Source organism: Caulobacter sp. GW821-FHT11A05 (assembly GCF_058809015.1).
Window position 1 is genome coordinate 53,382 of the sequence record NZ_JBXASF010000004.1, and the last position, 111,243, is coordinate 164,624.

The 111,243-nt window shown below is 68.9% G+C and carries 102 protein-coding genes, 1 pseudogene and 1 riboswitch (2 of these 104 running past the window's edge); of the genes and pseudogenes, 48 read left to right on the forward strand and 55 right to left on the reverse strand.

The window, feature by feature from the left end; genetic code table 11:
* The 3 genes from AC1RSK_RS07835 to AC1RSK_RS07845 all read right to left on the reverse strand — a co-directional run.
* Positions 1-366: the 5' portion of a DUF1036 domain-containing protein gene (locus tag AC1RSK_RS07835; RefSeq protein ID WP_492906936.1), read on the reverse strand. It extends 75 nt beyond the left edge of the window; the window shows 366 of its 441 coding nt (coding positions 1-366); its start codon is at positions 364-366; its stop codon lies beyond the left edge, outside the window.
* Positions 367-432: 66 nt separating this feature from the next.
* On the reverse strand, positions 433-1,161 hold the full coding sequence (locus AC1RSK_RS07840) for a pseudouridine synthase (protein WP_492906937.1): 729 nt from the start codon (positions 1,159-1,161) through the stop codon (positions 433-435).
* Entirely contained in the window at positions 1,158-2,063 is a 906-nt protein-coding gene (locus AC1RSK_RS07845) for a class I SAM-dependent methyltransferase (RefSeq protein WP_492906938.1), read from the reverse strand. The genes AC1RSK_RS07840 and AC1RSK_RS07845 overlap by 4 nt, the downstream gene beginning before the upstream one ends.
* A 42-nt stretch (positions 2,064-2,105) precedes the next feature.
* On the opposite strand from AC1RSK_RS07845, the gene AC1RSK_RS07850 reads away from it, so the two are divergent.
* On the forward strand, positions 2,106-2,408 hold the full coding sequence (locus tag AC1RSK_RS07850; protein ID WP_492906939.1) for a DUF6665 family protein: 303 nt from the start codon (positions 2,106-2,108) through the stop codon (positions 2,406-2,408).
* Between the two features lie 146 nt (positions 2,409-2,554).
* On the opposite strand, the gene AC1RSK_RS07855 is transcribed toward AC1RSK_RS07850, so the two are convergent.
* Complete coding sequence (locus AC1RSK_RS07855) at positions 2,555-3,286, reverse strand: glutathione S-transferase family protein (protein ID WP_492906940.1); 732 nt, start codon at positions 3,284-3,286, stop codon at positions 2,555-2,557.
* 86 nt (positions 3,287-3,372) lie between these two features.
* On the opposite strand from AC1RSK_RS07855, the gene AC1RSK_RS07860 reads away from it, so the two are divergent.
* From AC1RSK_RS07860 to AC1RSK_RS07875, 4 genes are all read left to right on the forward strand, one after another.
* Positions 3,373-4,095 (forward strand): helix-turn-helix transcriptional regulator, encoded by a 723-nt coding sequence (locus AC1RSK_RS07860; protein WP_492906941.1) that lies wholly within the window; start codon positions 3,373-3,375, stop codon positions 4,093-4,095.
* A 61-nt stretch (positions 4,096-4,156) separates the two neighbouring features.
* Positions 4,157-4,900 carry an SDR family NAD(P)-dependent oxidoreductase gene (locus AC1RSK_RS07865; protein ID WP_492907135.1) on the forward strand — a complete coding sequence of 248 codons (744 nt, stop codon included), beginning with the start codon at positions 4,157-4,159 and terminating at the stop codon, positions 4,898-4,900.
* Positions 4,900-5,502: a 2-hydroxychromene-2-carboxylate isomerase gene (locus AC1RSK_RS07870; RefSeq protein ID WP_492906942.1), complete on the forward strand. Its 603-nt coding sequence runs from the start codon at positions 4,900-4,902 to the stop codon at positions 5,500-5,502. The genes AC1RSK_RS07865 and AC1RSK_RS07870 overlap by 1 nt, the downstream gene beginning before the upstream one ends.
* 276 nt (positions 5,503-5,778) lie before the next feature.
* Complete coding sequence (locus AC1RSK_RS07875; RefSeq protein ID WP_492906943.1) at positions 5,779-6,408, forward strand: VOC family protein; 630 nt, start codon at positions 5,779-5,781, stop codon at positions 6,406-6,408.
* A gap of 63 nt (positions 6,409-6,471) precedes the next feature.
* On the opposite strand, the gene AC1RSK_RS07880 is transcribed toward AC1RSK_RS07875, so the two are convergent.
* The 3 genes from AC1RSK_RS07880 to AC1RSK_RS07890 are packed head-to-tail and all read right to left on the reverse strand — an operon-like array spanning position 6,472 to position 9,067.
* A complete protein-coding gene (locus AC1RSK_RS07880) occupies positions 6,472-7,632 on the reverse strand; it encodes a glutathionylspermidine synthase family protein (RefSeq protein ID WP_492906944.1) in 1,161 nt (386 codons plus the stop codon).
* 1 nt (position 7,633) lies between these two features.
* Complete coding sequence (locus tag AC1RSK_RS07885; protein WP_492906945.1) at positions 7,634-8,398, reverse strand: PspA/IM30 family protein; 765 nt, start codon at positions 8,396-8,398, stop codon at positions 7,634-7,636.
* Between the two features lie 12 nt (positions 8,399-8,410).
* Positions 8,411-9,067 carry a YjfI family protein gene (locus tag AC1RSK_RS07890; protein ID WP_492906946.1) on the reverse strand — a complete coding sequence of 219 codons (657 nt, stop codon included), beginning with the start codon at positions 9,065-9,067 and terminating at the stop codon, positions 8,411-8,413.
* Positions 9,068-9,332: 265 nt separating this feature from the next.
* Here AC1RSK_RS07890 and AC1RSK_RS07895 point away from each other — a divergent pair, with 265 nt between their 5' ends.
* From AC1RSK_RS07895 to AC1RSK_RS07915, 5 genes are all read left to right on the forward strand, one after another.
* Positions 9,333-9,980 (forward strand): DUF2491 family protein, encoded by a 648-nt coding sequence (locus tag AC1RSK_RS07895; RefSeq protein ID WP_492906947.1) that lies wholly within the window; start codon positions 9,333-9,335, stop codon positions 9,978-9,980.
* Between the two features lie 34 nt (positions 9,981-10,014).
* Complete coding sequence (locus tag AC1RSK_RS07900; protein WP_492906948.1) at positions 10,015-10,431, forward strand: DUF350 domain-containing protein; 417 nt, start codon at positions 10,015-10,017, stop codon at positions 10,429-10,431.
* A gap of 13 nt (positions 10,432-10,444) precedes the next feature.
* On the forward strand, positions 10,445-11,044 hold the full coding sequence (locus tag AC1RSK_RS07905; protein WP_492906949.1) for a DUF1190 domain-containing protein: 600 nt from the start codon (positions 10,445-10,447) through the stop codon (positions 11,042-11,044).
* Between the two features lie 85 nt (positions 11,045-11,129).
* Positions 11,130-12,038 carry an SDR family oxidoreductase gene (locus tag AC1RSK_RS07910; protein WP_492906950.1) on the forward strand — a complete coding sequence of 303 codons (909 nt, stop codon included), beginning with the start codon at positions 11,130-11,132 and terminating at the stop codon, positions 12,036-12,038.
* On the forward strand, positions 12,035-12,505 hold the full coding sequence (locus tag AC1RSK_RS07915; protein WP_492906951.1) for an NUDIX hydrolase: 471 nt from the start codon (positions 12,035-12,037) through the stop codon (positions 12,503-12,505). The genes AC1RSK_RS07910 and AC1RSK_RS07915 overlap by 4 nt, the downstream gene beginning before the upstream one ends.
* A gap of 169 nt (positions 12,506-12,674) precedes the next feature.
* On the opposite strand, the gene AC1RSK_RS07920 is transcribed toward AC1RSK_RS07915, so the two are convergent.
* Positions 12,675-14,315, reverse strand: a complete 1,641-nt coding sequence (locus AC1RSK_RS07920) for an AMP-binding protein (RefSeq protein ID WP_492906952.1) — start codon at positions 14,313-14,315, stop codon at positions 12,675-12,677.
* A gap of 127 nt (positions 14,316-14,442) precedes the next feature.
* Between AC1RSK_RS07920 and AC1RSK_RS07925 the strand changes: the two genes are divergently transcribed.
* Positions 14,443-14,823, forward strand: coding sequence for a RidA family protein (locus AC1RSK_RS07925; RefSeq protein WP_492906953.1), 381 nt, complete (start codon positions 14,443-14,445; stop codon positions 14,821-14,823).
* 1 nt (position 14,824) lies between these two features.
* Here the strand turns inward: AC1RSK_RS07925 and AC1RSK_RS07930 are convergent, their stop codons facing one another.
* The 5 genes from AC1RSK_RS07930 to AC1RSK_RS07950 all read right to left on the reverse strand — a co-directional run bounded on the left by AC1RSK_RS07930 (position 14,825) and on the right by AC1RSK_RS07950 (position 21,090).
* Positions 14,825-16,849: an amidohydrolase family protein gene (locus AC1RSK_RS07930; RefSeq protein ID WP_492906954.1), complete on the reverse strand. Its 2,025-nt coding sequence runs from the start codon at positions 16,847-16,849 to the stop codon at positions 14,825-14,827.
* Position 16,850: 1 nt separating this feature from the next.
* A complete protein-coding gene (locus tag AC1RSK_RS07935; protein WP_492906955.1) occupies positions 16,851-17,957 on the reverse strand; it encodes a dipeptidase in 1,107 nt (368 codons plus the stop codon).
* A gap of 101 nt (positions 17,958-18,058) precedes the next feature.
* Positions 18,059-18,529, reverse strand: coding sequence for a copper chaperone PCu(A)C (locus AC1RSK_RS07940; RefSeq protein WP_492906956.1), 471 nt, complete (start codon positions 18,527-18,529; stop codon positions 18,059-18,061).
* Positions 18,530-18,567: 38 nt separating this feature from the next.
* Complete coding sequence (locus AC1RSK_RS07945) at positions 18,568-20,616, reverse strand: TonB-dependent receptor family protein (RefSeq protein WP_492906957.1); 2,049 nt, start codon at positions 20,614-20,616, stop codon at positions 18,568-18,570.
* Between the two features lie 60 nt (positions 20,617-20,676).
* Positions 20,677-21,090, reverse strand: a complete 414-nt coding sequence (locus tag AC1RSK_RS07950; protein ID WP_492906958.1) for a DUF2946 family protein — start codon at positions 21,088-21,090, stop codon at positions 20,677-20,679.
* A gap of 83 nt (positions 21,091-21,173) precedes the next feature.
* On the opposite strand from AC1RSK_RS07950, the gene AC1RSK_RS07955 reads away from it, so the two are divergent.
* Both AC1RSK_RS07955 and AC1RSK_RS07960 read left to right on the forward strand, forming a co-directional pair.
* Positions 21,174-22,949 carry a cation:proton antiporter domain-containing protein gene (locus tag AC1RSK_RS07955; RefSeq protein WP_492906959.1) on the forward strand — a complete coding sequence of 592 codons (1,776 nt, stop codon included), beginning with the start codon at positions 21,174-21,176 and terminating at the stop codon, positions 22,947-22,949.
* 164 nt (positions 22,950-23,113) lie between these two features.
* Complete coding sequence (locus AC1RSK_RS07960) at positions 23,114-24,178, forward strand: OmpA family protein (protein WP_492906960.1); 1,065 nt, start codon at positions 23,114-23,116, stop codon at positions 24,176-24,178.
* A 288-nt stretch (positions 24,179-24,466) separates the two neighbouring features.
* Here the strand turns inward: AC1RSK_RS07960 and AC1RSK_RS07965 are convergent, their stop codons facing one another.
* Both AC1RSK_RS07965 and htpX read right to left on the reverse strand, forming a co-directional pair.
* A complete protein-coding gene (locus AC1RSK_RS07965; RefSeq protein WP_492906961.1) occupies positions 24,467-25,030 on the reverse strand; it encodes a TMEM165/GDT1 family protein in 564 nt (187 codons plus the stop codon).
* 6 nt (positions 25,031-25,036) lie between these two features.
* A riboswitch (yybP-ykoY riboswitch) is annotated at positions 25,037-25,220 on the reverse strand.
* A gap of 25 nt (positions 25,221-25,245) precedes the next feature.
* On the reverse strand, positions 25,246-26,187 hold the full coding sequence (htpX, locus tag AC1RSK_RS07970) for a zinc metalloprotease HtpX (protein WP_492906962.1): 942 nt from the start codon (positions 26,185-26,187) through the stop codon (positions 25,246-25,248).
* A gap of 172 nt (positions 26,188-26,359) precedes the next feature.
* Here htpX and AC1RSK_RS07975 point away from each other — a divergent pair, with 172 nt between their 5' ends.
* On the forward strand, positions 26,360-27,805 hold the full coding sequence (locus AC1RSK_RS07975) for an AMP nucleosidase (RefSeq protein WP_492906963.1): 1,446 nt from the start codon (positions 26,360-26,362) through the stop codon (positions 27,803-27,805).
* A gap of 33 nt (positions 27,806-27,838) precedes the next feature.
* Here the strand turns inward: AC1RSK_RS07975 and AC1RSK_RS07980 are convergent, their stop codons facing one another.
* On the reverse strand, positions 27,839-28,600 hold the full coding sequence (locus AC1RSK_RS07980) for an alpha/beta fold hydrolase (protein ID WP_492906964.1): 762 nt from the start codon (positions 28,598-28,600) through the stop codon (positions 27,839-27,841).
* A 246-nt stretch (positions 28,601-28,846) separates the two neighbouring features.
* On the opposite strand from AC1RSK_RS07980, the gene AC1RSK_RS07985 reads away from it, so the two are divergent.
* Entirely contained in the window at positions 28,847-30,118 is a 1,272-nt protein-coding gene (locus AC1RSK_RS07985; RefSeq protein WP_492906965.1) for a Xaa-Pro dipeptidase, read from the forward strand.
* 165 nt (positions 30,119-30,283) lie between these two features.
* Here AC1RSK_RS07985 and yihA read toward each other — a convergent pair whose 3' ends face one another.
* The 7 genes from yihA to AC1RSK_RS08020 all read right to left on the reverse strand — a co-directional run bounded on the left by yihA (position 30,284) and on the right by AC1RSK_RS08020 (position 36,228).
* Complete coding sequence (gene yihA, locus AC1RSK_RS07990; RefSeq protein WP_492906966.1) at positions 30,284-30,928, reverse strand: ribosome biogenesis GTP-binding protein YihA/YsxC; 645 nt, start codon at positions 30,926-30,928, stop codon at positions 30,284-30,286.
* A complete protein-coding gene (gene yidC, locus AC1RSK_RS07995; RefSeq protein WP_492906967.1) occupies positions 30,928-32,769 on the reverse strand; it encodes a membrane protein insertase YidC in 1,842 nt (613 codons plus the stop codon). Before yidC ends, yihA begins: the two co-directional genes overlap by 1 nt.
* A gap of 9 nt (positions 32,770-32,778) precedes the next feature.
* Positions 32,779-33,162: a ribonuclease P protein component gene (gene rnpA, locus AC1RSK_RS08000; RefSeq protein ID WP_492907136.1), complete on the reverse strand. Its 384-nt coding sequence runs from the start codon at positions 33,160-33,162 to the stop codon at positions 32,779-32,781.
* Positions 33,163-33,224: 62 nt separating this feature from the next.
* Positions 33,225-33,359, reverse strand: coding sequence for a 50S ribosomal protein L34 (rpmH, locus tag AC1RSK_RS08005; RefSeq protein ID WP_271067590.1), 135 nt, complete (start codon positions 33,357-33,359; stop codon positions 33,225-33,227).
* 156 nt (positions 33,360-33,515) lie between these two features.
* Positions 33,516-34,496, reverse strand: a complete 981-nt coding sequence (locus AC1RSK_RS08010; RefSeq protein ID WP_492906968.1) for an NADPH:quinone oxidoreductase family protein — start codon at positions 34,494-34,496, stop codon at positions 33,516-33,518.
* A 45-nt stretch (positions 34,497-34,541) separates the two neighbouring features.
* A complete protein-coding gene (locus AC1RSK_RS08015; RefSeq protein WP_492906969.1) occupies positions 34,542-35,588 on the reverse strand; it encodes an alpha/beta hydrolase in 1,047 nt (348 codons plus the stop codon).
* Positions 35,589-35,601: 13 nt separating this feature from the next.
* Positions 35,602-36,228: a TetR/AcrR family transcriptional regulator gene (locus tag AC1RSK_RS08020; protein WP_492906970.1), complete on the reverse strand. Its 627-nt coding sequence runs from the start codon at positions 36,226-36,228 to the stop codon at positions 35,602-35,604.
* A 135-nt stretch (positions 36,229-36,363) separates the two neighbouring features.
* On the opposite strand from AC1RSK_RS08020, the gene AC1RSK_RS08025 reads away from it, so the two are divergent.
* On the forward strand, positions 36,364-37,005 hold the full coding sequence (locus AC1RSK_RS08025; RefSeq protein WP_492906971.1) for a TetR/AcrR family transcriptional regulator: 642 nt from the start codon (positions 36,364-36,366) through the stop codon (positions 37,003-37,005).
* Positions 37,006-37,053: 48 nt separating this feature from the next.
* On the opposite strand, the gene AC1RSK_RS08030 is transcribed toward AC1RSK_RS08025, so the two are convergent.
* On the reverse strand, positions 37,054-38,430 hold the full coding sequence (locus AC1RSK_RS08030) for a flavin-containing monooxygenase (protein ID WP_492906972.1): 1,377 nt from the start codon (positions 38,428-38,430) through the stop codon (positions 37,054-37,056).
* Between the two features lie 74 nt (positions 38,431-38,504).
* On the reverse strand, positions 38,505-38,876 hold the full coding sequence (locus AC1RSK_RS08035) for a hypothetical protein (RefSeq protein ID WP_492906973.1): 372 nt from the start codon (positions 38,874-38,876) through the stop codon (positions 38,505-38,507).
* A gap of 171 nt (positions 38,877-39,047) precedes the next feature.
* Here AC1RSK_RS08035 and AC1RSK_RS08040 point away from each other — a divergent pair, with 171 nt between their 5' ends.
* The 3 genes from AC1RSK_RS08040 to AC1RSK_RS08050 all read left to right on the forward strand — a co-directional run bounded on the left by AC1RSK_RS08040 (position 39,048) and on the right by AC1RSK_RS08050 (position 43,993).
* Positions 39,048-41,117, forward strand: a complete 2,070-nt coding sequence (locus AC1RSK_RS08040; protein ID WP_492906974.1) for a M13 family metallopeptidase — start codon at positions 39,048-39,050, stop codon at positions 41,115-41,117.
* 159 nt (positions 41,118-41,276) lie between these two features.
* On the forward strand, positions 41,277-43,400 hold the full coding sequence (locus tag AC1RSK_RS08045; RefSeq protein WP_492906975.1) for a M13 family metallopeptidase: 2,124 nt from the start codon (positions 41,277-41,279) through the stop codon (positions 43,398-43,400).
* 266 nt (positions 43,401-43,666) lie between these two features.
* Positions 43,667-43,993 carry a GIY-YIG nuclease family protein gene (locus AC1RSK_RS08050; RefSeq protein WP_492906976.1) on the forward strand — a complete coding sequence of 109 codons (327 nt, stop codon included), beginning with the start codon at positions 43,667-43,669 and terminating at the stop codon, positions 43,991-43,993.
* 179 nt (positions 43,994-44,172) lie between these two features.
* On the opposite strand, the gene AC1RSK_RS08055 is transcribed toward AC1RSK_RS08050, so the two are convergent.
* From AC1RSK_RS08055 to pgi, 5 genes are all read right to left on the reverse strand, one after another.
* Positions 44,173-44,553, reverse strand: coding sequence for a hypothetical protein (locus AC1RSK_RS08055; RefSeq protein WP_492906977.1), 381 nt, complete (start codon positions 44,551-44,553; stop codon positions 44,173-44,175).
* A gap of 328 nt (positions 44,554-44,881) precedes the next feature.
* Positions 44,882-45,850, reverse strand: coding sequence for an ATP phosphoribosyltransferase (hisG, locus tag AC1RSK_RS08060; RefSeq protein ID WP_492906978.1), 969 nt, complete (start codon positions 45,848-45,850; stop codon positions 44,882-44,884).
* Positions 45,847-46,974, reverse strand: coding sequence for an ATP phosphoribosyltransferase regulatory subunit (locus AC1RSK_RS08065; protein WP_492906979.1), 1,128 nt, complete (start codon positions 46,972-46,974; stop codon positions 45,847-45,849). Before AC1RSK_RS08065 ends, hisG begins: the two co-directional genes overlap by 4 nt.
* Complete coding sequence (gene hisS, locus AC1RSK_RS08070; protein WP_492906980.1) at positions 46,971-48,470, reverse strand: histidine--tRNA ligase; 1,500 nt, start codon at positions 48,468-48,470, stop codon at positions 46,971-46,973. Before hisS ends, AC1RSK_RS08065 begins: the two co-directional genes overlap by 4 nt.
* Before the next feature lie 664 nt (positions 48,471-49,134).
* Positions 49,135-50,697, reverse strand: a complete 1,563-nt coding sequence (gene pgi, locus AC1RSK_RS08075) for a glucose-6-phosphate isomerase (RefSeq protein ID WP_492906981.1) — start codon at positions 50,695-50,697, stop codon at positions 49,135-49,137.
* Positions 50,698-50,786: 89 nt separating this feature from the next.
* On the opposite strand from pgi, the gene AC1RSK_RS08080 reads away from it, so the two are divergent.
* On the forward strand, positions 50,787-51,263 hold the full coding sequence (locus tag AC1RSK_RS08080; RefSeq protein WP_492906982.1) for a hypothetical protein: 477 nt from the start codon (positions 50,787-50,789) through the stop codon (positions 51,261-51,263).
* Positions 51,264-51,448: 185 nt separating this feature from the next.
* Here the strand turns inward: AC1RSK_RS08080 and AC1RSK_RS08085 are convergent, their stop codons facing one another.
* From AC1RSK_RS08085 to AC1RSK_RS08095, 3 genes are read right to left on the reverse strand one after another with little or no spacing between them, the layout of a single operon-like run.
* Positions 51,449-52,057: a redoxin domain-containing protein gene (locus AC1RSK_RS08085; RefSeq protein ID WP_492906983.1), complete on the reverse strand. Its 609-nt coding sequence runs from the start codon at positions 52,055-52,057 to the stop codon at positions 51,449-51,451.
* Positions 52,054-52,659 carry a thioredoxin family protein gene (locus AC1RSK_RS08090; protein ID WP_492906984.1) on the reverse strand — a complete coding sequence of 202 codons (606 nt, stop codon included), beginning with the start codon at positions 52,657-52,659 and terminating at the stop codon, positions 52,054-52,056. Before AC1RSK_RS08090 ends, AC1RSK_RS08085 begins: the two co-directional genes overlap by 4 nt.
* Complete coding sequence (locus AC1RSK_RS08095) at positions 52,604-54,751, reverse strand: protein-disulfide reductase DsbD family protein (protein ID WP_492906985.1); 2,148 nt, start codon at positions 54,749-54,751, stop codon at positions 52,604-52,606. Before AC1RSK_RS08095 ends, AC1RSK_RS08090 begins: the two co-directional genes overlap by 56 nt.
* Before the next feature lie 93 nt (positions 54,752-54,844).
* On the opposite strand from AC1RSK_RS08095, the gene AC1RSK_RS08100 reads away from it, so the two are divergent.
* The 3 genes from AC1RSK_RS08100 to AC1RSK_RS08110 are packed head-to-tail and all read left to right on the forward strand — an operon-like array spanning position 54,845 to position 56,473.
* Positions 54,845-55,858 carry an NADP-dependent oxidoreductase gene (locus AC1RSK_RS08100; protein WP_492906986.1) on the forward strand — a complete coding sequence of 338 codons (1,014 nt, stop codon included), beginning with the start codon at positions 54,845-54,847 and terminating at the stop codon, positions 55,856-55,858.
* Entirely contained in the window at positions 55,858-56,250 is a 393-nt protein-coding gene (locus AC1RSK_RS08105; RefSeq protein WP_492906987.1) for a hotdog family protein, read from the forward strand. Before AC1RSK_RS08100 ends, AC1RSK_RS08105 begins: the two co-directional genes overlap by 1 nt.
* A gap of 10 nt (positions 56,251-56,260) precedes the next feature.
* Positions 56,261-56,473, forward strand: coding sequence for a DUF4287 domain-containing protein (locus tag AC1RSK_RS08110; RefSeq protein WP_492906988.1), 213 nt, complete (start codon positions 56,261-56,263; stop codon positions 56,471-56,473).
* Positions 56,474-56,555: 82 nt separating this feature from the next.
* Here the strand turns inward: AC1RSK_RS08110 and AC1RSK_RS08115 are convergent, their stop codons facing one another.
* Complete coding sequence (locus AC1RSK_RS08115; RefSeq protein WP_492906989.1) at positions 56,556-57,353, reverse strand: SapC family protein; 798 nt, start codon at positions 57,351-57,353, stop codon at positions 56,556-56,558.
* Positions 57,354-57,527: 174 nt separating this feature from the next.
* On the opposite strand from AC1RSK_RS08115, the gene AC1RSK_RS08120 reads away from it, so the two are divergent.
* Positions 57,528-58,376 carry a MaoC/PaaZ C-terminal domain-containing protein gene (locus AC1RSK_RS08120; RefSeq protein ID WP_492906990.1) on the forward strand — a complete coding sequence of 283 codons (849 nt, stop codon included), beginning with the start codon at positions 57,528-57,530 and terminating at the stop codon, positions 58,374-58,376.
* 9 nt (positions 58,377-58,385) lie between these two features.
* On the opposite strand, the gene AC1RSK_RS08125 is transcribed toward AC1RSK_RS08120, so the two are convergent.
* On the reverse strand, positions 58,386-60,491 hold the full coding sequence (locus AC1RSK_RS08125; RefSeq protein WP_492906991.1) for a TonB-dependent receptor: 2,106 nt from the start codon (positions 60,489-60,491) through the stop codon (positions 58,386-58,388).
* A gap of 118 nt (positions 60,492-60,609) precedes the next feature.
* Between AC1RSK_RS08125 and AC1RSK_RS08130 the strand changes: the two genes are divergently transcribed.
* The gene (locus AC1RSK_RS08130; RefSeq protein WP_492906992.1) at positions 60,610-61,386 is read left to right on the forward strand and encodes an acid phosphatase; all 777 of its coding nucleotides are present in this window, start codon (positions 60,610-60,612) and stop codon (positions 61,384-61,386) included.
* On the opposite strand, the gene AC1RSK_RS08135 is transcribed toward AC1RSK_RS08130, so the two are convergent.
* Positions 61,383-61,910, reverse strand: a complete 528-nt coding sequence (locus AC1RSK_RS08135) for a GNAT family N-acetyltransferase (protein ID WP_492906993.1) — start codon at positions 61,908-61,910, stop codon at positions 61,383-61,385. The two genes, AC1RSK_RS08130 and AC1RSK_RS08135, sit on opposite strands and share 4 nt — an antisense overlap.
* Before the next feature lie 66 nt (positions 61,911-61,976).
* Here AC1RSK_RS08135 and AC1RSK_RS08140 point away from each other — a divergent pair, with 66 nt between their 5' ends.
* Entirely contained in the window at positions 61,977-62,606 is a 630-nt protein-coding gene (locus tag AC1RSK_RS08140) for a hypothetical protein (protein WP_492906994.1), read from the forward strand.
* Here the strand turns inward: AC1RSK_RS08140 and aguB are convergent.
* The 3 genes from aguB to AC1RSK_RS08155 form a co-directional block, all read right to left on the reverse strand.
* Entirely contained in the window at positions 62,603-63,493 is an 891-nt protein-coding gene (gene aguB, locus AC1RSK_RS08145) for an N-carbamoylputrescine amidase (RefSeq protein WP_492906995.1), read from the reverse strand. The two genes, AC1RSK_RS08140 and aguB, sit on opposite strands and share 4 nt — an antisense overlap.
* Entirely contained in the window at positions 63,493-64,491 is a 999-nt protein-coding gene (locus AC1RSK_RS08150) for an agmatine deiminase family protein (RefSeq protein ID WP_492906996.1), read from the reverse strand. The genes aguB and AC1RSK_RS08150 overlap by 1 nt, the downstream gene beginning before the upstream one ends.
* A gap of 120 nt (positions 64,492-64,611) precedes the next feature.
* Entirely contained in the window at positions 64,612-67,041 is a 2,430-nt protein-coding gene (locus AC1RSK_RS08155) for a TonB-dependent receptor (RefSeq protein WP_492906997.1), read from the reverse strand.
* Between the two features lie 298 nt (positions 67,042-67,339).
* On the opposite strand from AC1RSK_RS08155, the gene AC1RSK_RS08160 reads away from it, so the two are divergent.
* The gene (locus AC1RSK_RS08160; RefSeq protein ID WP_492906998.1) at positions 67,340-68,902 is read left to right on the forward strand and encodes an ArnT family glycosyltransferase; all 1,563 of its coding nucleotides are present in this window, start codon (positions 67,340-67,342) and stop codon (positions 68,900-68,902) included.
* Here AC1RSK_RS08160 and AC1RSK_RS08165 read toward each other — a convergent pair.
* The 6 genes and pseudogenes from AC1RSK_RS08165 to AC1RSK_RS08190 form a co-directional block, all read right to left on the reverse strand.
* On the reverse strand, positions 68,899-70,446 hold the full coding sequence (locus AC1RSK_RS08165; RefSeq protein WP_492906999.1) for an alpha-amylase family glycosyl hydrolase: 1,548 nt from the start codon (positions 70,444-70,446) through the stop codon (positions 68,899-68,901). The two genes, AC1RSK_RS08160 and AC1RSK_RS08165, sit on opposite strands and share 4 nt — an antisense overlap.
* Positions 70,447-70,651: 205 nt before the next feature.
* A complete protein-coding gene (locus AC1RSK_RS08170) occupies positions 70,652-71,185 on the reverse strand; it encodes a GNAT family N-acetyltransferase (RefSeq protein WP_492907000.1) in 534 nt (177 codons plus the stop codon).
* Positions 71,186-71,317: 132 nt separating this feature from the next.
* Positions 71,318-71,590, reverse strand: a complete 273-nt coding sequence (gene rpmA / locus AC1RSK_RS08175) for a 50S ribosomal protein L27 (RefSeq protein WP_487296537.1) — start codon at positions 71,588-71,590, stop codon at positions 71,318-71,320.
* Between the two features lie 233 nt (positions 71,591-71,823).
* Positions 71,824-72,276 (reverse strand): annotated as a pseudogene (rplU, locus tag AC1RSK_RS08180) (50S ribosomal protein L21); the annotation flags it as partial.
* A gap of 74 nt (positions 72,277-72,350) precedes the next feature.
* Positions 72,351-73,205, reverse strand: coding sequence for a transglutaminase-like domain-containing protein (locus AC1RSK_RS08185; protein WP_492907001.1), 855 nt, complete (start codon positions 73,203-73,205; stop codon positions 72,351-72,353).
* A 37-nt stretch (positions 73,206-73,242) separates the two neighbouring features.
* Positions 73,243-74,163, reverse strand: coding sequence for a transglutaminase family protein (locus tag AC1RSK_RS08190; RefSeq protein WP_492907002.1), 921 nt, complete (start codon positions 74,161-74,163; stop codon positions 73,243-73,245).
* Between the two features lie 68 nt (positions 74,164-74,231).
* On the opposite strand from AC1RSK_RS08190, the gene AC1RSK_RS08195 reads away from it, so the two are divergent.
* The 3 genes from AC1RSK_RS08195 (at position 74,232) to AC1RSK_RS08205 (ending at position 77,105) form a co-directional block, all read left to right on the forward strand.
* Complete coding sequence (locus AC1RSK_RS08195) at positions 74,232-74,957, forward strand: N-formylglutamate amidohydrolase (protein WP_492907003.1); 726 nt, start codon at positions 74,232-74,234, stop codon at positions 74,955-74,957.
* Between the two features lie 388 nt (positions 74,958-75,345).
* The gene (locus AC1RSK_RS08200) at positions 75,346-75,966 is read left to right on the forward strand and encodes a hypothetical protein (protein WP_492907004.1); all 621 of its coding nucleotides are present in this window, start codon (positions 75,346-75,348) and stop codon (positions 75,964-75,966) included.
* Positions 75,967-76,040: 74 nt separating this feature from the next.
* Complete coding sequence (locus AC1RSK_RS08205; RefSeq protein ID WP_492907005.1) at positions 76,041-77,105, forward strand: CobW family GTP-binding protein; 1,065 nt, start codon at positions 76,041-76,043, stop codon at positions 77,103-77,105.
* 288 nt (positions 77,106-77,393) lie between these two features.
* Here AC1RSK_RS08205 and AC1RSK_RS08210 read toward each other — a convergent pair whose 3' ends face one another.
* A complete protein-coding gene (locus AC1RSK_RS08210; protein WP_492907006.1) occupies positions 77,394-77,846 on the reverse strand; it encodes a biopolymer transporter ExbD in 453 nt (150 codons plus the stop codon).
* A gap of 156 nt (positions 77,847-78,002) precedes the next feature.
* Between AC1RSK_RS08210 and AC1RSK_RS08215 the strand changes: the two genes are divergently transcribed.
* Positions 78,003-78,995 carry a WD40 repeat domain-containing protein gene (locus AC1RSK_RS08215; protein WP_492907007.1) on the forward strand — a complete coding sequence of 331 codons (993 nt, stop codon included), beginning with the start codon at positions 78,003-78,005 and terminating at the stop codon, positions 78,993-78,995.
* A 172-nt stretch (positions 78,996-79,167) separates the two neighbouring features.
* On the opposite strand, the gene AC1RSK_RS08220 is transcribed toward AC1RSK_RS08215, so the two are convergent.
* Together AC1RSK_RS08220 and AC1RSK_RS08225 are read right to left on the reverse strand one after the other, a co-directional pair.
* On the reverse strand, positions 79,168-79,671 hold the full coding sequence (locus tag AC1RSK_RS08220; RefSeq protein WP_492907008.1) for a hypothetical protein: 504 nt from the start codon (positions 79,669-79,671) through the stop codon (positions 79,168-79,170).
* Between the two features lie 70 nt (positions 79,672-79,741).
* Complete coding sequence (locus AC1RSK_RS08225) at positions 79,742-80,404, reverse strand: nitroreductase (protein WP_492907009.1); 663 nt, start codon at positions 80,402-80,404, stop codon at positions 79,742-79,744.
* A 451-nt stretch (positions 80,405-80,855) separates the two neighbouring features.
* Between AC1RSK_RS08225 and mtgA the strand changes: the two genes are divergently transcribed.
* From mtgA to AC1RSK_RS08250, 5 genes are all read left to right on the forward strand, one after another.
* Positions 80,856-81,527: a monofunctional biosynthetic peptidoglycan transglycosylase gene (gene mtgA / locus AC1RSK_RS08230; protein ID WP_492907137.1), complete on the forward strand. Its 672-nt coding sequence runs from the start codon at positions 80,856-80,858 to the stop codon at positions 81,525-81,527.
* Between the two features lie 216 nt (positions 81,528-81,743).
* Entirely contained in the window at positions 81,744-83,585 is a 1,842-nt protein-coding gene (locus tag AC1RSK_RS08235; protein ID WP_492907010.1) for a M2 family metallopeptidase, read from the forward strand.
* 274 nt (positions 83,586-83,859) lie between these two features.
* Positions 83,860-85,371 carry a TadE/TadG family type IV pilus assembly protein gene (locus AC1RSK_RS08240; protein ID WP_492907011.1) on the forward strand — a complete coding sequence of 504 codons (1,512 nt, stop codon included), beginning with the start codon at positions 83,860-83,862 and terminating at the stop codon, positions 85,369-85,371.
* An 81-nt stretch (positions 85,372-85,452) separates the two neighbouring features.
* A complete protein-coding gene (locus AC1RSK_RS08245) occupies positions 85,453-87,318 on the forward strand; it encodes a ubiquitin-activating E1 FCCH domain-containing protein (protein ID WP_492907012.1) in 1,866 nt (621 codons plus the stop codon).
* A 65-nt stretch (positions 87,319-87,383) separates the two neighbouring features.
* Positions 87,384-88,940, forward strand: coding sequence for a TadE/TadG family type IV pilus assembly protein (locus AC1RSK_RS08250; RefSeq protein WP_492907013.1), 1,557 nt, complete (start codon positions 87,384-87,386; stop codon positions 88,938-88,940).
* Between the two features lie 227 nt (positions 88,941-89,167).
* Here the strand turns inward: AC1RSK_RS08250 and AC1RSK_RS08255 are convergent, their stop codons facing one another.
* Both AC1RSK_RS08255 and AC1RSK_RS08260 read right to left on the reverse strand, forming a co-directional pair.
* Positions 89,168-91,573, reverse strand: a complete 2,406-nt coding sequence (locus tag AC1RSK_RS08255; RefSeq protein ID WP_492907014.1) for an ATP-binding protein — start codon at positions 91,571-91,573, stop codon at positions 89,168-89,170.
* Positions 91,574-91,646: 73 nt separating this feature from the next.
* Positions 91,647-92,600 carry an isopenicillin N synthase family dioxygenase gene (locus AC1RSK_RS08260; RefSeq protein WP_492907015.1) on the reverse strand — a complete coding sequence of 318 codons (954 nt, stop codon included), beginning with the start codon at positions 92,598-92,600 and terminating at the stop codon, positions 91,647-91,649.
* A gap of 142 nt (positions 92,601-92,742) precedes the next feature.
* Between AC1RSK_RS08260 and AC1RSK_RS08265 the strand changes: the two genes are divergently transcribed.
* From AC1RSK_RS08265 to AC1RSK_RS08280, 4 genes are all read left to right on the forward strand, one after another.
* Positions 92,743-93,420: a YiaD family glycine zipper/OmpA-like lipoprotein gene (locus AC1RSK_RS08265; protein WP_492907016.1), complete on the forward strand. Its 678-nt coding sequence runs from the start codon at positions 92,743-92,745 to the stop codon at positions 93,418-93,420.
* Between the two features lie 68 nt (positions 93,421-93,488).
* Positions 93,489-94,040, forward strand: coding sequence for a DUF1003 domain-containing protein (locus AC1RSK_RS08270; RefSeq protein WP_492907017.1), 552 nt, complete (start codon positions 93,489-93,491; stop codon positions 94,038-94,040).
* 87 nt (positions 94,041-94,127) lie between these two features.
* On the forward strand, positions 94,128-95,219 hold the full coding sequence (locus tag AC1RSK_RS08275) for an NADH:flavin oxidoreductase (protein WP_492907018.1): 1,092 nt from the start codon (positions 94,128-94,130) through the stop codon (positions 95,217-95,219).
* A gap of 48 nt (positions 95,220-95,267) precedes the next feature.
* Positions 95,268-96,080 (forward strand): thioesterase family protein, encoded by an 813-nt coding sequence (locus AC1RSK_RS08280; protein WP_492907019.1) that lies wholly within the window; start codon positions 95,268-95,270, stop codon positions 96,078-96,080.
* 150 nt (positions 96,081-96,230) lie between these two features.
* Here the strand turns inward: AC1RSK_RS08280 and AC1RSK_RS08285 are convergent, their stop codons facing one another.
* Entirely contained in the window at positions 96,231-96,842 is a 612-nt protein-coding gene (locus tag AC1RSK_RS08285) for a DUF2306 domain-containing protein (protein WP_492907020.1), read from the reverse strand.
* Positions 96,843-96,944: 102 nt separating this feature from the next.
* On the opposite strand from AC1RSK_RS08285, the gene AC1RSK_RS08290 reads away from it, so the two are divergent.
* The 8 genes from AC1RSK_RS08290 (at position 96,945) to AC1RSK_RS08325 (ending at position 106,271) form a co-directional block, all read left to right on the forward strand.
* Positions 96,945-97,712: a LytTR family DNA-binding domain-containing protein gene (locus AC1RSK_RS08290; RefSeq protein WP_492907021.1), complete on the forward strand. Its 768-nt coding sequence runs from the start codon at positions 96,945-96,947 to the stop codon at positions 97,710-97,712.
* A gap of 195 nt (positions 97,713-97,907) precedes the next feature.
* Complete coding sequence (kdpF, locus tag AC1RSK_RS08295) at positions 97,908-97,994, forward strand: K(+)-transporting ATPase subunit F (protein WP_492907138.1); 87 nt, start codon at positions 97,908-97,910, stop codon at positions 97,992-97,994.
* Positions 97,995-98,007: 13 nt separating this feature from the next.
* On the forward strand, positions 98,008-99,714 hold the full coding sequence (gene kdpA / locus AC1RSK_RS08300; protein ID WP_492907022.1) for a potassium-transporting ATPase subunit KdpA: 1,707 nt from the start codon (positions 98,008-98,010) through the stop codon (positions 99,712-99,714).
* Between the two features lie 24 nt (positions 99,715-99,738).
* A complete protein-coding gene (gene kdpB, locus AC1RSK_RS08305; protein WP_492907023.1) occupies positions 99,739-101,802 on the forward strand; it encodes a potassium-transporting ATPase subunit KdpB in 2,064 nt (687 codons plus the stop codon).
* A 27-nt stretch (positions 101,803-101,829) separates the two neighbouring features.
* The gene (kdpC, locus tag AC1RSK_RS08310; RefSeq protein ID WP_492907024.1) at positions 101,830-102,414 is read left to right on the forward strand and encodes a potassium-transporting ATPase subunit KdpC; all 585 of its coding nucleotides are present in this window, start codon (positions 101,830-101,832) and stop codon (positions 102,412-102,414) included.
* Entirely contained in the window at positions 102,411-105,092 is a 2,682-nt protein-coding gene (locus AC1RSK_RS08315) for a DUF4118 domain-containing protein (RefSeq protein ID WP_492907025.1), read from the forward strand. Before kdpC ends, AC1RSK_RS08315 begins: the two co-directional genes overlap by 4 nt.
* The gene (locus tag AC1RSK_RS08320) at positions 105,089-105,775 is read left to right on the forward strand and encodes a response regulator (RefSeq protein ID WP_492907026.1); all 687 of its coding nucleotides are present in this window, start codon (positions 105,089-105,091) and stop codon (positions 105,773-105,775) included. The genes AC1RSK_RS08315 and AC1RSK_RS08320 overlap by 4 nt, the downstream gene beginning before the upstream one ends.
* 10 nt (positions 105,776-105,785) lie before the next feature.
* On the forward strand, positions 105,786-106,271 hold the full coding sequence (locus AC1RSK_RS08325; RefSeq protein ID WP_492907027.1) for a GFA family protein: 486 nt from the start codon (positions 105,786-105,788) through the stop codon (positions 106,269-106,271).
* On the opposite strand, the gene AC1RSK_RS08330 is transcribed toward AC1RSK_RS08325, so the two are convergent.
* The 4 genes from AC1RSK_RS08330 to AC1RSK_RS08345 form a co-directional block, all read right to left on the reverse strand.
* Positions 106,223-106,855 carry an HNH endonuclease family protein gene (locus AC1RSK_RS08330; RefSeq protein ID WP_492907028.1) on the reverse strand — a complete coding sequence of 211 codons (633 nt, stop codon included), beginning with the start codon at positions 106,853-106,855 and terminating at the stop codon, positions 106,223-106,225. The two genes, AC1RSK_RS08325 and AC1RSK_RS08330, sit on opposite strands and share 49 nt — an antisense overlap.
* Complete coding sequence (locus AC1RSK_RS08335) at positions 106,852-108,078, reverse strand: AAA family ATPase (RefSeq protein WP_492907029.1); 1,227 nt, start codon at positions 108,076-108,078, stop codon at positions 106,852-106,854. Before AC1RSK_RS08335 ends, AC1RSK_RS08330 begins: the two co-directional genes overlap by 4 nt.
* Positions 108,079-108,194: 116 nt before the next feature.
* Positions 108,195-108,977 carry an ion transporter gene (locus AC1RSK_RS08340; RefSeq protein WP_492907030.1) on the reverse strand — a complete coding sequence of 261 codons (783 nt, stop codon included), beginning with the start codon at positions 108,975-108,977 and terminating at the stop codon, positions 108,195-108,197.
* 46 nt (positions 108,978-109,023) lie between these two features.
* Positions 109,024-111,243, reverse strand: the 3' portion of a protein-coding gene (locus tag AC1RSK_RS08345) for an EAL domain-containing protein (protein ID WP_492907031.1). The gene runs 1,233 nt beyond the window's last position; only the last 2,220 of its 3,453 coding nucleotides appear in the window; its start codon lies beyond the right edge, outside the window — the gene reads right to left on this strand; it ends in the stop codon at positions 109,024-109,026.

Genomic DNA, 111,243 nt, shown 5'->3' on the forward strand with positions numbered 1-111,243 from the left:
GTCGTTGCAGGTCCGTCCGTTGCCCGACTCATAGACGGTGTAGGGCCCCGGATACTGGACACAGAGGTTGTGGCCGCCGCCCCAGGTCAGGTCGCCGCTGTTGAGGGTCTCGGCGTACATGTAGAAGTTGGCGTTGTCGGTGCCGCCGACGGTGATGCAGGCGCCGGCGTTGACCGCGAACCAGCCGCGGGTCACCCACTGCTCCGAGCCCGATTCCATGAAGGAGGCCGACACCGTGGCGTTGCGGCCGCTCTTGTTGCAGACCTCCAGGCTGAGCAGGGCGGCGGCCCGGGCCGGCGTCGGCGGCGCCATCACCACGGTCCCGGCAACGAGCGCCGCCGCGAGCATCGAAATTCTGGTCATCATGCTGAAATGCCCCCGCATATCCGTGTTTTTTGTAACACGAGGGGACCAGACGGCCAACCGTCACCCCTATCCGGCGAACACCGCGGCGACGTCTTCGTCGCCCATCAGCCGCCAGCGGCCGGGCTCCAGATCGGCCGGCAGGGCCAGGCCGCCGACCCGGTCGCGATGCAGGGCCTCGACGTGGTTGCCGACGGCGGCGAACATCCGGCGCACCTGGTGATAGCGGCCCTCATGGATGGTCAGGTGGGCCTGCGTCGGCGAATGGACCTCCAGCTCGGCCGGCAGCAGCGGCTTGTCCTCGCCCTCCAGCAGCAGGGTCCCGGCCGCGAACGCCGCCGCTTCCGAGCCCTCCATCGGCCGCGCCAGGGTGACGAGGTAGCGCTTGGGGACATTGGAGCGCGGCGAGATGATCCGGTGCAGCAGCTCGCCGTCGTCGGTCAGCAGCAACAAACCGCTAGTTTGCTTGTCGAGCCGTCCGACCGTCGAGATGGCCGGCTCCCGCGCCTTCCAGCGCTGCGGCAGCAGGTCATAGACCAGGGCCCCGACCTCCTTGTGCGAACAGGTCACCCCCAGCGGCTTGTGCAGCATCAGCGCCAGGCCCGGCGGTGGGTCGAGCGGGGCGCCACGCACGGTCATCCGGGCGGGCAGGTCGCGGGCCACCAGCACCTTGGTATCGCCCTTGCGGATCGCCTGGCCGTCCAGCACCACCTGGCCGGCGGCGGCCAGGGCGGCGATCTCCTTGCGGCTGCCGTAGCCCATGTTGGCCAGCAGGCGGTCCAGCCGCACGGAGATCACTTGCGGGCCTCATAGACCTTGTAGCCGCCGGCCTCGCCCTGCGGCGTGACGGCCTTGAAGTGCTCAGCCAGGACGGCCTCGTAGGGCAGGTGGCGGTTGGCCACCAGCCAGCAGGTCCCGCCCTTCTTCAGCGCCCCGGCGGCGCGCCGGATGAAGACCTGGCCGAGCGCCCGGTCCTCGGCTCCGGCGTCGTGGAATGGCGGGTTCATGACCACGAACTCCAGGTCGGCCAGCGCCGGCTCGGTCCCGCGCAGGTCGGCCCAGTGGAAGCTGGCGCGCGGATCGACGACGTTGACCTGCGCCGCCTCGATGGCCCGGCGGTCGATGTCGACCAGGGCCAGCTTGGTGACGGCGGCGCTCTCCAGCACCTTGTTCGCCAACAGGCCGATGCCGCAGCCGAAGTCGGCCCCCGGCCCCTTGAAGGCCGGCAGGGCCTTGAGCAGCAGCGCCGTGCCGGCGTCGATCCGATCCCAGCTGAACACCCCCGGCTGGGTGCGGCCCAGGCCCTCGAGGGTGCGCGGCGCGGCCTCGGCGATGGCCGCGTCGACGGCGGCCAGGTCGGCGGGACGGCGCACGTGGCAGAGGCGATGGTGACGCTTGGCGCTCTCGTTGAACTCGGCGCCGAGCAGCGCCAGGTCGCCGGCCAGCCGCGAGCCGCCCTTGTCCTTGGGGGCCATGGCGATCAGCCGGCCGTCGGGGCTGAGCGCCTTCAGCGCCGCCGCCAGGGCGCCGCGCCGCTCAACCGTCGCCGGCGGGGCCAGCATGACGATCTCGGCGAGGCTGGCTTGGGCGAGGGCCTCCAGGGCCTGGGATCCCGGAACAAGCGGCGAGGTCTGGACGGCGCCGGCCGGAACATCGGCGAGGGCGAGCGGGGGATGGCCAAAGACGGCGGTGGTCGACATGCCGGGGCTGTAGCGCGGACCGTCGCCGAGTTACAATGGCATGTGTCCCTTCGCCTGCCCCAGAGCCTGACCGGCCCCAGCGGCGCCGACCGCGCCCACACCGCCCTGGAGGCCGAACTGGCCGGCGAGGGCGCCAGCGCCCTGGGCCGCCTGGGCCGGGCCGTCGAGCAGTCGCTGGCCGCCCTGAACGCGGCGCCGGACGACGAGGGCTGCCTGAAGGCGGCGGCCGACGCCGTCTGGCGCTACTTCGTGCAGCGCGAGGTGATGGGGCTGCGCGACCACCGCCCCGCCATCCGCGACTACGGCATTCCCAAGCGGGTGCTTCTGCGCCTCGGGGCCAGGTAGAGCCCCCCAACGCTGTCATCCTCCGGCCGGCGAAGCCGGACCGGGGGACCCAACTGTCCGCGTGAAGACTCCAGGGCGTTTTTCCAGGTCCGCCTTGGGTCCCCCGGTTCCCGCTGCGCGGGCCCGGAGGATGACAGCAGCGGGGATCAGGCCGCCATCCGGGCGTGCTCGGGATAGAACCGCGCGGTCATCCGCTCGACATAGGCGACTAGGTTGGGCCGGGCCGCGAAACGCGTATGCAGCGGGCTGTCGAAGTAGGGGTTCATCGTCGTCGCCAGGATGGAATAGACCACCGCCTCGGAGCCGACCGGCCGGTCGCCGAACAGGAAGGGCTTGTCGCCCAGCGCCACGTCGATGGCGGTCAGCGACCGCTCGGCCAGCCAGGTGATCTCCTCGTCGTTGTGACGCCCGACCCCGACGGCCAGGATGTTGGCCGCCACCGCCTCCAGGAGCCCCGCCTTCAGGGTTTCACGCATGGCTTCCGGCGCCTGGTCGAACCAGTGGGCCGGACCCTTGGCGAAGTTGTCGGGGTTGAGGAAGCGGAAGTGGGCGCCGGCCCAGCCCAGCTGGTTCTCGACCATCCGTTCGAAGGCCCAGGCCTGGGCCCGCTGCTCCATGGACAGGCCGGCATCGAGATCGACCCCGTACTTGCCCTCGATATGGGCCCGGATGAAGGTCGAGTCGGCGATGGTTTCGCCCTCGTCGACGATCCAGGGCACCTGGCCCTTGGGGGAATCCTCACGGCGGCCCGGACGCTTGTCGTAGGGCAGGTCGGCGAGCTGCAGCTGGATCTCGGTCTTCATGGCGTAGGGGCTGACTTCGGGGAGGCCGAAGCCCTGGCCGGCGCCATACAAAGTGATGGGTGGCAGGGTGACCATGGCGTTTGCTCCTGGGGGGTCGTTCGATGCCGATACTGATAGCCGCCCCCTGCTGACAGCCTGCTGTCAGCATGCGAAGGTGAGGCATGCGCCGCGCCGACCGCCTGTTCCAGATCATCCAGATTCTCCGCCGCGCCTCCGGGCCGGTCACCGCCCAGGCCATGGCCGCCGAGCTGGAGACCTCCAAGCGCAGCGTCTATCGCGACATCGCCGCCCTGATGAGCCAGCGGGCTCCGATCCGCGGCGAGGCGGGGGTCGGCTATGTGCTCGACGCCGGCTTCGACATGCCGCCGCTGATGCTGACCGCCGAGGAGGTCGAGGCGGCCGTGCTGGGGGCCCAGTGGGTGGCCAGCCGCGGCGATCCGGCCCTGGCCCGGGCCGCCCAGGACCTGATGGCCAAGGTCGCCGCCACCGTGCCCGAACACCTGCGGCCGATGATCCTCGATCCCGTAAGCCGCACCCCGCCCAACTTCGCCAATACGCCGGACAACCTCGACATGGTCCTGCTACGGGCCGCCATCCACGGCGGGCGCAAGGTTGAGCTGACCTACGCCGACGAGCAGGGGCGGCAGAGCCAGCGCGTCGTCTGGCCGATCGCCATCGGCTATCGCGACACCACCCGAAACCTGATCGCCTGGTGCGAGATGCGCACCGACTTCCGCAACTTCCGCACCGATCGGGTGGTCGAGGCCGCCTTCCTCGAGGATCGCTACCCCGAACGGCCGCCGATCCTGCGGGCCCGCTGGCGCCGGGCGATGGACGAGATGCGGGCCAAATGGCGGCTGCATGGGGGTCACGCTGACGGGTAGTTGACAGTGTAAGTTTTTAAACAGAACTTGCCGGCCGTTTCATCGGGAGCCTCACATGTCCATGCCCAAAAGCGAGGGGCGCAAGGTCTGCCTCGTCGTCGGCGCCGGCATCGGCGTCGGCGGCTCGATTGCCAAGGCCTTCGCCAAGGAGGGCATGGCGGTGGTGATGACCCGCCGGCCGCGCAACCTCGACCAGCTGGAAGCGCTGGCCGCCCAGATCCGGGCCGAGGGCGGCGAGGCCCACGCCATGGGGGTCGATGCCCGTTCCGAGGAGGAGATGACCGCCCTCTTCGACCGCATCGAGGCGGAGATCGGACCGCTGGAGGTGGTGGTCTTCAACATCGGGGCCAACGTCAACTTCGGCGTCCGTGAGACGACGACCCGGGTCTACACCAAGGTCTGGGAGATGGCCGGCCTGGCCGGCTTCCTGACCGGGCGCGAGGCGGCCCGGGTCATGGTCCCGCGCGGCCGGGGCACGGTGCTGTTCACCGGCGCGACCGCCAGCGTCCGGGGCGGCAAGGGCTTTTCCGCCTTCGCCGGGGCCAAGCACGCCCTGCGCGCCCTGGCCCAGAGCATGGCCCGCGAGCTGGGACCGCAGGGCATCCATGTGGCCCACATCATCTGCGACGGCAGCATCGACGGCGTCTTCACCCGCGAGCGCATGCCCGACGCCGACCAGCGGCTGGCGCGGGGCGAGATCCTCGACCCCGACGAGATCGCCCGCAACTATGTCTGGCTGCACAACCAGGGCCGCTCGGCCTGGACCTTCGAGATCGACCTGCGCCCCTGGACGGAGACCTGGTGATGCCCAAAACCCTCGACTTCATCTTCGATTTCGCCAGCCCCAACGCCTACATGGCGTCGCATGTCATCCCCGGCATCCTGGAGCGGACGGGCGCGACCTTGAATGTCATCCCCTGCCTGCTGGGCGGCATCTTCAAGGCCACCGGCAACCAGGCCCCCTTCACCGCCTTCGGGGCCATCAAGGGCAAGCTCGACTATGACATGCTGGAGACCCGGCGGTTCCTGGCCAAGCACGGCCTGACGAAGTTCCGGATGAACCCGCACTTTCCGATCAACACCCTGCTGATCATGCGCGCCTTCACCGCCGCCGGCCTGGAAGGCGTCGGCGAACGCTACATGGAGGTGGTGCAGAAAGCCATGTGGGAGGACGGCCAGAACATGGGCGATCCCGAGGTGGTGGCGAAAGTGCTGACCGAGGGCGGGCTGGACGCGGCGGCCATCCTGGCGCGGGCGCAGACGGACGAGGCGAAGGGCATCCTGCTGAGCAACACCACGGCGGCGGCTGAGCGCGGCGCGTTCGGCATCCCGACCTTCTTCGTCGGCGAGGAGATGTTCTTCGGCAAGGAACGGCTGGGGCAGGTCGAGGAAGAGTTGGCGGGTTAGCACCGAGCCAGGTTCCCTCCAAAATCCGATCACCCCGGCGAAAGCCGGGGCCCAGAGGCCGCACGGCATGAAGCGCAGGCTCTGATCAGAGCGGAACCCTTCCGCGCCTTGCCAGCTGGGCCCCGGCTTTCGCCGGGGTGATCGGAAAGGGGTAGGGCCGCGTTGACGCCCGGCCGGGGCCAGCCTAGCGTAGCCTCGCTGCTGTAGGGCGCATCGGCCGTTCGGGTCGGAGGGGCATGGCCCGCCTACGCCACCCGTCAACAACGCGCCCCAGCCATGTCCAGCCACGACCACTTCCGCAAGCAGGCCAAGCTCTATCTGCGCTGGCATCGGGAAGGCTATTTCCCGGTGGCGGCCCAGATCCGCACCGTCCTGCCGCGCTTCGCGCAGCTGACCGAACCTGAGATCCTCTCGGGCCCATTCAAGCTGGCCGACGCCCAGGAGCTGGTCGCCCGCAAGTCAGGCTTCGAGTCCTGGCCGGCGCTCCTGCAAGGACTTGAATCCATGACCCAACCCGACCCTGGCCCGACCTCGACCATCCTCGCCTCGGAACCGCAGGTCTTCATCTCCGACATGGCGACGTCGCTTGCCTTCTATGCGGAGAAGCTCGGCTTCAAGGTCGCTTTGAGCTACGGGGAACCGCCCTTCTGGGCCCAGGTGGCGCGCGATGGCGGCCGGCTGAACCTGCGCGCGGTCTCGGTCGCGGCGGTCTCCGACGACTTCCGCGCCAAGGAGGGCGACGCCCTCTGCGCCACCCTGACGCTCGACATCGCCAAGCCGCTGTTCCTCGAATACCAGGCGGCGGGGGTGGCGTTCCACCAGCCGCTGCGGACGGAACCCTGGGGCGCGCGGACCTTCATCGTCGCGGACCCGGACGGGAACTTGATCCTGTTCGCGGGGAGTTGAGGGAGCGAAATCCCAACTCTCCCCCCGCAAAGCGGGCGGAGAGTTGGCGTTTGCGCGAACCGCCTAGTCCACGATCGCGTGCGGCAGGTAGCGGCTCATGTTCTTGGTCACCGGCCCGCTGTCCTCACGGATGCCCATGCCGGCGGCCTCCTCGCCGACGATCCAGGCCCCGATGACCGGGTAGTTCCCCTCGAATTTCGGCGGCTTGCACAGGGCCTGGCGGATCCAGCCCTCGGCGCCGTAGCCCTGGTCCAGCACCGGCTCGGCGACGCCCGCCTCGACCAGTTCGATGTTGGCGCCCTCGCGGGAGTACAGCGGCTTACGCACATAGTTGTCGCCCAGCCCCGCCGCGCCCGGATCGTCCTCGAACCAGGCTTCCAGGAGGTTCGGATGTCCCGCATGGCGCTCCCACAGCATCGGCAACAGGCCCTTGTTCGACAGCAGGCTCTTCCAGGCCGGCTCCAGGAACTGCGTCTTCGAGGCGGCGACGTTGGCCGCGTAGTCCTCGCGCAGCATCATCTCCCAGGGATAGAGCTTGAAGGCCGCCTGGATGATGTCGTTCTGCTCGTCGACGAAGCGGCCGTCGCTATCCAGCCCGATGTCGTGGATCGACACGAACTTCGGGGTCAGGCCCGCCTGCACGGCCAGGTCCTCGAGAAACTTCACCGTCTGACGGTCCTCGACATGGTCGGGGTCGCTGGAGAAGTGGACGTAGCCGCCGTTGGGGAAGATGGCCCCGAAGCGGTCGCGCAGCTTCTCGAACAGGCTGTTGAACTGGTCGGCATTGGCCGGCAGCGTGCCGTCCTTGATCCGCGCCTCCAGCCACAGCCATTGGAACACCGCAGTCTCGAAGATGCTGGTCGGGGTGTCGGCGTTGTACTCGTACAGCTTGGGGGGCCCCTTGCCGTCGTAGGCGAAGTCGAACCGGCCGTAGAGGCTGGGATCGCCGCGCGTCCAGGTTTCGGCCACATAGTCGCGGTGCGCCTCGGGGATGGCGAGGCGGGTCATGATCCGCTCGCTCTTCACCGCCTCGCCGACGAAATCGAGACACAGGGCGTGCAGGGATTCCGCCGCCGTCTCGATCTCCTCGGCCTGCGCCAGGGTAAAGCCGTACCAGGCGCTTTCGTCCCAGTACTGCTGGCCGTCCATGTGGTGGAAGGTGAAGCCGACACGCTCGGCTTCGGTCTTCCAGTCCCACCGCGGCTGGATGGAATGACGGATCAAGCTATTGCTCGTCCTTCTTGGCCGGGACCTTTTCCGGGCCCTCGATGCGCAGGGCCGGGGCCTCCAGCTTCATGGGCTCTTCCTTGGGGCCCATCAGCCGTTCCAGCACCTCATGGGCGTTGGTCTCGCCGGGCAGGATGCCGGCGTTGCGCAGCTTGGCGTCGAGGTCGGCGCCGGTGCGGCGGTCCTCGATCTCGCCGGCGGCCCGGAACTTCTCCTCGTTGATCGCCTGGCGCTCCTTGATGCGCTTGAGGCTGTCGGCGGCCGAGCCGACGGTCGAGCTGGCGCTGCCGCTGCGGGCGACGATGGCCGACTGGGCGCGCTGGACGCTGTCGTTGACCTTCACCACCTCGATCTCGCGGCGCAGGGCTTCGATCTTGCTGTCGGTCTGGCCGATGATCAGGCGCAGCTTGTCCTCGGCGGCGCGCAGCTGGACCACCTGTTCGGACTTCTGGGTCGAGTCGCGCTCCAGGTCGGCGATGCGCTGGGCCACTTCCAGGGCCAGGGCCTGGTCGCCCTTGGCCATGGCGGCGCGGGCCGAGGCTTCGTACTTCTGGGCCTGCTGGGCCAGCTGGTTGCCTTCGGTTTCCAGCATGCGGCGCCGCGCCACGAGGCCGGCCATGTCGTCCCGGGCCTTGGCCTGGGCGGTGTCGGCGTCGCGGATTTCCTGGTCGAGGATGCGCAGGGCGTTGGTGTCGATCACCGCCTGGGCGCCCTCATGGACGGAGCCGCGGAAAAGGGCGGAGAATTTGTTCCAGATGGACATGGGGTCGTTCTCCTAGCGCTTGGCGGCTTTGAAGCTGTCGCGAAGGTCCGAGGCCGCGTCGATGGCGTTCTCGGCAAGGGTGCGCAGCTCGATGAGGATGGTCTGCAGGCTGGTCTTGGCGGCGATCTCGCCGAACAGCTCGTAGTAGTCGCGGTCGTTCACCGTGGTGACGCCGAAGTTGGACAGCGGCACCAGCTTCTGGGCCTTCAGCAGGAACAGGTTGAACTCGTTCTGATCCTCCTGCTCGTCGACCGGCCAGAGCACGACCGAGACGACGATCTGCTGCGGCCCGGCGCTGACGTAGATCGGCAGGTCGCCGTATTCGCACATGGTGACCAGCAGCACCGGATCGGCGCCCTCGATCACCTGGAACTTCATCTCGCCGTCCCTCACCAGGGAACTGGCGTCCAGCTCCGTCTTGAGGGCGTGGATGGTCCAAGCCGTATCAATCACCTGATCCATGGGCCGGATGCCTTTCAGTGCGGAGCCGGTATGAGCCGGGCCGCGGTTGGAGTCGATCACGATGGCCCGCACGGCGGACAGGATGTCCGCCTTGCAGGACGCCGGCGCCCAGACCTCCATCTTCACGAACCCCGCGCGCTTGCGGGCCTCGCGCCATTCGCGGGTCCGGTTGACGGCCTTGTCCGCTCGGGTGGGAGCCTTGGGCATGCGTTCAAGGTATGCGTACCATGAACGCTTGACAAGGGGCTTTGAACGGCGTCGTATCAGGGAACGGCGCAAGGAGGCGCCCCGACTTGGCTACCCTGCCGTCACGACGGTTTCGCGTATCTTCACAGGCCGCCGCATCTTTGCTGGCCCCCGCATCTTTGCTGGCCCCCGCATCTTTGCTGGCCCCCGCATCTTTGCTGGCATTGCGTCATCACGCGGGCGGGGCCAGTCTCCGCCGCGATCATGTTCGCGTGAGGACCCCCTGATGTTCGGCAAGCTGTTCGGGCGCAAGGACGAGGCGGGTCCCAGCGACCACCTGGCCGTGGTGCGCAACATCACCTTCGGCCGCACCATCCGGCTGGACCCGCTGGCCTGGCGCAGGCTGGGCACGGAAGCCAGTTTCAAGATGGACCGCGACACGCTGGAGATCACCGCCCAGGGGCTGATCAAGCTGGACGCCGGCGGCTATGTGCATCGCTTCTACACCGACGACCATCTGATGTTTCAGGCGGTCAGCGACGAGAAGGACGGCAGCGACGCCAACGACTTCACCCTGTTCGTCCCCTGGCGCAGCGAATACCCGGCCAGCGGCCAGGAGAAGCGGCTGTGGCTCGACCGGCTGCAGGATCCGGTCTGGCTGGAGGACGACCTGCCGCCCTTCCAGCGCTACTGGTTCGCCGAGGACGAGGGCCGCCAGCCGCCGGTCAGCTTCTGGGAAGACATCTGGGACGATCGCGCCGCGCTGGCGCCCTACGCCCGCATCTTCCAGACCTGCATGCTCTATGCCCGCGACCTGGGCGGCGAGGGGCGTGAGCTGCTGCTGGCCATCGCCATGGAGCCCGAGAAGGGCGGCGAGCTGACCCACGAGATCATGGTCGGCGTGCCGCTGGCCATCGGAGAGTTTTCGGCCTGACAGCCGTAATGGATTTCAACGGGAGGGAACCCGAATGAGCTTCGACTTCATCATCTTCAAGACACAGGCGCTCTATTTCCTGATCGCCTTCGCGGCGTCGGGCGTGCTCGCCATCGCCTTCAAGGTCATCTACCAGTGGATGACCCCCTACAAGGAAACCGACCTGATCAAGCAGGGCAACGTCGCCGCCGCCATCGCGCTCGGCGGGGCCCTGATCGGCTACGTCCTGGCGCTGGCCTCGGCGCTGGCGCACACCGCCAGCCTGCCGGAACTGCTGGCCTGGGGCGTGCTGGCCGGCGTCATCCAGATCGTCGCCTTCACCATCGTCCGCGTGTTGTTCCTCAAGGACGTCAAGGCGCGCATCGAGGCCGGCGAGGTCGCCAGCGGCGTCTACATCGCCGCCATCTCCATCGCGGTCGGCCTGATCAACGCCGCCTGCATGACCTCGTAAGGGGCGCACCACCATGATGCGATCCAAATCCCTCACCCTGACCAGCCTGATGTGCGGCGCCTCGCTGACCATCGGGGCCTGCGACGGGACGCCGGATGTTTCGAAAGCCGAGGCCCAGCTCAACAAGGACCCGGTCGAGGCCTTCGCCTATGCCAGCCTCGACCAGTGCAAGGCCGAGGACAAGGTCAGCGACGAGGAGTGCGACAAGGGCTATGCCGCCGCGCTCAAGGACAACGAGACCAACGCGCCGAAGTATGCCGAACAGAAGAGCTGCGAGGACGTCTACGGGGCCGGCCAGTGCGTGCCGCGCAGCCACAACGGCGGCAGCTTCTTCACCCCGCTGCTGACCGGCTTCATCATCGGCCAGATGATGAACGGCGGCGGCTATCGCAGCACCGGGCTTTACCGGCGCGACGACCGCTACGGCGGCGGCTACTACACCGGCTGGGGCGGCCGGGTGAACCACGACTACGCCACCGGCCGCACCACGGTCGGCCGCCAGGGCATCGACCCGCCGGCCACGGTGCGCAACGCCCCGGCCCGGGTGCAGACCCGCAGCACCGTGGTGTCGCGCGGCGGCTTCGGCGGCGGCGGGCGCTCCTACGGCGGCTGACGCGGGGGTTAACAAGTCTGGGAGGGGCCTTGACCGCCCTAGGGTCAGCCCCCTCCCCTCTCCCCAAGAACAAGGGAGACCCGCCATGACATTCGCCGCCGACGACCTGATGTTCCGCCCCGGCCTGATGAACGGCCAGCGCATCCTGATCACCGGAGGCGGCACGGGCCTTGGCAAGGTGATGGCCGAGGCCTGCCTGATGCTGGGGGCGCAGGTCTACATCTGCGGTCGGCGCGGCGGGGTGCTCGACGAGACCGCCAAGGAGCTGATGGCGGCGCATCCGGACAGTCCCGGCAAGGTGGTCGGCATCGCCTGCGACATCCGCGTGCCCGAGGCCATCACCGACATGGTCGACACCATCTGGGCCGACGGCGGGGCGCTGACCGGCCTGGTCAACAACGCCGCCGGCAACTTCATCAGTCGCACCGAGGACCTGTCGCCGCGCGGCTTCGACGCCATTTCCAACATCGTCTTCCGGGGCAGCTTCTTCGTGACGCTGGAGTGCGGCAAGCGGTGGATCAAGGAGGGGGTTTCGGCCTCGGTGATCTCCATCCTGACCACCTGGGTGTGGAACGGCGGGCCGTTCACGGTGCCGAGCGCCATGTCCAAGGCGGGCCTCAACGTCATGACCCAGTCGCTGGCCGTCGAGTGGGGTCCCAAGGGCATCCGCTTCAACGCCATCGCGCCGGGTCCCTTCCCGACCGAGGGCATGAGCGCCCGGCTGAACCCTGGGCAGAGCGCCTATGGCGACATGCGCGGCAATCCGCTGGGCCGGGTCGGCGAGATGCGCGAGCTGGCCAACCTGGCGGTCTATCTGTTGCACCCGCTGTCGACCTATGTGAACGGCCAGACCATCGCCATCGACGGAGCGTCCTACAACGCCTCGGGCGGCAACTTCGCGCGGATGACCGAGTGGACGGACGAGCAATGGGAACAGGCGACGGCGGCGATCCGGGCGACCAACGACAAGGACCGGGCCAAGCGGACCGTGTGAGCCCGCGCGAGCGTCTGACGGTCCGGCTGGTGCTGTTATCGCCGGCCGACCGGCTGTTGCTGCTGAATTTCGATGACGGGCTGTACGCCGGCTGGTGCACGGTCGGCGGCGGGGTCGATGAGGGCGAGAGCCTGATCGCGGCGGCTCGGCGGGAACTGCTGGAAGAGACCGGGCATGCCGAGGCGGAGTTTGGGCCGGTGGTCTGGCGGCGCTGGCACGACATGGTGGTCGAGGGTGAGGACCGGCGGCTGGTGGAGTCGTACTTCATCGTCCGGGTGGAGCACGAAGGGTTGTCCGACCACGGATGGACGGATCTGGAGCGGCGGGTCGTGAAGGCGATGCGCTGGTGGTCGGTGGAAGAGATCGCGGCCAGTGACGAGGCGATCTATCCGGGCGGGCTGGCGGATCACCTGCGGAAGCTGCTGGCGGGGGAGATCCCGGCGGAGCCGTTAGTGATCGGCGCCTAACCTCCCTCCCCGAATTGGGGAGGGCAGGCGCGAAGCGCCGGGTGGGGAAGTGGGTCACCACACCCCGCCGGGTAGGCTTCTCAGGGCTTGATCTCGAAAGTCAGTGACCGACTTCCCCACCCGACGCGCGTAACCGCGCGTCTGCCCTCCCCAATTCGGGGAGGGAGGGCTACACCCCGAGCGCCTCCAGGGCCTGGGCGCGCACGCCCTTGTAGTCGACCTTGCCGTTCGGGGCCCTCACCACCGGGGCCAACACCAGCGCCCTCGGGGTCTTGTAGTCGGCCAGCCGGCCCTTCAGGTGGGCGGTGAAGTCGGCCAGGGTCAGGTCCACGCCGTCCCGCACATCGACCACGGCGCAGACCTTCTCGCCGAACCGGGCGTCGGGAATCCCCACCACCACCGCATCCTTCACGTCCGGATGCAGCTTCAGCGCCTCCTCGACCTCCTCGGGAAACACCTTCTCGCCGCCGGTGTTGACCACCTGCGAGCCGCGACCGAGCAGCTTCATCGTCCCGTCCAGGTTCACCTCGGCGAAGTCGCCCGGCAGCGACCAGCGCCGGCCTTCGAATTCGCGGAAGGTCTTGGCGCTCTTTTCGGGGTCCTTGTAGTAGCCCGTCGGAATGAAGCCGCCGACCGCCACCAGCCCGCGCTCGCCCGAGCCCGGCGCCACCCGTGTCCCGCCCTCCTTGAACACCGCCGCGTTGGGCCCGACCAGGAACTGCGCCGTGCCGGCCTCCGCCCCCTTCACCGACTGCGAACCGCCCAGCCCGACGGCCTCGGACGAGCCCAGGGAATCGAAGATCACGCAGCCTTCCGGCAGGTGGCTGAGCAGCCCCTGCTTGTTCTCGTAGGACCACACCGTCCCCGACGAGCCCAGCCGGGCCACCTTCGACAGGTCCCAGCGGCCTGGCGTCGCGTTGAGCGCATCGAGCATCGGGGCGGCGAAGGCCATGCCGACGATGGAGACGCTGTTGGCCCCGGTCCGCTCGACCTCGTTCCACAGCTCGACCGGATCGAACCGGCGCGAGGGCAGGCTGACGATGCAGCCGCCGCCGGTCAGGGCCCCGAAGCTGCCGAACTGGGCCGTGCCGTGCATCAGCGGGCAGGCCACCACCACGACGCTGGGCGGCGGCAGCACGATGTCGCCGGCCTTGCCGGTCGTCACCCGCACCGCCGCCTCGGCCGGGCTCTCCAGCGGCGGGATGCCGGCCGCGACGTTGCCGCCGGCCCCCAGCACCTGGAAGAGGTCGTCCTGGCGCCACATCACCCCCTTGGGCATGCCGGTGGTGCCGCCGGTGTAGAGCAAGAGCAGATCATCACCCGAGCGGCCCCATGGCGCCACGTAGCGGTCCGCCCCGGCCCCGACGACGCTCTCGTACTCGTCCGCCCAATCGGGGACGGCCGCGCCCGGCTCGGCCACCGCCACCCAGGCCTTCACGCCGGGCAGCCGGTCCTTGATGACGGCGAGCTTGTCGGCGAAGCCGGCGTGGAAGACGACCGCTTCTGTGTCGGCGTTGTCGAACAGGTAGAATAGCTCTTCGGGCTCGTACCGGTAGTTGGTGTTGACCGGGGCCAGCCCCGCCTTGAAGGCGGCGTAGTAGCTCTCGAGATACTCCGGGGCGTTGTAGAGGAAGGCGGCCATCTTGGCCTGATGGCCCAGGCCCTTGTTGACGAAGTGCGCCGCCAGGGCGTTGGCCCTCCGGTCGAAGTCGCGCCAGCTGATCTCCCGCTCGCCCTGGATCTGGGCCGGCCGTCCCGGAACCGCCGCGGCGATCTCTTCCCACACGTCCGCGAAGGTCCAGCCGGCCATCTCGTCACTCCCTCAAACAGTTGTTTTGCGAGAGTTAGCGGGCTTCCCTCGGGTCGTGTCAACGCATGCTGACAGGCCCCTGTCAGCAGGCCTGGCGCAGGGTGTCACCAACCCCAAGGAGGTCCCCATGCTGCGCAAATTCAACCCGGAAGGCGCGTCTTCGCCGCCCTTCTACAGCCACGGCGCCGAGGTCTCGGCCCCCGAGTGCTGGCTGTTCGTCTCCGGCCAGGTTGGCGTGCGGCCGGACGGAACCGTGGGCGACGGCATCGGCGAGCAGACGGCGATCGTCGTCGAAAACCTCAAGCGCGTGCTGGCCGGGGCCGGCATGGGCTTCGACGACATCGCCAAGCTGACCATCTACCTGACCGACGAGGCCAACCTGCCGGGTTTCGGGCCCGCCGGCGCTGCCCTGCTCAGCCAGCCGCCGGCCGCCACCACCCTGCTGATCGTCAAGGCGCTCGGCGCGCCGGGACTGCTCATCGAGATCGAGGCGGTGGCGGCGAAATAGGCTACGGCGCCAGCCCGGCGGCGGCCCGCAGGTCGGCGGCCTTCATCAGCCGGCCGTCGCGCATGACCAGCTCCACCTGGCGCAGGTCGCCGATGCGCGTCCCCGGATCGCCGTCGACCAGGATGAGGTCGGCCAGCTTGCCGACGGCGATGGAGCCGGTCTCCCGCTCCAGCCCCATGGCCCGGGCGGGCGCCAGGGTGGCGGCGGTCAGGGCCTGGGCCGGGGTCAGGCCCGCCTGGACATAGAGTTCCAGCTCGCGGACCAGTTCCAGGCCAAAGCCGTCGGTCCCGGCCAGGATGGGGACGCCCCGGCGTTGCAGTTCGCCGGCCAGCTCGACCAGCTTGTCGAAGCCGGCCCGCATCTGGACCCGCGACAGATCCGGCGGCGTCGCCAGTCCGCCCTGCAGCAGGCTGCGCTCGAACTGCGGCGGCAGCCGCCCGAGGAAGGGACGGTAGGCCGGGGCCACCTCGCCGGCCTCGGTCGCCCACAACCGCTCGAAGACCACCAGGGTCGGATCGACCGCCAAGCCCCTAGCCGCCATCTCGTCGAGCCACCGGGCCATCGGCGCCGCCTTCAGGTCGAGGCCCGCGCCATGGCGGGCGGGGCCATAGTGGCGCTGTTCGACGCCTTTGCCGGCAGCGACCACCGCGTCCGGCATCGCCTGCATCAGGACGAAGTTCATGTGGGTGATCTCGTCGTAGCCCCACTCGGCCGCCTGCCGGGGCCGCACCCCGCGCGGCAGATGGCCCTGCAGCCGCAGCCCCTGAGCCTTGGCCTCGCGGGCCAGGACCGGGATCAGCGCGGGGTCGAGCGAGCTGTAGATCTTGATCCCGGCATAGCCTTCGCGCTTGGCCCGGCGGACGGCGGCGATGGCCTCGGTCTCGGTGGCGATCAGGACGGCCACATGGTCGGCCTGCGGCCCCGGCCCGTCGACCATCAGCAGGGGCACGATGCGGGGGCCCAGCAGCTGATCGGCCTCGATCCGCTTGCGGCGGGCCTGCAGGGCGGCCGGGATGCTGCCCATGTCGCGCACGGTGGTGATCCCCTGCGACAGCAACAGAGCGCCGCTGGCGTCGTCTCCATAGTGTTTGTGGCTGTCCCACAGGCCGGGCAGCAGCGTCTTACCGGTTCCGTCCACGACCTTGGCGCCGCGCGGCGCCGGGGTGGCCGCCGCCGGGCCGACGGCTATGACGCGGCCCCCCGCGACCACCACCGTCATGTCCTGGTGGAACAGCCCGGCCTCGGCGTCGAACAGGCGCACATGGGTGAAGGCGGTCGGCCGCGTCTGCCGCGGCGCGATCGCCGCCAGCAGGGCCGGCGCCCCGGCGGCCATGGCCTCGTCCTGCGCTTTCACCAGCTGCGGCGCGACCGCTTCCCAGCCCTGCGGCAGGTAGCTCATCGCTCCGGCCAGGCCGAAGACGCGGCCGTCCTCCATCCAGATCGGCAACGGTGAAAGGTCGAAGCCGACGAGGCTCACTGCCGTCAGCCGGCGGGTCCGGCCGCCCAGGGTGACCGTGGCCGTGGTCAGCGGCTTGAGGACGGCCTGGCCCGAGGGCAGCAGCGGCAGGCGCTTTCCCGGAGCCCGGTCCAGCGCCTCGGCCAGGGCGAAGAGGGAATCGATCGTGCCGCCGAACGGCACATAGACCGCCCCGGCCGCCGTGGCGCCCTCGCCATGGTCGACCGGACTCCGGAAGGCGTAGCGGCCGGCCTCCGCCGAGAAGCTCTCGGCCGCATCGCCCGAAGGCAGCCGTCCGCGGACGATGAGCGCCTGTTCGGAACCGTCGAAGGCGAAGCGAATCTGCTGCTCGATCTCGCTCTCGTAGCCGCGCTCGGAGAAGCTGTCGCGCGACCAGCGGACGCCATCTGCCGCGGTCCAGCGGCTGGCCCGCCCGAAGACGCGGCCCTCGGCGGTGATGGTCCAGGTCTGGGCGTCAGCCGGCGGCGAGGCCAGCGGCGGCGCTTCAGGCGCGGGGGCGGCTCCGCCCAGCAGCAGGGCTGCGGCGGCGACAATCAGCATACGGATCATGTCAGCCCCAGGTCTCGGCGAAGACCCGCTGGAAGTTCGACCCAAGCACCTTTTCGACCGTCCTGATGCGGTAGCCGCGCTTGAGCAGTTCGCCGGCGATGACCCGCGAGCGATCCGGCCGGTTGAGACCGACGACAAAGGGTGGCCGGCCCTCGCCGGGCGCGGAGACGCCGGCTGCCTTGCGGGCGGCGATGTCTTTGTCCCACATGGCCATGCTTTCCGGCCCGGTGTCGAAGGGCGTCAGGATGGCGTCGCTGCCGATGCCGACATGCTCCTCGCCGCAGACCTTCAGGGCGTGGACCACATGGGCCATGTATTCGTCCAGCGACTGCTGGGCCGGCCCGGCGCTGATGAAGCTGAGCTCGTAGAGCCCGACCACGCCGCCCTTGGCGGCCAGGGCGCGAAGGACCGTGTCGGACTTGTTGCGGGGATGGGCGTAGACGGCGTCGCAGCCGGCGTGGGTGATCAGCGGCGACCTGGCGGCGGCGGCGATCGCCTGCAGGGTCGAGCGCTCGTCGGCGTGGCTCAGGTCCAGGCTGACGCCGCCCCGGTTCATCCGCTCCACGGCCTCGCGGCCGAGCGCGGTCAGGCCGCTGGAGGGCTGGGGCGTCAGGCAGCCGCCGGCGAAGGGCGAGGCGGTGTTGTAGCCCAGCTGCATGATCCGCACGCCCAGAGCGGCGAATTCATCGATCCGCTCGGGCTTTCCCTCCAGCATCTCGGCGCTCTCGAAGGAGTAGATGATCCCGACCCGGCCCGTCCGCTTGGCAGTCAGCAGATCGGCCGGCCTGACGATCTTCATGTAGAGGCCGGCGTCCTGGAGCATGGCCTTGTCGAAGGCGGCGATGTCCTCCTTGGTGTCGGGGTAACCGCCACGGCTGCCGCCGATGGTCATCTTCAGGGCGGTCAGCCCCGAGGAGCGGACCTGCGCCGCCGTCTTCGCATCCAGCGGCGCCGCATCATCGAGGGGCGCGACGAGGTTGCCGTCGATGATCATGGCGTTGCGGTACAGACGGTCGAGCGGGTCGGCGGCGCGGGCGGCCCCGGGGGCCAGGGCCGTCGCGGCGAGGGCGGCCGAGGCCTGCAGGAAGGCCCGTCTGGGAATAGTCACGATCGTCGATGCTCCAACCAGCGCCCCGCCAGTCAGCTAATTATGTAGGCACCTACATAAATGTCAACAGCGGTGAATCCGCTCAAGCCTCGACGGGGGGCTCAGTGGTGGTTGTGGTCCATGACGGGGGCAGCCGCCGGGGCGGTCGCATGGACCTTGAAGGCCACCTCGACCGATCCTGACTTCTCGAACTTCAGGCTGACCGGCACGGTCTCGCCGACCTTCAGCGGCTTCTTAAGCCCGATCAGCATCATGTGCAGCCCCTCCGGCTTGAGGGCGACGGTCTTGCCGGCCGGCAGCTCCACGCCGCGCGGCCGGGGGTGCATCATCGCCTTGCCGCCCATCACCATGCTCTCGTGGATTTCGACCCTGCCGGCCACCGGGCTGGAGGCCGACAGCAGCCGGTCGGCCTTGCCGCGGTTGGTCAGGGTCACATAGCCGACGCCGTTGCCGCCGACGGGGGCGGGGCGCGACCAGGCGCCGGCGATGTCGATGGCGCTGGCCTTGGCGGCGAAAGCGCCGCCGGCCAGCAGAGAGGCGGCGGCGGCGAGGATCAGGGTGCGACGGATCATGGGAAGGTCCTTTCGTTGAAAACTATGGCGCAAGTCGGTCAGAAGGCGAGGGTCAGGCCGGCGAACAGGCCGCGCCCGTCGCCCGGCCAGAACAGGGCGGCGCCCGGGGTCCAGACCGTGGCGGCCTGGACGTTGGAGGCGTAGGCCTCGTCCGTCAGGTTGCGGGCGTCCGCGAACACCGCCAACCGCCTGTTCAGCGTCCAACCGACGCCGAGGTTCAGGAGCGCGTAAGCCGGCGCCTTGCGGGTGTTGGCGTAGTCCAGCCAGAGGTCCGAGGCCGACCATTCGACCGACGGGGCGACGAACCAGCCGGCCGGGTGCTCGTAACGCAGCTCCGCCCGGTAGAAATGCTCAGGCGCGATGGGCAGGCGGTTGTCGCCGTACTGGACGTCGCCGTCGAACCGGAAGTCCGACCAGGTCCAGGTCTGGCGCAGCCGCCAGCCGGCCGCGAACCGCCAGTCGAGCGCCGCCTCCAGGCCCTGGTGCACGGTCCCGCCGGCGTTGAAGGTCGAGGCCGGGATGCCGGGGGCGACGGTGTACTGCAGCATCTCGCCGTCCAGCTGGGCGCGGTAGAGGGTGACGTCCCAGGTGAAGGCGCCGGCCCGGCCCCTCGTACCCACTTCGCCGGTCCAGGCTTCCTGGGCCTCGACAGGCGCGAAGCCGGTTCCGGTCGGCGACATGGCGCCGAAGTTGGGCGGCTCGACGGACTTGGTCAGGTTGGCGAAGACCTGCATGCCGCCCTCCCCCTCCCACAGCAGGCCGACACGCGGCGCGAACCACTGATAATCCGTGCCGGCCTTGAGGTCGAAGCTGGAGCCGGCGCCGGGGATAGCGAAGCTGCGGTAATCGCGCCGGGCCGTCCCCCAGGTCCCGCCGGCGACGATGGCCAGGTGGTCGGTGACGAACAGCCGGCCCTCGGCGAAGACATCGGTCGCCTCGGCGTTCTGCAGGGTGCGCGAGCGGGGTGCGCCCCGGGCCGTGCCGACGTTTACATAGAGGTTCGAATCCATGTCGCCCTTGCGCAGCCACAGGCCGGCGTAGGCGTCGGCGCGAAGGCCACCGATCCGGCCTTCCCAGTCCAGCCGCCCGAAGAGGCCGTAGTTGCGACTCTGCTGATCGATGACCTGGAAGATCGGGTGGTCGAGGTCCTTCCAGGCCGCGTAGACGGCTCCCTCCAGCACCAGGCCGTCATCGATCCGCCAGCGGCTCCGCAGCGAGGCGCGCAAGGACCGCTGGTTGCGCTGGTAGTCGAGGGCGGCGTTGGCGACCGCCGTCTGGCGCGGACCGGCCTCGAACTGCGCCTGCGTGAGGGCCCCGGGGATTTCCTGGTTGATGTTGGCGCCGCTGACGATCAGCCGGACCTCGCGGTCCTCACCGAAGCTTCGCCCCAGGTTCAGCGAGGCGAACTGGAGGTTCTGCTGGCTCTGCGAGCGCCAGCCCTGGCCGGTCTGGTTGGTGACGGCGCCATAGGCGTCCCAGTCGCCGACCTCGCGGGCCACGGCCAGATTCTCGCGCAGCAGGCCGAAGCTGCCGCCATCGACGCGCAGGCGGGTCTCGAAGCCGGCGTCCTTGCCCCTCGGTGTCACCAGGTTGACCGCCCCGCCCAGCAAGGCGCCGCCAAAGCGCAGGGCGTTGCCGCCACGCCAGACCTCGACGTAGCGGGTGGTCAGCGGATCGACCGCCTGGCTGTCGCCGAAGCCGTCGGCCTCGTTCAGCGGCACGCCGTCCTGGGCGATCAGCAGGCCGCGGTTGTGGTTGGCGTTGCCGATGCCGGAGCCCCGGATCGAGATGCGCACGTCACCGCCCCACTTCCTCTGGGCGTAGACGCCGGGGGCGTCGCGCAGGACGTCGTCGAGGGCCAGGGCCTCGCGGCCGGCGAAGGACTCCTGGGAGATCACCGACACGGCGCCGGGCGTCCGCGAGAGCTTGCGGCGGGCCTCGCCGACCACCCTGGGGTCCTCGGGGTCGGGGCGGGCGGTGACGATGACGCTGTCGACCAGGGTCGAGGGGTCTTCGGCGGCCAAAGACGGGGATGCGGCGCAAAGCACGGCGGCGCCGGCCAGAAGCGGCGCGCGGAAACGGGACATGGAGAGGCTTTCGTCTTCAGGACATGAGGGCGCGCGGAGCCGCGCGCGGCGGGGCTCAGGTCAGGAGACGGTCGGGGGGCCTTGCGATGGCGGTCTGGGCGGCGGCCGGGCGGGCTGGACGGCGGCCCGGCTCAGCGCCCGCTCGTGGCGCACCACGGCGGCGTAGCGCACCGGCAGGCTGTCCGCCGCCGGCGGAACCATGGCGGTCGCCGCCGCCATCACGCAGTCATGGCAGTTGTGGCTCGCCATAGGCTTGGGGCCGCTGTCGTCCGGCAGGGTGACGGTCTTCTCGCCGGCGCTGGTGCAGAGCACCATCGTCCGCGTCCCGCTTCCCGTCTGGGGCCCCATCTGGGCCATGGCCATGCCGGGAACCAGCGCCTGCAGCAGCAGGGCGAGCACGGCCAGGATCGCCGCCAGAGCAGCGGGCTGGGCGCCGGGGCCGGAAAGGCGTCGCTTTTGGCGGCGGAACGACATGCCCGGGGCCTTATTCGCCTTCGGGGGGTTCCGCAACAACCGCCGCGTCGGTCATACTGGGCGCACACGAACAAGGAGGTGGAATGGCGACGGAAGTTTCTCCGGGCGAATACAAGGACGTTGTGTTGTTTCTGGCCACGGCCGGGATCGTGGTGCCGCTGTTCCGACGCTGGAACATCAGCCCGATCCTCGGATTCCTCGGCGCGGGCATCGTGCTGGGGCCGTTCGGCCTGGGCGCCTTCAGCGACCGTTTTCCATGGCTGTCGGCAGTCACCGTCGAGAACCCGAAGGATATTTCCCAACTCGCCGAGTTCGGCGTCGTCTTCCTGCTCTTCATGATCGGCCTGGAGCTGTCCTGGGAGCGCCTGCGGCTGATGCGCCGCTATGTCTTCGGCATGGGGGGGCTGCAGGTCGCCCTGTCCGGCGCCGCCATCGCCGGCGGGGCCATGCTGCTGGGCCAGCCGCCGATCGCCGCCGCCGCCATCGGCGCCGCCCTGGCGCTCAGCTCCACCGCCGTGGTCATGCCGCTGCTGGCCGAGCGCAAGCGCCAGCACAGCCAGGCCGGCCGCGCCACCTTCGCCATCCTGCTGTTCCAGGATCTGGCCGTCGCCCCGATCCTGATCACCCTGGCCGTCCTCGGCCGCCAGGGTGATAGCGCCTTCACGCTCAAGGACCTGCTGGCCTTCGCCCCCGCCGTGCTCGGGCTGCTGGCCCTGTTCATCATCGGCCGCGTGTTGCTGCGGCCGATGCTGCGTTCGGTGGCCAAGGCCAAGAGCGAGGAGCTGTTCATGGCCGCCAGCCTGCTGGTGGTCATCGGCGCCGGCCTGCTGGCGGCGCTGACCGGCCTTTCCATGGCGCTCGGCGCCTTCGTCGCCGGCCTGCTGCTGGCCGAGACCGAGTACCGGCACGAGGTCGAGCGGACCATCGAGCCGTTCAAGGGCCTGTTGCTCGGCCTGTTCTTCGTCTCCATCGGCATTGGCCTGGACCTCTCCAAGCTGGTCGCCGATCCCCTGCCGATCCTCGGCATGGCCATCGGCCTGATGGCCCTGACCGGGACCGTCGTCTTTGGCCTCGGCAAGCTGTTCGGCCTGAAGACCAAGGCCGCGCTCGAGGCCGCCCTGCTGCTGGCGGCCGGCGGCGAGTTCGCCTTCGTCATCCTCGACAGCGCCATGGGGGCTGGCGTGGTCGGCGAGACCGCGGGCCAGACCATCCTGGTCGCCTCGACCCTGTCGATGATCTGCATCCCCTTCCTGGCCGGTTTCGGGGCCCGGCTGGGCGGACGGCCCGGGGCCAACCCCGGGTCGGTGGCGGTCGACCCCGACGTCGAAGGCCCCGTCGAATCAGGCGTGCTGGTCATCGGCTACGGCCGGGTCGGCAGGCTGGTCGGCGACATGCTCGGCCGGCACGACATTCCCTGGGTCGGCATCGACCGCGATCCACGCTTGGTCGAGAACGGCCGGCGGTCCGGGGCCCGAATCTTCTTCGGCGACGCCTCGCGCGCGGAATTCCTCAAACACTGCGGCGTGGACGCCGCCCGCGCCCTGATCATCACCATGGACAGCCCCGAGGGGGCCGAGGCGGTGGTCGCCACGGTGCGGGAAATGCGCCCCGACCTGACCATCGTCGCCCGGGCCCGCGACGCCCGCCACGCCAAGCGACTCTACGAATTGGGCGCCACAGACGCCGTTCCGGAGACGATCGAGGCTTCTTTGCAGCTTTCCGAGGCCGCACTGGTCGAGATTGGCATTCCGATGGGTCTGGTCATCGCCTCGATCCACGAACGGCGCGACGAGTTCCGAAAAGAGCTCAACCGCCCGGAATCCTTAGGCGGACGGCGGCGGATGCGGGACGCGCGGTAAGCACAAACTGCAACCGCGACCCGATTAATTCGCCCAAAAGGGGACCGTGGCGGAAAAATGAACGTCGGTGTGGCTTCGCGGGCACTTTGCGCGGCGCAAGGCGTTGCTATAACTGGGAATGAAGCGACCTCGTGTCGCATCGTGGGCAAGAGAGGGCTCTTTCGATGAAATTGAAGCTTCTGGCGGGTGCGGCTCTTGCCGCGACGCTCGTGGCGTCCGGCGCTTCGGCGCAGGACTCCGGTTGGTACGGCGCTATCGACCTCGGCTATCACTGGTCCGACGACGAGAACTACGAAGTCGGCGTCGGCCTGGCGCCGAGCGTCGATCCGGACGACGAGTGGATGGGCGCCGCCCGGCTGGGCTACCGCCTGTCGCCGCACTGGCGTGTGGAACTGGAAGGCGCCTACCGCCCGGGTGAAATTCCGGAAAGTTCGGGTGGCGACTTCCCCACCGGCGGTGACTTCGAAGTCTGGTCGCTGATGGGCAACGTCATCGTCGACCTGATTCCGGACGGCGACCTGAGCCCGTTCGTCGGCGTCGGCGCCGGTATCGCGGCCGCCCAGTTCGACACCACCGCCGCCCCGCGCTTCGTCGTCGATGACGACGACGCCGTCTGGGCCTGGCAGGCCATCGCCGGCGTCACCGCCAAGGCGACCGACCGCATCAACGTCGACCTGACCTACCGCTACTTCCAGACCGACGATTTCGAGTTCACCAACGCCGGCACCGCCGGTGCGATGAGCGGCAACTTCTCCGACCAGTCGGTGACGGTTGGCATCCGGTACAGCTTCGCGTCGGCCCCGCCGCCGCCGCCGCCGCCGGTCGAGCCCCCGCCGCCGCCGCCCCCGCCGCCGCCTCCGGAACCGCCGCCCCCGCCGCCGGCTCCGGTGTACGAAGCGCGCGAATTCATCGTCTACTTCCCGTTCGATCAATCGATCCTGACGCCGGAAGCCCAGACGGTGGTTTCGGAAGCCGCCCAGTACGCTCAGGCCGGTAACGCCACCCGTATCGTGGTCGTCGGTCACGCCGACACCTCCGGTTCGGCCAAGTACAACGTCGGCCTGTCCCAACGCCGTTCGAAGGCCGTCGCTGACGCCCTCGTCGGTCTGGGTGTGAACAGCGGTGCGCTGTCGGTCGACTGGAAGGGTGAATCCGAACCCGCCGTCGCCACCGGCGACGGGGTGAAGGAACCCCTGAACCGCCGCTCGACGATCTCGATCAACTTCTGATCCTGATCTGAGCGACAAAGCTTAAGCGAAGGGCCCGGAGGAAACTCCGGGCCCTTTTGCTATGGGGAATGCGCCGGCGTCGCGCTCCCTCCCCTTTATGGGGAGGGTGTCACGCGCAGCGTGACGGGTGGGGAAGTCGGATGCCGCGCACCCAGAGCCTGTTGTCTTGAGACGCCAAGAGCACCCGTCGTCTCAGCTTGAACCCGAGTTCCCCACCCTGCGAGGCTTCGCCTCGCTGTCCCTCCCCATAAAGGGGAGGGAGGCGCGACAGCGCCCGATCCGCCGCCGTTACCCCGCCATCAGCACCCACGCCCCGACACAGGCGAAACCCGCCGCCGCGACCCAGCGGATCACCTTCAGCGGAATCCTCGTCGCCGCCGCCTCACCCAGCAGCACGGCCGGGGTATTGGCGATCATCATGCCGAGCGTCGTGCCGGTGGCGACCAGGGCGACGTTATGGAACTGCGCGCCCAGCGCCACCGTCGCCACCTGCGTCTTGTCGCCCATCTCGACCAGGAAGAAGGCCACCGCCGTGGTCAGGAAGATCGAGCCGGCCTTGAGGGCCGGCGGCGCCTCGTCCTCCTCCAGCCTGTCGGGAATTAAGGCCCAGACCGCGAAGGCCAGAAAGGCCAGGCCCAGCACCCACCTCATCCACGGCCCCGACAGCAGGCCGGCCGCCAGTTCGCCGACCCAGGCCGCCAGGGCGTGGTTGACCAGGGTGGCGATCAGGATGCCCAGCAGGATGGGAACCGGCCGGCGGAACCGGGCCGCCAGCAGGATGGCGAGCAGCATGGTCTTGTCGCCGATCTCGGCGATGGCCACCAGGCCGGTGGAAACGAGCAGCGCTTGCATCAAAGGTATCCCGAGCGGGGCCGACAAGACGGACCATTGGCTTGCCGCGCCGAAGACCCCGCATGGTCCGGCGCGAAAGCCAAAGGTCTCGCCAGGCCTTTTCAGGCTAGCGCCGCCATGGGGCGGACCCCAAGTCTGTTGACGGCGCTCCCGCTGGATATGCGGGCGGCTACTCCCCAGTGACGCAGGTCAGATAGCGACCGTCCGCCTGGGGATCAAGCCCAGGGCCCGGTCTTGCGGGCGTCCCGCGTCGTCGGCACGGCCGTCGAGCGCGGCGCCTCGACCACCGGCGCCGCCCGGCCACCGTGCTGGACCGCCAGTTTGCGGAGCGCTTCGACACGGTTGCGAGTGCTGGGGTGGGTCGAGAACAGATTGTCCGCCCCCTCGCCCGACAGCGGGTTGATGATGAACATCTGGGCCGTGGCCGGATTGCGCTCGGCGGTCCAGTTCGGCTCGCGGTGGGCCCAGCCGTCGATCTTGGCCAGGGCGCTGGCCAGGGCGTCCGGATCGCCGCTGATTTCCGCCCCGCCCCGGTCAGCTTCGTACTCGCGGCCCCTGGAGATCGCCATCTGCACCAGGGCCGCGGCGATCGGGGCCAGGATGGCCAGGGCGATGGTCCCGATCAGCCCCGCCGGCCGGTCGCGGTCGCCGCCGAAGAACAGGCCGATGTTGGCCAGGGCCGAGACCGCCCCGGCAATGGTCGCCGTCACCGTCATGGTCAGGGTGTCGCGGTGGCGCACATGGGCCAGTTCGTGAGCCATGACGCCGCGGATTTCGCGCCGGTCGAGCATGCGCAGCAGCCCGACGGTGGCGGCCACTGCCGCGTTCTCCGGATTGCGCCCGGTGGCGAAGGCGTTCGGCTGGTCGCCCTCGATGACATAGACCTTCGGCCTCGGCAGCCCGGCCCGCTGCGCCATCTCCAGCACATCGCTCACATAGGTGCGGATCAGGGGCTCGGGGTGGCTCTCGTCGACCTCGACGGCGCCGTACATGCGCAGCACGATCTTGTCGGCGTTCCAGTAGCTGAACAGGTTCATGCCGCCGGCCAGCACCAGGGCGATCAGCATGCCCGTGGTCCCGCCGATGAAATAGCCGACGACGAGGAAGACGGCGGTCAACGCCGCCAGCAGCATGAAGGTGCGCAGAGAGTTGTTCATGCCGATGATGTGGTTGGCGCCCCGGCGTTGTTCAAGCCGGCCGCCGCCTGTCAGGGCGCCGCGGCGCCCGGGACGCCCCAAAGCCGCTCATGTAATGATCCGACCCAATTGTTGTTTGAAGGAATTGGGCCGCCCGTCTCCCCTTTTTCACAAGTCGCCGCTATAAGGCGCCATGAAAAAGCAAAAAGAAGCAGTCGCCATCGTCGAGCGACTGGAACAAGAATACGACCGATCCGTCTCCTGCCTGCGTGAAAACCTCAAGGCCTTCCTCGAAGAGGGCAAGCGGCCGGACCCCAGCCTTCGCGAAACCGGCGCCTACGCCTATCCCGAACTGCGGCTCAGCTGGTCGGGGGAGAGCGGCTATCCGGTGATCACCCGCGCCTATGCGCGGCTGTCCGATCCCGGCCACTACGCCACCACCGTCACACGCCCGGCCATGTTCCACGACTATCTGGTCGAACAGCTGGCCCATCTGATGGAAGACTTCGACGTCGAGGTCGACGTCGGCCGCTCGACCCAGGAAATCCCCTTCCCCTACGTTCTGGACGGCGGCGACCTGTCGCTCGCCGACGCCCAGGCCAGCGAGATCGCCCGCTTCTTCCCGGCCACCGAACTGGCCTACATCGGCGACGAGGTGGCCGACGGCCTGTGGGACCCCCTGATGGCCGAAGACCGGCCGCTGGCCCTGTTCGACGGCCTGCGCACCGACTTCTCCCTGGCCCGCCTCAAGCACTACACCGGCGCCCCGGCCGAGCATGTCCAGCAGTACATCCTGTTCACCAACTACCACCGCTACGTGGACGAGTTCGTGCGCTGGGGCTGCGAACAGCTGAAGGACGGCCAGTACGAGGCCCTCAGCTGCTCGGGCGGCGTCTACGTCACCAAGGACACCCCCGACCCCGAGCTGGCCGTGGCCAACGGTAATTGGCGCCGCCACCAGATGCCGGCCTACCACCTGATGGCGCCCGGCGGTCAGGGCATCACCCTGGTCAACATCGGCGTCGGCCCGTCCAACGCCAAGACCATCACCGACCACCTGGCCGTGCTTCGCCCTCAGGCCTGGCTGATGATCGGCCACTGCGGCGGCCTGCGCGGCAGCCAGCGGATCGGCGACTATGTGCTGGCCCACGCCTATCTGCGCGAGGACCATGTGCTGGACGCGGTGCTGTCGCCGGACATCCCCATCCCCAGCATCGCCGAGGTGCAGCGCGCCCTCTACGACGCCGCCAAGCTGATCAGCGGCGACAACAGCGAGACCCTGAAGCGCCGCCTGCGGACCGGCACGGTGGTGACCACGGACGATCGGAACTGGGAGCTGCGCTACACCTCCAGCGCCCTGCGCTTCAACCAGAGCCGGGCCGTCGGCATCGACATGGAAAGCGCCACCATCGCCGCCCAGGGCTTCCGTTTCCGGGTGCCCTACGGGACGCTGCTGTGCGTGTCGGACAAGCCGCTGCACGGCGAGATCAAGCTGCCTGGCCAGGCCAACGCCTTCTACGAACGCGCCATCGGCCAGCATCTGCAGATCGGCATCGCCACGGTGGACCTGCTGCGCGCCGAGGGGCCGAGGCTGCACAGCCGCAAGCTCCGCGCCTTCGACGAGCCACCGTTCAGATAAATTCCTCCCCGTCGCTTCGCGCCGAAGGAGGATTTAGGCCGTCAGGAAGTTCACCACGGCCGTGGCCAGTCGCGGCTCGGCCACCGCCGTCAGGTGGTCGCCGGGCACGCGGATGGCCTTGGCGTTGGGCATGGCCGCCGCCAGCCTCTCGGGCGAGCCGTTGTCGGCGTCGTCCTCGCCGCAAACCACCAGGGTCGGCACGTCCAGCCCCGCGAGCTCCTGCGCCGTGGTCGCCGTGAAGCTGCTGAGCACGCCCAGCAGGGCCTGGGGATTGAAGCCGCCGGCCCGGATCCGCGCCTGGATGTATTTGCCGGCCCGGGGGTCGCGTGCGTTCTCGCCGTTGCGGATGCTGTCCTCGAACATCGCCGCCCTTGCACCCGCCTGCATGACGCCGCTGTCGCCCATGCCGCCGAGCACGCAGCGCCGCGGCCGCGCGCCGCCGACCATGAAACGCACCGCCGTCCGGGCCCCGAGGCTGTAGCCGACCAGGTCGTAGTCGGTCAGGCCCAGATGGGCGACCAGCGCCGCCTGGTCCCGCGCCAGCACATCGCCCGGCCAGGCCGAGGCTTCCTCCGGCGCCGCCGACTCGCCATGTCCGCGCAGGTCCGGGGCGATGACCTCGAAGCCGGCCTCGGCCACCGCCGCCGCGATTCCCGGCTCGAACCAGTTGAGGCGGGCGGTGGCGATGAAGCCATGCAGCAGCAACACCGGCCGTCCGGCGCCGGCGCGCTGGAAGGCGATGGGCTGTCCGTCGAAACTGTCAAAATGCTCGGTCATGGCCGAAGCGTGGCGCATGAACGGCCGCCTGCGCAATCCCTTCTCCCGCTTGTCGGGAGAAGGTGGCCCCCGAAGGGGGTCGGATGAGGGCAGCGCCGCCGTCAGCCGACCGCACCTCGCAAACCTTCATCAGCCGGCGCTGCCCTCATCCGGCGGCTACGCCGCCACCTTCTCCCGACAAGCGGGAGAAGGATCGTGAAGACGTTTCCTTCGTCGCCAAATGCCCCTAGCGTCCCATCACTGAATTCTGGGGAGCTTCACACCATGCTAAAGTTGGCCCTGACCGCAGGCGTCGCCTTCAGCCTTCTGGCCGGCGCGGCCAGCGCCGCCACCGTGGCGGTCACCGCCGAGCGGATGCTCGACGTGCGCACCGGCAAGTACATCGACAAGCCCATGGTGGTGATCACCGACGGCAAGATCACCGCCGTCGGCAGCCAGGCCAGCATGACCGTGCCGGCCGACGCCAAGAAGGTCGACCTGCCCGGCCTGACCCTGCTGCCCGGCCTGATCGACATGCACGTCCACCTCGATTCCTCGCCCCTCTACGGCGGCTACGGCGGCCTGGCCTTCACCGACGCCTTCTGGACCGTGGTCGCCGTGAAGAACGCCGAGGCGACCCTGGCGGCCGGCTTCACCACCGTGCGCAACGTCGGCGCCGACCGCTACAACGACGTCGCCGTCAAGGAGGCCATCGAGGCGGGCTTCGCCGTCGGCCCGCGCATCGTGCCGGCCGCCTATGCGATGAGCGCCACCGGCGGCCACTGCGATTCCACCTATCTGCCCCCCTCGGCGAACGTCACCGCCCCCGGCGTCGCCGACGGGCCGGATGAGGCCCGCAAGATGGTCCGTAAGCTGAAGAAGTACGGCGCCAAGGCGATCAAGATCTGCGCTACCGGCGGGGTCTTCTCCAACGACGCGGTCGGGGTCCAGCAGATGACCCTCGAGGAGATCAAGGCCGTCACCTCCGAGGCCCACATGGCCGAGATGAAGGTCGCCGCCCACGCCCATGGGCCCGAGGGCATCCGCGCCGCCATCGAAGGCGACGTCGACACCATCGAGCATGCCTCCCTGGTCGACGACGAGGGCATCAAGCTGGCCCTCAAGCACGGCGCCTACTTCGGCATGGACATCTACAACACCGAATACACCCAGGCCGAGGGCCCCAAGAACGGGGTGCGCGAGAGCGAGCTGAAGAAGGACCGCGACATCGCCGAGGCCCAGCGGCAGAACTTCTGCAAGGCGGTAAAGGCCGGAGTGAAGCAGATCTACTCGACCGACGCCGGCATCTATCCGCACGGCGACAACGCCAAGCAGTTCGCCATCATGGTCCGCTATTGCGCCACGTCCTTGCTGGCCATCCAGAGCGCCACCGTCACTGCCGCCGAGGCGCTCGGCCAGACCGGCGAGGTCGGCGAGATCAAAGCCGGCGCCTGGGGCGACCTGATCGCCGTCGAAGGCGACCCGCTGGCCAATGTGCGGGTGCTGGAAAGCGTGAAGTTCGTGATGAAGGGCGGCGAGGTGGTGAAGGGGCCTTAGTTCCTCCCCCTTCGGGGGAGGGGGACCGCGCGCGCAGCGCGTGGTGGAGGGGGTTCCCACCGGCGGTTCAGCTTCGACAGGTTACCCGCTGACTTGGTGAGCGGACCCCCTCAGTCAGCGGCTACGCCGGTGCCAGCTCCCCCGTAGGGGGAGCAACTGGGGCCTCTAGGCCTCGCACACCGCTTTGATCTCGGCCCGCAGTTCCGGCAGCCCGTCGCCCTTCTCGGACGAGGTGGCGATCACCCGCGGGAAGGCGGCCGGGCGCTTGGCGATCTGGGCCTGGGTCTTGACGACCAGGGCCGCCGCCTCGGCCGGCTTGATCTTGTCGGCCTTGGTCAGGACGATCTGGTAGCTGACCGCCGACAGGTCGAGCGCGTCGAGCGCCTCCTTGTCGACCTCCTTCAGCCCGTGCCGGGCGTCGATCAGCAGATAGACCCGCTTCAGGTTCGGCCGGCCGCGCAGATAGGCCCGCCCCAGGTCCTGGAACTTGTTGGCCGCCGAGCGCGACACCCGGGCGAAACCATAGCCCGGCAGGTCGACCAGCCGGATCCTGTCGGCCAGGACGAAGAAGTTGATCTCCCGCGTCCGGCCCGGCTCGTTGGAAGCCCTGGCCAGCTTCTTGTGGCCGACCAGGCCGTTGATCAGGCTCGACTTGCCGACGTTCGAGCGGCCGGCGAAACAGACCTCCGGCATGTCCGGCGGCGGCAGTCCGTCCATCTTCACCGCCCCCATCATGAACGTGGCCTGGCCGGCGAAGAGGACGCGCGCCTCCTCCAGCTGCTCGTCCGTGAACAGGGGGGTGTCGGTCATCAGGCGGCCTTGGCGCTGAATCGCTTGAGGAAGTCGTCGATCGGGTTATCGACCTTCAGCCGGTGCATGATGATGTACTGCTGCAGGATCGAGAGGCAGTTCGAGAACGTCCAGTAGATGATCAGGCCGACCGCGAAGGGGGCCATGATGAAGGTGAACAGGATCGGCATCAGCTGGAAGATGCGCTGCTGCATCGGGTCCGGGGCCGGCGGGTTCATCGCCGTGGTCAGCCACATGGTGAAGCCGTAGATCAGCACGCAGATGCCCAGGCCCAGGGCGCCGGCTCCGAAGCCGACCGCCGACGGATGGGTGGTCAGCAGGCCGCCGACCAGCGGCAGCATGCCCGGATCGTAGGGCAGCAGGCCAAACAGGTTCCAGATGTTGGTCGGATCGCGCGCCGACAGGTCCTTCACGAAGCCGACGAACGGCGCGTGGCGCATCTCGATGGTCACCGACAGCACCTTGTAGAAGGCCAGGAACACCGGGATCTGCAGGAACAGCGGCAGGCAGCCGGCGACCGGATTGACCTTCTCACGCTGGTAGAGGGCCATGGTCTCGGCTTGCAGCTTGGCCGGGTCGTCCTTGTACTTTTCCTTCAGCGCGTTCATCGGCTCGGTGAGCTTCTTCATCCGGCTCATCGACTCGTAGGATTTGTTGGCCAGCGGGAAGAGGATGACGCGCACGCACAGGGTGACCAGCAGGATGGCGACGCCGAAGTTGCCGACGAAGCCGTAGAAGAACTCCAGAGCCATGAAGAAGGGCCGGGTCAGGAAGCTCAGCACGCCCCAGTCGATGGCCCGGTCCAGCTCGGGCACGCCCAGCTGCTTCTGGTAGGTCTTGAGGAGTTCGGCGCGCTTGGCGCCGGCGAACAGATGGGTGGTCTCGCTGACCGTCGCGCCGGGGGCGATGGTCTTGGCCGCTCCGACCGCGTCGGTGATGTAGTAGTCGCGGCCGTCCTGGGTGGCCTGCAGATAGCGGGCGTCGATCTTCTCGGCCTGGTTCGGGATGATGGCGGTCAGCCAGTATTTGTCGGTGATGCCAAGCCAGCCGCCGGTGGCGGCCCACTTCTGCTCGGCCTTGCCCTTGGCGGCGTCCTTCTTCCAGGGGACGTACTTCTTGAGCCGCAGCTCCTTGTCCAGCCAGCCGACGGCGCCCTCGTGGACGTTCTGGCCCTTGCCCGCCTCAGGCGGCAGGCCGGCCCGGCGCACGGCCGAGTAGGGCTGCAGGGCGATGGCCGCGGCGCCGGTGTTGGTCACCGTGTCGGTGACGGTGAACAGGTAGTGGTCGTCGACGGCGATGGTGCGATCGAACACCAGGCCCTGCGGCGAGGTGTAGGTCAGCACGACCGGGGTCTTCTCGGTCAGGGTCTGGCCCGACTTGACGGTCCAGACGGTCTTGTCGTCGGGCAGGCCGGCCACATTGCCAGCCAGCCAGCCGAACTCGGCGAAGAAGGCGTTGGCGGTCCCTTCGGGGCGCAACAGATCGACGCGCGGCGAGGTCTTCTCGACCGTCTGGCCATACTGCTGCAGGGCCAGGTCGTCGAAACGGCCGCCGGTCAGGCTGATCGAGCCGGCCAGCACCGGCTTGCCGTCATGGCCCAGGGTGCGCACCGGCACGCGCGGCGACTCGGCGATGGCGGCGGCCCTGGAGAGGTTCCCCGCCCGGGCCGTCGGCACGGCCGCCTTGCCAGCCGGCGTCACCGACTTCTCGACGGCCGCCTTGGCCTTCAGCTCGGCCCGCTTGGCCTTGGCCTGCGGCTCCAGGATGAACATCTGGTAGCCGAACAGCATGATGATCGCGATGACGAAGAAGGCGATCGTGTTGCGGGATTCTTTTTGCATGGAGCGGGTTCAGACCAACGCTGAAGGAGAGGGAGGCGCGCCATCCCCAGAGACGGAGGGGGGCGCGGCGGGTAAGTCGGCGGCGAGCCTTATCAGCGCGCTTTTCACATCGTCAAGCAAACGCCCCCAATCGCGGACGGGCGTTCCGTCGCGGGCGACAAAGACATAGTCACATCCGGGCCGTCCGAAAGAGGGCAGCAGCGCTCTCGCCGCTTCGCGCAGGCGTCTTTTGGCGCGGTTGCGAACCACGGCCCCGCCGATCTTCTTGGTTGCGGTAAAGCCGATGCGGACGATCGGGTCATCGTCCTGGCGGTGGCGCACTTGCACGACCACGGCGCCATGGGCGCGATAAGCGCCTTTGGCGGCCGCCAGAAACTGGGGCCGCCTCGTCATGCGTTCGATGTTCAAAAGCTCGGGCAGGGGTTGGCCCCCCGATGCGAAAAGGATGACGGCTCTTAGGCCGTCAGCTTCTTGCGGCCCTTGGCGCGGCGGCGCGCAACGATCTTCTGACCGTTCTTGGTGGCCATGCGAGCGCGGTAGCCGTGACGGCGAGCGCGCACAAGACGCGAAGGCTGAAAGGTGCGCTTCACAGGTCTGCTCCGAGAAATAACAAGCTATGCGCGCCGGGAAGGCCCGTCGCGATTGAGCGGGGGTGGATACGGGATGAGGTGTGCGGAGTCAACCGTTGGGCTATTGGGGACACATTGAATTTCGCCAGGGCGAAATTCAATGTGTCCCCTCTTCTCTTACAGGTCCGGCCTGATGACGGCCTTGCCAATGACCTTGCGCCCTGCCAGCAGCTCGAAGGCCTCGCGCCAGTCGCCGAGCGGAACCTCGGCGTGCACCCGGGGCTTCACCCTTCCCTCCTCGGCCAGCTTCCAGATCGCCGCCTGATTCTCCCGGCCGCGCTCGGGGAACTGACGGCCGTATTCGCCGGCCCGCACACCGACGACCGAGAAGCCCTTGATCAGCGGCATGTTGACCGACACCTCCGGAATCCGCCCGGAAGTGAAGCCGATGACCAGCAGCCGGCCGTCGAAGGCGATGCAGCGCACGCTCTCGTCGAACACGTCGCCGCCGACCGGGTCGTAGATGACGTCCGCCCCGCCGCCTGTGATCTCCTTCACCCGTTCGCGGAAGCCGCGCGTGACGTTGAGCACCGCGTCCGGCGCATATTCCCGCGCCACCACCGCCAGCTTGTCGTCCGAGGCCGAGGTGGCGATCACCTTGGCCCCCATGGCCTTGGCCAGGTCCACCGCCGCCAGCCCCACCCCGCCGGCCGCGCCATGCACCAGCACCCATTCGCCCGGCTGCAGATTGGCCCGCCGCACGAAGGCGACATAGGCCGTCAGATAGGCGGCGCCATAGCCGGCCGCCTGGGCGAACGACAGCGCCGCCGGCTTGGCCCGCACTGCCGCCGCCGGCAGCAGGGCATACTCGGCGAACCCGCCCAGCTTGGCCCCGCCGACCACGGCGTCGCCGACGCTCAGGCCCTCGACGCCGGCGCCCAGCGCCTCGACCTCGCCACTGAGCTCCATGCCAAGCCCGAACGGCAGCGGCGGTTTCAGCTGGTACTCGCCCCGCGTCATCAACAGGTCGGGAAAATTGACCCCCGCCGCCCGCACCTTGACCAGCACCTCGCCAGGCCCGGGCGTCGACACGGGAATGTCCCGCAGGGAGACACCGGCGTAGTCGGGGGCGAGACGGTCGACGATCAGGGCGCGCATGGGCTCAAGGATCGGACGGCGACGTCAGGGAAGTCTACCCCGCTGCTAGCAGAGCTTCCCCTCGAACCCCTGCCGCACCAGCCCGGCGATCTCGCGGCAGGCCACGTCGGCCGCCGGGATGGCGCCGGTGAAGGCGGTGAAGCCGTGGGCCAGGGCGTCGTAGCATCGGTACAGCACCGGCACGCCCGCCGCCTTCAGGAGCCGGGCATAGGCCTCGCCCTGGTCGACCAGCGGATCGAAGCCCGCCGTCACCACGATGGCCGGGGCCAGGCCGCTCAGATCCTGGGTCCGGATCGGCGACAGGCGCGGGTCGGCCGGGTCGTCGTCGGGGCCTATGTAGTGGCCCATGAACCAGGTCATGGTGTCGCGCGACAGCGGATAGGCGTCGGCGTAGGTGGTCATCGACTGGGTCTCCGACGCCACATCGACGGCCGGATAGACCAGCAGCTGCAGCACCGGCTGCGGCTCGCCAGCCGTCTTCATCTCCTGGGCCAGGATGGCGGCGAAGTTGCCGCCCATGGAATCGCCGCCGATCGCCAGCCGGCCGTCCGGCGCGCCGAACCGGGCGGTATTCTCCCGCGCCCAGCGCCAGGCGGCCAGCATGTCCTCCAGACCGGCCGGGAACCGGTGCTCGGGCGCCAGCCGGTAGTCGATCGACAGCACGGCGCAGCGCGCATGCTTGGCGAGGATGCTGCAGAAGGCCTGGCAGGTGTCGAGGTCGCCGATCACCCCGCCGCCGAAGTGGGCGAAGACCAGCAACGGCGCCTCGGCGTCCTGGTCGCTCGGCCGATAGGCCCGGGCCGGGATGTCGCCCTCGGCCCCGGGAACGGTCAGGCTCTCGATCCGCACGTCCGGCTCGGGCTTGCCGGCCATCATGGCCAGGCCCTGGGCGCTGCCGACGCGGGCCTCCTGGGCGCTCAGCGACGACATGGCCGGCATGCTGCGCGCGCCCGCGGCCAGGAACTGGAACCGGGGGTCCAGCGTCCGCCCGCCCTGGTAGACCGCCGATCCCCCCGACAGCAGCCGCAGGATCGGCGGCGGCAGCGACAGCAGCACCTTCAGGATGGCTCGCTGGACGCCCTGATCGGCCATCGTCTCTCTTTCCTTACGGTTCGCGCAGGCGCGGCAGGGCCGGGATGCCGCCGAGGATCAGCTTCACCGCGAAGTCGCAGGCCGCCACCGTGTCGATCGGCCGGCGGGCCATCATCCGGTCGCCGACCTCCCGGGCGATGGCGATACAGGCGGCGGCCAGGTAGTCGGCGTCGACCCGAGGCGCTCCGCCCCGCTCGATGGCCACGCCGAAGGCGTCGCGCACCTCCTCGAACACCCGCTCCATTTCCGGGGTCTCGATGGTGATGTGGGGGTGGCGCTCGCCGGCCGGCCGGCTGGCCTCCCAGTTCTGATGCTGGTCGACCACGAAGTCGTAATAGGCCTGGATGGCGGCGCGCAGGTAGCCTTCGAAGTCGTCCGCCTGTTCCCAGCAGGCCCGCAGGATCGGCCGGAAGCGCCGGGCGCCATCGTCGGCCAGGGCCTCGAACACCTCCTCGCGGGAGCGGAAGTAGTTGTAGAAGGCCCCGACCGAGAGGTCCGTGCGGCGGATGATGTCGCGCACCGTCGCCGCCTCATAGCCCATCTCGGAGAACACCGCGCGGGCCGCGTCGAGGATCGCCTGGCGGTTGGCCTGTTTGGTCTGTTCGCGCTTGCCGGTGGAAAGGACAGTGATCTGACTCATTGCGTCCAAAGCTAGCAGGCCTTGGCCCATTGGAGAAAAGGAATCCAACGGTGGAATGGCGACTCCCGCTGAGCGCGAACCGGAGGTAGTCTGCGCTTCATACCGACGCGTAACGTCGGACTGGGGCCGTGAAACATGACGATCGCCGCCGACGGCAGCGAAGGGCGACAAGGCACGCGCGCCGACCTGCGCCGCCGCCAGATTCTCGACGCCGCGCGAAAACTTGTCTCCGAGAAGGGATTCGGCTGCCGCATGGACGAGGTGGCCGCCGCCGTCGGCGTCACCAAGCCGGCGGTCTATCGCTACTTTCCGGGCAAGGACAAGCTGATCCGCGCCATGCTGGAGGAGGACCTGGTCGTTCCGACCCAGGCCCTGGTCGCCCGCATCGACGCCTACCAGGGGCCCATCCGCGGCCTGTTGGAGATCTTCGCCGAGGGCACCCTGGCCATCCAGGAGAATGGCCTTTCGCGGGGCTACATGGCCCTGGCCATGGACGAGGCCCAGAGCCGCCCCGACGTCGCGGCCCTGATCCGCGAGAACGTGCTGACCGTCAGCGTCATGCGCGTCGCCCAGGCCTTCCTGCGCGCCATCCAGGCCGGTGAGCTGCGGCCCGTCGAGGACCCGACCATGCTGGTGCGGCTGTTCTTCGCCCCCTTCATGCAGATCGCCCTGGTGCGCGGCGGCTTCGGCGTGCCGATGGCCGGCCCGGAGGCCTACCGCGAGTATGTGCGGTTCCACATCGACGCGTTCCTGCGGGCGTTTGGGCCGGAAGGTTAGAAGAGGGGACACATTGAATTCTTCGAATTCAATGTGTCCCCGTTTGCCTCAGGCCGCCGCTTCCCGCGCCCGCGCCGCCACCGGCAGCGCATAGCCCACCGCCCGAGCCCGCGCCTCGCCGCGCGCGACCTCCTTTTTCAGGTCGGCCACATAGTGGTTGAAGTCGACCTGGATCGTGTGCCGCGCGGCCTTGTAGTAGGGGCCCAGGTAGAAGGCCTCGTCCTTGGCGGTGACGCTCTCCATCTCCGCCTGGCCGGGCGGGCGGTAGCGGCCGGTCAGATAGGCGGCGGCCAGCTTGCCCTGCTGTTCGGCGAAGTTGACCAGGGTCGGCAGCGGCTGGGCCAGGCCCATGAAGAACAGGTTGTCGATCCCCGGTTTCATCATCCGCTTGTAGAGCGGGAAGCGATGCTCGGCGTCGGGCAGCAGGGCCGGATCGTCGAAGAAGGGGAACTTCATGTCGTAGCCGGTGGCGAAGACGATGGCGTCGACCTGTTCGACGCTATCGTCGGCGAAGCGGACGTTCTTTCCCTCCAGCGCCTTGATCGCCGGCTTGAACTTCACGTCGCCGCAACCGGCCCGGGTCAGGAACTCGCCGCTGACCGAGGGGTGGGCCTCCAGTGGCTCGTGGTCGGGCTTGGGCAGGCCGTAGTCTTCCATCCTGCCGAGCGTCTTCTTGATGACATTGCGGGCCAGGGCCTGGCCGATCGACCGGGGTATCCAGGCCGGCAGGGCGCTTTTGTCGGCCGGCTTGCCGTTCATGTACTTGGGCAGCACCCAGACCCCGCGCCGGGCCGAGACCCACAGGTTCCTGGCGATCGGCCGTTGGGCCAGCTCGCTGGCGATATCCATCGCCGAGTTGCCCATGCCGACCACGACGACATTCTTGCCGCGCATGTCGACCGGGTCGAACGGATCGCAATAGGCGTGGCTGTGGAAGGCCGCCCCGTCGAACTCGCCCGGGTAGTCGGGGATGCGCGGGCTCCAGTGGTGGCCGTTGCAGACGAACAATACATCATACAGTCGCGTCTCGCCGGTCGACAGGGTCACCGCCCAGACGCCGTCCTCGCGCCGTTTGGCCCTGGTCACCCCGGTGTTGAAGGTGATGGTCTGGCGCAGGCCGAAGTGGTCGACGTAGTCCTTGAAGTACTGGAACAGCTGGGCGTGGTGCGGGAAGTCGGGCCAGTCGGCCGGGACCGGGAAGTCCTCGAAGGCCAACCGCCATTTGGAGGTGTCGATATGCAGGCTCTCGTAGCAGGCCGACATGCCGTTGGGGTTCTTGTAGTACCAGTTGCCGCCGATCTCGTCGGAGATCTCGAAGCAGTCGTAGGGAATGCCGGCGTCCTTCAGCCGCTTGGCGGTGGTGAACCCCGAACAGCCCGCGCCGATGATGCAGGCCTTGGGCAGCGCCCCATTGGCTCCGGTCATGCCGCTACTCCCTGACTTATCATTGTTCAGGTGACGCTATAGCGGATGACGCGCGGGTCAACCGTGACGTGGGGTCAGGAGCAGCCCGCCACGCAGCGCGCCCACTGCGGGCTGCAGGTCTCTTCCTCGGCCTCGGCCAGGCAGAAATAGCGGCTCTGGGCGCACCTTGTGCGGCACTGGCTGGCGGTGTTCGAGCCGGCCGAGCCGGAGGAGGTGCTGAGCAGGGGCCGGGTGAAGGCCAGGCCGGCCGGCAGGCTGGCGGTGCGACCCTGAACCGAGAAGTCGAGGGCCGGCGCCTCGGGCGCGGCCTCTTCCACCTTCGGTTCGGCGCCCTTCAGCCCCGCTTCCGCCGCCGTCGGCTGTGTCACCAGCCGCAGCTTGCCGCCCTGCGCGCCGGCCGGACTGGCCAGCAGCAGGAGGACGGCGATGATGGCGAGGCGGCGCATGGGCCTAGGGTGAGGCTGTGTCGTTAAGACGCGATTAACCACGTTCCGCCGCCGCCGGCCCGGCGCCCGCGACGGAAAGGCCCTGGATTCATGACGAAAGTTTAAGGGGCGGGTCCGCCCGCGCGGGAGCATGGTCCGCCACCTTCAAAACTCACAGGCCACCCTCATCCCATGAAACGCCTCCTGCTCGCGGCCGCCGCCGTTGCGGCCCTGTCGATCGCCGGTGTCAGCACCGCCGTCATCGCCGCCGACGCCACCGCCCCCGCTACCGCCGCCGAACTGGCCAAGGCCCCGCGCATGGGGACCTGGGGCTTCGACCTGGCTGGCCGCGACCTGTCGACCAAGCCCGGCGACGACTTCTTCCGCTACGCCAACGGGACCTACGTCGACCAGATGGTGATCCCGGCCGACCGCGCCTCCTACGGGGTCTCCGGCAAGCTGCGCGAGCTCAGCGACGCCCGCAGCCGCGCCATCATCGAGACCGCCGCCAAGACCCCAAACGCCAAGGGTGAGGCCCAGCAGATCGGCGGCCTCTACAACAGCTTCATGGACGAGGCCCGCCTCGAAGCCCTCGGCGCCAAGCCGCTTAGCCCCGACTTCGCCGCCGTGAAGGCTGCCAAGACCCACGACGCCCTGGCCGTGCTGATGGGCGGCGGCCAAGGCAAGTTCGGCAACACCGTCTTCGGCGTCGGCATCGGCCCGGAAGCCAAGGACCCGACCAAGTACGCCGTCTACGTCGGCCAGGCGGGCCTGGGCCTGCCCGACCGCGACTACTATCTGACCGAGCAGTTCGCGGCCAAGAAGACCGCCTACCGCGCCTACGTCGCCCAGCTCCTGACCCTGGCCGGCTGGGCCAACCCGCAGGCCAGCGCCGACGCCATCGTCGCCTTCGAAACCAAGATCGCCGAAGCCAGCTGGACCAAGGTCCAGCAACGGGACCCGGTCGCCTCGGTCAACCCGATGACGGTCGCCGAACTGCAGAAGCTGGCCCCCGAGTTCAACTGGACGGGCTACCTGGCCGCCGCCGGCCTCGGCGCCGAACAGAACGTCATCGTCGGCGAAAAGAGCGCCTTCCCGAAGATCGCCGCCATCTACAAGGCGACCCCGATCGAGACCCTGCAGGCCTGGGAAGCCTTCCACATCGCCGACCAGGCCAGCCCCTATCTGAGCAAGGCCTTCGCCGACGCCAACTTCGAGTTCCGCTCCAAGACCCTGTCGGGCCAGCCCGAACAGCGGGCCCGCTGGAAGCGCGGCGTCGGCCTGACCGGCAACACGCTCGGCGAGGCGGTCGGCAAGCTCTACGTCGAGGCCTACTTCCCGGCCGAGTCCAAGGCCCAGATGGAAGAGCTGGTCGGCAACCTGCTGGTCGCCATGAAGGCCCGCATCGAAAAGCTCACCTGGATGAGCCCCGAGACCAAGGCCAAGGCCCTGGCCAAGGCCGCCAGCTTCACCGTCAAGGTCGGCTACCCCGACCAATGGCGCGATTACAGCAAGCTGGTGATCAAGAACGACGACCTCTACGGCAACATCGAGCGCTCCGGCGCCTTCGAGTGGACCTACCAGGTCGGCCGCCTGCACAAGCCGGTCGACAGGAAAGAGTGGGGCATGTTCCCGCAGACGGTGAACGCCTACTACAACCCGCAGCTCAACGAGATCGTCTTCCCGGCCGCCATCCTGCAGCCGCCCTTCTTCGATCCGCAGGCCGACCCGGCCGTCAACTACGGGGCCATCGGCGCGGTCATCGGCCACGAGATCAGCCACGGCTTCGACGACCAGGGCAGCCAGTTCGCCGCCGACGGATCGCTGACCAACTGGTGGCAGCCGGTCGACGCCGAGAAGTTCAAGGCCCAGACCACCAGCCTCGGCGCCCTCTACTCCAGCTTCGAGCCTCTGCCCGGCGCCCGCGTCAACGGCGACCTGACCATGGGCGAGAACATCGGCGACCTGGGCGGTATCCTGATCGCCTATGACGCCTACCGCGCCAGCCTCGGCGGCAAGGAAGCCCCGGTCATCGACGGCCTGACCGGCGACCAGCGCTTCTTCCTGGCCTTCGGCCAGGCCTGGCGCAGCAAGCTGCGCGACGACGCCCTGCGGCAGCAGATCGCCTCGGACCCGCACAGCCCGGCCTACTACCGCGTCATCGGCACCCTGCGGAACGTCGACGCCTGGTACACGGCCTTCAACGTCCAGCCCGGCGACAAGATGTACGTGGCTCCCGAGAACCGCGTCCGCATCTGGTAGCGGAAACGGGGACACATTGGATTTCGCGAGCGAAATCCAATGTGTCCCCTCTTTTTCAGCGGTCGACCCCCCGCCGGGGCATGAACAAAGTTTAAGGTTTCCCCGGACGTCAACGGGTGCATTGTCCGCCGCAATTCCACCTGAGGCCTCTGTATTTCCATGAAAAAAGTCCTGCTGAGCGCCGCCGCCGCGGCCGCCCTGTCCCTTGCCGCGTTCAGCGCGCAGGCCGGGGAAGACCACCTCTGCATCACCGACGACTGCGTCGTGCAGTCGATCTTCGACCTCGCCGATGTCCCGGCCCAGGGTGGGGCTCCGACCTCGCTGGAAAGCCCGCACTACGGAACCTGGGGCTTCGACCTCTCCGGCCGTGATCTCGCCGCCAAGCCGGGCGACGACTTCTTCCGCTACGCCAACGGCGCCTGGGCCGACCGCACCGAGATCCCGTCGGACCGCACCCGCTTTGGCAACTTCGACGCCCTGTCGATCCTGTCGGAAGCCCGCGTCAACGCCATCATCGCCGACACCGCCGCCGGCAAGGTGCAGGACAAGGACGCCGCCAAGATCGGCGCCGCCTACAACAGCTTCATGGATGAAGCGACCATCGAGAAGCTCGACATCAAGCCGCTGGCCGCCGAGCTGGCCGCGGTCAAGGCGGTCAAGACCCACAAGGACATGACCGCCCTCGGCGGCAAGGGCCAGACCTCCAACTACGCCTCCATCCTCGGCATCGGCATCACAACTGACGCGAAATCTCCTCAGAAGTACGCCGTGGCCGTCGGCGGCGGCGGTCTGGGCCTGCCGGACCGCGACTACTACCTCGATCCGAAGTTCGCGGAGAAGAAGGCCGCCTACGAGGTCTACATCACCAAGATGCTGACCATGGCCGGCTGGGCCAATCCCGCGCAGTCCGCCAAGGACATCATCGCCTTCGAGACCAAGATCGCCGAAGGCAGCTGGACCCGGGCCGAACGCCGCGACCGCGACAAGACCTACAACCCGATGACCCGGGCCGAGCTGGTCGCCTACACCCCCGGCTTCGACTGGGACGCCTACCTGGCCCAGACCGAGCTGCCCAAGGGCGTCGACCGCTTCATCCTGACCACCAACACCGCCTTCCCGAAGTTCGCCAAGGCCTATGCCGAGACGCCGATCGAGACGCTGAAGGCCTGGCAGGCCTTCAAGCTGGTCGATGGCGCCGCCCCGATGCTGTCCAAGCGCTTCGTCGACGCCAACTTCGAGTTCCGTTCGAAGACGCTGGGCGGCCAGCCCGAGCAGCGTCCGCGCTGGAAGCGGGGTGTGGCCTTCACCAACGGCATGGTCGGCGAGAGCGTCGGGCGCATCTATGTGGCCCGCTACTTCCCGCCGGAATCCAAGGCCAAGATGATCAGCCTGGTCGCCGACATCCGCGCCGCCCTGAAGACCCGCATCGAGAACCTGCCGTGGATGAGCCCGGACACCAAGGTCAAGGCGCTGGAGAAGCTGGCCAAGTTCACCGTCAAGATCGGCTACCCCGACGAGTGGCGTGACTACTCGGGCCTGGAGATCAAGGCCGACGACCTCTACGGCAACGCCACCCGCGCCGGCGCCTTCGAATGGCGCCGCGACGTCTCCCGGCTGTTCGAGCCGGTCGACAAGAAGGAGTGGGGGATGACCCCGCAGACGGTCAATGCCTACTACAACAGCGTCAACAACGAGATCGTCTTCCCGGCCGCCATCCTGCAGGCCCCCTTCTTCGACCCGACCGCTGACGACGCCATCAACTACGGCGGCATCGGCGGGGTGATCGGCCACGAGATCAGCCACGGCTTCGACGACCAGGGCCGCAAGTCGAACGGCGACGGCGTCCTGACCGACTGGTGGACCGCTGAGGACGCCGCCAAGTTCAAGGTCCAGGCCGACCGCCTGGGCGCCCAGTACGGCGCCTTCGAGCCCCTGCCGGGCGCCAAGGTGCAGGGCGCCCTGACCATGGGCGAGAACATCGGCGACCTGGGCGGCCTGAGCCTGGGTTACGACGCCTACCTCGTCTCCCTGCACGGCAAGCCGGCCCCGGTGCTCGACGGCATCACCGGCCAGCAGCGGGTCTTCTACGGCTGGGCCCAGGTCTGGCGCGCCAAGATCCGCGACGAAGCCCTGCGCCAACAGGTCGTCACCGACCCCCACAGCCCGGCCTACTACCGCGTCAACGGGACGATCCGGAACGTCGACGCCTGGTACGACGCCTTCGGCATCAAGGAAGGCGACAAGCTGTACGTGAAGCCGGAAGACCGGGTTCGGATCTGGTAGGCAGCGCCGCAGCAACGTGAACGAGGGGCGGTCCACCAGGACCGCCCCTTTTTTCTTATCTCTGTCATCCTTCGGTTGGCCCCGGCGAAAGCCGGGGACAATCCGGAGGACCCACCCGTAAGCTTGGCTGCTGGCGTCGGCAGGGTTGCTCGACAAGCGATGCCGACCTTCCGACTCCAGCTGTTTCCGCCCAACGGTGGGTCCTCCGGATCGCTTCGCGACCGAAGGATGACAGCGTTGATTTGTTCCTATATTGTTCCGCCGCGATGTACTTCACCTACATCCTCGCGAGCCGCTACAACGGGACGCCCTACACAGGCGTGACGTCACAGCTCATCGCGCGAACCAGCCAACACCGCCAGGATTTATTCAAAGGCTTCACCAGCAAGTACGGCGTCCACCGCCTGGTCTGGTACGAGGTCCACGGCGACATCACCGTCGCCATCCACCGCGAGAAGCGCATCAAGCACTGGCCCCGCGCCTGGAAGATCAACCTGATCGAGGCCGAAAACCCCCACTGGCGCGATCTCTATCCCGAGTTCTTCGTCGCCCCGCCCGGACCTCTGACCGGGATTGTCCCACCGAATTTCTAACCACCCCAACTGTCATCTTTCGGTCGCGCAGCGATCCGGAGGACCCACCGTGGGGCGGAGCCGGCTGGAGTCAGAGGGCCGGCATCACCCGTCGAGCACCCCCCCCAACGCCAGCCGCCAAGCTTACGGGTAGGTCCTCCGGATTGGCTTCGCCAACCGAAGGATGACAGGGATTTGGATCAACCGGCGAGGTCGCAGAGCCCGGCCGCGAAGCCCGCCTGGCGACGGTGTTTCTTCAGCGAGGCGCGGTCGCTTGCCGCGTCCGGCGTCTGGCTCAGGCGGAAGTACAGGCCGACCAGCATGGCGCGGCTGGCCCATTGGCGGCAGGCGCCGAACCCCATGACGGGGTGCGCCCGGCGGCACTTCGCTTCCAGCGCCTTCGCCGACGCCAGGGTCTGGCCGGCGTTGAACGCCTGCGCGGCGGCCAGGCAGTCCTCGCCGCCCCTGGCCCGGCCCGGGACTGCGACGTAGGGCGAAGCAGGCGGATCAGGGGCCAGAACCGCCGTGATCGGTTCCCTGAAGACGGCGAAAATCACCAGCGCAAGGACGACCAGAAGCACGCCACGAAGTTTTTTTGACGGTGATGTCATTTTTCTGCCGGAGGAGCCCAAAAAGGCGAAGGGCCCGTTGCGGGGGATAATCGCAACGGGCCCAACATTCCTCGATCACTCGATCCAAGCGGGCGTTTCCTCCCCGAAACGCCGGAAACGGGTTGCTCTTGTCGGCCGCCCTGTTTCGCCAGTCAAAAAGACGGCAAATCCCTGTCTGTGTCAACGCTGTCAGAGCCCTCTCCGCGCAAGAAACTGCGGGAAAACGGCTCAAAAAGGGTTGATCATTGGACGTTGCCGTCAAAACAACCGTGAGAAACCCTAATTTCTGACGTTTACGTCAATTCTGGTTAAGAAGCACTCGCAATTGCTCTTGCAACTGCTCGTATGGCGGGCATTCTGGCGAGAACACGTATTCCGGCGCCGCCGCCGTCACCGGTCCGACGCCGGCTGATTCCAGCGCCGCTCCGACCGCCGCCAGCTCGCCGCGGGGAATCAGCAGGCCCGAAGCCCGCGCCTGGCCGCCCCGTCCCTTGAAGGCCGCCGTCGCCGCCTTGGCCGCCGCGTCCTGGTCGGCCGGCCAGACCAGGGTCAGGGTCCGCTTGGCCCGGGCCCGCGCCTCGATCAGCGACAGCAGTCGCCGCGCCACGTCCAGGCGCCCGCCGCTCCAGTCGGCGGTCAGGGCCGCCGCCAGCTGCGCCTGGCTCCTGAGAATCACCCCGTCGCGCAGGGTGGCCAGGTGGTTGGCGCTGAGGGTCGCCCCGGTGGTGGTGATGTCGACGATGATCTCCGCCGCCCCGGCTGCCGGCGCCCCTTCGGTCGCCCCGGCCGATTCGACGATGCGGTAGTCGCCCACCCCGTGCTTCGCAAAGAAGGCCCGCGTCTGGGCGACATACTTGGTTGCTACCCTTAAGCGCCGGCCGGTCCGCGCCAGATGGTCGTGCGCCACCTCCTCCAGGTCGGCCATGGTCTCGACGTCCAGCCAGCTCTGCGGCGCCGCCACCACCAGGTCGGCCCGGCCAAAGCCCAGCGCCCGCAAGAGCAGCAGCCGCGCCTCGAAGTCGTCGCCCTGCTCGCGCAGCAGGTCCTCGCCGGTGATGCCCAGGTGTACCTCGCCGCTGTTCAAGGCCCGAGCGATCTCCCCAGCCGAGATCAGACGCACCTCCAGCCCGTCCAGCCCGGCGATGCGGGCGCGATAGCCGCGCTCGCCGCCGTCGGCCTCGATCTTCAGTCCGGCGTCGGCCAGCCAGGCCTCGACCTGTTCCTTCAGCCGCCCCTTGGAGGGAATGCCCAGAATGACGTCGCTCATTCCCCGCCCTCCCCAATTTCCTCGTTCAGAGCCGCCCGGGCAGGCCGGACCATGCAGCCCGCCGCCCCGCTTCCTGATCCGCCCAGCCGCGCCGCCAGCCCGTCGTAGCGTCCGCCGGCCGCCAGCGGCCGCTCGGCCCCCAGCGCCTCGCTGCGCACCTCGAACAGCGCCCCGTCGTAGTAGCCGAAGGCCCGCCCGAAGCCGGCCCCGAACCGCGCCCCGTCCAGCGGCACGCCGGCCTCGGCCAGCAGCTCCAGCCGCCGCCGCCAATCCCCAAGCCGCCCGTCCAGCTTGGCGCCGCCCAGGCCGGCCAGCGCCGCCAGGGCGATGGCCGGGGTGTCCTCGATCGACAGGAAGGCCCGCACCCGGCCAATCTGGTCCTCGGTCAGCCGCGCCCGCGCGCCCTCGCCACCCCGCGCCGCCAGCCGCCGGGCGATCTCCGCCGTCGGGCGGCCGCCGACCGGCGACACCCCCGCCAGGCCCCAGACCTCTTCCAGCAGGGCCACCGCCTCACTCTCTTCCAGGCCGGACAGCAGGCCGGCCAGCCTGCTCTGCGGCGCTTCCTCCGGACCCGTCTGCGGGTTCAGTTCGGCGCTCAGCAGGCGCGGTCGGTTGAAGGCCCGCTTGAGCCGCGCCGCCAGGGCCGGCTCCAGGGCCATGTCCTCGACCAGGGCCGAAAACAGGCTGACGTCGCCCAGCACCAGTGACAGGTCGCTCCGCCCGCCAGCCGCGGCCGCCCGCCAGGCCAGGCTGAGGATCTCCGCATCGGTCGCCGCCGCGTCGGCGCCGCCATAGACCTCCAGGCCCAGCTGCAGGAACTCCTCGGCGCGGGCCGAGCCGCCCGCCGCCCGGAAGGCCTTGCCTTCATAGACGTAGCGCCCGGCCGCCGCGCCGGAGGCGATGTGGGCCCGGGCGATGGGGATGGTGAAGTCGGGCCGCAGCGCCGCCTCCTCGCCACCCTCGGCCTGGACCACGAACAGCCGCGGCCGCATCGCCTCGCCGGCCAGGTCGAGCAGCAGCGCCAGCGGCTGCAGCACCGGCGTCTCCAGCGCCACCCCGGCCCCGGCGAAGGGGGCGCGGATGGCCGCCAGGGCCGCCTTGGGGACGGTCCGTTCCAGCCTCATTGCCCCCCACTCCCAAGGGAGGCATCCACAATGGCGCGGACCTTGGCCAGCAGCTCGGCGCGCGGCACGGTCTGCTGCCCCGGCCGCTCGGCCTTGTAGGCGTCGTTGTCGGCGATGTTGGCGGCCAGCGCCCGGCCAAGGTCCAGGTCCTTGATCGTCACCGTCCCGGCCGCGATCTCGTCGCCGCCGAGGATGATGGCGGCCGGCGCATGACGCCGGTCGGCATACTTCATCTGCGCCTTCATGCCCGATGATCCCAGGTAGACCTCGGCGGCGATGCCGGCGGCCCGCAGCTCGCCAGCGACGGCGAAATACTCGCCCATCTGCTCGGCGTCGAAGGCGATGACCACCACCGGCCCGCGCGCGGCCCCGGCCTCTTCCCGGCCCGCCGCCTTCAGGGCCGCCGCCAGGCGCGACACGCCGAAGGAGAAGCCCGTGGCCGGCACCGGTTGGCCGGTGAACCGCGCCACCAGGTCGTCATAGCGCCCCCCGCCGCCGATCGAGCCGAACCGCAAGGCCTGGCCCTTGTCGTCGACGGTCTCGAGCAGCAGCTCGGCCTCGAACACCGCCCCGGTGTAGTACTCCAGCCCCCGCACGATGCTGGGCTCGACGCTGGCCCGGCTCTCGTCGACGCCCAGCGCCTTCAGCGCCGCCGCGATCTTCGCCAGTTCCTCGATGCCTTCGGCCCCCTCGGCCGAGCCACCGACGATGCCCGAGAGCGCATCCAGGGTCTTGCCATTGTCGCCCGCCCCGGCGGCCAGGAAGGCCAGCACCTGCTCGGCGGCCTTGCCGCCCAGCCCGGCGCCCTTGGTGAAGGCGCCGCTCTCGTCCAGCCGCCCCTCGCCAAGCAGCAGCTTCACCCCGTCCGGTCCCAGCCGGTCCAGCTTGTCCACCGCCCGCAGCACGGCCAGCTTCTGCCCGGCGCTCTCGACCCCGGCCGCCGTCAGCAGGCCGTTGAGCAGCTTGCGATTGTTGATCCGCAGCACCGCCGTGCCGCGCGGCAGCCCGGCCGCCTCCAGCCCCTCGGCGGCCATGGCGATGATCTCGGCGTCGGCTTCCGGCCGGGCCGAGCCGACGGTGTCGGCGTCGCACTGGATGAACTCGCGGAACCGCCCCGGCCCCGGCTTCTCGTTGCGCCACACCGGCCCGAAGGCGTAGCGGCGGTAGGGCTTGGGCAGCGCCTCCCAGTTCTGGGCCGCGAACCGGGCCAAGGGCGCGGTCAGGTCGTAGCGCAGCGCCATCCACTGCTCGTCATCGTCCTGCAGCGCGAAGACGCCCTCGTTCGGCCGGTCGCTGTCGGGCAGGAACTTGCCCAGCGCGTCGGCGTACTCGAACGCCCCGGTGTCCAGCGGCTCGAACCCCCAGCGCTCATAGACCGCCGACACCTGCTCGACGATCCGCCGCTCGGCGCGCAGCTGAGCCGCCCGCTTGTCGGCGAATCCGCGAGGGGCGCGGGCTTCGGGTCGGAAGGTCTCTTCGGTCATTGGGTCGTCCATCGGGTCGGTATCTACCGGATGGAGCGCTCGCCCCATCCGCATCGGGCGGGGCGGTGAAGGGGCTTGGCCTTAAGCCGCGCGAACCCGACCCGTCCCGCGAGGGAAGGTGTGGTGGTGCGCGTGATGGTGCGGCAGGGCGGTCATCGGGGTGCGCTATAGCTGACAGGACGCGAGGCGCCAACCTCCCTCCCCGAATGGGGAGGGCAGACGCGCGGTTACGCGCGTCGGGTGGGGAAGCCGGTCACTGCCTTCCGAGCCGATGCGCTGAGAAGCCTAACTGGCGGCGCCGGCTACCCACTGCCCCACCCAGCCTTAGCCTGTCCTCGGGCCGACCTTCGGTCGGACCCGGGGGGCCTGCCCTCCCCATTCGGGGAGGGAGGTCACCGCGCCAATCCGGCAACATGAATATGTCTAGACATAACGATTTCAGCCCAAATCGGGCCAAGCGCGGCGCGCCGAAAACCGTAGGCCGCGCCACTCACAAACCGGTCTACATTCCCCGCCCGGGCGCCTACGCCGAGTCTACGCCACGGCCCACATCCGCAGCCGGTCCAGCTACCCAAAACCCAACAGGGCCGGGCCCTTCGCCGCCCAAGCCCGAAATCACGCCTTTCGACGTAGTCCTCGCCCGCGCGGTATAATGGTTTTGCCGCTTCGATAAGCCCTACCGCGCCAGCCGGGCGATCAGCGCCGCCGTCGACGGGTCGTGCCCTGGCCCATCCCCGCCGTCCAGCTCCCGCAGCACCCGCCCCGCCAAGACCTTGCCCAGCTCCACCCCCCACTGGTCGAAACTGTCGATGTCCCACAGCACCCCCTCGACGAAGGTCTTGTGCTCATACAGCGCGATCAGCGCCCCCAGGGTCTCCGGCGTCAGCCGCTCCAGCAGCAGGAAGCTCGACGGCCGGTCGCCCGGGAAATGCCGGTGCGGCTCGTTCAAATTCTCCTGGCCGATCATCAGCGCCTCGGCCTGGGCGATGGCGTTGGCCAGCAGCATGTTGCGATGCGCGGCCGGTCCCTCGTGGTCCTCGGCGAGCGCGATGATGTCGACCGGGATGATGTCGGTCCCCTGGTGCAGCAGCTGGAAGAAGGCGTGCTGGCCGTTGGTGCCGGCGTCGCCGAACACGCTGGCCGCTGTCGCCTGCGCCACCGGCAGGCCGCCCTGGGTCACCCGCTTGCCGTTCGATTCCATCTCCAGCTGCTGCAGGTAGGCCGGAAACAGCGCCAGCCGCCGGGCGTAGGGCACGACCGCCCGCAGCGGCCGGTCCAGGCCGTTGCGGTTGAAGACATGGGCCAGGGCCAGCATCACCGGCATGTTGGCGTCGAGCGCCGCCGTCTCGAAATGCTCGTCCATCGCCGCCGCCCCGGCCAGCAGCCCCTCGAACGCCGGCCAGCCCAGGCCGATGGCGCAGCTGAGCCCCACCGCCGACCACACCGAATAGCGTCCGCCGACCCAGTCGCGGAAGGCGAACACCCTGTCCTCGGCAATCCCGAACCGCCCGGCCTCGGCCGGATTGGCGCTGACCGCCGCCAGGTGGGAATCAGCCTTGCCGGCCCCCAGCTTGGCCTCCAGCCAGGCCTTGGCGGCCCGCCCGTTGGCCAGGGTCTCCTGGGTGGTGAAGGTCTTGGAGACGATGACGACCAGCGTCTCCTCCGGGTCCAGCCCCGCCGTGGCGGCGGCGAACTCGGCGCCGTCGATGTTGGCGGCGAAGCGCAGGGTGATCTCCGGGACCAGCGGCCGCAGCGCCTCCCAGATCAGCCGGGGCCCCAGGTCCGAACCGCCGATTCCAATGTGGAGTACGTTTCTGAACCGCCTGCCCGTCGCCCCGCCGGCCATCCCCGACCGCACCGCCGCCACGAAGTCCTGCATGGCGTCGCGGACGTCCTCGACCTCCTCGGAGACCGACTTGCCCGCCGCCTTGAAGTCCGCCCCCGCCGCCGCCCGCAGCGCCATATGCATGGCCGGCCGGCCTTCGGTGACATTGACGATCTCGCCGGCGAACAGCCGCGCCCGCGCCGCCTCGACCCCGGCCGCCTGGGCCAGCTCGACGGCCGCCGTCGCCCCCTCGCGGCTCCACGGCTGTTTGGAAAGATCCAGCGTCAGCCCCGCCGCCTCGATCGTCAGCCCCTCCAGCCGGTCCGGCTCGGCGTCGAAATGGCTGCGGATGCGGCGCGCGCTGTCGGCCTTGGCGGCGGCTTTCAGGGCGGTCCAGGCGGGGGTCTGCGGCATCGGAACTCTCGGCAAATCTAAACGGCGCGTTTACCACGCCGGGGCATGGTTGGCGCCAACCCTGATAACGCCCCCGAGAAGGGACCGCCATGTCCTGCGAAGCCATCGCCGCCGCCTCCATGCTCTGGCTCGCCTCCTGGAGCGGCGCCAGCGACACCCCCGCGCCGGCCCCGGCCGCCGCGCCCAGTGTTGTTGGGGCCCCGGCCTCGCCGCTGACCACCGAGCCCCTGTTCGCCGACATCATCGCCCGCGCCGGCAAGCTGGGCGCGGAAGTGCAAGGCCTGAAGGGCAAGCCGCTCGAACCCGCCGTCTTCGCCAACCTGAAGGGCAACCTCACCGAACTGGCCGCCCTGGACATGAAGGGCCACCTCACCCTCAAGGAGCGCGGCACCGACGGCGACCTGAAATGCATCCTGCGCGGCATCAGCGAAGACCTGCCGCTGAAGCTGAAGGCCGTCGAGGAGGCCGCCAACCCCTCGGCCCGGGACGCCGCCCTGACCGACCTCGGCTACCTGCTGCGCGACAACGTCGAGGTCATCACCGCCCCGCCGGCTCCGCCGGTCTAGGCCAAGTTCCTCCCCCTTTCGGGGGAGGGGGACCGCGCGCGGCACGCGCGTGGTGGAGGGGGTCCCCACCGCCGGCAGCGGCGGAACCTCCGTACGCTGCCGCCGGCTTAGGGAGCGGACCCCCTCCGTCAGCCGCTGCGCGGCTGCCACCTCCCCCGAACCGGGCCTTCGGCCCTGGGGGAGGATCAGCCGTACTTGATCCCGCAGCCATAGGCCGGCGTCAGCGGGGTCGCCACTGGCCGTCCGGCGTGGACGTCGGCGAGGGCCGCCGCCACCAGGTTCCTGGCCCGCTTGATGTCCTCGACCTTGTTGGAAGGGATGTCGTCGATGGCGCCCTTGTAGGCCAGCATCCCGGCCTTATCGATGACGTACATGTGCGGCGTCACCTTGGCCGCATAGGCCCGGCCCATGACACCGTCGGCGTCGAGCAGCAGGTCGCTGGCCGCCGAACCGTTCTTCTCCATCCACTTCCTGGCCTTGGCGCCATCCGACCAGTAGCCCGGCTGGCCCTTGGCCGAGGAACAGACGCTGAGCCAGACCGCCCCGTCGCGGGTGGCCGAGACCTGCAGGCCCTGCATGTTCCCGCGGTAGTGCTTCTGGGTGTAGGGGCAGGCGCGGTTCAGCCACTCCAGCACGACGATGCGGCCCTTGAACTCCGCCAGGGTGCGGACCTTGCCTTCGGTGTCCTTGACCGCGAAGTCGGCCGCCGGCTTGGCCAGCGCCAGCCCCGGCAGGCCAAGAGCGGCGGGAACGGCGAGGCCGCCGATCAGGGCCGTGCGGCGGGTCAGGCTCATGCGTATTTCACCGAGCAGCCGTAGGGCTGGCTGAAGGGCGTGGCCACCGGCCGCCCGGCATGCACGTCGGCCAGCGCCGCCGCCACCAGATTCCTGGCCCGCTTGATGTCCTCGACCTTGTTGGTGGCGATGTCGTCGATGCCGCCCTGGTAGACCAGCGCGCCGCTCTTATCGATGACGTACATATGGGGCGTGGTCTTGGCCCCGTAGGCCTTGCCGACGGCCCCGTCCGGGTCGAGCAACATGGCCGTGCCGCCCCAACTTACGGCCTTCATCCAGCCCTTGGCGGCCGCGCCGTCGGCCCAATGGCCCTGCTGGCCGGCGGCCGAGGAACAGACCGTCAGCCAGGCGACCCCGTCGCGGACGGCGGAGACCTGCAGCCCCTGCATGTTGCCGCTGTAGTGCTTCTTCACATAGGGGCAGCCCTCGTTGACCCATTCGAGGACGACGACCTTGCCCTTGAACTCGGCCAGGGTGCGCGCGCGGCCGTCGGCGTCCTTGGCCGAGAAGGCGGGCGCCGGCTTGGCCAGCGCCAGGCCGGGCAGGCTAAGGGCCGGCAGGGCCAGGGCGGCTGTCAGCGCTGTTCGACGGGTCAGGGTCATTGTCTGGCTCCCTAGATTTGGCGGCCTTCCGAAGCGCCTCGGCGACCATGCCGGGCGTCAGCAGTTGAGGCAGGATTTGCGGCTTTTCGGCGCCGGGGCCGTAGACCAGGTAGAGCGGCACCCCGGCCCGGCCGTGCTCGGCCAGGGCGGCGGCGATCTCAGGATTGCGGTTGGTCCAGTCGGCCTTCAGGTAGACGGCCTTGGTCGCCTTGATCGCCTTGGCGACCTCCTCGGTGGACAGGGCGACCTTGTCGTTGACCTGGCAGCTGACGCACCAGGCGGCGGTGAAGTTGACGAACACCACCCGCCCCTCGCCCCGCAGCGTCGCCAGCCGCTCGGCCGACCAGGGCTCCGACGGCAGGTCGGCGGCCGAGGTCGACTGGGCCGCCGCTGACCGCACGGCCGAAGCCGGCTGCAGCACCAGGGCCACCGCGCCGGCCAGGATCAGCAGGGCCAGGCCCCAGAGCCGACGGCTGCGCCCCCAGAGCCAGAAGGCGAAGGCGCCGAGCAGCAGGCCCATGAGGACCAGGGCCAGGCCCGGCGCGTCGGTCTGCTGCGACAGCACCCAGACCAGCCAGGCGGCCGCGCCGTACATCGGGAAGGCCAGCACCTTGCGCAGGGTGTCCATCCAGGCCCCTGGCCTGGGCAGCCGCCGCAGCAGGGCGGGGGCGAAGGCCAGGGCGACGAAGGGGGCCGCGAAGCCGAGGCTGAGCGCCAGGAACACCGCCAGCACGATCAGCGGCGGCTGGCCAAGCGTGAAGCCTAGCGCCGAGGCCATGAAGGGCGCGGTGCAGGGGCTGGCCACCACCACCGCCAAGACGCCGGTGAAGAAGGCCCCCGCCATGCCGCCCCGCGCCGCCAGGCCGGAGCCGGCGCCCTGCAGGCTGGTCCCGATCTCGAAGACGCCGGACATGTTGAGCGCCACCGCCAGCATCAGCAGGGCCAGCACGCCCACCACCGGCGGCGACTGCAGCTGGAAGCCCCAGCCGACCTGCTGGCCGGCCAGCTGCAGGCCGATCAACACCCCGGCCAGGGCCAGGAAGGTCGCCACCACCCCGGCCCCGTAGGCCAGGCCCTGCAGGCGCGTGGCCCGCGCATCGTGGGCATGGCCGGCCAGGGAGGCGGCCTTCATCGACAGCACCGGGAAGACACAGGGCATCAGGTTGAGGATCAGGCCGCCGAGGAAGGCGGTCAGGGCGGCGATCAGCAGACCCGTCCTCGGCGCTGGCCCGGCCGGCGAGACGGCCGACGGCGGCGGTCCGAGGCCCGAAACACCGGCCGGCGCCGGTCCCGGCGTGGCGGCGACCTCATAGGCCTTGCCGCCGACCACCAGCACCCCGTCCATGACGGCCGGCGGCTTGCCGCTCTCGAAGGCGTAGCCGGGGGTGAGGCTCAGGGTCAGGCCGTCGCTGCCCCGGTCGGCCGTCTGCGGCCGGGCGTGGTCGATCCAGACACCCTGGAACGGGAAGAACCAGGCCCCGGTCATGTCGGCGCCCTTCAGCGGCCCGCCGGCCACGGTCAGGGTCAGGGCCTGGCCCGTCTGGTAGGTGGCGGTCAGGCCGGCCGGCTTGGGCGCGGCGGCCAGGGCCCCGGCCACGACCCCGCCCCAGCGGGCGTCCGGCGCGGGGGTTCCATCGGCGACGGTGAGGGTGACCGACACCTTGCCGGTCTCGGGAATGCAGATCTTCTCGCAGACCAGCACATCGACGACCGCCTCCAGGGTCACCGGGCCGGGCTTGGCGCCGGCCGGAACCTCGATGGGGACCGGCAGCACGACGGTGTCGGAATAGCCGTAGTTGGTCAGCGGCCCGAACGGCAGGGTCTTCGGCGTCGCCCAGACGATGTCGCCGGCCTTCCAGCCGGCGGGCAGGGTCCAGGCCAGCTTGGTCGGCTCGCCGCTGTCGCCGGGATTGCGCCAGTAGGTGTGCCAGCCGGCGTCGATCTCCTGGCGCAGGGCGACATAGGCCGTCGACCCCGGCGCGACGGAGGCGTCCTGGGCGACCAGTTCGATCTTCAGGTGGCCGGTGTCGACTTCGGCCGCCATGGCGGGCGCCGCAAACAACAAGGCGAGGACGGCGAGCAGCAGGCGCATGGCGACTATATGGACCGCCCGGACGGGACCGGCAAATGCCCCTCGACTTCCCCACCGCCAACCCCTCACTGTGCCGCAAAACGGGAGGCCGGCATGCCGACGAATCGTCAGTGGATCCTCAAGCGGCGACCGACCGGCGACATCGCCGCTGGCGACCTGGAGTTCGTCGAGAAGCCCACCCGGGCGCTGCAGGACGGCGAGGTCCTGATCCGCAACATCTACCTCTCCCTCGACCCCACCAACCGCATCTGGATGAGCGACCAGGACCAGTACCTGCCGCCGGTCGAGATCGGCGACGTCATGCGCGGCGGCACGGTCGGGGTCGTCGAGGAGAGCCGTTCGGACCGCTTTAAAGCCGGCGACATCGTCAACGCCGGCCTCAGCGGCTGGCAGCTCTATTCCATCGCCCACGGCGGCATGGTCACCCCGGTGCCGCAGATCCCCGGCGTGCCGCTGACCGCCTGGATGAGCGTGCTGGGAGCCACCGGCCTGACCGCCTGGTTCGGCCTGATGGACATCGGCAAGCCCAAGGAGGGCGACACCGTCGTCGTGTCGGCCGCCGCCGGGGCGGTGGGCTCGGTCGTCGGCCAGATCGCCAAGCTCAAGGGCGCCCGGGTGATCGGCATCGCCGGCGGCCCGGCCAAATGCGCCTGGCTCAAGGAGATCGGCTTCGACGGGGCCATCGACTATCGCAACGAAGATGTCGGCGAGGCTTTGGACCGGCTCTGCCCGAACGGCGTCGACGTCAACTTCGAGAACGTCGGCGGGGCGATCATGGACGCCGTCATCGGCCGCATGAACAACTTCAGCCGCATGCCCCTGTGCGGCATGATCAGCACCTACAACGCCGAGGGCACGGTCTCCGGGCCCAGCGACTTCGCCCGCATCCTGATGCGGCGCATCCTGATCAAGGGCTTCATCGTCATCGACTACCTGCCCCGGGCCGGCGAGGCGATGGCCGAGCTGATCCCCTGGGTGGCCTCCGGCCAGCTCAAATGGAAGGCGCATGTGGTCGATGGGCTGGAAAATGCGGCCGACGCGGTGAAACGGCTTTTCACCGGCGATCATGACGGCAAGCTGCTCGTTCAAATCAGTCCGGAGCCCTAATGCCCGCCTCCTTCGACGACTTCGAGATCGGTCAGGTCCATTCGCTGGGCGTGACCGCCGTCAACGCCGAGGCGATCGGCCATTTCGTCACCGCCTTCGCGCCGGGCTGGGACCCGTCGCGAGGGGCGCCCGACGCCATGATCTACGCCATCTGGTCGCGGCTGGAGCTGGAGGCCGGCGACCGCTGGGCCCAGACCAAGCGACTGGGGGTCGACGCCATGCGCTGGAGCCGCAACCCGCCGGCCGGCGAGCTGTTGCGCGGGCGGATGACGGTGATGGGCAAGGACCCGGTCGGCGAAGGCAAGGGCATCATCATCGCCCAGCACGACCTGCTCGACGAAGCCGGCCGGCTGGTGTTCAGCTGCCTGACCCGCAGCATCTTCGCGCGCTGAGAGAGGCTCAATGACCGAGATCGTGAAAGGACCGGCGTCCTACTTTCCATCGATCGAGAAGAAGTACGGCCGGCCAATCGCCGACTGGCAGCGGATCGTTCGCGACAGCTATCCCGCCAAGCACATGGAGCTGGTGGCGATCCTGAAGAACCAGCACCAGATGGGCCACGGACACGCGAACGCCGTGGTCGCCTACACCCTGGCCCAGGACGGCCCGAAATAGCCTCGGATGGGCCGACATTCCTTCGAATCAAAAAGGGCCGGTCTCGCGACCGGCCCTTTCCGTGACGTCAGGTATCGACCGCTCAGGCGTTGCCGGCGGCGGACTTCTGGGCCTTCTCCGAAGCGATGGCCACCAGGCGATCCCAGCCGGCCAGGCTGGTCAGGTGGTTGTAGATGCGCTCAAGCGCGCCGTTGTCGCGCAGCTCGACCAGCTTCTCGGCCGACAGGCCGCGCAGCTTCTCTTCCGAGACGGCGAAGTACTCGGCGATGACCACGGTGGCGCCTTGGGTGCCGTCCGGGTTGGTCGGGGTGAAGGTGGCCTGCTTGGTTTCCAAGAGGTCCAGTTCCTTGACCAGGTTGACGAAGTTCTCGGTGCGGCGACGCTCGCCCTCGAAGTCCTCGCAGAACTTGATGGCGTTCTGGGTGTAGCTGCTGGGCTCGCCGGCTTCGTCGAACAGCGGCACGTCGCCGCCCTTTTCGTCGAACATGGCCGCGCCGCGCTCGATGCAGACGATCATCCGGCCCTGCGCCTCGTCCTGGGCCAGGACGAAGGGATAGCGGCGGATGTAGGCCGGCACATAGACGCCGTTGCTGAACACGCCCTGCTCATCGACGAACAGATTGTCGCCCGGGTTGATGCCCAGCACGGCCAGCGGCTGGCGCTGTTCACCGGCGAAGATGATCGGGAAGCAGAGGGCCGCGAATTGGAATTCGGCGACGGTCAGCGGCACGACATGGCCCTGCGAGGCGAAGGCGAACGGGCCCGCCAGCTGCTTCACGCCCAGCTTGCCGTGCATCTCTTTGCTCAGCGGCTCGGGCGAGTTGTAGAACAGGACGTTGCCGGCGACCGGGCTGACGTTGGTGACGGTGCGCGTTTCCATTAGGGACTCTGGCTAGCGGGCGGCTCTTGCGGCCGGAAAGGGTGGAGCGGCGCTTCTATCCGATTGAGCGGAGGGCGGCAATCGCGTCCACCCGTGAGGCGATCTTATCCCCCTGCGGCCTCTTGCCCGACCCAAGGGAACGGCGCTTTGATCGCGCCAAAGAGGGAGACGTCCATGCCGATCCGCTATCCGGAAATCCTGTCGCTCGCCAGCGAGCCCGCGCCCTACCAATGGGGCGACCGTGAGACCATGCTCTATGCCCTGGGCATCGGCCTGGGCGGAGATCCCATGAATGAGACGGAGCTGCCCTTCGTCTACGAAAGCGGGCTGAAGGCCGTGCCGACCATGGCCACCGTCGTGGCCTGGGGCGCCGGGCCGGCGATCGGCTCGATGATCAACTTCCTGATGGTCGTGCATGGCGAACAGAAGTGCGAGTTCCACAAGCCCTTCCCCAGCGAGGCCCAGATCACCGCCGAGGGCCGGGTCATCGGGGCCTACGACAAGGGCGACAAGGGCGCGGTCATCTACGCCGAGACGGTCCTTAAGGATGCCAAGACGGGCGACAAGATCGCCACCCTGACCGGCTCCACCTTCGCCCGCGGCGACGGCAATTTCGGCGGCCCCTCGGACGGCGCGCCGGAGCCGCATGAGGTGCCCACCCGCGCCCCCGACAAGACCGTCGAGATCACCACCAGCCCGGACCAGGCGCTGATCTACCGGCTGTCGGGCGACCGCAACCCGCTGCATTCGGACCCCAAGGTCGCCAAGATGGCCGGCTTTCCCCGGCCCATCCTGCATGGCCTGTGCACCTACGGCATCACCTGCCGGGCGGTGCTGCAGGAATACGCCGACTTCGATCCCTCGAAGATCAAGAGCCACCAGGTCCGCTTCTCCTCGCCGGTGTTCCCGGGCGAGACCATCGCCGTCGACCTGTGGAAGGACGGCGACGTGGTCAGCTTCGAAGCCCGGGTGAAGGAGCGCGGGGTGACGGTGATCAAGAACGGCAAGACCCTGCTGGGCTAGAACCGGCCCCTAGAATCGGAACGCCACCCCGGCGCGGAACGAACGGCCGGGCAGCGGCGCGATGTCCTTGAGGAAGCTGACGTGTTCGCGCGCCAGCTCGTCGGTGGCGTTGCGCAGCTCGGCGAAGAGCCGCAGGTTCGGATCGCGGAACGGCTTCACCGCCCCATAGAGGTTGACCATCGTATAGGCGTCGGTCGGCAGCTCGCCGTCGGCGACGCGGTCCTGCTCGGCCACGTAGCGGACCTCGAGGTTGGCGTCGATCAGGTCGCTTTCCCACATCAGCTTGCCGGTCGTCGACCACGGCGGGATGCGGGCCGGGGCGCCGGTGTCGGTGTCGCCGCGCACGTAGTCGGCCCCCAGCTGGGCCGACAGGGTGCGCCCCGCCTCGGTCCACAGATCGTAGGTCCCCTCCAGCTCGAAGCCGTAGAAGGTCGCATTGCTCTGGGTGTAGCGGAACACCGGCAGGTTATCCTCGACGTCGCCGGTCGGGACCTGGTCGATGTAGCCGTCGTAGGCGGCGTACCAGAGATGGCCCTCGGCCCGGAACCGGTCGTAGGTCCAGCGGCCGGTCGCCTCGACGCTGAGCACGGCCTCGGACTCCAGGTTCGGATCGCCGATCTCGAAGGCCCCGGTGCCCGGGTGCGGGCCGTCGGAATAGAGCTCGCCCTCGGTCGGGGCGCGGGCGTTACGGGCAACGGTCAGGGCGTAGAACTGGCTGTCGGTCGGCTTGATGAAGACGCCGACCGAGGCCGAGACGTTGGTGAAGCTGGGGGCGTTGTCGGCCCCGATCCAGTTCAAACCATAGGAGGCCGCCGGAGCGCTGGCCACGCGGCCGGCCAGCGAGGCGTCGAGGTCGCGCCGGTCGACCCGCAGGCCCGCGTCGATGCCCCAGCCGCCGTAGTCGAGGCGCTGCAGGGTGAAGACGCCGAGCTCGTCAATGTCGGTCTTCGGGATCGAGGCCTCATCGCCGATGGAATTGAAATGGCGGCTGAGGCCCTGGACGCCGACCGCGCCCTTCAGGGGACCGATCTCGCGCTGGACGAACTCGATCCGCCCCTCGACGCCCGTGGACAGGAAGCGGGTGCCGGTCTCGCCGGTGTTGCGCAGCACCTCGGCGTGCTCGTAGTCGGCATAGCCGATCGAGGAGCGCATGGTCGCGAACGGGCCCAGGTTGAACGGCACGTCCGAGCGGAAGTCGAAGCGGGTCTGGTGCAGGTCGATGGCGACGGGGCCCTCGTCATCGGGATCGATCGGGGCGGTGATCTGCGGATAGGGCACGCCGTAGACGGTGTCGGTCTGCTTCACCGCCAGGCCGACGTAGCCCTCGTCGGTGACGAAGGAGACGCCCAGACCATAGGCGTCGAGCTTGAGGTCGGTGTTGCGCACCGTCTTGGCTGGATCGACCGTCAGGCCTTCGGCGGCGGCCAGGCGGCTGCTCACCGGCGTGCCCGGAACCGAATAGTCCTCGGCCCGGCGGCTGACGCCGTCGATGGAGAAGACCACCGGACCACTGGCCGCGTGCAGGCCGAAGGAGACTGACCGGCCGTCGTCGACGCTGGAGGCCGAGGCCGAGAACCGCCCGTCGATGCCGCCGTCGGGCAGGTGGCTGGGGATGTGGTCGTCGATGATGTTGACCACCCCGCCGATGCCGCTGCCGCCGTAGGCCAGGGTCGAGGGCCCGCGCAGCACCTCGATGCGCGAGGCCTCGCCCGGGTCGGAGGCCACCGCATGGTCCGGCGACAGGGCGCTGGCGTCGACCAGGCCGACGCCGTTCTGCAGCACCAGCACGCGAGGGCCCGACAGGCCGCGGATCACCGGCCGGCTGGCCCCGGGACCGAAGAAGGTCGAGCGCAGGCCCGGCTGGCCGGCCAGCAGGTCGCCAAGGCCCGAGGGGGCGGCGACGTCGAGCTGGTCGCGGCCGACGACGGTGACGCTGGTGGTGACGGTGTCCAGCGAGACGGCGAAGGGCGCGGCGGTGACGACAACCTGGGAGACGTCGCCTTCGTCGGCGGGATCGGCGGCTGGTGCGGGCTCCCGCGCCGTCTGGGCGAGCGCGGGCGCCGCGATGGCGAGGGTCAGCAGGCTGGCGCCCAGCAGGGCGAAGGGTCGGCGCATGGGGGAGGCTCCGCGGAAACTCAGCGAGTGTTATGAAATAACATATCGACCAGTCAAGCGACTTGACGCGGACCGCGCCTCGCGGTCTGTCGAGTGACGAATTTCCGGGAGGCATGTGATGTCGATGAAGGCGTTTGGTCGCGGCGCGATGCTGGTCGCCGGGGTGGCGATGCTGGGCTGCGGGGCGGTGGCCCAGGACGCCAAGGCGCCCGCCCCTGCCCCAAGCCCCGCCGCCGGTTATCTGCCCGCCACCATGCTGCCGGACAGCCTGGCCATCGTCGGGCCGCCGCCGGCGCCGGACTCCGAACAGGCCAAGGCAGATCGGGCGCTGTTCGACGCCAGCCGGTCGCTGGAGGGCAGCCCGCGCTGGAAGCAGGCCATCGCCGACGTCGAGCTGTTCGGTGATGTGGCCCACAAGTCCTTCGCCTGCGCCATCGGCAAGGACATCAGCGTCGCAAGAACGCCGGTGCTGTCCAAGCTGCTCGACCGGGTGGTGCGCGACGCCGGCGGCAGCACCAACGCCGCCAAGAAGAAGTACCAGCGCGACCGGCCGATGATCGGCCACGACGAGGCCAGGATCTGCGTCGCCCGCGAGGAGTGGATGAAGACCAACGGCTCCTACCCCAGCGGCCACGCCGCCGCCGGCATGGCCTGGGGCCTGCTGCTGGCCGAGCTGGCGCCCGACAAGGCCAGCGGGGCGGTGACCCGCGGCCGCGAGTTCGGCGACAGCCGCTGGATCTGCGGCGTCCATTTCCAGACCGACGTCGCCGCCGGCCAGCTGATGGCCGCAGCCACCGTCGCCCGCCTGCACGCCGACCCGGCCTTCACCGCCGACATGGCGCTGGCCAAGGCCGAGCTGGACAAGGCCCCGGCGGCCGAGGGCTGCGGCGGCTAGGCCACCGCGTCCCAGACCACATGCCGCTCCAGCGCATGGCCCTTGGGTAGGGCTGGATGGTCGAAGTCGAGGTCTTGGCGGCGGGTCATGCCGAGACGGACCATCACCGCCTGCGAGGGCAGGTTGGTGGTGGCGGTGAAGGCGACGACGCGGTCGAAGCCCAGCCGGGCGAAGCCGTCCTTCAACGAGGCGGCGGCGGCCTCGGAGGCATAGCCCTGGCCCCAGGCCTGGCGGGCCAGCCGCCAGCCGGCCTCGACGCCGGGGAACAACGGGTTGCTGTCCTTCAGCCGCATCAGGCCGGTGAAGCCCAGAAAGACCCCGTCCTCCCGCCGCTCGACCGCCCAGAGCCCGAAGCCCTCGCGATCGATGTGCTCCTGGTTGCGGGCCATCATCGCCTCGCTCTCCTCCGCCGTCTGCACGGCGGGGAAGAAGCGCATGACCTCCGGGTCGGCGTTGAGCGCGACCCAGGGCGCGAGGTCCGATGGGCGCCAGGACCGGAGGATGAGGCGGTCGGTGGTGATCATATGTGCGAGTATAGCCAAGTTCCGGCTTGAGCTGGAACGACTTGGTGATGCTTGGGGAGAGCCAGCGTGTTGCTTCCAGAACCGATCCTAGCCGCCTTCAAGTCAGCGGCTCAGTTCGTCGTGAAGGCCTACCTTGCCAAACGTCAGGAAATCGCGACCGAAGAACTGCTTAGAGAAATGGCCCGAGGCCGGCCTTGGGCGATCAGCGATGACCGGACTGCGGCGATGGGGTTGCAGTATGTCCGGGCGTTCCAAGAGGGAGCTGCTCGTCTGAACCTGCGATTGATGGCTCAAGCAATATGTACGGAAGCTGCTGAAGAGGCGTTTCAGCATTCGGAATTCCGGCGTCACACGGAAAGCCTCGCCGGCTTGAACTACGACGAAATTCTCCTGTGCGCTCGATTCGTGGGGGTCGTCAGGCAACTCACGCCACTGACTAGCGCATCCGCCAAAGACGAAATCCAAGCAGACAGAGAGTTGCGCCTTACCCTTTGGATGGATTGGGAAGATCGCGAATCCATTTCAGGCACCTGCAGCGCCCTTCTTCGAACCGGCTGGCTTCGCACGCTCGGCACGGCCAAAAACGGAGCCAACTTCACCCCGACCAAGGAATTTGAAGCCGTGGCCAGAATGGTTGAATTCGAGGAGGTGGCATCTGCGGCGGAACGAGCCGGAAACACCGACCCGGAAAACTAGGCCGGCCGCCCCGTGCTCAGCGCCCCGTACAGATCCGGCCGGCGGTCGCGGAAGAAGCCCCAGGCGGCGCGGTGGGTGTCGAGGAAGTCGAGGTCGACCGTCGCCGTCGTGAACCCCTCCTCGTCCGGGCCCATATCGCCGATCAGGTCGCCGCGATGGTCGGCGATGAAGCTGGAGCCGTAGAAGCGCTGTCCGCCGTTGGGGTAGCCGTCCCAGGGCTCGAAGCCGATGCGGTTGGCGCCGACCACCGGGATGACGTTGCTGACCGCATGGCCCTGCATGGCGCGGCGCCAGGGCAGGGCCGTGTCGAGGGTGGGGTCGTGCGGTTCGGTGCCGATGGCGGTCGGGTAGAGCAGCGCCTGGGCGCCCATCAGGGCCATGGCCCGGGCGCATTCGGGGTACCACTGGTCCCAGCAGATGCCGACGCCGATGCGGCCGTGCCTGGTGTCCCAGACCTTGAAGCCGGTGTCGCCGGGGCGGAAGTAGTATTTCTCCTGGTAGCCGGGGCCGTCCGGGATGTGGCTCTTGCGGTAGACGCCCATCAAGCTGCCGTCGGCGTCGGCCATCACCAGGCTGTTGAAATAGTGCGGCCCCTCGCGCTCGAAGATCGAGATCGGCAGCACCACGCCCAGCTCGCCGGCCAGCGGGGCCAGGGCCTTGACGCAAGGATGCTCGCGCCAGGGCTGGGCGGTGGCGAACCAGCGCTCCTCCTGGGCGACGCAGAAGTAGGGCCCCTGGAACAGCTCCGACGGCAGGATGACCTGCGCCCCGGCGGCCGCGGCCTGGCGGACCAGGTCGACGGTGCGGGCGATGTTGTCCTCGAGGTCCATCCCGTAGTGGGTCTGGAGGGCGGCGAGGGTCAGCGTCTTGCCAGGTTTCTGGGTCATTACGCCGGCTCCTGCTGGGTGATGCAGTGGAAGCTGCCGCCGCCGGTCAGGATGGCGGACGAGGGCAGGCCGATGACCTTGCGTTCGGGGAACAGGCTGGCGAGCGCGTCGAGGGCGAAGGCGCCGGCCTTTTCGTCGTAGGTCGGGCAGATCACCGCCTGGTTGGCGATGATGAAGTTCATGTGGCTGGCCGGGACCATCTCGCCCTCGGCATCCGTGGTCCAGCCCGGCGAGGGGATGCGCATGATCTGGATGCGCTGGCCGCGGGCGTCGGTCATCGAGCCCAGCAGTTTCGCCGTCTCGTCATAGACCTCGGCGTTGGGGTCGCGGCGGCCCCAGGCGATCGGGCAGGCGATGACCCCCGGGGCGACGAAGCGGGCCAGGTTGTCGACATGGCCGTCGGTGTGGTCGCGGTTCAGCCCCTCGCCCAGCCACAGCACCTTTTTCGCGCCCAGGGCCTGGGTCAGGGCGGCCTCGGCGGCGGCCTCATCCCAGCCGGGGTTGCGGTTGGCGTTGGTCAGACATTGGCGGGTGGTCAGCACCGTGCCGTAGCCGTCGTGGTCGAGGGCGCCGCCCTCTAGCACGAAGTCGTGGGGCTCCAGCGGCGCGCCGGAGGCGGCGGCGATCTGGGCGGCGACCTGATCGTCGCCCTCCAGCTCGTACTTGCCGCCCCAGCCGTTGAATTTGAAGCCCAGGGCGCGGCCGTCGCTGGAGAAGATGGGGCCGGTGTCGCGCAGCCAGATGTCGCCGAACAGGCCGCGCACCACCTCGATGCCGGAAGTGCCGGCCAGGCGGGATCTGGCGTCCGCTTCAGCCTCATCGCCGCAGACCATCAGCCGCACGCGCTCGGCCCCGGGGCCGGCCAGGGCCCGGGCCAAGGCGGCCACCTCCTGGCGGGCGGCTTCAAGGTCCTCCTCCCACAGCTCGCCATGGCTGGGATAGCCCAGCCACATGGCGCGGTGGGGAGACCATTCGGCGGGAATAAGCGCTTGAGGCATGGGGGTCTTCATGGGGACGGGCAAGTGGCCCCGAGGGGCGCGGACGTCAAGAGTTCGAAAGCCCAAAAGAAAAGGGCGGCCCGTGAGGACCGCCCTTTCCGTCTTGTATCGCGACAGATCCTAGAAGGGGGCGCGCAGGGTGAGCTGCACGGTCTTCGGCGCGCCGAGGTTACCGGTGCGGTTGCCGACGATGTCGGTGGAGATGTCGGCGATGTACTCTTCGTCGAACAGGTTGGTGACGTTCAGCTGCAGGAACGCGCCCTTGTCGTTGAACCAGGGCAGGTCGTAGCGGATGTCAGCGTCCCAGACGGTGTAGTCGGGGGTGCGCTCGTCGTTGATAGCGTTGGTGAAACGCTCGTCGACCCACTTGGTCTGCAGACCGAAGGTGAAGCCCCAGATCGCGTACTGGGCGCGGGCCGCGAATTGACGCTCCGGAACCTCGGGCAGTTGATTGCCCTTGGTGAAGATCGTCGAGCCGACGGTGGTGCCCGGGACGTCGTCCTGGAACTCGCTGTGGATGAAGGCGTACGAGGCGTAGAGGTTCAGGTTTTCGATGACTTCCCAGCCGATCTGGCCGTCGATACCCCAACGATCGACCGCACCGACGTTGATCGACGTCGCGATGTCCTCACCGTTGATGTTGGTGATGGCGCGGACGATGTAGTTGTCGAACTTCGAGATGAAGCCCGAAGCCTGGAAGATCACCGGGCCGGCCGAGAAGCGGTAGCCGACATCGTACTGCTTGCTGGTTTCCGGGTCCGGGTCGGCCGGGAGCCGGTCGTACAGGTCATCGGTACGGGGCGCGGACAGGTTCTCGGAATAGTTCAGGTAGACCGAGTGGCCTTCCAGGAACCGGTAGGTGACGCCCAGGTTCGGCAGAACCTTGTCGTACTTGCGCTTGAAGTCGACCGGCACGCCCGGCACCGGGGCGGTGCCGGTGGCGAAGTCGACTTCAGCCAGGGTGAGGTTGCCGCAGTAGGCGTTGAACGTGTCCTGCTGGTAGCAGGCGTTGCTCAGCTCACGCTCGAAGAAGGGCGCGCGAACGCCGATGTCGAGGGTGACCTTGTCGTCAAAGAAGCGGCCGACGTACTGCAGGGCGACCTGGTTCAGAATGGCGATCGAGAAACGGTCGCGCTTCTGGAAGACTTCGTCGTCCAGGGTCCGCACCGGCTTGCCGTAGCCGTCCTTGCCCGAGAACACGTCGGCCGGGTCGCCATTGGCCCTCAGCTTGCTGTACTCGCCGGTCTGGCGGTGACGGCCGTAGTCGTAGGTATAGGCGACACGCAGGCGGTTGTTGTCGTTGATGTCCCAGATCAGCGAGCTGGTCACACTGTAGCGACGGGTGTTGGTGTTGGACGGCGAGTACAGACGGATGCGGTCGACAATGTCGCCGTCGCCGTTCAGATCGACGCCGAAGGCGGTCGGGGTCGCGGTGTTGTAGAACGAGCCCTGCAGGCGCGGATCGTTCTCGTTGATCACCGTGCTGCCGCCGCCGTTAGCCATCACGTACTGGAAGGTCGGGTCGACCGTCAGGGTGAGGTTGTCGGTCAGGCTGAAGCGCGACTGGCCGCGGATGTTGCCCGTGTTCGAGGGGTTGATCGCCAGGCCGTAGTAGTTGCCGCAGGCGTTGGGCGACGACAACGGGTCGGTCGGATCGGTCAGGGTGTTGGAGGCGTCGTTCTGTACGCCCGGACCCGAGCCGACCAGGAAGCATTCGGGGTTGTTGTCGTCTTGGATGACGCCGGCGTTGAATTGGTCGACGCTGATGCGGCGGAAGAAGTTGTTGCGGTTCTCGTTCCAGTGGGCCGAGACGGCGATGAAGTCACCGTTGTCGCCCAGCGGCTGGAAGATGCCGCCGTTGTACTGCTTCTTCTCCATGCCGCCGGGGCCGCGGAACTTGTCGTATTCGGTGTAGGAGGCGGCGAACCAGGCGCGGGTGCCCCAGGGACCGATCTCGCCGGTGTCGATCAGGCCGAAGATGCGGCGATAGTTCTCGTCGCCGATCGACGGCTGGATGAAGCCGCCAAACTCGGTGGCCGGACGACGGGTGACGTAGTTGATCGTGCCGCCGGTGGCGCTGGCCGTCGGGCTGTCGACGTCGGTGGTGCCGAGGTTAGTGCTGACCTTGGCGATCAGTTCCGGGTCGAGCTGCTGGTTCGAATAGATGGCGTAGTTGCCGGTGTCGTTCAGCTGGATGCCGTCGACGTTCAGCGAGATGCGCTGCGAGTCGAAGCCGCGGATGACGACGTCGCCGCCGCTGCTGCCGTAGGCGTCGTTGTTGTTGAAGTTCACCGACGGCAGGATGTTCAGCGTCTGCATGATCGACTGACCAGCGACCTGGGTCTGGATGAACTCATCGGTCAGCGTCGATTTGCTCTTGGCCGCGCTTTCCGCGACGATGGCGCCTTCCAGGTTCTTCGGGCCCGAAGCGCCGGTGATCACCACCTCTTCGACTTCGGCCGATCCGGTGGATTGCGCGAACGCGCCGGTGGCGAGCAGGCTGCCGACCAGAGCCGTCGTCGCCACGATGGCGAGCTTGTAGTTTCTCATTAGGTATCCCCTGTCATCCCGACGAGCGCCCACTTGAGCTCTCGATGGCGGATTAGGCCGCCGCAATAGCGCCCGATTGCAAAGCTTTGGTGACCGTTGGCGGACCCCCGTCACCACATAACCAGCTTGTAACCACACAGCTTTCCGACACAAGCAGGCGTTAAGACTTTGGGACCGAATTGAGACGCCTTGTCGCAAGTTTGCGACACCCCCGTGCGCGACATGCCCTATAGGGGGCTGAATTCGCCCCCGTTACGGGCAACGATTGATCAGGGTACGATTCGCCGGGGAGCGAAGCTTGAGCGCCACGCATCAGGAAGATCGCCGGGCCTTCATCGAGGCCAGCCGGCCGTGGCGGTTCGCCCTGGCGGCCACCGTTCTGCTCACCGGCCTGCGGCTGCTGGCCCTGTTCGCCACGCCGCTGGAACTGTACCCGGACGAAGCCCAATACTGGCTGTGGTCGCGCACCTTCGAGGCCGGCTATTTCTCCAAGCCGCCGATGGTGGCCTGGGTGATCCACCTGACCACGGCGCTGGGCGGCGATTCGGAGCCCTTCGTGCGGCTGGGCTCGCCGCTGTTCCACGCCATGACCGGGCTGGTGCTGTTCGCCGTCGGCCGGCGGCTGTACGGGGCCTGGACCGGGCTGGGCGCCCTGCTGGTCTACCAGCTGATGGGCGGGGTCACCCTGTCGAGCGGGCTGATCTCGACCGACACCCTGCTGCTGGGCTTCCTCAGCCTGGCCCTGCTGGCCTATGTCGACCTGCCCGTCGCCAAGCGGCCGCTGTTCACGGCGGCGGGGCTGGGGGCGGCCCTGGGACTGGCCATGCTGTCGAAGTACGCCGCCCTCTATGCGGTGATCGGCATCGCCCTGCACCTGGTCTTCGACCGCGAGGCGCGGCGGGCCTGGAGCTGGAAGACAGCCGGCGTCGCCACCTGCGTGTTCCTGATCGTCATCGCCCCCAACCTGGCCTGGAACGCGACCCACGGCTTCGAGACCGTGGGCCATACCGCCGCAAACGGCAGCTTCGACCAGGGGCTGAAGTTCAATCTGGTGGAGATGCTCCGCCTGCTGGCCGAGCAGTTCGTGGTCTTCGGCCTGCCCTTCGGCCTGCTGATCTGGGCCGGGGTGCTGGCCGTGCGGCGAAAGCTGGGGCCGAACGAGGTGATGCTGCTGTGCTGGACGGCGCCGCCGATCGTCTTCGTCACGCTGCAGGCGTTTTTGACCCGCGCCAACGCCAACTGGACGGCGGCGGCCTATGTCGCCGGAGCGGTGCTGGCCGCCCACCTGGGCATGCGTCTGCGGCCGCGCTGGGTCCCGATCGCCCTGCTGGTCCCGCAGGCGGTGCTGGCGGCGCTGTTCATCGTCTGGGCGGTCTATCCGCGCACCGCCGAGGACATGGGCATGGCCAACAGCTTCAAGCGGGTGAAGGGCTGGGAGGACACGGCCGGCGCCGTAACCCGCCGCGCCGAGGTGGAGATGGCGGACCGCGGCCTGTCGGCCATCGCCGTCGATGACCGCTTCCTGTTCAACGAACTGGCCTATTACGGCCGCGACTTCTTCGCCAAACCGGGGGCCCCGCCGCTGGCCATCTGGCTGCGCAACGCCGAGGCCGGCAACCAGGCCGAGGCCACCGCGCCGCTGACCCCGGAGATAGGCCAACGAGTGCTGGTCATCACCGCCGCCGAGCTGAAGCTGGCCGACGATCCCGACAAGAAGATGGGCAGGCGGATCGCTCTGATCTCGGACGATTTCGTCCGGGCCCAGACCCTGGAGGTCAGCCGGGCGCGGCTGGATCGGAAGCGGCTGCGGCGCGGGGTGCTGATCCTGGGCGAAGACTATCGGCCCCAGCCCAAGGACTAGATTCGCGAGATCCGGAAGGCGAAGGGTCCGCCGTCGCCGGCGGCCAGCAGGGTCTCGCCGTCGGTCCAGGCCGGGTCGGCCGGCGCGGCGCCGTCGCCGAGGTTGAAGGCGCAGACGATGCGCTCGCCCTCCCCGCTCCGTTCGAACACCGCCATGGGCGCTGGCGCGTCACGGAAGGCGATGTCGCCCAGGCGCAGCGAGGGGTGAGCCTTGCGCAGGGCGATGAGCGCCCGGCTGAGGGCCAGGGCCGAGTCCGGATCAGTTTCCTGGGCGGCGACGGTGAGGTGGGCGTGCTCCGGCGCGGCCGGCAGCCAGGGCTGGCCGGTGGTGAAGCCGAGGTTCTCGCCCGGGCTCCAGGGCATCGGCGTGCGGCAGCCGTCGCGGCCCTTGTGGGCCGGCCAATAGAGGTCGCCGACCGGGTCGCGCAGCTGCTCGCGGGTCAGGTCGGCCTCGGGCAGGCCCAGTTCCTCGCCCTGGTACATCAGGATCGAGCCGCGCAGGGTCAGCAGCAGGGCCAGCATGACCTTGGCCACCGGCAGGGAGCCGTCGCCGAAGCGGCTGGGGGTGCGCGGCACGTCGTGGTTGGAGAAGGTGATGCAGGGCCAGTGGTGCGGATAACCGGCCAGCAGGTCCATGTGTTTGCGGATGAAGTCCGGCCCCATGCGGCGGGCGATCAAGAGCGGGAAACTGTAGCCGGCGTGCAGTCCCTCCTCCGGCGTCGCGAAGCCGCCGCAGCGGTCGGCTTCCTCGGAGAACTCGCCGAACACGAAGCGGTCGGGGTGGCGGCCGACGGTCAGGCGGACGTCGTTCAGCGCCTCGATGTTCTCCACCAGGTTGGAATCGTTGAAGTGGCGCTGGAAGTTGGCGGCGGCTGACCAGCGTAGCGAGGTGTCGCTGTCATCGACCGGATTGTCGGTCAGGGCTGGGTCGTGGAGGTAGGCGTTGGCGACGTCGAGCCGGAAGCCGTCGACGCCCTTGGAGAGCCAGAAGTCGAGCACGTCCAGCGCCGCCTGGCGCGCCTCGGGGTGGCGCCAGTTCAGCTTGGGCTGCTGGCGCAGGAACTTGTGATGGTAGGCCTTGCGGCGCAGCGGCTGGTAGGCCCAGGCCGGGCCGCCGAAGGCGCTGAGCCAGTTGTTGGGGGCCGTGCCGTCGTCCTTCAGCGGGGCCCAGACGTACCAGTCCTCCTTGGTCCCCTTCAGGCTGTCGTGGAACCAGGCGTGTTCGTCGCTGGTGTGGGCCAGCACCTCATCGAGGAGGAGCTTCATGCCGCGGGCATGGGCCCCGTCGATGACCGCCTGCAGGTCGTCCATCGAGCCGTAGTCGGGGTGGACGCCTTGGTAGTCGGAGACGTCATAGCCCCAGTCGCGGTTGGGCGAGGGGTGGACGGGGGAGAGCCAGATGGCGTCGACGCCTAGCGACTGGATGTAGTCGAGCTTGGCCAGGACGCCCGGCAGGTCGCCATGGCCGTCGCCGTCGCTGTCGAAGAAACTGCGGACGTAGATGTGATAGACGGTCGCGCCGCGCCACCAGGGGGGAGTGCTCATTGGGAGAGCGTAAGTGCGCAGGAGCGAGGGGGCCAGCCCTCCAGTTGCTCCCCCTTTTGGGGGAGCTGTCAGCCGCATGGCGGCTGACTGAGGGGGTCCTCAACGGACGGCGGCGGCGTCGGCCCGTTCGGCCGCCGACAATGGTGGGAACCCCCTCCACCACGGCCTGCGGCCGCGGTCCCCCTCCCCCGATGGGGGAGGAACTTCAAGCCAGCCAGACCATCATCCGCGTCGCCGCCTCCTCGCCGCGCGCCAGGCTGTGCTTGCGCTGCACCTGGCCGGTGTAGAGGAAGCCGGCCTTGCACAGCACCGTGCCCGAGGCCGGGTTGTCGCTGAAGTGGCCGGCGACGACGAAGCGCTTCTTCCACTCGTGCTTGGCCCAGGCCAGCGCCCCCTGCAGAGCCTCCGACGCAAAGCCCCGACCCCACCAGTCGCGGCCGACCCAATAGCCGACTTCCAACGGCTCGCCCGGCGGGGTGAAGAAGCCCAGGCCGCCGATGACGCCCTCCTCCTCGTGCTCGAGCAGGAAGTTATGGTCGGTGCGCGGGTCCTTGGCCTGGGCGCGGGTGATGAACTCCACGGCGTCCGACAGGTCGTAGGGGTGCGGCACCCGGCTGGTCATTCTGGCGATGTCGTAGTCGGCCATCAGCGCGGCCAGGCGCGTCTCGTCGCCCGGGGCCGGGGCCCGCAGGGTCAGCCGGCGCGTCTCTATCCTTGGGGTCTGTTCGATCAGACACATTGTTCTGCCTCCCGGTCCCTCTGACGGGGACCCTGAAACGAAAGAGGGGAGTCCGGCGATCCGGACTCCCCTCTGGAGTTTCGTGTCCGGATCGCTTTGGCGGCGCTCCGGAGAGAAGGTCTCTAGGTCGCCTTATTCAGCGGCCTCGGCCATCTTCGGAACAACCGTCGCGTAGGTGCGGTCGTTACGCTTGGTCACAAACTTCACGTTGCCGGTTTCGAGGGCGAAGAGGGTGTGATCCTTGCCGATGCCGACATTCTCGCCCGGCCAGAACTTGGTGCCGCGCTGGCGCACGATGATGTTGCCGGCCAGCACCGCTTCGCCGCCGAACTTCTTCACGCCGAGACGGCGGCCAGCCGAGTCGCGCCCGTTGCGCGAGGAGCCGCCTGATTTCTTGTGAGCCATATCGCTCTCCTATCCTCTATCGACGAGGCCCTTTAGGCTTCGTCGGTGTCCTTCTTGGCGGCCTTCTTAGGGGCGGCCTTCTTGGCGGGGGCGGCTTCAGCGTCGTCGGCCTTGGCGGCCTTCGGGGCAGCGGCCTTCTTCGGCGCGGCGGCCTTCTTCTCGGCCTTGGGCGCTTCGGCGGCGGCTTCGACGACCGGGGCCTCGGCGGCCACGATGGTTTCTTCCTCGACGACCGGAGCGGCCTTGGCCTTGGTCGCCTTCTTGGCCGGCGCCGGCGCGGCTTCGGCCTTCACGGCGAATTCCGGCAGCTTCAGGTTCCGCGAGCGGGCGTTGAGCTCGGCCTTGGTGGTCATGTCGACCACGCCGTCCCACTTGGCGTCGCCGATGGCGGTGACGCGCAGGACGGTTTCCTGCTGGCGGTGACCGCGGGTGCGGCGGTAGCCCTGGCGACGGATCTTCTTGAAGATCTTCACCTTCTCGCCCTTGCGGGTTTCGATCAGGGTGGCCGTGACGGCCGCGCCAGCGACCATGGGAGCGCCCACGGTGACCGCATCGCCATCGCCCAGCATCAGGACTTGGTCGAAGGAAACTTCAGCGCCGGGTTCACCAGCCAGTTTTTCGACAACCAGCAGGTCACCGGGGGAAACCCGGTATTGCTTGCCGCCGGTTTTGATCACCGCGTACATCGGTCCGTCCTGAACGTGAGATAGCAAAAACGATTGCGCCCCGCAGGCTGGGCCCGGGAGCGAAGGGAGGCGTCTTATACAGACGGACTCGCCTGAGTCAACGCAGACGGGCTGTCAAAACCCACCGACTTCAGCTCTTCGGAGATGACGGTGAACTCCACCAGCTGCGCCGCGCCGAAGGTGGTGACGATGGCCACGTCGGTGGCGTCGCGGCCCACGGCCATCAGCAGCCGGCCCACCCGGGGCATGTTGTGGCGGGCGTCGAAGGTGTGCCAGGCATTGCCCAGCCAGACCTGGAACCAGGCGCTGAAATCCATCACCCCATGCACCGGAATACCGATGTCGCCCATGTAGCCGGTGCAGTAGCGGGCCGGGATGTTCATGCAGCGGCAAAGGGTGATGGCCAGGTGGGCGTAGTCGCGGCAGACGCCCAGGCCCTCCTCATGGGCCTCGGAGGCCGTCTTGGTCGAACGGGCGTGCTCGTAGCCGAAGGCCACGCGCTTATGGGCGTACTCGACGATGGCCTGCACCCGGGCCCAGCCGGGGGGCACGCCGTCGAACAGCTTCCAGGCCAGGTCGCGCAGGAGCTCGGTGTCGCAGTAGCGGGACGGCAGCAGGTATTCGATCACCGCGTCGGGCAGGTCCTCGACCGCGTGCTGGACGGCGCCTGGCGTGATCGGGTCGGGAATGCCGCTGTCCTTGATGATGAAATCGCTGTGGATGGTGAAGCGGCCCGGGGGTGCGACCACCCGGCTGCAGATGTTGCCGAAGGTGTCGATGTACTGGCGGACCGGGACAAAAGGCTCGGTCAGCACGGTGTCGGGGGTCTCGAAATCGCCGGCCCGTTCCGGCCGGACATTGACCATCATCAGCATCGGCGTCGCAACCGGGCAGTCGTAGCTGATCCTGTAGCCGGCCCGTATGCGCATCTGGTGGTGTCCCGCCCGTTGAAAGTCCGGGCCAATCTCAGCCCGCTTGCGCAACTCTCAGCGGGAAAGGCGGTTGCGCAGCCTGGGCGTCCTCTACAGACAAATCGACCTCGACGTCCATGCCGACGTAGTCCTCGGCCTCGCCGTCCCAGGTTCCGTGCAGCGGCAGGGCCAGGCGCGGATCGGCGACGACCGCCACCCGGATGAGGTCGAGATTGCCGACGATGCCGTTGGTCGGGTCGAAGTCCACCCAGCCGCAGCCGGGCACATAGGCGCGGGCCCAGGCGTGGGTGTGGCCGCCGCCGGTGCGGCCGGATTTGGCCGAGCCGGAGTAGACGTAGCCGGAGACGAAGCGGGCGGCGACGCCGAGGCTGCGGGCCGCCTCGATCAGCAGGACGGCGAAGTCGCGGCAGCTGCCGGTCCGCAGGGACAGGGTCTCGGCCGGGCTCTGCGGGGCGCCGCTCAGGCGCAGGGCGTAGGCGAACTCGGACCGGATGGCGTGGGTCATGTCGGTCAGCACGGTGGAGACCGGCAGATCGCCGTTGGCGGGCAGGAAACGGCGGGCCCACTGTTCCACCTCGCCGGCGTCCTGATGACGGCGGTGCAGGGAGGTCGCCAGCTCGGCGCGCTCGTCCTCGTGGTAGAGGAAGTCACAGGCCCCGAGGCGCAGGTCGCTGTGCTCGAGGTCGAAGGGCATGTGCGGCGTGTGCTCGATCCGCACCCGGCTGTCGAACACCAGCCGGTCGGCGGGGCGGTCGAAGCGGGCGACGCCGACGCAGGCGCCGCTGACGTCCTGGATGTGGCGCAGCATCTCCGGATCGGGCGAGACGGTGACCTGGGCCGAGATCAGGCGTTGATCAAAGGCCTGCAACGGCCGGAACATCATCCGATGCTCGCCGAAGGCCACCGGCTTGCGGTAGCGGTAGGTCGTCAGGTGGCGAATGGAGACGATGGCCATTGTCAGAACAGGGGCTCGATTTGAACGGCAAGGCCAGGGGACTGCTTGTCACAGGCGAGGGTTCGCCAGTGATTGCGCAAAAAGCGGGCGCCGAATCGCCGTTTGTCCTGATAGCGGACCATGCCGGTCAGGAAATCCCACTCAGCCTTAACAATCTCCAACTGCCCCATTCAGAAAGGCGGCGACATATCGCCCTAGACATCGGTGTTGCAGGAATGGGCCCGATTCTCAGTGACGATCTAGGGGCTTGCCTGATCGCCCAGCGCTATTCTCGGCTGGTCATCGACTGCAACCGGAATCCCCAGCGGCGCGACGCCATCTGCGAGGTCAGCGACGGGACGGTGGTGCCCGGCAACCTGGAACTGACGCCCGCCGACCGCCAGGCCCGCATCGACGAGATCTTCACCCCCTATCACGAGGCCATCGCCACCGAGCTGGACGCCCGTGGAGACCGTCCGACGGTGATGGTGGCCCTGCACAGCTTCACGCCGTCGATGGCCGGCCACGCCCGTCCCTGGCGCTTTGGCGTGCTGCACCTGGGCGCCTCGCCCTTTTCCGACGCCATGCTGGCCCGGCTGCGCCAGACCTTCGGGCCGGAAGTCATCGGCGACAACCAGCCCTACCACATGGACGACATCGACTATTCCATCCCCCGCCACGCCATCGGCCGGGGACTGGACTACCTGGAGCTGGAGGTCCGCCAGGACCTGATGGCCGACGCCGCCGGCGAGGCGGCGGTGGCGGCGCAGATCGCCCCGCTGCTGCGGGCGGCGCTGGCGGATGTCGGGCTTTAGGGACCAGACCTGACGATCGAAGCGGCGAAACCATTATACCGCCGCTCGGCCGACCAACAAAAAAAGGCCGCGCCGATAAGAGCCGCCGATTCTGAGCCAAACCCCACCATCCGTTGGCTTTTGCGTGGGTTCAGGCCACGAGGATGTGGCTCCGGCGGTTGGTCGAAGGGTTGGTCGATGCGCTGCGAAGGTTGGTCGAAAGCGCGTCGCGGCGACCAACGCCCTTCGCGGAGGCGCCGGCGAGCCCCTCGAACGCCGATGAATATGTCTAGACATATTGCGACAAAGCCCAGCGGGCGGGCGTTTTCGGGCGGCCGAAGGATGACAGCGAAGGGGGATGGCAGAGAGTCCCTAGACCGTTACAATATAACATTCTATAGCCCGTCCCGTGAACCTCGCCGTCTTCGCCTCCATCGCCGCCGCCGGCTTTGCCGTCGCCTTCATGCACGCGATCCTGCCGACCCACTGGCTGCCGTTCGTGCTGGTCGGGCGGGAGCAGAAGTGGTCGGCCGGCAAGACCCTGGGGGTCACTGCCCTGGCCGGGCTGGGGCATGTGGCCTTTACGGTGCTGATCGGGGCGGTGGTGGTGGCTGTCGGGCTGGTGGCGGCCCCGGCGCTGGAAAGCTGGTTCAAATGGGTCGTGGCCGCCGTGCTGGTCGGCCTGGGCGTCTTCTATCTGACCCGCGAAGCCCACCAGCACCCGGACAAGCCGCGCCGCTACCTGTCGGACCGGGCGGCCATTGCCGGCCTGGTGCTGCTGCTCACCCTGTCGCCCTGCGAGGCCTTCATCGGCGTCTACATGACCGCCATCAAGCATGGCTGGCTCGGGTTCGGCCTGCTCAGCCTCGTCCTCATGGCAGCCACCGGGGCGGCGATGATGCTGTTCACCGGCCTGATGCTGGCCGGGGCGCGGTTCGTGAAGCTGGACGCCCTGCAGGCCAAGGAGTCGACCATCCTCGGCTGGGCCCTGATCCTGATGGCCGGGGCGGTGATCATCTTCGATATCTGACACCGAGGGGGATGACCGGAGATTCGACCGGCGCCCCGGTTTCATCATGGCCATTGAGCCCCTAGATAGGCGCCATGACCTCCCAGACCGCTGGCAAGACCCCCGTCACCGTCCTCACCGGCTACCTCGGCGCCGGCAAGACCACCCTGCTGAACCGCATCCTCACCGAGGACCACGGCAAGCGCTACGCCGTCATCGTCAATGAGTTCGGCGAGGTGGGCATCGACAACGACCTGGTGGTCGGGGCCGATGAGGAAGTGTTCGAGATGAACAACGGCTGCGTCTGCTGCACGGTGCGCGGCGACCTGATCCGCGTGCTGTCGGGGCTGATGAAGCGCAAGGGCGGTTTCGACGCCATCATTGTCGAGACCACGGGCCTGGCCGATCCCGGCCCGGTGGCCCAGACCTTCTTCGTCGACGACGACGTGCGGGCCAAGACCCAGCTCGATTCGGTGACCACGGTGGTCGACGCCAAGCACCTGCCGCTGCGGCTGGCCGACAGCAAGGAGGCGGTCGAGCAGATCGCCTTCGCCGACCAGATCGTGCTCAACAAGACCGACCTCGTCAGCGAGGTGGAACTGTTGGCCGTCGAGGCCTCGATCCGGCGGATCAACCCGCTGGCCCCGATCCACCGAACCACCCGCAGCCAGGTGCCGCTGGAGGCCATCCTCGGCCGCGGCAGCTTCGACCTGGGCCGGATCACCGACCTGGAGCCGGAATTCCTCAACCCCGGCCACGGGGAAGAGGGCCATGTGCATGACGAGCACTGCGAGCATGACCACCATGGTCATGACCATCACCACGACCATGACCACGGCCCTGTCCACGACCACGCCGCCGAGGCGGGGATCAAGGGCGTCAGCCTGACCGCCGACAGGCCGCTCGACGGCATCCGGGTGACCAACTGGCTGAACCAGCTGCTGGCCGAAAAGGGCGCGGACATCCTGCGCGCCAAGGGCATCATCGACATCAAGGGCGACGAGCGGCGGCTGGTGTTCCAGGCCGTGCACATGATCCTGGAAGGCGACTACCAGCGGCCGTGGACCGACAAGGACCAGCGCTACAGCCGGATGGTGTTCATCGGCCGGGATCTGGACGAGGCGGCCCTGAAGGCGGGTTTCGCGGGGTGTGTGGCTTAGTTCAAGTTCCTCCTCCGGCGCGCAGCGACGGGGGAGGGGGACCGCCGGCCCGACTTAGGGCCGGTGGTGGAGGGGGCAGCACCGGCGGTTCGGGTTGATCCTGAACGCCGTCATCTCAGTCCGCGCCAGAACGCTCCCTATCCTGACAGGCCGGCGCTGCCCCCTCCACCACGCGCGTATCCGCGCGCGGTCCCCCTCCCCCGTCAGGCCTTCGGCCTGCCGAAGGAGGAATAAAAAAGGGCCGGTGTTTCCACCGGCCCTTTTCCGTATCTCGTGGAGCCTGAAGCCCTACTCGATGTCTTCGTTGATGATGCCGACCTTGAAGTAGCCGTTCTCCTGCAGGACGTTCAGCACTTCCATGAAGTCTTCATAGAGCACGTCCGGATCGGCTTGCAGGAACACCCGCTCGGTCTGCGGAACCGAGGTGACGCCCTTCTTGACCATGTCGGCCGGGATGTCGGCCGGCAGGTTCTCCAGGCGGGTCTGCTGGCCGTCGATGAACAGCGCGCCAGACTTCTGGATGAAGACGATGGTCGGATCCGGCGGCTTCTTGGCGTTCGGGGGCGGCGGGATGGCCGGGGGCAGGTCGATGGCGATCGACACCGTGGCCAGAGGGGCCGCGACCATGAAGATGATCAGCAGCACGAGCATGACGTCGACGAACGGCGTCACGTTGATCTCGGAATTCTGCCCGAGATCGAACTTTGACTTCTTGCCGCCGCCGGCCAGTTGGGCACCCATTCGAACACTCCTCGTGGCGAGCCCCTTAGGCGGCCCGTCTGTTATTCGCTTCTCCCATGGCGCAGGAGCGGCGGCCTGTAAAGCCCGTCTCTCGCCGTGAGGGAATCTGAACGCCGCTATGGCCCAGTGGGGTCCATCCGGTCTAAGCGGAAAAGCATGATCCTCGAATTCGACGCCTATGTGACCGCCGCGCTTTTCGACGCCAAAGCCGTACCGATGTTCGCTTTGGGCGACGGCACGGCGCGCCTTGTAACGCTTGAAGGATTCGTCACGGTGCAGGCCCACGACGGGGCTGTCCTGGCCGCCTGCGCCCATCCTTCGGGCAGCGGCATCCTCACCGCCGGCGACGACGGCCGGGTGGTCTGGAGCCGCCTGGAGGGCGAAGACCTGGTCGCCAGCGAAATCGCCAACATCAGGGGAAAATGGATCGACGCGGTCGCCGCCAGCGCCGAATCCGGCCTCATCGCCTTCGCCGCCGGCCGCGAGCTGCACGTCCGCGATTCGAAGGATGCCGCCTTTTCGCGCATCTTCACCCACGACAAGTCAGTGGCCGACATCGCCTTCGACCCCAAGGGCCGGCGAATCGCCGCCGCCACCTACGGCGGGGCGGCCCTGTGGTACGCGCGGATCGAGAAGCAGGTCCCGCAGATGCTGAAATGGGCCGGCAGCCATGCGCAGGTGCTGTGGAGCCCGGACGGCAAGTTCCTGATGAGCTCGATGCAGGAGAACAGCCTGCACGGCTGGCGCCTGAGCGATTCCAAGGACATGCGGATGGGCGGCTATCCGGCCAAGGTGAAGAGCCTGGCCTTCCTGTCGGGCGGGCTGATGCTGGCCACCTCCGGGGCCAACGGGGCGGTGGTCTGGCCGTTCCAGGGCGCCAACGGGCCAATGGGCAAGGAGGCGGCCGAGATCGCCTATGACCAGGACGCCATGGTCACGCGGGTGGCGGCGACGCCGGGCGGCGGGGTGCTGGCCGGCGGGCTGGACGACGGGCGGGTCTGGGTCTGCGACCTGAAGAGCGGCCGGCGCGAGATGATCAAGGCCGAGAAGGGGGCGGCGATCTGCGCCCTGGCGATGACGCCGGACGGGCGGTCGGTGGCTTGGGGCGACGAGGACGGCGGGGCGGGGCTGGCGGCGAGTCCGGTGTAGCCCTCCCTCCCCGAATGGGGAGGGCAGGCGCGCGTTGCGCGCCGGGTGGGGCAGTGGGTCACCGCTGCCGCTCGGTTATGTTTCTCAGCGCTTCGTCTCGAAGGCCAGTGGCCGACTTCCCCACCCGACGCGCGTAACCGCGCGTCTACCCTCCCCAATTCGGGGAGGGAGGTCACAGCGGCCGTTTGGTCCGGTAGACGATGACCTCGAACGGCTCGCCGCCGAAGTTCATGTAGCTGAAGCCGACGTCGATCTTCGCCCCGACCACCTCGCAGTCGAGATAGCGGGTGGTGGCCGGGTTGATGGGCTGCTTGCAGCTCCAGTCGCCCAGGTGCAGGGCGGCCAGGCCCTTCAGGTAGAGCTCGGCCTGGCGGATATCGTCGACCGGGTGGCCGGGGGCCGGGTAGCGGGCCAGCTGCACGGCGTCGAGCTTGCCATCGAGGAAGAAGTAGCGGACCCGCCAGGTCGTCCCGAGGTGGAAGACGCCCGGCTGCTCCAGCTCGAGAATCGCGCCGTTGAGGCCGTCAATCGCCTTGGGCGGTATGGCGCCCGGCGTGGCGGCGGCGACGGTGGCGACATCGTCGTCGGCGTGGGCCTTGCCGAACAACAGCTCGCCGACCTGAACATTTCCGGCGGCGAGGGTCAGGGCGGCGGACAGGATCAGGGCAAGACGCATCGCGGCTCCTCCAGGCGGACGCCGCATCATCGCTGGCCACCGGCGGCCGGGCATCCCCCATTGCAGGGGGTCAGTCGAAGCCGCGCATCTCCGCCCAGACCTCGAACGGATCGCGGCGGGTGCGCAGGGTGTTGATCGGCGCGTCCTCGTCGGCGTAGCCCAGCGCCATGCCGGAAAACAGCATGTGGTCGTCGGGCAGACCGAGGAAGTCACCCACCGTCTTGGGATAGCGGGCCCAGAACTCCTGGGCGCAGGTGGCGAGGCCCCGCTCGACCGCCAGCAGCATCAGGGTCTGCATATACATGCCGACGTCGGCCCACTGCGGCGGGCCCAGCTTGCGGTCGAGGCTGAAGAAGATGCCGACCGGGGCGCCGAAGAACTGGGTGTTCTTGAACAGCTGGCGCAGGCGGGCCGGCTTGTCGTCGCGGGGGATGCCAATGGTGGCGTAGAGGTCCTCGCCGCATTCGAAGCGACGGGTGCGGAAGGGGTCCCAGAGGTTTTCCGGATAGACGGCGTATTCCGGCTCCTCGCCGCCGAGGTTGGCGCCGACCTTGGCCTTGAGCTCGTCCAGCGGCGCGCCGGCCACGGCATGGACCCGCCAGGGCTGCAGGTTGCCGCCGCTGGGGGCGCGATGGGCGGCCTCGAGCAGTTCGCGCAACAGGGGCGCGGGCACGGGGTCGGGCTTGAAGGCGCGGACCGAAACGCGGGCGGCGACGGCGTCGGATACGTTCATGGCGGCGACTCTCGCGACAAGGCAGGTTCGGACGGCTAGCATGCGCCCCCAAGGTCAAGGCAAGGGTGAACACAGATTGTCCGACGAGCCGCCCCGAGACGAGGATGAGCCGCCGGTGGAACCGGCCGAGGAGGCCCTGCCCGAGGCGGAGACGGAAACGCCGGACGCCGGGCCGCTGGAGGTCGTGACGCCTGAGGACCTGCCCGAGGACGTGCTGGAGGCTGTGCCGCCGGACGACGCGCTGGCCGATGTCGAGGGCGTGCTGGAGCCCGAGGCCGAGCCAGAGCCCGAAGCCGAGCCCGAAGCCGAGCCCGAAGCCGAACCAGAGGCGGAACCCGAGCCTGAGCCCGAGCCGCCGCTCGCCATCGAACCGCCCCCTGCCCCGCCGCCGCGCAGGCCTCGCCCGGCCCGGCCGTCGGCGCCCGCCAGACAGACCAGCTTCCTCGGCAAGGTGGTGCGGCGGCTGCTGCTGATGCTGCTGGTGGTCGGGGTGCTGGCGCCGGTGTTCTCGACGCTGCTCTACCGTTTCGTGCCGCCGCCGGTGACGATTCTGATGATCCAGCGCCTGTTCGAGGGCAAGGGCCTGGACCGGCGCTGGATGTCGCTGTCGAGGATGAGCCCGGCCCTGCCCAATGCGGTGATCGCGGCGGAAGACGCGGGCTACTGCAGCCACTGGGGCTTCGACTTCAAGGCCATGGAAAAGGCCATGGCCCACAACCAGCGCCGGCCGGGCAAGATCCGCGGCGGCTCGACGATCAGCCAGCAGACGGCCAAGAACGTCTTCCTCTGGCCGCAGCGCTCCTATGTGCGCAAAGGCCTGGAGGCCTATTTCACCGTCCTGATCGAGACCCTGTGGGGCAAGCGGCGGATCATGGAGGTCTATCTCAACAGCGTCGAATGGGGCCCGGGCGTCTACGGCGCCGACTCGGCCGCGCGGCGCTATTTCGGGGTCGGCGCCGATCAGCTGAGCCCCACCCAGGCCGCCCGCCTGGCCGCCATCCTGCCCAGTCCCCTCAAGTGGAAGGCGGCGACGCCGGGGCCATATGTGCGCAGGCGCTCGCGGCGGATTGGGGCGGCGAGTGGAACGGTGCGGCGGGAGGGGTTGGCGGCCTGTATTCGGTAGGGGGACTGGATCGCCGCCGCACCGGCCTGTCGGGGCGCTCTTCACGTCTGGAGCGGCGTTCCTGTCCCCGATCGGCGCAAATCGGGGACAGGAACGCCGCCCCAGGCGCCTGTGCACCGACGTCGCCCATCCTGCGCGGCGATCCAGTCCCCGCCCCTTGACGCCGTTAACCGCCTGCGGTCCCTTGCCGCACCCCAATTCCCAAGGAAGCGTCCCATGAAGAAGACGACCCTGATGGCGGCCGCCGCCGCCCTGGCTCTGACCGGCGGCATCACCGCCCTCGCCGCCGGACAGGCCCCGGCCCCGGCCCCAGCCGCCGCGCCCGCCGCAACCCCGACGCCCGAGGAGGCCAAGGCCTTCGTCGACAAGGCCGAGGTCGATCTCGCCAAGCTGTCCGAATACGTCAACAAGTCCAGCTGGGTGCGCGCCACCTACATCACCGAGGACACAATGTTCCTCGAGGCCAAGGCCGGGGCCGAGGCCACCACGCTGGCCACCGACCTCGCCGTGCAGGCGGCGAAGTACGACAAGACCGACGCCGACCCGGTCACCCGCCGCAAGCTGGACATCCTCAAGCGGGCCCTGGTGCTGCCGGCCCCGCAACGGCCTGGCGCCGCCGAGCAGATGGCCACCATCGGCAGCCGGCTGGACAGCATCTACTCGACCGGCAAGTTCGAGTTCAAAGGCAAGCAGATCACCCTCAACGACGCCGAGGACGTGCTGGCCAGCAGCCACGACCCGGCCGAGCTGAAGGCGGCCTGGGAGGGCTGGCATTCGATCTCGCCGGTGATGAGCGCCGACTACGCCCAGCTCGTCGACCTCGCCAACGAGGGCAGCAAGCAGCTGGGCTACGCCGACACCGGCGCCCTGTGGCGCTCGGGCTACGACATGGCCCCCGACGAATTCGCCGCCGAGACCGACCGGCTGTGGAAACAGATCGAGCCCTTCTACAAGAACCTGCACTGCTATGTGCGGACCAAGCTGAACGCCCAATACGGCGACGCCGTACAGCCCAAGACCGGCCCGATCCGCGCCGACCTCCTGGGCAACATGTGGGCCCAGCAGTGGGGCAACATCTATCCGATCGTCGCCCCCAAGGAGGACGCCTCCGCCTACAGCCTCGACAAGCTGCTGGTTGAGAAGGGCTATGACCCGGTGAAGATGGTGAAGACCGGCGAGAACTTCTATTCGTCGCTGGGGCTCAGCCCCCTGCCCGAGACCTTCTGGACCCGCAGCCAGATCGTCCGGCCCGAAGGCCGCGAGGTGGTCTGCCACGCCTCGGCCTGGGATCTCGACGACCGCGACGACATCCGCATCAAGATGTGCACCAAGGTCAACGCCGAGGACTTCTATACCGTCCACCACGAGCTGGGGCACAACTACTACCAGCGCGCCTACAAGGATCAGCCCTACATCTTCAAGGGCGGGGCCAACGACGGCTTCCACGAGGCGATCGGCGACTTCGTCGGCCTCTCGGCCCTGACCCCGACCTACCTCAACCAGGTCGGCATTCTCGACAAGGTTCCGGGGACAGAGGGCGATACGCCCTTCCTGCTCAAGATGGCGCTCGACAAGATCGCCTTCATGCCGTTCGGCCTGCTGGTCGATCGCTGGCGCTGGCAGGTCTACGACGGCTCGGTGAAGCCGGCCGACTACAACGCCGCCTGGTGGAAGCTGCGCACCCAGTACCAGGGCATCACCCCGCCGGGACCGCGGCCGGCCAACGCCTTCGACCCGGGCGCCAAGTACCATGTGCCGGCCAACGTGCCCTACACCCGCTACTTCCTGGCCCACGTCTATCAGTTCCAGTTCCACCGGGCCGCCTGCAAGCAGGCCGGCTGGAAGGGCCCGCTGCACCGCTGCTCGGTCTACGGCGACAAGGCGGTCGGGGCGAAGTTCAACAAGATGCTGGAGATGGGCCAGTCCAAGCCCTGGCCGGACGAACTGGAAGCCTTCACCGGCGAACGCCGCACCGACGCCAGCGCGGTGACGGAGTATTTCGCGCCGCTGAACAAGTGGCTGATCAAGCAGAACAAGGGCCAGAAGTGCGGCTGGTAGGCCGTCTCTAGCCACCGCATCCGGACTGCCAGACCCTCGCGCCAAGCCGGCGCGAGGGTTTTTTCTGGCCCGCTCGGCCGACCATCGCCGGAACGGCAGCGACAACCCATTGAATTTGCTGCGTTAATATTCCTATGGTGAATTCCGCTTAGGGTTGCGGAAAAATTCAGCAAATCCATAGGCAGGTCCGTTTACCGAGAACGGGCAGTCTTCGGCTTCGTCGGGCGAATGTGCCCGGGGTCGGGTCGGGGCTGAAGCCATGTCGGGGCGTATCTTGAGAACCGCGATTGCGCGGCTGGGACAGTTTGGTGCGCGCAAGGACGGCGCCATCGCCGTGCAGATGGCGTTCCTGGGCATGCCGATGGTGGTGCTGACCATGGGGGCGGTCGACATCGCCAACGGCTCGGCGGCCAAGACCAAGCTGCAGGACGCGCTGGACGCCGCCGCCCTGACCGCCGCCCGCTCCAACCAGTTCACCGACACCGGCCTGCAGACCATCGGCGCTCAGGCGCTGACCGCCAACATGACCGGCTCGCAGGCCACCGTCACCTCCTCGTCCTTCAAGGCCGAGGGCAACAAGGTGATCGCCTCCGCCAAGGCCAAGGTGACGCCGATGATCGCCGGCCTCTGGATGCAGGGCGACATCGTCGTCGGCGCCAAGGCCGACGTCACCCGCTCGGTCAACAAGATCGAACTGGCCCTGGTGCTCGACACCACCGGCTCGATGAAGGGCGCAAAGCTTGCCAACCTGAAGACCGCCTCGAAGAACCTGATCGACACCCTGGAAAAGGCCGCCGACCGCAGCGTCGAGACCGATCCGGTGAAGATCGCCATCGCCCCCTTCTCGATGACCGTGAAGGTGGGGACGGCCTATCGCAACTCCGCCTGGGTCGACCAGAACGCCGCCGCCCCGATCAACGACCAGATCTTCGCCAGCCACGCCAACCGCTTCACGCTGCTGAACAACATCGGCGTCTCCTGGGGCGGCTGCGTCGAGAGCCGGGCCGCGCCCTACGATGTGCAGGACACCGCGCCGAGCACCGGAACGCCGGCCACCCTGTTCACCCCCTACTTCGCGCCGGACGAGCCGAGCAGCGGCGGCACCTACTACAACAGCTACCTGCCGGACGTGACCAACAGCTCCAACTGGCAGACCCGCCAGGGCTATGTCGCCAAGTACAATCGCAGCCCGACCTCGACCGGCACCAATTCAAGCACCGGCTACATCTACGGGCCCAACAGCGGCTGCCAGCTGTCGCCGATCACCCGCCTGACCAACGACTGGGACGGCCTCAAGGACGCCGTCGACGACATGGTGGCGGTCGGCGACACCAACATCCCGCTCGGCCTGATGTGGGGCTGGCACCTGCTGAGCCCGAACGCGCCGTTCGCCGACGGCCGGCCCTACGGCACGGCCAAGTCGACCAAGGTCGTGGTTCTGATGACCGACGGCGAGAACACCATGGGCTCGACCGGCAACAACAACGCCTCGCTGTACAACTCGCTGGGCTACATCTGGCAGGGGCGGCTCGGTATCACCTCGGGCAACACCGCCGCGCGCAAGGCGGCGATGGACGCCAAGCTGACCACCCTGTGCACCAACATGAAGGCGCAGGACATCGTCATCTATACGGTGCGGGTCGAGGTCACGAGCGGCGACTCCAGCGTCCTGCGCGGCTGCGCCACCTCCAACGACAAGTTCTACGACGTGCAGGACGCCAGCCAGCTGACGGCGGTGTTCAACGCCATCGCCGGCTCCATCGAGAACCTGCGGATCCTCAAGTGAGTTACCCGTCGTTCACCTTGTTCATTGGCGGTTTCCTTTACCAGGCGCCGCGTATGAATGCCGATCAAGATTGGGGCCACTATGATCGACGCTCACGCCGCTGACGGATTCGGAGCACGCCTGCGCGGGTTTCTGCGCCGGTTCGCGCGCGCCCGTCGCGGCGCGGTGGCGGTTCAGTTCGCGGCCATCGCCCTGCCGCTGGCGGTGCTGTCGCTGGGTCTGATCGACGTCAACCGGGCCAGCATGTCCAAGCGCGGCCTGCAGGACGCCCTGGACGCCGCCGCCCTGATCGTCGCCAAGTCGAGCGCCACCACCAACGCCCAGGCCGACAGCATCGGCGACGCCGCCCTGGCCGCCCAGCTGGCGACCATGACCGCCGACGACGGCGTGCTGGCCTCCTCGACCTTCACGCTGGGCGGCACAAACAACACCACGGTGCTCGCCGACGCCACCATCGAGGTCGACCCGGTGGTGGCCGACCTCTGGCTGCAGGGCGACATGAGCGTCGGGGCCCACTCCGAGGTCATGCGCGCCTCCTACGACCTGGAAGTGGCCCTGGTGCTCGACGTCACCACCTCGATGGCCGGCACCAAGCTCACCGACCTGAAGGCCGCCGCCACCAGCCTGGTCGACCTGGTCGTGAAGACCAGCCAGACGCCCTACTATTCGAAGATGTCGATCGTGCCCTACTCCAACGCGGTCAACGTCGGCAGCGCCAACGCCGCCCTGGCCCGCGGGGCGATCCCCGCCGCCAAGACGATCACCGGCGCCTCCTGGGCGAGCGGCGCGGCCAAGGGCATCAGCGGCGCGACCAAGGCCAACCCGGTGGTGGTCACCGCCAACGGTCACGGCTTCAACAACGGCGACCGGGTCTACATCGCCGGCGTCTCCGGCATGACCCAGCTGAACAACCGGGTCTTCACCGTCGCCGGCAAGACGACGAACACCTTCCAGCTCTCGGGCGTCAACGGCTCGAGCTACAGCACCTATTCCAGCAGCAGCAACGACTACGTCACCAAGTGCCAGGCGACCGACTGCGAGGTGGTGGTCACCTCCCCGGCCCACGGCTTCGCCAACAACGCCTGGGTCTATGTGACCGGCGTCGGCGGCATGACCCAGATCAACAACAGCGGCAACACCGCCTGGCAGGTCAGCAACGTCGCCACCGACACCTTCTGGCTCGTGGGCAGCGTCGGGCCCAGCTACAGCGCCTTCAGCTCGAACGGCTCGGCCTACTGCACGACCAATGGCTGCGAGTACCAGCGGTTCACCAACACCTCGGGCAGCACCAGGATCCACCGGGTCAGCACCTGCGTCAGCGAGCGGACGACCAACCCCTATGACGACGTGTCGCCGGCCACGACCCTGCTGGGGACCAACTATCCGGCCAGCGGCAACCCCTGCCTGACCAACACCATCACCCCGCTGACCAGCACCAAGACCACCCTGACCACGGCGATCAGCGGCCTGGCCGCCTCGGGCTCGTCCGGCGGTCACATCGGGGTGGCCTGGGGCTGGTATTCGATCTCGCCCAACTTCAGCTCGATCTTCACCGGGACCAGCACGCCCGCGGCCTACACCGCGCCGCACATCAAGAAGGTGCTGATCCTGATGACCGACGGCGAGTACAACAGCTCCTACTGCAGCGGCGTCATCGCCCAGGACTCGACCACCGGCTCGGGCTCGAGCAGCGACCACATCAACTGCAACGCCCCCAACGGCAACACCTACGACCAGTCGTCGGCCCTGTGCACGGCGATGAAGGCGCAGGGGGTGATCATCTACACGGTCGGGTTCCAGGTCCCCAGCCCGTCCAGCGCCGCGACCCTGGTCAACGGCTGCGCCACCGACGCCGCCCACGTCTATACGCCGTCCACCGGCACGGCGCTGCAGGATGCCTTCGAGGCGATCGGGGCCGACATCGCCTCGCTGCGAATATCCAAATAGCGCCGTTCTCGACGCTTCCTTTACTCCTGTGGCGCATCCTCGCTCCCGAAAGCGGGGATGCGGCCATGCTTAGGCTTTGGACACGGGCGAAGGACAGGCTGGCGGGCTTCCGCCGCCATGAGGGCGGCAACGTCGCCATCATCGCCGCCATCGGCGTGCCGGTGCTGGCCCTGGCCAGCTTCGCCCTGCTCGACATCAACCGGGCCAGCACCCAGAAGCGCGAGCTGCAGGACGCGCTGGACGCCGCCGCCCTCTATGCCGCCCGCTCCCCGGCGGTCACCGACGCCGACCTGCAGAAGGTCGGCGAGAAGGCCTTGATCGCCCAGCTGGGAACGATGGTCGACGCCAAGCTGATGAGCTCGACCTTCAAGCTGGGCTCGGGCGGCGCGGTGATCGCCACCGCCCAGGCCAGCGTCAAGCCGTTCGTCTCCAACATCTGGCTGCAGCGGGACATGGTGGTCGGCGCCGACTCCGAGGTGCTGCGCTCGATGAACCGCATCGAGCTGGCCCTGGTGCTGGACAACACCGGCTCGATGGCCGGCTCCAAACTGGCCAACCTCAAGATCGCCGCCAAGAACCTGATCGACACCCTGGCCGCCTCCGCCGCCCGCAGCAGCGAGCCCAACCCGGTGAAGATCGGCATCGTCCCCTTCAGCCAGACAGTGAAGGTCGGGGCGACCTACAAGGGCCAGTCCTGGATCGACCAGACCGGCGCCGCCCCGATCAACAACGAAATCTTCTTCGACAAGGCGACCGGGACGACCGTCGCCGCCAACCGCTTCACCCTGCTCAGCAACATGGGCCAGACCTGGGGCGGCTGCGTCGAGACCCGGGCCCAGCCCTATGACGTGCAGGACACCGCCCCCAGCGCCGGCACGCCGGCCACCCTCTACACGCCCTTCTTCGCGCCCGACGAGCCGGACTCGCCGTCCAAGTCCGGCTGGCAGAACGGCGACTTCGGCTGGTTCAGCAACGACTACCTGCCCGACGAGGTCTTCAGCGGCTCTAACTGGAAGGTCCCGCAGGGCTACATCGGCAAGTACGACCAGGCGCCGAGCGGCGGCGGCGGACCCAACCGGGGCTGCGACCTGCAGCCGATCATGCGGCTGACCGCCAACTGGTCCGGCCTCAAGAGCCTGGTCGACGGCATGGTCGCCACCGGCAACACCAACATCCCGATCGGCGCGGCCTGGGGCTGGAACCTGCTGTCGCCGACCGGCCCGTTCGCCGACGGCTCGGCCTATGGCACGCCCAAGCTCAGCAAGATCGCCATCATCATGACCGACGGCGACAACGTCATGAGCGACGCCAAGAACGACAACGAGAGCAACTACAACGCCCTCGGCTACCTCTGGCAGAACCGCCTGGGCATCAACGGCGGCGGCGAGGGCGCCCGCACCTCGGCGATGGACAAGCGGCTGGCGCTGCTGTGCGAGAACATGAAGGCCAAGGGCATCGTGGTCTACACGGTGCGGGTCGAGGTCAAGTCGGGAGCCAGTTCGTTGCTGAAGAAGTGCGCGACCAGCTCGGACCGCTACTACGACGTTCAGGATGCCGACGACCTCGACGACGTCTTCCAGCGCATCGCCGGCGAGATCTCCAACCTGCGGATCTCGAAGTAGGCCCCGACAGTCGCTGGCGGCCCTTCCCCACACACCCACGGCCGTCATCCTGGGCCTTGTGCCCAGGATCCCGGGTTCAACCGCCGCAAGCCCATGCCCTGGAGGCGCGGCCGCGCCTCCACCCCACCGTGGGTGCGGCGGACAGCGGGATCCTGGGCACAAGGCCCAGGATGACGGTGGCAGAGTGGGCGCCGGGTTGGACCTCGACAGCCGCCTCAACCCGAAAGTCAGGCCGCCGCCGCTTCATTCGCCGCGCCGCAGGCCAGGCTGAGCGCCTCGAACAGCGCCTCGGCCGAGATCGGCTTGGTCAGATGGCCGTCGGCCCCGGCCTCGGCCGAGGCCCGCACATGTTCCGGCAGGGCGTTGGCCGACAGGGCCCAGATCGGCGTGTGGCCGGTTTCGGCGGCGCGGATGGCGCGGATGGCGGTCAGGCCGTCCATCACAGGCATCTGCATATCCATCAGCACCAGGTCGAAGCCCTGCGACAGGGCCGCCTCGACGGCCAGCGCGCCGTTCTCGACGCAGGTCAGCTCCACCCCGGCAGGCTCCAGCAACAGCTGCACAACCCGGCGGTTGACCGCATGGTCCTCGGCCAGCAGCACGCGCGGCGCGCGATCCCCGGCCATCGCCGCCGGCGCGGCGGCGACCACGGCGTCCGGCTCGGCGACGGAGGCCAGCGGCAGGGTCAGGATGAAGGTCGCCCCCCGGCCGGGCGTGGCCTCGGCGGTCAGGTCGCCGCCCATCGTCCTGGCCAGCTGGCTGGAGATGGCCAGGCCCAGGCCCGTGCCGCCGAACCGCCGGGTGATCGAGCCGTCGGCCTGTTCGAAGCGCTCGAACATCCGGGCCTTGAACTCAGCGTCGAAGCCGATGCCGGTGTCGCGCACGGCCAGGGCCAGCACCCCCTTCTCAACGAAGGCGCGCAGCGACACCGATCCCTTGCCGGTGAACTTGATGGCGTTGGACAGCAGATTGCCGACCACCTGGCGCAGCCGCACGGCGTCGCCCTCGAACCAGCCGTCCGCAGACGGATCGATGTCGAGACCGAAGGCCAGGCCCTTCTCGGCGGCCAGGGGGCGGAACAGGTCGGCGATCGCCCGCAGCGAGGCGCTGAGGGCGAAGGGCTCGGCCTTGAGATCCAGCTTGCCGCTTTCGATACGGGCCAGGTCCAGCAGGTCCGAGAGGATGGCCTGCAGCGTCTGGCCGGAGGTCTCGATCAGCCCGACCATCTCCGCCTGGTCCGGCGTCAGGGGCGTGCGCGACAGGGCCGAGGCCACGCCCATCACCCCGTTCAGCGGCGTGCGGATCTCGTGGCTCATGTTGGCCAGGAACTCGCTCTTGGCCCGGCTGGCCGCCTCGGCGACGTCCCGCGCCCGGCCGACCTGCTCCTCCGACCGCTTGCGGTCGGTGATGTTTTTCAACACCCCCAGCATCCGGATCGGTTTGCCGTCCGGCCCCAGGGTCTGTTCCGCCCCCGAGAAGGCCCAGACCTCGCGACCGTCAGGGGCGGCTATCCGGTATTCGGTCCGGAAAGGCACGCCCTCCTTCTGGTGCCGCTCCCAGGCGGCCATGGCCATCGGCTGGTCATCGGGATGCACCAGGTCCCAGCCCTTGGAGGCCAGGTCTTCGAAGGTGACGTCCTCGCCGAAGAAGGTGTTGGCGGCCCCGTCGACCTTCAGGTCGCGCGCCTCGTAGTCGATCTCGTAGACCAGCACGTCGGCGATCTCGAGCGCCAGTTTCAGCCGCTGTTCCGACCGCTCGGCCCGGTCCAGCGCGGTGATGACGTCGGTGATGTCATGGCTCATGGCGATCAGCCCGCCGATCTCGCCGTCGGCGTCGCACCAGGGGCCGATCTCGGCCCGCAGCCAGCGTTCGCGGCCCTTTCCGTAGGGCACCCGGATGCGGTCGGACCAGACGTTCTCCCCGGCCAGGCAGCGTTCGTAGGTCTCCTTGAGCTCGGCGTAGGATTCTGGGAACAGGTCGCCGACGAAGGCGCCGAGGGCCCGCTCGCGGCTGACGCCGCTGTCCTTGCACCAGCGGGCGTTGACGTAGACGTAGCGCAGGTCGCGGTCGCACATGGCCAGGGCGACCGGCGCCGAGCGCATGATCACCTCCTTGAGGGCGACGGCGGCGCGGGTCTCGCGGTCGGCCGCCTCGCGGGCCCGTTCGGCGCGCAGCCGCTCGACGGCCTCGGACAGCAGGGCGGCGCAGTCGGCCAGGTGGGCCAGCGCCACCTCGTCGCGAGCCTTGGGCCGCGCCGACAGCACACAGAGCGAACCGATGCGCAGGCCGCTGCTCAACCGCAATGGCGTGGCGCAATAGAAACGGGCGTAGGGCGACCCCGTGGTCCAGGGATGGTCGGGATTGGAGACCAGGGCGTCTTCCAGCCAGATGCCGTTCTCGTTGCGGACGCTGACCGAGTCGTCGGCGTCGACCAGGCTGTCCTCGAAGTCGGCGAAGGCCGAATGCCAGATCTGGCCGTCCTCGTTGAGCACCACATAGGCGTGCTCGGCGCCGCTGAGCGCCGCCGCCATGCCGCAGACCCGCTGGATGGTCGGGCGCAGGGCGGCGAGGTCCAGGGAACGGACTTCGCGCAGGCCTTCGGCGGCGGTGTGCTCGGGCGCGTTTTGCGCCATGGACGGGTCCCCCAGCAAGTTGCCGGAAGTGTCGCAGGCGCCGGTTAAGATTGGGTGGGGCTCGGCGCTTTTCCTAGCCGAGCTTTATTTCCGCCAGCCGCTGCTTGAGGAAGTCGTCGGCGGTGATCGGGGTCGGATAGCGGTTGGGATGCTCCGCGTCGGCCCGGCCGGGCAGGGTCTCGATCAGGTGATCGGGCGCGTAATGCAGGAAGAAGGGCGTCGAGTACCTGGGAACATTGCGCCGCTCGGGCGGCGGGTTGACCACCCGGTGGGTCGTCGAGGGCAGGTAGTCGTTGGTCGCCCGCGACAGCATGTCGCCGATGTTGACCACCAGCGAGCCGGCCGGGGGGTTGATCGGCAGCCAGCGGCCGTCGCGGTCGAGCACTTCCAGCCCGCCCTCCTCGGCGCCCAGCAACAGGGTGATGGCGTTGATGTCCTCATGGGCGCCGGCCCGCTCATTGGGCCCGTCGAAGCCGGCCGGCGGATAGTGCAGCAGCCGCAGGATGGAGTTGCCGTCCTTGACCTGCACATCGAAGGTGTGGCGCTCGAGGCCGAGGTAGGCGGCGATGGCCTGCAGCACCTTGCCGCCCATGCGGTCCAGGGCGTCGAACAGCCAGGTCAGCTCCTCCTTGAAGCCCTCGACCTCGGAGACCCACAGGTTCTCCGGCATCGAGGCCGAGTATTTGTGGCCGGCGGGCAGGTCGCGGCCGACGTGCCAGAATTCCTTGAGGTCGAAATGCGCCGCGCCCTTGGCGGTCTCGACGCCGAACGGGGTGTAGCCGCGCTGGCCCTTGCCGCCCTCGACGAAGTATTTCTTCTTGGCCGCTTCCGGCAGGGCGAAGAATTCCTTGGCCCGTTCGATGGCGCTGTCGATCTTCGCCTGGCCCATGCCGTGATCGGAGATGACCGCGAAGCCGTAGCGCCGGAAACTGTCGCCCAGCGCCTTGGAGAAGCCGGCGAAATCGCTCTCGTACTGCTTGAACGAGACGGGGGCGATGGCGGAGGGGGCGAGGCCGGTATCGGTCATTGGGAAGACGCTCTGCAGTTGGGCTGGGTTTTCTACACCAGCCGGGGCGCCGACGAAACTACGGGGTCTTGCGGAAGAACGGTCGGGAACCTTGGGCGGCGAAAGCCGTTGCGGCCTCTCTGCCCCTTCCTGAGGACCCACCATGATCCGTCGCGCCCTGACGCTCGCCACCTGCCTGACCGCCGCCGCCGCCCTGGCCGCCTGCACCACCACCGACCCCTACACCGGCGAGGTGGTGCGCGATAACACCGGCACCGGCGCCATCGTCGGGGCCATCGGCGGCGGGCTGCTGGGCTATCTCACCAACACCAACGACAGCGAGCAGGGCCGCAAGAACGCCTTGCTGGGAGCCGGGGTCGGCGCCCTCGGCGGGGCGGCCGTCGGCAATTACATGGATCGCCAGCAGGCCGATCTACGCCGCGAACTGGCCGACAGCGGCGTCACCGTGACCCGCGACGGCGACAACCTGATCCTCAACATGCCCAGCGACGTCACCTTCGCCTCCGGCAGTGAGACCCTGCAGCCGCAGTTCTACGACACCCTGGACGACGTCGGCCGGGTCCTGCAGGCCTATCCCTCGACCCTGATCGACATCACCGGCCATGCCGACAGCGACGGGGCCGACGACTACAACCTGGCCCTCTCGGAGCGCCGCGCCCGCTCGGTCGCCGACTACCTTGTCCAGAACAGCCGGCTGAACCCCAACCGCGTCGCCCTGGCCGGGCGAGGCGAGCGCGACCCGGTCGCCTCGAACGCCACCGCCGCCGGGAAGGCCCGCAATCGCCGGGTCGAGATCCTGATCCGTCCGCTTCGCGGCTGACCGGCAGGTCGCCCTGTCGGGTTGGGGACGGGTGGTGATACCCTCCGCGGTGATCTGGAGAGCCCGTCTTGAAACCCGTCCCCCTGACCTGTGATGAAGCCTCCAGGAAGCTGCTCGGCCGGCCGGCCGACGACCTGTCGGAGCTGGAGCGGGCGGTGATCGAGCGGATCATCGCCCGCGGCGCCATCTCCCGCGACCTGTCCGAAGACGACGAGATGACCTTTGGCCAGCGCCTCGCCGACCGGGTGGCCGCGGTGGGGGGGTCCTGGGCCTTCATCATCGGCTTCGGCGTCGTGCTGGTCCTCTGGGTCGGGCTGAACGCCTGGGCGCTGGGCGTGGCCGGGCTGAAGCCGTTCGACCCCTACCCGTTCATCTTCCTCAACCTGATGCTGTCGATGCTGGCCGCCCTGCAGGCTCCGGTGATCATGATGAGCCAGAACCGTCAGGCCCTCAAAGACCGCGAGGCCGCCCGCCACGACTACGAGGTCAACCTCAAGGCCGAGCTGGAGATCATGGCCCTGCATGAGAAGCTCGACGTCATGCGCGAACACGACCTGGCCGCGCTGATGAAGCGGCAGATCGAGATGCTGGAACGGCTGGCCCCGGCCGCGAAGCCTTGAATTCATCCGGGCGGCCTTGAGAAATCCTCGGGTTCCATGACCCGGCGGCAAGAGGCTATGCAGGGACAAGCTTCCGGAGCCTTCGCCTTGACCGACCTTGCCGCCCTGTTCCAGCCGCTGTCCTTCGCCCACGGCCCGGCAATGAAGAACCGCCTGATGCTGGCCCCGCTGACCAACCTGCAGAGCCATGTCGATGGCACGATGTCGGACGACGAGTTCAGGTGGCTGGTCAAGCGGGCGCAGGGCGGCTTTGGCCTGACCATGACCTGCGCGGCCCATGTGCAGCGTATCGGCCAGGGCTTTCCCGGCCAGCTGGGCGTCTGGTCGGACGACCATCTGCCGGGCCTGACCCGGCTGGCGGCGGCGATCAAGGCTGAGGGCAGCGTGGCGGTGGTGCAGCTGCATCACGCCGGCATGCGCTCACCGGCCGAGATCATCGGCGAGGCGCCGGTCTGTCCGTCCGACAACGAGGAGTTCAAGGCCCGCGCCCTGAGCGGCGACGAGGTCGAGCAGTTGAAGGCCGACTTCGTGGCCGCCGCCGTGCGGGCCGAGAAGGCTGGGTTCGACGGCGTCGAGTTCCACGGCGCCCACGGCTACATCCTCTGTCAGTTCCTCAGCAGCGAGATCAACCAGCGCACCGACAAATGGGGCGGCTCGCTGGAGAACCGGATGCGCCTCATCCACGAGATCCTCATCGAGGCCCGCGCCGTCTGCCGGCCCGATTTCCAGATCGGCCTGCGGCTGTCGCCCGAGCGCTTCGGGCTGAAGCTGCCGGAAATCCGCCGGGTGGCCGGCATGCTGATGACCAGCGGCCTGATCGACTACCTGGACATGAGCCTGTGGGATGTCGGCAAACTGCCGGTCGAGGAGGAGTTCCAGGACAAGTCGCTGATCGACTGGTTCGCCGAGTTGCCGCGCGGCGATTGCCGCCTCGGCGTCGCCGGCAAGATCATGGAACCGGCCCATGCCGCTTCGCTGCTGGACAAGGTCGACTTCCTGCTGCTCGGCCGCGCCGCCATCCTGCACCACGACTGGCCTCTGCGCGCCGCGGCCGAGGACGGCTTCAAGCCGGTCAGCCTGCCGGTCACCCGCGCCTACCTGGCGAACGAGGGCCTCGGCCCTGCCTTCCAAGACTACATGGCCGGCTGGAAAGGGTTCGTCTCCGAGGAAGCGGCATGACCTTCGGTCAGGCTTGCTCCGTCCATTTCCTTTGAATACTCACGCCGGATGACCACGCCCTTCACCACCCTGATGGCCCAGCTGGCCGATCAACCCGACGGCTCCACCCTGACCGTCACCGAGGACTGGGGCCAGGGCCGCACCCTGTTCGGCGGCATCTCGGCGGCTCTGTGTGTGGCGGCGGCCGAGCGGGCCATCGGCGAGGGCGCGCCGCCGCTGCGGTCCGGCCAGTTCGCCTTCATCGGCCCGGCCTCGGGGCCTTTGAGGCTATCGACCGAGGTCCTGCGGCGCGGCAAGTCGACCATCTTCATGCAGGCCGACCTGCACGGCGAGGCGGGCCTGGCCACCCGCGCTATCCTGACCTTCGGCGCCGCCCGCGACAGCGCCCTCGACGACGAGGACCTGAAGGCCCCCGAGACCCTCGACCCGGAAACCTGCCCGCCGCTGCATCCGGAGGGCAAGGGCCCAGGCTTCGTGGCCAACTTCCAGATCCGCCCGGCCAACGGCAAGACCATCTTCAGTCGTGAGGCGCGGGAGTCGGTCAACCGCCCCGACCTGCTGCTCTGGTGCCGCCACCGCGACCCGGACGCCGGCATGGGCGCCGCCGCCCTGATCGCCCTGGCCGACACCCCGCCGCCGGCCGCCGTGCGGCTGATGCGGGTCTCGGCCCCGATCAGCACCATGACCTGGATGGTCGACATCCTGTCGCCGCCGCCGCTGGACAATGACCGCGGCTGGCGGCTGCTGAGGAGCTCGGCCGAAGTCACCCGGGATGGATACTCGAGCCAGTCCATGGTCCTGTGGGACGAGGCTGGCCGGCCGCTGGTCATCGGCCGCCAGAACATCGCCGTCTTCGCCTGATTGTTTCTCTCCCTCCCCTTTATGGGGAGGGACAGGCCGCGAAGCGGCCAGGGTGGGGTACTCACGGGCAGGGGCGCGCTGCATCTGACTTCCCCACCCGGACGGCTTCGCCGTCGTCCCTCCCCATAAAGGGGAGGGAGGGCGATCCCCCTACCGCCGCCGCGGATGCCATTCCGCGACCAGAAGGTTGGGGACCCAGCACAGCCAGGCGATGGCGGCGTAGCCAGCGGCCGGATCAACCGGAACCAGCGGCAGGCTGACCAGGTAAAGCCGCAGGGTGACGGCCGCCAGGGTCAAGGCCCAGGAGCGGATCATCCAGCGGCGATGGGCTTCGAAGTCGCGGGCCAGCGCCTTGCGCCAGCCCATCGTCGTCGTCACCAGCCACAGGACGGCGAGCAGGCCAAAGCCGGCGCCGGCCACCGGCCCCGCCGTCGTGCCCACCGCCAGCGCCAGCCCACCGACGCCACCGACCAGGCAGGCGACCGCGTAGAGCCGCCCCGTCCAGCGATGGGCGAAGGGCAGGCGGCGGCGCAGCGGACCGATGAACTGGAAGGAGCCGATCAGCAGGGCGGTGGCGGCCCCGGCCACATGCACGGCCAGCCATGGCGCGGCGAAGGCGTTGGCCAGCACGGTCGGGCTCAGCGGCCCGACGCCCGGCAGATAGCGGTAGGAAAACACTGCCGTCAGCAGGCTGAGCAGCAACGCCACCCCCCACCCCAGCCGGCCCGGCCAACGGACCTGGACTATCGTTTGAACCTGCATGATCGCCTCCTTGGCTTGCGGGTGGCGACGGCATTGCCCGACGGCGGGCGGCCCGCTACGCCTGACTTCGCGAGTGGCGCCAGGGCTGCGCGAGAGGGGCGAATGGCCGGATCGGGGTCACATCGAGCAGCCGCATCAGCGCGGCGCATCGCCATCGAGCTGGGCCTGCTGGTCGCCGCCGGACTGTTCGTCGGCGCGCTGGGTCCGTTCGGGTCGGACACCCTGCCCTGGGCCCTGAAGCACGGCTACTGGCTGACCACCCTGGTCGGCGGCGGGGTGATCGGCATCGCCCTCGACGAGACGCTCGGCCGGCGGATCGCCCCGGCCTGGTGGCGGGTGCTGGTCCTCTCCGTTGTGATGACGCCGCTGACCGCCCTGTTCGTGCTCGCCGCCGCCCGAGTGATCCTGGGCCAGCACGCCAGCTTCCAGGGCTTTGGCCGGCTGCTGTGGCAGGTGTTCGCCATCGCCCTGCCGGTGATGGCCGTCCGCGCCCTGGTCCGCCGCCCGCCCAAGGTCGAAACCCGCACCGTCATCGAGCCGCCCCTGCCGCAGGCCGAGGCCGCCTTTCGCCGCCGGCTGTCGGCCAGGCGCCGGGAAGCCCGCCTCCTCGCCGTCGAGGCCCACGACCACTACCTGCGGGTCCATACCGACGCCGGCGCCGAACTGGTCACCCTGCGCTTCACCGACGCCCTGGCCGAGCTGGACAAGGCGCACGGCTACCGCGCGCATCGCTCCTGGTGGGTGGCGGCCGACGCCATCGAGGCGGTGCGTTGGCGGCGGGGGGCGGGCGAGGCGACCCTGGCCGGCGGCCTGGTCGTCCCGGTCAGCCGCTCGATGGCGCCGACCCTGCGCGAGGCCGGCTGGCGCTGAAGCCGCGCGCTTCGCCCCTTATGCAATCCTTATGCGGCGGCCGATCCTTCGGGATCGAACCCTGACGCCTGAATGACGATCCTGCGGCCTCACCCTGGAGCGCCGCCGATGGCCGATATCCTGTTTCTGATCCTGGGCCTGGGCGCCTTCGCGCTCTTCGGCCTCTACGCCGCCCTGCTGCGGAAGGTCTGAGCCATGCTCCTGACCGTCCTCTACGGCGCCGCCGCCGTCGGGCTGGCCATCTACATGGTCGCCGCCCTGCTTCGCCCCGACAAGTTCTGAAAGGAGACCTCGCATGGACTGGCGAGGCTGGGCCGAGATCGTTTTCACGATCGGCCTCACTTTGGCGCTGAGCTGGCCGCTCGGGGCCTATCTGAAACGCGTCTGGACCGGCGAGTCGACCTGGCTCGATCCGGTGCTTCTGCCTGTCCAGCGGGCGACCACCGCCCTGCTCGGCGTCAAGCCCGGCGCCAGCCAGACCTGGCTGGCCTACGCCGGCTCGGTGATGGCCTTCAGCGCCGTCGGCTTCGCCTTTCTCTATGCGATCCTGCGCCTGCAGGGCCTGCTGCCGTTCAACCCGCAGGGGTTTGAGGGCCTGTCGCCGCACCTGGCGTTCAACACCGCCGTCAGTTTCGTGACCAACACCAACTGGCAGTCCTACGTCCCCGAGACCACCGTCTCGACCTTCTCGCAGATGGCCGGGCTGACGGTGCAGAACTTCGTCTCGGCCGCCGCCGGCCTGGCCATCGCCGCGGCCGTGGCCCGGGCCTTCGCGGCCGATCGGGCCGAGGGGCTGGGGAACTTCTGGGTCGATGTCGTCCGCATCCTTCTCTACGTGCTCTTGCCGGTCAGCCTGGTCGGCGCCCTGGTGCTGGTGGCGCTGGGCGTGCCGCAGTCGCTGTCGGCTGGAACCCCGGTGACCACCCTGGAAGGCGCCCGGCAGACGCTGGCCCTGTTCCCGGCGGCCAGCCAGGAGATCATCAAGCAGTTCGGGACCAACGGCGGCGGCGTGTTCAACGCCAACTCCGCCCACCCGTTCGAGAACCCCAACGCCTGGACCAACCTGATCCAGATCGTCGCCATGAACGTGCTGAGCCTGGCGGCGGTGTTCGCCTTCGGTCGGCTGGTGCTGGCGGCCAGGGAAGCCCGCGCACTCGTCGCCGTCATGGTCATCCTGCTCGGCGCGGCGGCCGGCGGCATCTACGCCGCCGAGACCCTGACCCCGCAGCCGGCCCTGCTGGCCGCGCAGGTTCCCCACGGTCCCTCGATGGAGGGCAAGGAGGTCCGCTTCGGCGCCGCCTCGACCGCCATGTTCTCGGCCGCCACCACCGGCGCCTCCGACGGCGCGGTCAACGGCATGCATGGCAGCCTCACCCCGCTCGGCGGCGGCATCGCCCTGTTCATGATCCAGCTGGGCGAGATCCTGCCCGGCGGGGTCGGCTCGGGCCTCTACGGCATGGTGGTCATGGCCCTGCTGGCGGTGTTCGTCGCCGGGCTGATGGTCGGCCGCACGCCCGAGTACCTGGGCAAGAAGGTCGAGGCGCGCGAGATCAAGTTCGCCATGCTGGCGGTGCTGATCCTGCCCATCACCATCCTCGGCTTCTCGGCCGTGGCGGCGGTGCTGCCGGTGGCCTTGAAGGGCCTGCTCAACAGTGGGCCGCACGGCCTCAGTGAGATCCTCTACGCCTACACCTCGGCGGCGGGGAACAACGGCTCGGCCTTCGCCGGCCTGACCGCCAACGCCCCCTGGTGGAACACCACGCTGGGCATCGCCATGCTGCTGGGCCGCTTCGCCTACATCGTTCCGGTGCTGGCCATCGCCGGCTCCCTGGCGGCCAAGCCCAAGCTGGCCCCCACCGCCGGCACCCTGCCCTCCTCGGGCCCGCTGTTCGTCGGCCTGCTGATCGGGATCATCCTGATCCTGGGTGGGCTGCAGTTCTTCCCGGCCCTCGCCCTTGGCCCGATCGTCGAGCACTTCCAGGTGCTGGCGGCGGCCCGTTGATCCCGAATTTCAAGGACGCCTGACATGTCCGATACCCTCGCCGACGGCCCCAGCACGAAGCGCGCGCTGGGCTCCGCCACCCTCTCCCGCGGCGTCGTTCTCGAGGCGCTGAAGTCGGCCTTCCTCAAGCTCGACCCGCGCAGGCTGACCGGCAACCCGGTCATCCTCGCCACCGAGGTGGTCGCCGCCCTGGCCACCATCTCGGCCGCGGTCGCCGTCGCCACCGGCCAGCCGGCCGGCTTCGAGGTCCAGATCGCCCTGTGGCTCTGGGCGACGGTGCTGTTCGCCAACCTGGCCGAAAGCGTCGCCGAGGGGCGGGGCAAGGCCGCGGCCGACAGCCTGCGGGCCTCCCGCGTGACCACCAAGGCCAAGCTGATCATCGACCCCAAGGCCGGGACCTGGATTCCCACCCCGGCCCACAAGCTGGGCGTCGGCGAGGTGGTTCTGGTCGAGGCCGGCGACGTCATCCCCTCCGACGGCGAGATTATCGAGGGCGTCGCCTCCGTCAACGAAGCGGCCATCACCGGCGAAAGCGCCCCGGTGATCCGCGAAAGCGGCGGCGACCGGTCCGCCGTCACCGGCGGCACCACCGTCGTCTCCGACTGGATCAAGGTGCGCATCACCAGCGAGGCGGGCTCGACCTTCCTCGACCGGATGATCGCCATGGTCGAGGGCGCCGACCGCCGCAAGACGCCCAACGAACTGGCGCTGGGCGTGCTGCTGGCCGGCCTGACCCTGGTCTTCCTGGTGGCCGTGGTCACCCTCCTGGGCCTGGGCGCCTATTCCGGCGTCAAGCTCGACCCGATGGTGCTGGGCGCCCTGTTCGTGACGCTGATCCCGACGACGATCGGCGGCCTGCTCAGCGCCGTCGGCATCGCCGGCATGGACCGCCTGTTGAAGGTCAACGTCCTGGCCACCTCCGGCCGGGCGGTCGAGGCGGCCGGCGACGTCGACACCCTGCTGCTCGACAAGACCGGCACCATCACCTTCGGCAACCGCATGGCGACCGAAGTCGTCCCCGCCCCCGGCGTGCGGCCCGAAACCGCCCTGCGCGCGGCGATGATGGCCTCCCTGGCCGACGAGACGCCGGAAGGCCGCTCGATCGTCGAGCTGGCCCGCGACCAGGGCCTGACCGCCGAGACCCCGGCCGGCGCGACCTTCATCGCCTTCTCCGCCGTCACCCGCCAGTCGGGCCTCGACGCCGGCAAGAGCAGCTGGCGCAAGGGCGCGGTCGATGCGGTCCTCAAGACCCTGAATCTCGGCCCCGAAGACGCGCCGGTCGAGTTCCGCCAGGCCGTCGACCGCATCGCCCGCTCGGGCGGCACGCCGCTGGCCTGCAGCGAGAACGGCGCCCTGGTCGGCGTCATCCATCTGAAGGACGTGGTCAAGCCGGGGGTCAAGGACCGCTTCGCCGACCTGCGCCGCATGGGGGTCCGCACGGTGATGATCACCGGCGACAACCCGGTGACCGCCGCCGCCATCGCCTCCGAAGCCGGGGTCGACGACTTCCTCGCCGAGGCCACGCCCGAGGACAAGCTGCGCATGATCCGGGCCGAACAGGCCAAGGGCCGGCTGGTCGCCATGTGCGGCGACGGGGCCAACGACGCCCCCGCCCTGGCCCAGGCCGACGTCGGCGTGGCCATGCAGACCGGCGCCCAGGCCGCCCGCGAGGCCGGCAACATGGTCGACCTCGACAGCGACCCCACCAAGGTCCTCAACATCGTCGAGGTCGGCAAACAGCTGCTGATCACCCGAGGGGCCCTGACCACCTTCTCGATCGCCAACGACGTGGCCAAGTACTTCGCCATCATCCCGGCCCTGTTCGTGGCCAGCCTGCCGGCCCTGTCGGGCATGAACATCATGCGGCTGCACAGTCCGCAGAGCGCCATCCTGTCGGCGGTGATCTTCAACGCCTTGGTCATCGTCGCCCTGATCCCGCTGGCCCTGCGCGGGGTGAAGTACCGGGCCATCGGGGCCAGCAAGCTGCTCAGCCGCAACCTGTCGATCTACGGCCTGGGCGGCCTCGTCGCCCCGTTCATCGGCATCAAGCTGATCGACCTGATCGTCTCGGGCCTGGGCTGGGCGTGAGCCTTCCCGCCAACCAAGGACACCCCCATGCTTTCGCAACTCCGCCCCGCTCTTATCTCCATGGTCCTGTTCACCGCTGTGCTCGGCCTGGGCTATCCCCTGGCCGTCACCGGCATCGCCCAGGCCGCCTTCCCGGCTCAGGCCAATGGCTCGCTGGTGACCCGGAACGGCAAAGCGGTCGGCTCCGCGCTGATCGCCCAAGGCTTCGCCCAGCCAGGCTACCTGCACCCCCGCCCCTCGGCCGCCGGCAAGGGCTATGACGCCGCCGGCTCCTCGGGCTCCAACTACGGCCCGCTGAACGCCGACTACGCGGCCCGCGTCAGGACCGACGCCGACGCCCTGCGCGCCGAAAGCGCCGCACCGATCCCGGTCGACGCCGTCACCACCTCGGGTTCGGGCCTCGACCCCGACGTCTCGCCGGCCAACGCCGAACGCCAGGTGGCCCGCATCGCCGCCGCCCGCGGTCTGGCGCCCGAGCGGGTGCGGTCGATCATCGCCGTCGCCACCCGGGCGCCGACGCTCGGCTTCCTCGGCCAGCCCCGGGTCAATGTCCTGAAGGTCAATCTGGCTCTCGACGCCGCGACCCGAACGGAGCAACGTCCGCCGCGATGACCCCGGACGAGCCGCGCCGCCCCGACCCTGACGCCCTGCTGGCGGAGGCCCGGTCGGCCGGGCGCGGCCGGCTCAAGGTCTTCCTCGGCATGGCCCCCGGGGTCGGCAAGACCTTCGAGATGCTCAGCGCCGCCGGCCGCCTCAAGGCGGCCGGCGGCGACGTGCTGGTCGGGGTGGTCGAAACCCACGGCCGCCGCGAAACCGAGGCGCTGCTCGAGGGCCTGGAGGTTCTGCCCCGCAAGCCGATCGAATACCGCGACCGGGCCCTGATGGAGTTCGATCTCGACGCCGCCCTGGCCCGCAGGCCCGGCGTGCTGCTGGTCGACGAATACGCCCACTCCAACGCCCCAGGCTCGCGCCACCCCAAGCGCTGGCAAGACGTCGAGGAGATCCTGGCCGCCGGCATCGATGTCTGGACCACCCTCAACGTCCAGCACCTGGAAAGCCTCGTCGAGGTGGTCTGGAAGATCACCGGCGTACGCCAGCGCGAGACCGTGCCCGACAGCGCCCTCAGCCGCGCCGACGACATCGAGCTGATCGACATCACCCCGACCGAGCTGCGCGAGCGGATGGCGGCCGGAAAGGTCTATGTTCCCGAGACCGCCCGCCTGGCCGCCGATCGTTTCTTCAAGCCGGAGAACCTGACCGCCCTGCGGGAACTGGCCCTGCGCCGCGCCGCCCAGACGGTCGACGACCAGCTGACCCAGGCCATGAAGCGGGCCGGGGTCGAGGGCCCCTGGGCGGCGGGCGAGCGGATCCTGGTGCTGATCGGGCCGGACGGCATGGCCGGGGCGCTGGTGCGGGCCGGCCGGCGCCTCTCCGACATGATGATGGACGCCCCCTGGACGGTGGCCCACATCGAGCGGCCCAACCGCGGGGCCGGCGACCCGGCCGGCGGCGTGCGGCTGAACGAGGCGCTGAAGCTGGCCGAGCAGCTGGGCGGATCGACCGTCGTGCTGACCGGCGATGACCTGGTCCAGGCGGTCCTAGACCATGCCCGGCGCAACAACATCACCCAGATCGTCGTCGGCAAGTCGCGGCGCTCGCGCTGGCGCGGCCTGTTCGGCCGTTCCCTGGCCCCCGCCCTGTTGGAAGAAGCGGCCGGCGCCGCCCTGCACGTCATCACCGACGCCGCCGCCGACGGTCGCCCGGCGCCGCCGCCCCGGCCCGTGAGAAGCCGCTTCCAGTGGCGCGGCCAGCTGGGCGCCCTCGGCCTGGTCGCCATCGCCGTGGCCATCGCCTGGATGATCGACAGCAAGGTCGAGAACGCCAACCTGGCGATGATCTTCATGCTCAGCGTGCTGGGCGCCGGCCTGGCGTTCGGCCTGTGGCCGGCGGTGACGGCGGCGACGGTCTCGGCGCTGGTCTACAACTTCCTGTTCCTGGAGCCGCGGCTGACCATGCTGATCGGCCACCCGGCCGATGTGCTGACCTTTTTCGTTTTCTTCGCCGCCGCCCTGGCCACCGGTTGGCTGACCGGCCGGGTGCGCGATCAGGCCCGCGCCACCTCGCGCCGGGCCTCGGCCGTCTCGGCCCTGCTGGCCTCCAGCCGCCGCCTGTCCGGCGCCGCCCGCAAGGAGGACGCCGCCACGGCGCTGGCCGAACAGCTGGCCGCCGCCACCGGCGGCAAGGCCGTCGTCCTGCTGCCGGGCGGCGACGACATCGTCGCCACGGCCGGGGCGCCGGAACTGGAGCCGCTGTCGGCCGCCGACCTGGCCGCCGCCCGCTGGACCTGGGAGAAGGGCGAGCCGGCCGGGGCCCGCACCGGCACCCTGCCCAACGTCGCCTGGACCTTCCGGCCGCTGCAGGGGGTCAAGGCCCGGGCCGGCGTCGTCGGTCTCGAACCCCAGGCCCTGGCCGCCGAGGAAGACGAGCGCTTCGCCCTGGCCCTGCTCGACCAGGGGGCCATCGCCCTGGAACGCGCCGAGTTCGCCGCCGAGGCGGCCGACGCCGACGCGCTGCGAAGATCCGACCGCCTGCGCTCTGCCCTGCTCAACTCGGTCAGCCACGACCTGCGCACGCCGCTGTCGACGGTGCTGGGGGCGGTGACGACCCTGATCGACTTCGGCAAGTCGATGAAGCCGGCCGTCCGCGACGACCTGATGCTGTCGATCCGCGAGGAGGCCGAGCGGTTGAACCGCTATGTCGGCGACCTGCTGGACATGACCCGCATCGAGGGCGGCGCCCTGAAGACCCGCCGCGAATGGACCGACATCCGCGACGTGCTGGGGGCCGCCATCGGCCGCGTCGAGCGGCGGCTCGAAACCCGCACCCTGGACAAGGACTTCCCCGCCCAGCTCTCCATGGTCATGGCCGACCCCAGCCTGCTGGAGCAGGCGCTGGTCAACATCCTGGAGAACGCCATCGCATACAGCCCCGACGGCTCGACCATCGAGACCGCCGCCTACGAAGATCGCGGCAACGTCGTCATCTCCATCGAGGACGAGGGCCGGGGCATCCCGACCGCCGAGCTGGAACGGGTGTTCGAACGCTTCCGGCGCATGGAGGAGGCGTCCGATCGGGGCAAGGGGGCGGGCCTGGGCCTGGCCATCTCCAAGGGCTTCGTCGAGGCCATGGGCGGCCGCATCGCCGCCGCCAGTCCCATCCATGATGGACGCGGCACCCGCATTCTGATCAGCCTGCGCAAGGAAGTGATGACCCCGGACCACCTGCTTTGACCGCCTGGCGCCCCCGCATCCTCGTCATCGACGACGAGCCGCAGATCCACCGCTTCCTGGGCCCGGCCCTGGAGGCGGCGGGCTACGAGCCGGTGCGGGCCGACGACGCCACCAGCGGCCTGCGCGAGATCGCCCGCAAGGCGCCTGACGCCGTCGTGCTCGACCTTGGCCTGCCCGACATGGACGGCAAGGAGGCGCTGGCGAAGGCCCGCGCCTTCTACGACGGCCCCATCCTCATCCTTTCGGCCCGCGATCGCGAGACCGAGAAGATCGACGCCCTCGACGCCGGCGCCGACGACTACGTCGAAAAGCCCTTTGGGGTTGGCGAACTGCTGGCCCGGCTGCGGGTCGCCATGCGCCACCGCCTGCGCCGCGAGGGGGCCGAGGAGGTGATGCGCTCGGGCGATGTCGAGATCGACCTGATCAATCGGCGCGTGACCCGCGCAAGCCAGCCCGTCCACCTGTCGCCCAAGGAATTCGACCTGCTGGCCAACCTGGCGGGCGGCAGCGGCCGGGTGCTGACCCACCGCCAGATCCTCACCGCCGTCTGGGGCCCGGCCCACGAGCAGGACGTGCAATACCTGCGGGTCTTCATCGGCCAGCTGCGCCAGAAGCTGGAGGCCGACCCGTCGAGCCCCAAGGTCATTCTCACCGAGCCGGGGGTGGGCTACCGTTTCGGCTGAGGAGACCCGCATGCCCCCCCAAACCGGCGGCTGCCGCTGCGGCCAGCTTCGCTTCGAGATCACCGCCCCGCCGCTGCTGACCATGGCCTGCCACTGCACCGGCTGCCAGCGGATGAGCGGCGGGCCCTATTCCCTGTCGGTGGCCGTGCCCTCGGCGGGCTTCAAGGTGACCCGCGGCGAGCCGGTCATCGGCGGCCTGCACGGGGAGATCCAGCACTACCACTGTCCCCATTGCCTCAGCTGGGTGTTCACCCGGCCCGGCATGGACTTCTTCGTCAACGTCCGCGCCCCGATGCTGGACGACACGGCCGGCTACGAGCCCTTCATCGAGACCTGCACGGCCGAGGGCTTCCCCTGGGCGAAAACCCCGGCCAGGCACAGCTTCGAAGGCTTTCCGCCGATGGAGGCCTACCAGGCGCTCAGCGAGGCGTTCAGCGCGCTTGCCAGTCAGACGCCCGGCGGGCGAGGCGGGTCTCCGGGCCGAAGCAACCCCTGACGGTACAATTCGGTCCAGATGAAGGGGCTCTCCTCCTTGAGGAACCAGCTGGGAAACACCAGAGCCAGGTACCGGTTGACGAGATTGAGCCGCGCGTCCCGCATTTCCGCATCATCAAGTTTCAGGCGCTTGATGGTCTTCGTCGCCAGCGCCGCGTCCGGCGGAGCCAGGGTAGGATTGGGGTAGATCGAGCCATTCAGGACGTTGAGCCGGAACGTCCCGGCGGTCATGAGGAAAGGGTCTAGGACGTCGGAGAAATTGTTCTTCCTGGCGTTCATCTTCGCGCAGGCGAGGCGGTAGTTATCCCATTCGTAGGTGTCCGGAAGGGCTCGGGATTTCGGTGCGAAATGCTCGACCGAGGGTCCGCCGGTCACGGGATGGATGCGCAGGCTCGCGTAAGCGCATATGCGATCATATGACGAGAGCAGATCGGGCAGGCAAGCGGTCCAGAAGGGCTTGATCTTGGTTCCCTTCGGCGCGGCCGCCAGCCCGGTGAGACCCGCCGACGCGAGCCACGCAACGCCAGGGGTCCGCACCTTGGCGTCGAAGTCTTTCGGCTCATCCACGGGCGCGACCGGGATCATGCTTCGGACCGGAACCCCGCCTTGACCGCCCGCCAACGAACCCAGAAGGGGTCGGTGTCCGACAGGACCGCCGCGAGCCGCTCCTCCATGGATCTGACGGCCGCGGGGCGGGCGTCCGGGCTCATCATCTCGGAGGCTTCTTCAAGCAGTTGTTCGGCTTCGCGGGACCGCGAAGACGTCAGTCCGAACGCCTCGCTGGTCAGCCATCGCTCTGAACTGCCCAGTATCCGGAAGTCGGCTTGCGTCAACCGCACCGTGGCAGGCCGCTCTTCCTGGTCCAGATGCAGCTCGAACAGGGCATCCCGATTCTCGTCGAAGACCGGTTCGATCGAGGCCAGGACCATGGGCGAATGGGTGGCGACGACATACTGGATCGTCGGGGCTTTTTTCGATGGCCCGGTCAGCTGTTCCAGCGCGGCCATGAGGGCCGGCAGAATCACACGCTGCCACTTGGGATGCAGGTGAGCCTCGATCTCGTCGACGATCACCAGCATTCGGGGGGAGGGCTTCAACCCGGTGAGCCGCGCCACCTCATCGTGCTCTCTCCACGCCCAGACAAGCATGTAAGCCAGGGCGATGATCCTCCGCATTCCGGCCGAGGCGACCGTCACCGGCACCTCCTGTCCGTAGGGCGTCGCCAGGGTGGGAATGAGTCGCGCATCCAATAGGTCGGCGCGCGCGGGCTTGCCGATCTTCAAGACTTCATCGTCGGATGGCGACAGGGCTTTGAGCGTGCGACTCAGCGCCTCGAACTCCCAGGCTTCGGTCTGCTGCCAACTCACCCAGTCAGCGATCAGGCCGTTACTGATCGTCTTCCCATCGATCTTCAGGCCATTCCAGACATCGCCGCCATTGAACACAAGGCCCATCGGAACACCGGACTCGGCTTCATCACGCCCGCCGAACCGGCGGATCGAGTCCCAGACGGCAAAGTCGCCATTCGCCCGGGCATAGACAACCAATCCAGGCTGGCCGGGCTTGCCCTGCGGAAAACGCCACCTCTGCTCGTCTCGTTGATAGGTGGTCGTGAGCACCGCGGTCTTGGAAACGGCGGAAAACTCGATCTCGACCGAAGAGGGCCTGCGGCTGTGAAGGGGCGGTCGAATCGGCTCTCCCGCCCAGGTGCGCGTCATCGCCCACCAGGCCAGATCCAGCAGGAAACTCTTTCCGAGGCCGTTGTCGCCGGTAATGACATTCAGGCGTGCCGCCGGCGTGAACGCCATGGCCGGCGCGGGTCCGATGTTCTCGAGACGAAGGGCTCTAAGCATGGGGCCAGTAAGCGCGGCGGCATTGTCCTCGTCAACGCGATCCTGGAACCGTCGAGACGGGCGTGGTCACCCTAGCCCTCTTCCTTACTCGCCGTGTCCCGGTGCCGGGCCATGGCGTCGCTGAAGGCGGCGGCCAGGATGCCGGTCGGCAGGGCGATCAGGCCGATGCTGGTCACCGCCGTGATCGCGGCCAGGATCTTGCCCAGCGGGGTGATCGGAAAAACGTCGCCGTAGCCGATGGTGGTCAGGGTCGCCACCGCCCACCACAGGGCGCGGGGGATGGACCCGAACTTGTCCGGCTGGACGTCACCCTCGACCAGGTAAAGCAGGGTCGCCGACAACACCATCAGCCCGACGCCGGCGAACAGGCTCAGGAACAGCTCGGCCCGTCGCGAGTGAACCGCCTCGCCGATATGCCGCCAGGCCGAGGACATCCGGCCAAGCTTGGCCAGGCGCAGGACGCGCAGCAGCCGGAAGGCGCGCAGCAGTGGCCCGGCCGGGACGCCGGGGGTCAGGGTAGCGATGATGGTGACAAGGTCGATCAGGCCGCTGAATGACAGCATGAACCGCAGGCGGGCGCGCCAGGGCCCGGGAGCGTCCGGCCGTTCCGGGGCCACCCACAGCCGGGCCAGGTACTCGACCAGGAAGATTATCCCGAACACCAGCTCGGCCAGGGCGAACAGGGTCGCGTGCTTGACCTGGAAGGTCGGCTCGGTGGCGATGATGGCCACGCCCGAGGCGACGACGATCAGAACCGCCAGCACGACATTGACGATCGACAGCCCCCGCCGCCGCGCCTCGGGATCAAGCTGGCGGTAGAGCCGCGCCCTCAGGGTCGTCGCGCCGTCCGGCATGATGCTCTCCCCTCGCCCTGGCCCACGGATGCTAGACGATTCGCCGCTACCCGGCTTTCGCCAGGCGTCGCTCCCACAGGGCGGCAAGATGCTCGATCGGCATCGGTTTGGCGAACAGATAGCCCTGGAAGGCGTGGACGCCGGCGGTGGCCAGGAACTTGCGCTGCTCCTCGGTCTCCACCCCCTCGGCGACCACCTTCATGCCCAGGGCCCGGCCGACGCTGATCACCGCATGGACCAGGGTCATGCTGGTCGCGTCCCCAGGACAGCCGACGATGAAGCAGCGATCGATCTTCAGCTTGTTGAACGGATAGAGCCGCAGCTGGTTGAGGCTGGTGTAGCCCATGCCGAAATCGTCGAGCGCCACCGAGACGCCCAGCGCCTGCAGCCGGCTGATGGCCCGGCCGGCCTCGTCCTCGTCGGCCAGGACGGCGGTTTCGGTCAGTTCCACCTCAAGCCGACCCGGCGGGAAGGCGTGCTTCAGCATCATGGCCGACAGGTCGTCGACGAAGCTGGGGTCGGCGACATCCAGGGCGCTGGCGTTGATGCTGACCGGCAGACCGGTCAGCGGCAGGGTGTCGGCCATCGCCTGATGCATCACCCAGCGGGTGATCGGCCCCATCAGCCCGGCCTTCTCGGCCAGGGGGATGAAGCGGTTGGGGCCGATGGGTCCCTGGGTCGGATGGGTCCAGCGCAGCAGGGCCTCGCAGCCGGTCACCGACTGGCCGTCGCGGCTGAACTGCGGCTGGTAGGCCAGGCTGAACTGGCCGCGCTCGGCCGCCTTCGCCAGCGCCAGCGTCAGGGCGGCGTCCTCCGACGACAGGCCGGGGACCGCCTTCGGGGCCGGGATCTGGGCGTCGAGAACGGCCAGGGTGGCGGCCAGCTGACCCTGCAACCGCTGGCCGGCGGCCAGATCGAGGCGGCCTTCGTCGCGGGCCGCCGATTCCAGCTGGCCGCAGGTCTCGGCGACGGCGCGGGCCCCGATGTTGAGGCTCATCGATTTGAGGGCGTGGGCGGCGCGGGCGGCGGTGTCAACGTCGCCGGCCTGGGCGGCCTCCAGATAGCTTTCCACGGCCGGCGGCGCGTTCTCGCGGTAGAGGCGGCGGACGCGCTCGACGAAGTCGCCCTTGCCCACGGCCGCCATGCGGACCAGTTCGGCGGTGATCTCAGGGTCGAGCAGATCGCTGACGGCGCCGGCGACCGGGGCAGGTTCGGCGATCTGGACCGGCGTCGAGGCCTCGGAAGGCTCGACGAAACGGGCCATGACGGCGGCCAGACCGGCCAGGGTGAAGGGCTTGTGCAGCACATCGTCCATGCCGGCTTCGCGCCACTGCTCGGCGGCGCTGCCGACCACATGGGCGGTCAGGGCGACGATGGGGGTGCGGCGGCCTTCTTCTCGCGTGCGGATCTCGCGGGCCGCCTCATAGCCGTCCATTTCCGGCATCGAGCCGTCCATCAGCACCAGGTCGTAGGCCCCCTTCAGCGTCGCCTCGACCCCCTGGCGGCCGTCTTCGGCGGTGTCGCAGTCGGCCCCCAGCCGCGAAAGGGCCTCCATGGCCACCTCGCGGTTGACGGCGCTGTCATCGACGACCAGCACCCGGCGGCCGACGAAGCCCGGCAGAGCGCCCGAGGCCTGCGTCGCCTCGGCCTCGCCGGGATCGGTCAGCGGCTCGCCGGCGGCGGCCTGGATCAGGGCCCGCATCAGGTCGCCCCGGCGCAGGGGCTGGATCAGGGCGGCGTCGGCCAGGCCGGATTTCGTCAGGGCGGCGGGTTTGGGGTCGCCGTATTCGCCCAGCACCAGGGTCGGCGCGTCCAGGCGAGGCCGGTCGTCCAGGGCGATCGGATCGGCGATGACCAAAGCCGCGCCGGCCTCGTCCAGGTCCTGAACGGTCATGCCGGCCGCCGCCAGGTAGCGCGTCGTCACCGCCCGCGTGCAGGGCCCGGCCAGCGACAAGGCGGCGGGCGCTTCGAACCGGGGCCACGCCGGCGCCGCCTCCAGCGTCTCCAGCGGCACGGTGAAGCCGAACACCGAGCCCTTGCCGACCTGGCTGGCGACCTCGACCTCGCCGCCCATGGCCTCGACTAGCCGCTTGCAGATGGCCAGGCCCAGGCCCGTGCCGCCGAACCGGCGGGTGATCGATTGGTCGGCCTGGGTGAAGGCCCCGAACAGGCCGCCGATCTTGTCCGCCGCGATGCCGATGCCGCTGTCGCGCACCCGCACCCGCAGCCCGCCCTCATAGGGCTCGACGGTGATCATCACCCCGCC

What these genes read in the sequence shown, in the direction of transcription:
- AC1RSK_RS08170 (WP_492907000.1), bottom strand. Translation starts at nt 71,185, where the DNA reads ATGTGTCTGATCGAACAGACCCCAAGGATAGAGACGCGCCGGCTGACC.
- AC1RSK_RS08260 (WP_492907015.1), bottom strand. Translation starts at nt 92,600, where the DNA reads ATGACCGATACCGGCCTCGCCCCCTCCGCCATCGCCCCCGTCTCGTTC.
- hisG (WP_492906978.1), bottom strand. Translation starts at nt 45,850, where the DNA reads ATGAGCGACGTCATTCTGGGCATTCCCTCCAAGGGGCGGCTGAAGGAA.
- AC1RSK_RS08105 (WP_492906987.1), top strand. Translation starts at nt 55,858, where the DNA reads ATGCCCGCCTCCTTCGACGACTTCGAGATCGGTCAGGTCCATTCGCTG.
- AC1RSK_RS07865 (WP_492907135.1), top strand. Translation starts at nt 4,157, where the DNA reads ATGCCCAAAAGCGAGGGGCGCAAGGTCTGCCTCGTCGTCGGCGCCGGC.
- AC1RSK_RS07925 (WP_492906953.1), top strand. Translation starts at nt 14,443, where the DNA reads ATGCTGCGCAAATTCAACCCGGAAGGCGCGTCTTCGCCGCCCTTCTAC.
- AC1RSK_RS08190 (WP_492907002.1), bottom strand. Translation starts at nt 74,163, where the DNA reads ATGGCCATCGTCTCCATTCGCCACCTGACGACCTACCGCTACCGCAAG.
- AC1RSK_RS08285 (WP_492907020.1), bottom strand. Translation starts at nt 96,842, where the DNA reads ATGCAGGTTCAAACGATAGTCCAGGTCCGTTGGCCGGGCCGGCTGGGG.
- AC1RSK_RS07960 (WP_492906960.1), top strand. Translation starts at nt 23,114, where the DNA reads ATGAAATTGAAGCTTCTGGCGGGTGCGGCTCTTGCCGCGACGCTCGTG.
- AC1RSK_RS08315 (WP_492907025.1), top strand. Translation starts at nt 102,411, where the DNA reads ATGACCCCGGACGAGCCGCGCCGCCCCGACCCTGACGCCCTGCTGGCG.
- AC1RSK_RS07955 (WP_492906959.1), top strand. Translation starts at nt 21,174, where the DNA reads ATGGCGACGGAAGTTTCTCCGGGCGAATACAAGGACGTTGTGTTGTTT.
- AC1RSK_RS08215 (WP_492907007.1), top strand. Translation starts at nt 78,003, where the DNA reads ATGATCCTCGAATTCGACGCCTATGTGACCGCCGCGCTTTTCGACGCC.
- AC1RSK_RS08035 (WP_492906973.1), bottom strand. Translation starts at nt 38,876, where the DNA reads ATGCGCCGCCTCGCCATCATCGCCGTCCTCCTGCTGCTGGCCAGTCCG.
- AC1RSK_RS07895 (WP_492906947.1), top strand. Translation starts at nt 9,333, where the DNA reads ATGTTCGGCAAGCTGTTCGGGCGCAAGGACGAGGCGGGTCCCAGCGAC.
- AC1RSK_RS07965 (WP_492906961.1), bottom strand. Translation starts at nt 25,030, where the DNA reads ATGCAAGCGCTGCTCGTTTCCACCGGCCTGGTGGCCATCGCCGAGATC.
- kdpC (WP_492907024.1), top strand. Translation starts at nt 101,830, where the DNA reads ATGCTTTCGCAACTCCGCCCCGCTCTTATCTCCATGGTCCTGTTCACC.
- AC1RSK_RS08040 (WP_492906974.1), top strand. Translation starts at nt 39,048, where the DNA reads ATGAAACGCCTCCTGCTCGCGGCCGCCGCCGTTGCGGCCCTGTCGATC.
- AC1RSK_RS08050 (WP_492906976.1), top strand. Translation starts at nt 43,667, where the DNA reads ATGTACTTCACCTACATCCTCGCGAGCCGCTACAACGGGACGCCCTAC.
- AC1RSK_RS07860 (WP_492906941.1), top strand. Translation starts at nt 3,373, where the DNA reads ATGCGCCGCGCCGACCGCCTGTTCCAGATCATCCAGATTCTCCGCCGC.
- AC1RSK_RS07980 (WP_492906964.1), bottom strand. Translation starts at nt 28,600, where the DNA reads ATGCGCCACGCTTCGGCCATGACCGAGCATTTTGACAGTTTCGACGGA.
- AC1RSK_RS08290 (WP_492907021.1), top strand. Translation starts at nt 96,945, where the DNA reads ATGGCCGGATCGGGGTCACATCGAGCAGCCGCATCAGCGCGGCGCATC.
- AC1RSK_RS08185 (WP_492907001.1), bottom strand. Translation starts at nt 73,205, where the DNA reads ATGCGCATACGGGCCGGCTACAGGATCAGCTACGACTGCCCGGTTGCG.
- kdpA (WP_492907022.1), top strand. Translation starts at nt 98,008, where the DNA reads ATGGACTGGCGAGGCTGGGCCGAGATCGTTTTCACGATCGGCCTCACT.
- AC1RSK_RS08245 (WP_492907012.1), top strand. Translation starts at nt 85,453, where the DNA reads ATGATCGACGCTCACGCCGCTGACGGATTCGGAGCACGCCTGCGCGGG.
- AC1RSK_RS08020 (WP_492906970.1), bottom strand. Translation starts at nt 36,228, where the DNA reads ATGAGTCAGATCACTGTCCTTTCCACCGGCAAGCGCGAACAGACCAAA.
- AC1RSK_RS07920 (WP_492906952.1), bottom strand. Translation starts at nt 14,315, where the DNA reads ATGGCCGGCTGGACCTTCGCGGACGTGTGGGAAGAGATCGCCGCGGCG.
- AC1RSK_RS08255 (WP_492907014.1), bottom strand. Translation starts at nt 91,573, where the DNA reads ATGGCGCAAAACGCGCCCGAGCACACCGCCGCCGAAGGCCTGCGCGAA.
- AC1RSK_RS08280 (WP_492907019.1), top strand. Translation starts at nt 95,268, where the DNA reads ATGACCACGCCCTTCACCACCCTGATGGCCCAGCTGGCCGATCAACCC.
- rnpA (WP_492907136.1), bottom strand. Translation starts at nt 33,162, where the DNA reads ATGACGAGGCGGCCCCAGTTTCTGGCGGCCGCCAAAGGCGCTTATCGC.
- htpX (WP_492906962.1), bottom strand. Translation starts at nt 26,187, where the DNA reads ATGAACAACTCTCTGCGCACCTTCATGCTGCTGGCGGCGTTGACCGCC.
- AC1RSK_RS08090 (WP_492906984.1), bottom strand. Translation starts at nt 52,659, where the DNA reads ATGACCCTGACCCGTCGAACAGCGCTGACAGCCGCCCTGGCCCTGCCG.
- AC1RSK_RS08330 (WP_492907028.1), bottom strand. Translation starts at nt 106,855, where the DNA reads ATGATCCCGGTCGCGCCCGTGGATGAGCCGAAAGACTTCGACGCCAAG.
- hisS (WP_492906980.1), bottom strand. Translation starts at nt 48,470, where the DNA reads ATGGACGACCCAATGACCGAAGAGACCTTCCGACCCGAAGCCCGCGCC.
- AC1RSK_RS08150 (WP_492906996.1), bottom strand. Translation starts at nt 64,491, where the DNA reads ATGCCTCAAGCGCTTATTCCCGCCGAATGGTCTCCCCACCGCGCCATG.
- pgi (WP_492906981.1), bottom strand. Translation starts at nt 50,697, where the DNA reads ATGCCGCAGACCCCCGCCTGGACCGCCCTGAAAGCCGCCGCCAAGGCC.
- AC1RSK_RS08095 (WP_492906985.1), bottom strand. Translation starts at nt 54,751, where the DNA reads ATGCGCCTGCTGCTCGCCGTCCTCGCCTTGTTGTTTGCGGCGCCCGCC.
- AC1RSK_RS08080 (WP_492906982.1), top strand. Translation starts at nt 50,787, where the DNA reads ATGTCCTGCGAAGCCATCGCCGCCGCCTCCATGCTCTGGCTCGCCTCC.
- AC1RSK_RS08210 (WP_492907006.1), bottom strand. Translation starts at nt 77,846, where the DNA reads ATGGGTGCCCAACTGGCCGGCGGCGGCAAGAAGTCAAAGTTCGATCTC.
- AC1RSK_RS07950 (WP_492906958.1), bottom strand. Translation starts at nt 21,090, where the DNA reads ATGTCGTTCCGCCGCCAAAAGCGACGCCTTTCCGGCCCCGGCGCCCAG.
- AC1RSK_RS08045 (WP_492906975.1), top strand. Translation starts at nt 41,277, where the DNA reads ATGAAAAAAGTCCTGCTGAGCGCCGCCGCCGCGGCCGCCCTGTCCCTT.
- AC1RSK_RS07855 (WP_492906940.1), bottom strand. Translation starts at nt 3,286, where the DNA reads ATGGTCACCCTGCCACCCATCACTTTGTATGGCGCCGGCCAGGGCTTC.
- AC1RSK_RS07910 (WP_492906950.1), top strand. Translation starts at nt 11,130, where the DNA reads ATGACATTCGCCGCCGACGACCTGATGTTCCGCCCCGGCCTGATGAAC.
- AC1RSK_RS08030 (WP_492906972.1), bottom strand. Translation starts at nt 38,430, where the DNA reads ATGACCGGAGCCAATGGGGCGCTGCCCAAGGCCTGCATCATCGGCGCG.
- kdpB (WP_492907023.1), top strand. Translation starts at nt 99,739, where the DNA reads ATGTCCGATACCCTCGCCGACGGCCCCAGCACGAAGCGCGCGCTGGGC.
- AC1RSK_RS07885 (WP_492906945.1), bottom strand. Translation starts at nt 8,398, where the DNA reads ATGTCCATCTGGAACAAATTCTCCGCCCTTTTCCGCGGCTCCGTCCAT.
- AC1RSK_RS08220 (WP_492907008.1), bottom strand. Translation starts at nt 79,671, where the DNA reads ATGCGTCTTGCCCTGATCCTGTCCGCCGCCCTGACCCTCGCCGCCGGA.
- AC1RSK_RS07905 (WP_492906949.1), top strand. Translation starts at nt 10,445, where the DNA reads ATGATGCGATCCAAATCCCTCACCCTGACCAGCCTGATGTGCGGCGCC.
- AC1RSK_RS07900 (WP_492906948.1), top strand. Translation starts at nt 10,015, where the DNA reads ATGAGCTTCGACTTCATCATCTTCAAGACACAGGCGCTCTATTTCCTG.
- AC1RSK_RS08135 (WP_492906993.1), bottom strand. Translation starts at nt 61,910, where the DNA reads ATGATCACCACCGACCGCCTCATCCTCCGGTCCTGGCGCCCATCGGAC.
- AC1RSK_RS08085 (WP_492906983.1), bottom strand. Translation starts at nt 52,057, where the DNA reads ATGAGCCTGACCCGCCGCACGGCCCTGATCGGCGGCCTCGCCGTTCCC.
- AC1RSK_RS07890 (WP_492906946.1), bottom strand. Translation starts at nt 9,067, where the DNA reads ATGCCCAAGGCTCCCACCCGAGCGGACAAGGCCGTCAACCGGACCCGC.
- AC1RSK_RS08115 (WP_492906989.1), bottom strand. Translation starts at nt 57,353, where the DNA reads ATGGAAACGCGCACCGTCACCAACGTCAGCCCGGTCGCCGGCAACGTC.
- AC1RSK_RS08325 (WP_492907027.1), top strand. Translation starts at nt 105,786, where the DNA reads ATGCCCCCCCAAACCGGCGGCTGCCGCTGCGGCCAGCTTCGCTTCGAG.
- AC1RSK_RS07985 (WP_492906965.1), top strand. Translation starts at nt 28,847, where the DNA reads ATGCTAAAGTTGGCCCTGACCGCAGGCGTCGCCTTCAGCCTTCTGGCC.
- AC1RSK_RS08235 (WP_492907010.1), top strand. Translation starts at nt 81,744, where the DNA reads ATGAAGAAGACGACCCTGATGGCGGCCGCCGCCGCCCTGGCTCTGACC.
- AC1RSK_RS08155 (WP_492906997.1), bottom strand. Translation starts at nt 67,041, where the DNA reads ATGAGAAACTACAAGCTCGCCATCGTGGCGACGACGGCTCTGGTCGGC.
- AC1RSK_RS08340 (WP_492907030.1), bottom strand. Translation starts at nt 108,977, where the DNA reads ATGCCGGACGGCGCGACGACCCTGAGGGCGCGGCTCTACCGCCAGCTT.
- AC1RSK_RS08265 (WP_492907016.1), top strand. Translation starts at nt 92,743, where the DNA reads ATGATCCGTCGCGCCCTGACGCTCGCCACCTGCCTGACCGCCGCCGCC.
- AC1RSK_RS07875 (WP_492906943.1), top strand. Translation starts at nt 5,779, where the DNA reads ATGTCCAGCCACGACCACTTCCGCAAGCAGGCCAAGCTCTATCTGCGC.
- AC1RSK_RS08225 (WP_492907009.1), bottom strand. Translation starts at nt 80,404, where the DNA reads ATGAACGTATCCGACGCCGTCGCCGCCCGCGTTTCGGTCCGCGCCTTC.
- kdpF (WP_492907138.1), top strand. Translation starts at nt 97,908, where the DNA reads ATGCTCCTGACCGTCCTCTACGGCGCCGCCGCCGTCGGGCTGGCCATC.
- yidC (WP_492906967.1), bottom strand. Translation starts at nt 32,769, where the DNA reads ATGCAAAAAGAATCCCGCAACACGATCGCCTTCTTCGTCATCGCGATC.
- aguB (WP_492906995.1), bottom strand. Translation starts at nt 63,493, where the DNA reads ATGACCCAGAAACCTGGCAAGACGCTGACCCTCGCCGCCCTCCAGACC.
- AC1RSK_RS07975 (WP_492906963.1), top strand. Translation starts at nt 26,360, where the DNA reads ATGAAAAAGCAAAAAGAAGCAGTCGCCATCGTCGAGCGACTGGAACAA.
- AC1RSK_RS08130 (WP_492906992.1), top strand. Translation starts at nt 60,610, where the DNA reads ATGTCGATGAAGGCGTTTGGTCGCGGCGCGATGCTGGTCGCCGGGGTG.
- AC1RSK_RS08165 (WP_492906999.1), bottom strand. Translation starts at nt 70,446, where the DNA reads ATGAGCACTCCCCCCTGGTGGCGCGGCGCGACCGTCTATCACATCTAC.
- rpmA (WP_487296537.1), bottom strand. Translation starts at nt 71,590, where the DNA reads ATGGCTCACAAGAAATCAGGCGGCTCCTCGCGCAACGGGCGCGACTCG.
- AC1RSK_RS08010 (WP_492906968.1), bottom strand. Translation starts at nt 34,496, where the DNA reads ATGCGCGCCCTGATCGTCGACCGTCTCGCCCCCGACTACGCCGGTGTC.
- AC1RSK_RS08110 (WP_492906988.1), top strand. Translation starts at nt 56,261, where the DNA reads ATGACCGAGATCGTGAAAGGACCGGCGTCCTACTTTCCATCGATCGAG.
- AC1RSK_RS08065 (WP_492906979.1), bottom strand. Translation starts at nt 46,974, where the DNA reads ATGAGGCTGGAACGGACCGTCCCCAAGGCGGCCCTGGCGGCCATCCGC.
- AC1RSK_RS08125 (WP_492906991.1), bottom strand. Translation starts at nt 60,491, where the DNA reads ATGCGCCGACCCTTCGCCCTGCTGGGCGCCAGCCTGCTGACCCTCGCC.
- AC1RSK_RS07940 (WP_492906956.1), bottom strand. Translation starts at nt 18,529, where the DNA reads ATGATCCGTCGCACCCTGATCCTCGCCGCCGCCGCCTCTCTGCTGGCC.
- AC1RSK_RS07870 (WP_492906942.1), top strand. Translation starts at nt 4,900, where the DNA reads ATGCCCAAAACCCTCGACTTCATCTTCGATTTCGCCAGCCCCAACGCC.
- AC1RSK_RS08025 (WP_492906971.1), top strand. Translation starts at nt 36,364, where the DNA reads ATGACGATCGCCGCCGACGGCAGCGAAGGGCGACAAGGCACGCGCGCC.
- AC1RSK_RS07930 (WP_492906954.1), bottom strand. Translation starts at nt 16,849, where the DNA reads ATGATCCGTATGCTGATTGTCGCCGCCGCAGCCCTGCTGCTGGGCGGA.
- AC1RSK_RS07945 (WP_492906957.1), bottom strand. Translation starts at nt 20,616, where the DNA reads ATGTCCCGTTTCCGCGCGCCGCTTCTGGCCGGCGCCGCCGTGCTTTGC.
- AC1RSK_RS08205 (WP_492907005.1), top strand. Translation starts at nt 76,041, where the DNA reads ATGACCTCCCAGACCGCTGGCAAGACCCCCGTCACCGTCCTCACCGGC.
- AC1RSK_RS07845 (WP_492906938.1), bottom strand. Translation starts at nt 2,063, where the DNA reads ATGTCGACCACCGCCGTCTTTGGCCATCCCCCGCTCGCCCTCGCCGAT.
- AC1RSK_RS08120 (WP_492906990.1), top strand. Translation starts at nt 57,528, where the DNA reads ATGCCGATCCGCTATCCGGAAATCCTGTCGCTCGCCAGCGAGCCCGCG.
- yihA (WP_492906966.1), bottom strand. Translation starts at nt 30,928, where the DNA reads ATGACCGACACCCCCCTGTTCACGGACGAGCAGCTGGAGGAGGCGCGC.
- AC1RSK_RS08015 (WP_492906969.1), bottom strand. Translation starts at nt 35,588, where the DNA reads ATGGCCGATCAGGGCGTCCAGCGAGCCATCCTGAAGGTGCTGCTGTCG.
- AC1RSK_RS08335 (WP_492907029.1), bottom strand. Translation starts at nt 108,078, where the DNA reads ATGGCGTTCACGCCGGCGGCACGCCTGAATGTCATTACCGGCGACAAC.
- AC1RSK_RS08100 (WP_492906986.1), top strand. Translation starts at nt 54,845, where the DNA reads ATGCCGACGAATCGTCAGTGGATCCTCAAGCGGCGACCGACCGGCGAC.
- AC1RSK_RS08250 (WP_492907013.1), top strand. Translation starts at nt 87,384, where the DNA reads ATGCTTAGGCTTTGGACACGGGCGAAGGACAGGCTGGCGGGCTTCCGC.